Source organism: Methylocystis silviterrae (assembly GCF_013350005.1).
GTDB classification, from domain to species: Bacteria; Pseudomonadota; Alphaproteobacteria; order Rhizobiales; family Beijerinckiaceae; genus Methylocystis; species Methylocystis silviterrae.
Window position 1 is genome coordinate 170746 of record NZ_JABVWW010000001.1, and the last position, 113993, is coordinate 284738.

Here is a 113993-nt window from a genome sequence, read left to right on the forward strand (position 1 = left end):
GTGCGGGTGTGTTCCTCGGACGTCGTCGAGGCGAACCGCGCAATTTCGAACAGAGCGTCGCGGCGGCTGGGGTCTTCATGCAGCCCTTCCTTGAGCACGGAGCCGAAATTCTTCCACACGTCCGCGAATTTTTCCGGCTCGGCGTCGGCGAGCTTCTTGAGTTCCTGCAAAATGCGCGTTGCGATGGCCTTGCCGATCGCGCCGGCGACAGGGCTTTTCTGCACCATCTCGCGCGAGACATTGAGCGGAATGTCGGCGCTGTCGACGACGATGCGCATGAACCGCAGCCAGGCGGGCAGCAGCTCCATGTCGCGCGAAATCAGCACGCGGCGCACATATAGCTTGGATTTGCTCTTTCGCGCCGGGTCGAAGAGATCGAAGGGCCGCGTCCCAGGAACAAAGGCGAGCACCGTATATTCGGTGCGTCCTTCGGCGCGCCAATGGGCGATCAGTGCGGGCTCATCGAGCTGCCCGGACAATTGCCGGTAGAAGTCGACATATTGCTCATGTGTGATTTCGGACTTGGGCTTCGTCCACAGGGCGACGCCTTCGGCGATCCGCCGGGGCTCTTCGCCCGGCGCCGCGATGAGATCAATCGGCGCGGCGATCGCGCCCGAGTGCTCGCGCACGACGCTTTCAACCCGCCAGCCGTCGAGAAATTCATCGCTGTCGGCGTTGAGATGCAGGGTGACGCGGGCGCCGACGGCGGGCGCCGCTTCGAGCGGCAGAGCGGTGATCTGATAGGAGCCCTTGCCGTCTGAACTCCACAGCCAGGCCTGATCCTGGCCGGCGCGCCGCGTCGCGACCTCGACGCGGTCGGCGACCATGAAGGCGGAATAGAAGCCGACGCCGAACTGGCCGATGAAGCCGGCGTCCTTTTCCTTCCCGAGTTTGTCGAGAAAGGCGCGCGTTCCCGAATTGGCGATGGTGCCGAGGGCGCTGATCAGCTCCTCGCGCGACATGCCGACGCCGTTGTCGGCGATCGTCAGCGTGCGCTTCTCCTTATCGAGTGAGATCGTGACGAGCGGCGCGGCGGCTTGCGCGGCGAGTTTTTCGTCGGAAAGCGCCTCGTAACGCAGCTTTTCGCAGGCGTCGGCGGCGTTCGAGACGAGTTCGCGCAAAAAGACGTCGCGCTCCGAATAGACGGAGTGCGTCATCAGCTCGAGCAGCCTCGCGACGTCGGCCTCAAAACCGAAATCGGCGGCGGTTTGCGGATCGGCGGCGGGAGCCGCGGCGGCGACGGATGCGGCGTCGTCGGTCATGTTCTCTCCGATGAAAAGAAAAAGAGAATGCACGTCGCAATCGACGCGACGGCGGCTCTTGAGTTCGTCATTGTTGCGGAATTTGCAAGAGCCTCGGCGGCGGGGCGCGGCCGCTAAAGGCGGATATGGCGGCCCGCTAGAGCTAGACGAGCCGGCGCGGGAGCGAAACTCCCGGCCGGCCCGACCATCGCCACGACCTCTATATCTCGGAACCACACGCTTCGGGGGGCTGGGGGGCTGACGAAACCGAAAACGCGTGGCCCCGAGCTGTCGAGGCAATGAACTTCATTTTGGGCGGCGCGTTTGGCTGGCAAGGGGCGCCAAGTCGGCGAAAGTATGATTCTTCCCAGCCAAATCTTATCAGAGAGCAAGGACGCGAAGATTCTCGTCATAAACCAGTCATTAAGTCTTGCCCGGCGCATCCGTGCAGGCCAACATGGTTAAGAGAGATCGAGGAGAGCGGACGCATGGCGGAGTCGGAGACGACGGAGCCCAGTCGGGTTCGACCCGCGCTCGTCGTCGTGAACGGCGCTTCGCTGGACGCGGCGCAGGGAGCTCGGGGAGACAAGCGCGTGGCGGTCTCGTTCAGCCGCCCAGAACTCAACGTCATCTTCAAACTTTATGGAGCGAAAGTCGCGCAGGGGGAATGGCGCGACTATGCGATCGACTTCACGCCGGCGAAGGCCGTGTTCTCCATTTTTCGGCGCGCGAGCGAGGCGCCGCTGTATCGAATCGAAAAGGATCCTGCGCTTTCGCGTCGACAAGGCGCCTATGCCGTGATCGCCGCGACAGGGCTCGTGCTTCGGCGCGGCCATGATCTTTCGAGGGTGGTGCGGGTTTTGGACCGCGCGCTGAGGCTCGTCGGCGCCGAATAGGCGGACAAGCATCTCACAAAGGCGTCCTCGCAAGATCAGAATCGATCGGCCCGATAGGGCGCGGGATCGATGAAGGGCTGTTCGCCCGTCATCATATCGGCGAGCAGCCGGCCGGAGACCGGCCCAAGCGTCAGCCCATGATGCGCATGGCCGAAATCGAACCATAGGCCGCGATGACGCGGCGCCGGACCGACGATCGGCAGCATGTCCGGGAGGCAGGGCCGCGCGCCGCGCCAGGGTTCCGGGTCGAGCCGTTCGGCGAGCGGAAACAATCGGCGCGCCGTCGGTTCGCAAACCTCGATCTGCACGGGGGTCGGCGGCGCGTCGCGGCGGGCGAATTCGGCCCCGCTCGTCAGCCTGACGCCGCGGCGCATCGGCGCCAGGAGATAGCCGACGTCGGCGTCGAGGATCGGATGATTGAGCTTTGCGCCGTCCTTCGCGGCGTAATGCATGTGGTAGCCGCGCTTCCAGCCGAGCGGAATGCGATAGCCGAGCGGCCCATAAACAAAATCCGACCAGGGGCCGAGCGCCACAACCGCGGCGCCGGCGACGAGCGGCCCGTTCGCCGTCTCGACGCGCCAGCGCCCATCCGGCTCTTGCGAAAGGCTGCGCGCGTCTCCGGAAAGAAATTGGCCGCCGCGTGAGACAAACAGATCGGCGTAGGCTTTCGAGAGCGCGGCGGGATCGATGATCGCGGCGGTGTCACGGTAATGGATACCGCCCATGATCGGGGCGAGATCGGGCTCCAGCGAAGCGACTGCGGCGGCGTCGAGCGTATCAATATGTAAGCCATAGGCGCGCAGCCGTTCGGCGTCGGCGAGGCCGGCGGCGAGAGTCTCCCCGCTGCGATGCAGCTTGATCCAGCCGGTCCTGCGCAACAGCTCGCCGGCGCCTGCCTGCTGGATCAGCGCCTCATGCTCGCTCAGGCTGTGTTCGATCAGCGGGCGCCGCGCTTCGATATTCCGCCGCACCCGCTCCGGCGCGCTCTCGCGCCAATAGCGCAGGAGCCATGGCCCCACCGCCGGCAGCGCCGAGACGTGGTAATGCGCTTCAGGGAGAAGGTTCAGCGCATATTTGATGAGCTTCGCCGGGTCGCGCGGGAAGAGATAAGGGATGAGCGACGAACGTTCGATCAGTCCGGCGTTGCCGAAGCTCGTCTCCTGACCCACGGCGCCGGCGCGATCGATGAGCACGACGTCGTGGCCGCGCGCCTGCAGATGCAGCGCGGCGCTCACTCCGACAATGCCGGCGCCAAGAACGACGACGTCCGTCGATTGCATGAATCCTCCCACCTGATCAGCCCATATATGGACTTTGATGCAACGCGCATGCTAGGCGCCTCTCTCTTCCTCAAATTTTCAAGGCGCGCCGGATGATCCCCCGCTATTCCAGACCCGAGATGACCGTGATTTGGGAGCCGCAGACGCGGTTTCGCATCTGGTTCGAGATCGAGGCCTACGCCTGCGACGCGCTCGCCGAGATCGGCGTCATCCCGCGGGAGAGCGCCAAGGCGATCTGGGACAAAGCGGATTTCGTCACCTTCGACGTCGCGCGAATCGACGAGATCGAACGGGTGACGAAGCATGACGTGATCGCCTTTTTGACTCATCTCGCCGAATTCATCGGTGCCGAGTCGCGCTTTGTGCATCAGGGCATGACGTCTTCCGACGTGCTCGACACCTGTCTTGCCGTGCAACTGTCGCGCGCCGCGGATCTGCTGATCGCCGACGTCGATGCGCTGCTGTCCGCGCTCAAGACGCGCGCCTATGAGCATAAATATACGCCGACGATCGGCCGCTCGCACGGCATTCACGCCGAGCCGACGACCTTCGGGCTGAAACTGGCGCAGGCTTACGCCGAATTCACCCGCGCGCGCGAACGGCTCGTCGAAGCGCGCAGGGAAATTTCGACCTGCGCGATTTCGGGCGCCGTCGGCACTTTCGCCAATATTGATCCGCGCGTCGAAGACTATGTGGCGCATAAGATGGGACTGACCGTCGAACCGATTTCGACGCAGGTCATTCCGCGCGACCGGCATGCGGCGTATTTTGCGACGCTCGCCGTCGTGGCGTCTTCCGTCGAACGGCTGGCGATCGAAATCCGCCATCTTCAGCGCACCGAAGTGCTCGAGGCGGAGGAATATTTTTCGGCCGGCCAGAAGGGCTCTTCGGCCATGCCGCATAAGCGTAATCCCGTGCTGACCGAGAATCTGACCGGCCTCGCGCGGCTGGTGCGCGGCATGGCGATCCCCGCGATGGAAAACGTCGCGCTCTGGCACGAGCGCGATATTTCGCATTCGTCCGTCGAGCGCATGATCGGGCCTGACGCGACGGTCACTCTGGACTTCGCGCTGGCGCGCTTGACGAGCGTCATCGACAATCTCGTCGTCTATCCAGAGAATATGCGCAAGAACTTAGAGAAGCTGGGGGGACTCATTCATTCGCAGCGCGTGCTTCTGGCGCTGACGCAAAAAGGCGTCTCGCGCGAAGACGCCTACGCCATGGTGCAGCGTAACGCCATGCCGGTTTGGCGCGGCGAGGGGGATTTCCGCACGCTGCTCGGACAGGACAAGGACGTGAGTGGGAAGCTGTCGGCGGCGGAATTGGACGCGCTGTTCGACCTCTCGTACCACTTCAAGCATGTGGATACGATTTTCGCGCGCGTGTTTGGGGAGGCATAGCGCCGCCGCTAATCTCAAAATATGCAAGCTGCAATTCTCTCGCGAAGGCGACCAGCGCGGCGGTGAAGAGCGCCATCGCCAGGGCGAACAGCAACCCCGCGCCATACTCATGGCGCACATGAAGGTAGGCCGCCGTGAAGCTGACGATGACGAGAACGCACGTCACGATGCAACTCGCCACGCCCCAGTACATGGCGTAATGCATCAGCGTGCCGCGCTTTCTGAGGATTGGCAGTTCAGCTTGCAGATGGGCGTATTCCGCGCTGCTGCGGTCGGTCTGGGCGATCATTCTCGATCGATCGACAATGCGCTCCAGTCTTGAGACGAGGACGGCCAAGAGCTGCGCCTCGGCTGCGAGCAGAAAGGCGGGGCCGGTGACCTGCGAGATCACATTGGAAAGCTGTTCGATCGAAGGCGTGTTGATGAGCATGAGGGGTCTCGGAGCATGAGGTCTCGCACGAGGATACAGCGCAATTCCGATGAGGCGCGCTCGCCAGTCAAGCGTTACCGTGACGGCCAGCGCCATTGGCGCCAGTCACGATAATGAGCCGCCCCGGCGCAAGGACCAGATCGCGAAGGGCGTGTAGGGACGATGGCCGCCCTTCCAATAGGGAGCGCAAAGCCTTAAAGAGCGGGCATGATCTGGCTTATCTTCGCCTTGCTGACCGGCGCCGCGGTGATGGCGGTGCTGGCGCCGCTCGCCATGCGGAATGGGGCGCAGGATGAAAGCGCCGCCGACGTCGCCTTTTTCGAGGAGCAGATCGCCGAAATCGAGCGCGAGCGCGAGGAAGGACGCCTCGACGCGGCGGACGCGGGAGCCGCGAAGACCGAGGCGGCGCGCCGGCTGTTGCGGGCCGAAGCGGCGCCAAAGCCCAAGGTCGCGGCCTCGCGCAAACTCGCGCTCGCCGCGGCGCTCGCGGCTATCGTGGTCATACCCGCCGTCGCGCTGATGCTTTATGCGCGGCTCGGCCATTCCGACATGCCGGATATGCCGCTGACAGCGCGGCTCGACTCCGCGCCGGACCGCAATGACCTCTCCGGCGCCGTCGCGCGCATCGAACAGCATTTGCGCGAGCATCCCGAAGACGGCCGCGGCTTCGAAGTCATCGCGCCATATCTGCTGCGCACGGGGCGCGGCGAAGACGCCGTCCACGCCTATTCGGAAGCGCTGCGACTTTTAGGCGCAACCGCGGCGCGACTTGCGGCGCTCGGAGAAGCACGCGTCGTCGTCGCTCAAGGCGTGGTGACGCCGCAAGCCAAGAAGGATTTCGAGGCGGCGCTCGCGCTCGACGCGGCGGCGCCCGAGGCGCAGTATTATCTTGGACTCGCCGCGGCGCAGGCCGGCGAGAAGGACAAGGCGATCGCAATCTTTTCCAAGATGGCTGCTGACGCGCCGGCCGACGCCGCTTATCTGAAGGCTGTCAACGCCCAGCTCGCCAATCTGCGCGGCGAGGCGAACCCGCCGGTCGTCGCGCGCGGGCCGTCGAGCGAGCAGGGCAAAGCGATCGCGGCGATGCCCGCCGATCAGCGTCAGGAGATGATCCGCGGCATGGTGGACCGTCTTGCCTCGCGGCTCGAATCCAAGGGCGACGACGTCGAGGGATGGCTAAAGCTCATTCGCGCCTATAGCGTCCTCGCCGAGACCGAAAAGGCCAAAAAGGCCGTGACCGAGGCCCGCAAGGCGCTCGCCAGCAAGCAAGATGATGTCGCCCGCATCGAGGCGCTGGCGAAGGAGCTGAATATCGGAGGCTAGACGTTTCGCCTCTTCGCGAGAGCGGCCATACGTGGCCGCATGGGAGCGTTCTGAATAATGACGCGTAAGGGAAAGCGGCTGACGCTGATTGCCGGAGCGATGGCGATTCTTGGCCTCGCGGCCGGGCTGATGCTGTTCGCGCTGCGCGACAATATCGTATTCTTCTACACGCCGTCGGAGCTTGCGAAGAAGCAAACGGCCTCCGGCGCGCGGCTGCGCATCGGCGGGCTGGTGAAGGAAGGCACGGTCGTCAAGAATGGCCAAGATGTGCGCTTCACCGTCACCGACAAGACGAGCGATCTCGCGGTGTCCTACACAGGCCTGCTGCCGGATCTCTTCCGCGAAGGGCAGGGCGTCGTCGTCGACGGCGTGCTGCAGCCTGACGGCGCCTTTCGGGCCGACAGCGTGCTGGCCAAGCACGACGAACGCTACATGCCGCGCGACGTCGCCGACGCCTTGAAGAAGCAGGGCGTCTGGCAGGGAGAGACGAAGTGAGCGTGCGCGGTCATCTTCCCTCTCCCGCCTGCGGGAGAGGGTGGCCCCGCGAAGCGGGGTCGGGTGAGGGCCCTCATCCGTCACGCCTTCGGCGCGACACTTTCTCCCGCAAGCGGGAGAAGGTGGAGACAGCAGCATGATCGTTGAAACCGGACATTACGCGCTTGTCCTCGCGCTCGCCCTTGCGCTGGCGCAATTCGCCATTCCCTTCATCGGCGCGCGCTTGAACGACGCCGCGTTGATGCGCGTCGCGCGCCCCGCGGCGATCACGCAATTCCTGTTCATCGCGCTCTCCTACGGCGCGCTGACCTACGCCCATGTTGTTTCCGACTTCTCGCTCGTCAACGTCATCGAGAACTCCCATTCGCTGAAGCCCTTCATCTATAAAATCTCGGGCGTGTGGGGGAACCACGAAGGCTCGATGCTCTTGTGGGTGCTCGTTCTCTCGCTGTGCGGCGCGCTGATCGCAATTTTCTCGACGTCCATGACCGACAGGCTGCGCGCCGACGCGCTCGCCGTGCAGGGTCTGCTCGGCGCGGCCTTTCTCCTTTTCATTCTGCTCACCTCAAATCCTTTCGCCCGCGTCGCGCCGGCGCCGTGGGAGGGCCGCGATCTCAATCCGATCCTGCAGGACCCCGGCCTCGCGATCCATCCGCCGCTGCTCTATCTGGGCTATGTCGGCTTTTCGATCGTGTTCTCTTTCGCCGCAGCCGCGCTTATTGGCGGACGCATCGACGCTGGCTGGGCGCGCGTCATTCGCCCATGGACTCTCTTCGCCTGGATCGCGCTGACGCTCGGCATCGCGATGGGGTCGTACTGGGCCTATTACACGCTCGGCTGGGGCGGCTTCTGGTTCTGGGACCCGGTCGAGAACGCCTCGCTGATGCCCTGGATCGCCGGCACTGCGCTCGTGCACAGCGCAGCTGTGATGGAAAAGCGCGAGGCGCTGAAGGTCTGGACGATCTTTCTCGCGATCCTTGCCTTCTCGCTGTCTCTGCTCGGCACGTTCCTGGTGCGCTCTGGCGTGCTGACGTCCGTTCATGCGTTCGCGAGCGATCCCGACCGCGGCGTGTTCATTCTCGCCATTCTCGTGTTCTTTATCGGCGGCGCGCTTGCGCTGTTCGCGCTGCGGGCCGGCGCGCTGCCGGTCGGCGGTCTGTTTTCGCCGATCTCGCGGGAAGGCGCGCTCGTCCTCAACAATCTGCTGCTTTCGGCGTGCTGCGCCACTGTCGTCGTCGGCACGCTCTATCCGCTGGCGCTCGAAGCGATCACCGGCGAGAAGATTTCCGTCGGCGCGCCGTTCTTCAACACCGTACTGATCCCGATCGCGCTGCCGCTCGCCCTGCTGATGCCGATCGGCCAGATGCTGTCCTGGAAGCGCGGCGATCTCGCCGCCGCTTTGCAGCGGCTGCGGATCGCCTTCATCGTCGGCGTCGCCGCGACGGCGGCGTTCGGCGCCTGGTACGGAACGCCCTTCCTCTCGATCGTCACCGCCGGCATCGCGATCTATCTCGTCGTCGGCACCTTGAGCGATCTTGCGCTGCGCGTGCGGGGGAATTCCGGACGCGCGAGCCTGAAGCGGCTCGCCGGACTGCCGCTATCGGCCTTTGGCACGTCGATCGCCCACGCCGGCATGGGGCTGACGCTGCTTGGCCTCGCCGCCACCGGCTGGGGCGTTGAAACCATCGTGGCGATGAAGCCCTTGAGCTATTACGACGTCGGTCCCTATCAGATCGGCATCGACTCCGTGTCGCCGCGCCAGGGGCCGAACTATTCGGAAGTCTATGCGGTGATGGCGGTGCGCAAGGATGGCGCGACGCTCGCGACGATCGAACCGGCCAAGCGCTTCTATCAGGCGCGGCGCATGGCGCGCTCGGAGGCCGGAATCGTCACGCTCGGGCTCGGGCAGGTCTATGCGGCGATCGGCGACTCCCATGAGGACGGAACGATCGACGCGCGGCTGTACTGGAAGCCGCTGGTGACGCTGATCTGGATCGGCGCGCTCGTCATGGCCTTCGGCGGCGCGCTGTCGCTCGCCGACCGGCGTCTGCGCATCGGCGTCGCCCGCCGCGCCGCCGCGCCAGCCCTGGAGCCGGCGGAATGAGCCGACTTTCAGCGAATGACGTAGGTTCGCGCGCCCCTCTCCCATCGGGAGAGGGTGGTCGCCGGAGGCGACCGGGTGAGGGGTATCCTATTCGCAAAATTTCGCGGCCGATCGCACGAACCGTACAGGGTTTTGAAGAGCAGGGCGTAACCCCTCACCCGACCCGGCTTCGCCGGGCCCCCCTCTCCCTCCGGGAGAGGGGGCGCGCCCCCATTTTGTTTATTGCGCTCTTCCTCTTGCCGCTCGCCGCCCACGCCGTCACGCCCGGCGAAAGGCTTGCCGATCCGGCGCTTGAAGCGCGGGCGCGGGCGATCACCACCGAGCTGCGCTGCCTCGTCTGTCAGAACCAGTCGATCGACGATTCCGACGCCTCGCTCGCCAAGGATTTGCGCGTGCTCGTGCGCGAGAAGCTCAAGGAAGGCATGAGCGATGCGCAGGTGCGCGAGTTCGTCCATTCCCGCTATGGCGATTTCGTGCTGCTGCGCCCGCCGGTGAAGCCCGGCACGCTGCTGCTCTGGGCCGCGCCGCTGATCGCGCTGCTCGCCGGCGCCGCCGCCGTCTGGATGGCGGCCAGGCGACGGGCGGGCCTCGCCGCCGCGCCCGCCAAGGCGCTCAGCGAAGAAGAGCGCGCACGACTGAAAACTCTGGGCGTCTCTGACTTGGAAAGGCTCAAGAGCTAAACCCCAAGAGCTAAACCCCTATCCAACGCGCGCCCGCTGGACTATAGGGGCGGGACAGTTCCCGCCGCCCCGGCGCCTCTCAAGGAGCGGATCATGGCCCAGCATTCCACGCCCCATTTCCACAATCAGCCCGGCGTCGCGCAGATCAGGATCGGGGCCAAGGAATTCATGTGCATCGGGGCGCTGCCGCCCTTCGATCACCCCCATGTCTATATCGACATGGGCGCGTCGAACGAGGCCGTCTGCCCCTATTGCTCGACGCATTACGTCTACGACCCGGCCCTGCGCGGCGGCGCCGACCCGGCCGAATGCGTCTATCGCGTCTCCGAAGACGCCGCCGCCTGACATTACGCGGGTGAACGCGCCGATCGTCATCGCCGGCGCAGGCATTGGCGGCCTCGCCGCGGCCCTGTCGCTGGCGCTCGCCGGCAAGCGCACGCTGGTGCTCGAGCGCGCTGCTCGGATCGACGAGGTCGGCGCGGGATTGCAGATCGCGCCGAACGCGGGGCGCATCCTCGCCAAGCTCGGGCTCGAGCCCGCCCTCGCCGCCGTCGCTCTGGAGCCCGAGGCCATCAATATCCGCCGCGGGCGGGACGGCGCCATTCTGGCGCGCCTAGACCTTTCCGCCGCGAGGACCCGCTGGGGCGCGCCGTTCCGGCTTTTCCACCGCGCCGATTTGCAGGGCGCGCTGCTGCAGGCGGCGCTGGACAATCCGCAGACTCATGTCCGCGCCGGCGCCCGCGTCGGCGATTTCGAGGCGACGGCCAGAGGCGTTCGCCTTCGCGTGCACACCCAGGACGGCGTCGAGGAAATCGAGGCGGCGGGGTTAGTGGGCGCCGACGGCGTGCGGTCGAGCGTGCGCGCCCATCTCGTCCCGTCCGAGCGCGACGCGCCCGCCTATTCCGGCTGCGTCGCTTGGCGCGCGACGCTGCCCGCCGACAGCGTTCCGGCGGCGCTGCGCGCGCGCGCGTCCAATCTCTGGCTGCTGCCGGGCGCCCATGTCGTGCATTATCCGCTGCGCGACGCGTCAGTGATCAACGCCGTCGTCATCATCGAAGAGCCGCCGGAGGCGGAGGACGCCGCTTCAAGCCTGTCGCTTGAGGGCGCCGCGCTCGCGCGCCGACTCGCGCCGCGTAAAATTGCGGCAGAACTGCGCGACTTGATCGAAGCTGGCGCCTCCTGGCGCCACTGGCCTTTGTTCACGCGGCCGGCGCTGGAACACTGGACGCAGGGACCGGTGACGCTCCTTGGCGACGCCGCGCATCCGATGGTCCCGTTTCTCGCGCAAGGCGCCGCGCAGGCGATCGAAGACGCTGACGCCTTGGGCGAAGCCTTCATGCGATTGGGCGCGACGGTGGAACCCGCCTTCGCCGCCTATGAGGGCGCAAGGCTTCCCCGCGCTGACCGGGTCGTGAGCGCCTCGCGTCGTCAGGGCGGATATTTCCATATGAGCGGGCTGCCGGCCGCGGCCCGCAATCTTGCGATTCGGGCGCTCGGCGGAGGCGGCATGCTGGCGCGCAACGCCTGGCTTTATCGTTAGCGTTCGGCTTCGCTTCGTCGCTTATCGGTGAGGACCCGCTCAATTCTCGGATCGGGCGCAAGCCACATCAGCGCCACCAGCACGTAAATCGCGAGCGAGAGTCGCGGATCGATGAACGTCAGCCCGATCGCGAGAAGATAAAACAGGACCGAGATCTTGCCTTTGACGTCAACGCCCAGCGCGCGCGCGAGCGTCGACTCAGGCCCATGCGTCTTCAGAAGCATTCGGCTGAGGATGGAATAAGCGATGGCCGGCGCCAGCAGCGCTGCGCCATAGACCGCGACGGTCGCTCCAGCAAAATGGTTCTCCGCCATCCAGGCGCTGGCGAAGGGAATGAGAGACAGCCAGAACAGCAAATGGACGTTGGCCCACAGCACCCGGCCTGTCACATGCGAGGACGCCTGCAGCAGGTGATGGTGATTGTTCCAGTAGATGGCGATATAGGCGAAGCTCAAAACATAGCTGAAAAAGACCGGGGCGAGTTGCGCGAGCGCCGTAAAGCTCGCCTCATGCGGCGGCTTCAGTTCGAGCACCATGATCGTGATGATGATCGCAATGACGCCGTCGCTGAAGGCTTCAAGCCGCTGCTTCTCCAAAATCCGCTCCAAGGCCGATTGTTCTTTCCGACGCTATACGCAATCGCGCGGGAATGCGCTCGCCCGCTTCCTGCTCGCCAACTGGGCGTCAGCCGGTCTCGCAACGGTCCCATTCCTCGGCCCTCGCGTAAACCTCTGTGACGAATTTGCGCTTCCACGAAGGTGCGCCGTCACACTCGCTAAAAAAATTTTCGCTCTGAACGCGCGCGTTAACCTCCGCCACGGGCATAGGTTAACCAGCGGTCCTTGCAGTTTAAGCCGGCGCAGGTCGCTGGTGGCGGAGCCGAGGCGTTGCTGCGAAAAAAATCGTGCTATTCCTGCAACTTGCGTGATCAAATCAAATTTTACGCGTTTTGACAGCACAAAATTATACTTACCGACGACGCAGGAAAATCTGAACGCATTCGCGTAAAATGCGGCTGAAATACTTTCATCGACGGCAAAACAACAAAACTAACCTCGCCTCATGTCACGGAGGCGGGTTATGTTGGGCATCGTTAGCAAGGCGGTTGTGGCTCTCGGGATGGCGGGCGCGGCGCTTATCGCCGTCAATGCAAAAAGTTTCGCTGGACCCGAAACCGCGAGTTTCGCCACGCTCGGCCCGGAAACGAGCGTCCCCTACGGCTGGGTGGACTTCTGCCAGCGCTACCGGGGCGAATGCCAGAACGAGGAAACTGCGCCGCAGGACGTCGAACTCACCGCAGCCGTCTATCGCAAGATCGCGCGCATCAACGCCTGGGTGAATGAAAATATCGCCCCGATCGCCGACGTCGATCACTGGAGCGCGGTCGATCAGTGGGATTATCCCAGCGACGGCAAAGGCGACTGTGAGGATTTCGCGCTTCTAAAGCGCCGCATGCTGATCGAGGAAGGCTTTCCCCGGCAGGCGCTGCTGCTCACCGTGGTGAAGGAGAAGAACGGCGACGGCCATTCGGTCCTGACCGTCAAGACCAACCGCGGTGAATTCGTGCTCGACAATCTTTCCAACGAGATGCGGCCCTGGACGCGCGTTCCCTATCGCTTCGTCAAGCGGCAGTCGCAGCAAAATCAGAACGCCTGGGTGGCGATTAGCCCGGCGACCAGCGCCCCGCTGTATGTGTCGCGGTAAGGTCTAGCTCAGCCGATTAGCGTCAGCCCGCTCGCGTAGCGTTGACCGTTCTCCACATAATGTTTCGCCGAGTCGAGATGGCGGTCGCGCGCCGCTTCGTCGAGCGTGCGGATCGCCTTGGCGGGGGAGCCGACGATCAGCGAATAGTCGGGAAATTCCTTGCCCTCGGTGACCAGCGCATTGGCGCCGACGAGACAGTTCGCGCCGATCTTGGCGCCGTTGAGGATTGTCGCGCCCATGCCGATCAACGTCGCTTCGCCGATGATGCAGCTATGCAGAATGACGCCATGGCCGATCGTGCAGTCCGGCCCGATCACGAGCGGAAAGCCCATGTCGGTGTGGAGAATGCTGTTTTCCTGGATATTGGTGCGGGCGCCGACCGTGATCCACTCATTATCGCCGCGCAGCACGCAGCCAAACCAGACATTGGCGTCCTCCTCCAGCGCGACGCGGCCGATGATTTGCGCGCCTGGAGCCACGAAGAACCGGCCGGGGGCCGGCAGGCGCGGCGCGATTCCGTCGATCGTGTACAGCGGCATGGGCGAAGCCTCCTAAAAAAGAGGCGCGACATTGGCATTTCCACCCTTTCGCATGCAATGGCGTAGCGCCGAAGCTGGCGCGATCTCATTCGGAAGTCACGGAAATATGGACTATAAGCGGACGGCGGGGTTTGATATTGGCGGCTGGTGCGCCGCCGGTGGGGATCTATCGCGCGAGAGCCGCTGTCGGAGGACGCCCACTGAGCGCCATCATGTTGCGGGATCGGGTTCGGCTGGCCAGCGTTTCGGCGGCGCGGGCGGCGGGGGCCTTCGCGCGAGGCGCCGCCGCGCCCTATCACCTCATGAAGTCGATGGCGATCGCGCCGCCGGAACGGCTGCGCATCGCGCCTCCCGACATCAGAACCACCGATTCGACCGTCGCCGACCAGATTTACGCCGGCTATTTCTCCTTCGACGGCAAAACCGTACAGGCGCGCGGCGTATCGCCGTTTCTGGTCGCCGCGCCTTCCGAATGCTGGCGGCGCTCCCTTGCAGGCTTCTCCTGGCTGCGGCATTTGCAGGCCTCGGACAACAGGGTGGCGCTGGCCACTGCGCAGGAGCTTGTCGCGGATTTTCTTTCGCTTCCGAAAATTCCGGCTGACGATCCGGCGATGGAGCCTGCCGTCGTCGCGCGGCGCCTCCTCTCATTTCTATCGCAGTCGCCGACGCTGCTCGACGGCGCCGACGCCGATTTTTATGACGCGTTCATGCTGGCGCTCGCGCGCAACGCCCGGCTGTTGTGGCGGGCGCTGGCCGGCGATGGCGCGCGCGGCGCCGATCGCGCCTTCTGCGCCATTGCGCTTGCCGAATTCGCCGTTTGCGCGGACACCGGCCGCAAAATCGCCCCGCATGTGTCGCGCGCGCTCAGCGCGGAGCTCGACCGCCAGATCCTCATCGACGGCGGCCATGTCAGTCGCAATCCGCAGGTCGCGGTCGACCTGCTGCTCGACCTGTTGCCGCTGCGGCAGGTGATTGCGGCCCGCGGCCTGCAAACGCCGTCCGCCGTCCTGCGCGCCATCGACCGGATGATGCCGATGCTGCGGATGCTGCAGCATGGCGACGGATCGCTGGCGCTGTTCAACGGCATGGGCGCGACGGCGCTGGACCGGCTGGCGAGCGCGCTCGCCCATGAGGACACGCGCGGCGCGCCGCCCGTCAACGCTCCATACGCCGGTTATCAGCGCATGGAGGCCGGCGACGCGCTCGTCATCGTCGACGCCGGCGGACCGCCGCCTTTCGAATTTTCCCTATGCGCGCACGCCGGCTGCCTGTCTTTCGAATATTCGCTTGGAACCGAGCGGGTCGTCGTCAATTGCGGCGCTCCCTCGGCGCCGCATCTGGACGCCCGTGAGCTGGCGCGCGCCACCGCCGCGCATTCGACGCTCGTCCTCGGCGACCGCTCCAGCGCCCGCATCGCGCCGCAGAACGCGCCGCGCCGGCGCGCCGGGCGCGTTCTCGCCGGCCCGCGCAACACCGAGGTCGAGCGCCGCCGTCTCGACGGCGAGACGACTCTCCTTTTGTCGCATGACGGCTATGCGCGCGATTTCGGCCTTGTCCATCAGCGCGAACTGACCCTTCCGGCCGATGGCGCCGCGCTCCTGGGCGTCGATCGGCTCGTCGCTGCGGAGCGCGGCGGAAGTCATGCGCAAGCGAGCGATTTCGCCCTGCGCTTTCACATTCATCCGCGCGTGCGCATCGCGCCGAACGCCGACGGCGCAATCGAGCTCACGCTCGCCGATGGCGAAATCCTCATCTTTGAAGCGCAAGACCTGACGCCCGAAATCGAAGACAGTATTTTTTTCGCCGCGCCCGGCGGCGCGCGCAAATGCGCCCAAATCATTGTGCGAGGGGCGGCGGCTCCTGGGGCCGAGATCACTTGGAGCTTCCGGCGGCGCGCCGGCGAGCAGGTTCCTCCCGGCGGCAAGGTATGATAAGCGCGGCGCGAGTAAGGAGTATGCAATGCCCGTCGATTTGCGCCGTGTGGCGCGCGCGCTGATTTCCGTTTCCGACAAAACCGGCCTTGTCGAGTTTGCGCGCGTTCTGGCGACGCATGGCGTGGAGCTTGTTTCCACCGGCGGCACGCGCAAGGCGCTCGCTGAGGCGGGTCTCGCGGTTCGCGACGTGGCCGATCTCACGCAGTTTCCGGAGATGATGGACGGAAGGCTGAAGACTCTGCATCCCAAGGTGCACGGCGGCCTTCTGGCGATCCGCGAGAATCCCGAACATGAAGCAGCGATGCTCGCGCATGACATCCGCCCGATCGATCTGCTCGTCGTCAATCTCTACCCCTTTGAATCGGCGCTTGCGAAAGGCGCGCCGTTCGAAGAATGCATCGAAAATATTGACATCGGCGGGCCGGCGATGATCCGCGCCGCGTCGAAGAATCACGACGACGTCGCCGTCGTCGTCGATTCCGATGATTACGCGATGCTCGTCGACGAGCTTGCGGCGACGAAGGGCGCAACGCGGCTCGCGACGCGTCGGCGGCTCGCGCAGAAGGCGTTCGCGCGCACCGCCGCCTATGACGCCGCGATCTCCAATTGGCTCGCGCAGCAGCTCGGCGAAGCCTCGCCGCCGCTACGCGCCTTCGGCGGACGACTCGCCGAGCCGATGCGCTACGGCGAAAACCCGCATCAATCCGCGGGCTTCTATCTCACCGGCGAGAAGCGGCCGGGCGTCGCCACGGCGCGCCAGATTCAGGGCAAGCAGCTCTCGTACAACAACGTCAATGATACCGACGCAGCCTTCGAATGCGTGGCGGAATTCGATCCGGCGCGGACCGCGGCCGTCGTCATCGTCAAACACGCCAATCCTTGCGGCGTCGCTGAAGGTGCGACTCTTGTCGAAGCCTACGCCAAGGCGTTGCGCTGCGATCCAATGTCCGCCTTCGGCGGCATCGTCGCGCTCAATCGCAAGCTCGACGCCGACGCGGCGCGCGAGATCGTTAAGATTTTCACCGAGGTGATCATTGCGCCAGACGCCGACGAAGAGTCGATTTCGATCATCGGCGCCAAGAAGAATCTGCGCCTGCTGTTGACCGGCGGCGTTCCAGATGCGCGCGCGGCCGGCTTGACCTATCGCTCGGTTTCGGGCGGCTTTCTTGCGCAATCGCGCGACAGCGCCGTCGTCGATGAGATGAACCTGCAGGTTGTGACGAAGCGCCAGCCGACGGCCGAGGAACTCGCGGATCTCAAATTCGCTTTCCGCGTCGTGAAGCACGTCAAGTCGAACGCTATCGTCTACGCGAAGGGAGCCGCCACGGTGGGAATCGGCGCCGGGCAAATGTCGCGCGTCGACTCATCGCGCATCGCCGCGCATAAGGCGCAAGAGGCCGCGCGCGCGGCAGGCTTGACGGACAGTCTCGCGAAAGGCGCCGTCGTCGCTTCCGACGCTTTCTTTCCATTTGCGGACGGACTACTGGCGGCGGCTGAGGCAGGCGTGACGGCCGTCATCCAGCCCGGCGGCTCTATGAATGATAAGGACGTCATCGCCGCGGCGGACGCGCAGGGTCTCGCCATGGTTTTCACCGGCGTGCGCCACTTCCGACACTAGCAATGCGCCGGGCGATCCAGCTAGAGTGGTCGCTTGACGCGAAACGGAGTTCAAAAAATGCGTAAGTCTTTGACACTGGCGTTGAGCCTCGCGTTCGTTTGCGCGGTCGCCTCGAGCGACGTTCTCGCGAAATCGAAACAACGCGCGCCCGTCGCGACGGGTCAGGTCACCGCGACGCAGGGCGACGATTTTCCGATTCCTCTGCCGCATAATCTGACGACCGGCAAAGACTGGCTCGACGACGGCGCGGCGCCGGACGCGGCGAAGGGCAATCTGCAGCCCAATCGTTACGCCAACGACAATTACTTCCTGGAGCAGCAGGATTTCTCGCTGCAAGATCCGCAGCGCTACAATGAAATCGGTCAGTATTTCGATTACGGCTGGTGAGCGGCGCCTCGCAATGAAAAGGCCGGCGTGGGCCGGCCCCTTCCTGACGATGGGATCTTGGCCGCATTAGCACATCGGCACGGCGCGGTAGCCGATGACATAGCCACGGCGGCTATAGATCGGCTCGCGAACGTAATCGCAATCCGGCTCGCTCGCGGCCGCCGCCGCCACTGCGCCTAACGCGAGCGCGCCGCCCACGGCGTAGGGCGCCCAGCCATAGCCGTGATGATGCCATTTGGACCAGGCCAATGCCGGCGTGGCGCTCGCGATCGCCCCCAACATGACGCTGGCGGCAAGGCTCGTAGAGATGATCTTTTTCAACGTGGACATGAGGTTCTCCTCGGCGTTCTCGCTCGTCATTTGGCGAGTAGACGCACTCTAGCGAGAGCCTCGCACGACGTTCGTGCGTCGGCGCACAGGACGCATCCGCGCGTGCTTCTAGCGGCGCGCGTCTACGCCTCGCTCTGCGCGAGGAGTTTTTGCTGATGATCGGTCGTCAGCGCGTCGATGATCTCGTCGAACTCGCCTTCCATCACGCGGTCGAGCTTATAGAGCGTGAGGTTGATGCGATGATCGGTGACGCGTCCCTGCGGGAAATTATAGGTGCGGATACGCTCGGAGCGATCGCCTGAGCCGACCTGCTGTTTGCGATCGTCCGAACGTTCCTTGTCGAGGCGCTGGCGTTCGGCGTCATAGAGACGCGAGCGAAGAACGTTCATCGCCTTGGCTCTGTTGCGATGCTGGGAGCGCTCCTCCTGCATCATCACCACGATGCCGGATGGAATATGGGTGATGCGGATGGCCGACTCGGTCTTGTTGACGTGCTGGCCGCCGGCGCCTTGCGCGCGCATCGTATCGATCTGCAAATCCTTCTCGTCGATGTCGACGTCGACGTCCTCGGCTTGCGGCAGCACCGCGACCGTCGCGGCCGATGTGTGGATGCGACCCTGCGTCTCGGTTTCCGGGACGCGCTGGACGCGATGCACGCCCGACTCGAATTTCAGCCGGCCATAGACTCCGCGACCGATGATCTCGGCGACGATTTCCTTGAATCCGCCAAGCTGGCCGGGGCTTTCGGACACGATCTCAATACGCCAGCCCTTGAGCGCCGCATATCTCTGATAGGCGCGGAAGAGATCGCCGCCAAAAAGCGCCGCCTCGTCGCCGCCCGTGCCGGCGCGCACTTCGAGAATGACGCCCTTCTCGTCTGCTTCGTCCTTCGGCAGAAGCGCGAGTTTCAGCGCGCTTTCCGCCGCAGCGAGTCGTTCGCGTGCGGCCTCCGTCTCGCTTTCAGCCAGCCCGCGCATTTCGGCGTCGAGCGAGGCGTCTGCGAGCATGGCGGAAAGATCGGCGGATTCCTTCTGCGCCGCGCGATAGGCGCGAATCCTGTCGACGACCGAATCGAGCGCCGCGCGTTCGCGCGAGAGCGCGACGAACGCCTGCCCGTCGGCGCCGACGGCGAGCTTGTCGCCGATCTCGTCGTAGCGGCGCAGAATGAGGTCGAGCTTGTCTTGAGCGAACATGAAGAGGAGGCTTCCCGAGCAATGGTGACGGCGACGGCGTGAAGACAGGGGGCTCGCTACAAGGGCACGCCGCGCGCGATCGCGTAATCGCGCAATTGCTCGCGCACCGAAGCGCTGCCGTCGTCGGACGCGAGCAGCGAGGCGAGATACATCTGCGTCTCTTCAAGATTGAGACTGAGGATCATCGACTTGACCGGACCGATGGCGGAGGCCGCCATCGACAGCGAGCGGTAGCCGATGCCGAGCAGCGCCAGCGCCTCGAGCGGGCGGCCGCCCATCTCGCCGCAGAGCGTCACCGGCGCGTTGTGCCGCGCGCCGGCCGTGACGATGCGCTCGAGTGCGCGCAGGACCGGCCGCGAGAGATTGTCGTAGCGCTTCGAAACGCGCGTGTTGTCGCGGTCGGCCGCATACATGTATTGCACCAGATCATTCGATCCGACCGACAGAAAATCCGCGCGCTCGGCGATAAGATCGATTTCCCACAGGAGCGACGGCACTTCCACCATCGCGCCGAGCTCCAGGCGCGTCGGCGGCGGATGGCGATGATGCGTGATGTGGTCGAGTTCCCGCAGCGCAATCGCTTTCGCCGCGTCAAATTCGGCGACATTGGCGATCATCGGAAACATGATGCGCAAATTGCGATGGGCGCCCGCCTTCAGCATCGCGCGTAGCTGCATGCGCAAAAGTCCCGGTCTGTCGAGGCCGATGCGGATGGCGCGCCAGCCGAGCGCCGGGTTCTCCTCTTCGATCTTCGCCATATAGGGAAGGATCTTGTCGGAGCCGATGTCGAGCGTGCGAAACGTGATCGGCTTATCCGGCGCCGCGTCGAGCACGGCTTTGTAGAAGCGATATTGCTCGTCCATGCGTGGAAAGCGCGGCGCGAGCATGAATTGCAATTCGGTGCGGAAGAGTCCGATCGAATTCGCGCCGGTCTCACGCAGATGTGGCATGTCGATCGCCAGGCCGGCGTTCATGTGCAGCCCGATTTCGACGCCGTCCTTGGTGACCGCCGGCACGTCGCGCAGCTTGGCGTATTGCTCCTGACGCCGCGCCCGCAGCCGCGCCTTTTCAGCATAAGCGCTCTGCACGTCGGGCTGCGGCCGGACATGCACTTCGCCGGTCGTGCCGTCGACGATGATCGGATCGCCGGTTTCGACGATGTCGATCAGGCCGGCGACGAGCCCCACGGTGGCGACGCCAAGCGCGCGCGCGACAATGGCGACGTGGCTCGTCGGCCCGCCTTCCTCCAGCACGAGGCCGCGCAGCCGCTTGCGGTCATAGTCGAGAAGCGCCGCCGGCCCCATGTTGCGCGCCACGATGATGGCGTTTTCCGGCACGCTGTCGCGATCGGCGACGTAGCTCTGACCCGTCAGCTGATGCAGCAGCCGGTTGGCGATATCGTCGAGATCGTGCAGGCGGTCGCGCAGATATGGATCGGTCTGACGCTGCATGCGCGCGCGCGCGTCGTTCTGAACGCGCTCGACCGCCGCCTCCGCCGTCAGCCCGGTCATCACCGCTTCGCGCAGGCGGCGCACCCAGCCGCGGTCATAGGCGACCATGCGCACGGTTTCGAGCACGTCGCGCGGCTCGCCGGCGGCGATGCGGTCGCTATGCGCGACAAGCTCGTCGATCGACTGGCGCATCGCGTCGATCGCATGTTCGAGCCTCGCGAGTTCAGAGGGCATGTCCTCGGCGACGAGCTGCTTGATGACGACGCGCGGCTCGTGCAGCAGCACATGGCCGAGGCCGACGCCTTCCGCCATGGGCGCGCCTCTCAGCGACGCGGGGCGATAGAGCGCGAGATCGCGTGGGTCTTCGATCGCCTGCAATTCGCCCGAGGCGATCAGCTCGGCGAGCAGCATCGCCGTCGTCTGCAGCGCCTCGATCTCTTCTTCCGAATAAACCCGGCGCACCTTGTTCTGCACGACGAGCACGCCGAGCGTGTTGCCGCCGCGCAGGATCGGCACGCCGAGGAAGGAGTGATAGGCGTCTTCGCCCGTCTCCGGCTTGTAGGAGAAGGAGGGATGCTCCTGCGCCTCGGAGAGGGCGAGAGGCTCGGCGCTCTTGGCGATCAGGCCGACAAGGCCTTCGCCCGCGTGCATCGTGGTGAGATGCACGGCCTCGCGGTTAAGGCCCTCCGTGGCGTAAAGCTCCAAGCGCTGGTCGGCGCGCAGCACATAAACGGAACAAACCTCGGCGACCATATTCGCGGCGATCTGCACCACGATCTTGTCGAGCCGCGCCTGCGCGCTCACCGGTTCCGCGCTGATTTCGCGGAGTCGGCGCAGCAGAAGGCGAGGGCCGCCGAGAGCGCTTCGCATCCAATCCTTTCCCGTTTTCCCAGAATTTCGCGGGTGGGCACACCGCAAAAAAACCGCCATGCGCCTGCAGATAGCGACGGTGGCCTTCAAGCAGCGTATATTGGCGCCGTCCGCGCTCCGCAAGCGCGGCCAAGAAGCACAGCGACGCAAGGAACATACCGTTATTGCACAGCTTGGCGAATCGGCTTGCCGGCAGGGCTCGAAGCCTCTACCACTTTCCGATCAGAGTCTGGCGATGACAGCCCGCCCACGCGCTTGGCGCCCGCCATCGGCCGCGCCAGACGCGTTCTCCGAGCCTGCGGCATCGAGAAGAGAATTCGTGCGTCTGAAAAAATACCTGGTTGCGCTCTTTTTGTTCATCCTCTCGGCTCAGGCCGTCGCCATGGAGTCGGTGCGGGTGCCGCAGGGCGCGCGCGCGATCGATCTCACCAATGTCATCGAGAAACATTCCTCGCAGGGCGACCGGCTGCAGGTCTCGACCGCGCCCGGCTCGGACGGCATCGTCCGCCGCATCGAGGTCGGCGCCAAGGAGGCCGGCAGCCAGCCCAACTGGATCGTTTTCGCGCTCACCAACGACACGGATGAGCAGATCGAGCGCCTGATCGTCGCCCCGCATTACCGCCTGCAGGGCTCGGGCGTCATCTGGCCCGATCTCGGCTCGACGCGCATTACGGCGATCACGGCCAGCCAGGGCTTTCCGCCCGAGGCCGAAGACGCCTCGGACGCCGATGTTTTCCGACTGACGCTCGACCCCGGAACCACGGTCACCTATGTCGCGGAGCTGCGCACGCCCAACCTGCCGCAGCTCTATTTGTGGGAGCCCGCGGCCTATAAGGACAAGGTGACGAGCCTGACGCTCTACAAGGGCATCGTCATCGGCATCGCCGGCCTGCTCGCGCTGTTTCTGACCATCGTCTTCGTGGTGAAAGGCGCCGTCATCTTCCCGGCGGCGGCGGCGCTCGCCTGGGCGGTGCTGGCCTATGTGTGCATCGATTTCGGCTTTTGGGACAAGATTTTCGGCTTTGACGCCAACGCCAACCGCGTCTGGCGCGCCGGCGCCGAAACGGTTCTCTCGGCGACGCTCGTCGTCTTCCTTTTCGCCTATCTGAACCTCAACCGCTGGCATGTGCGCGCCTGGCACGTCGCCGCCCTGTGGCTGCTGATCCTGTTGGACCTCGTCGGCCTGGCGGTGTTCGACGCGCCCGTCGCCGCTGGCGTGGCGCGCATCTCGCTGGCGACGGCCGCCGTCGTCGGCTTCGTGCTGATTCTCTATCTCGCGACGCATGGCTTCGATCGGGCCATCATGCTGATCCCGACGTGGTTCCTGCTGGCCGTGTGGGTGGCGACGGCCGGATTTGCGGTCGCCGGCTGGATCACTAACGACCTTGTCTCTCCGGCGCTCGTCGGCGGCCTGGTGCTCATCGTGATGCTGATCGGTTTCACGGTGATGCAAAACGCCTTCGCCGCCGGCGGGCTGTCGCACGGCGCCATCAGCGACGTCGAGCGCAAGGCGCTCGCGCTCACCGGCGCGAATGAGATCGTGTTCGACTGGGACGTTCCGTCGGACCACATCTATGTCAGCCCGGAAGCGGAAGCGGCGCTGGGGCTCGACCGCGGCGGGCTCGAGGGGGCCGCCTCCTCCTGGCTCGATCTGCTGCATCCCTTCGAGCAGGACCGCTATCGCGCCTGTCTCGACGCCATTCTCGAGCAGCGGCGCGGCCGCATCAATCAGGACTTCCGCCTGCGCGCGGCGGACGGCCATTACCTCTGCTACCGGCTGCGGGCGCGGCCCGTCGTCGGTCCGGACGGCGAGGTGATCCGCGTCGTCGGCACGCTCAATGACGTGACCGATGAGCGCAACGCCCAGGAGCGGCTGCTGCACGACGCCGTGCACGATAATCTCACGGGCCTGCCGAACCGCGAATTGTTCTTCGATCGGCTGGAGGCCGCGCTGATTCTCGCGCGCATGGAAAAGGACGTGCGCCCGACGATCCTCGTCATCGACATCGACCGCTTCAAGCAGATCAATGAGCAGGTCGGCATGGCGATGGGCGACAGCGTTCTGCTCACCGTGGCGCATCGCCTGACGAGGCTGCTGCAGCCTCAAGACACGCTGGCGCGACTTTCCGGCGATACATTCGCGATCATCCTGGTTTCGGAGTCGCACGCCGACCATGTCATCTCCATCGCCGATTCGGTGCGCCGCGCGCTGTCTATTCCGGTACGCTTCACCGATCGCGAGATCGCGCTATTCGCCTCGATCGGCATCGCGCTTTACGACCAGCAGACGCATCCCAGCGCCCGCGACATGCTGGAAGACGCCCAAATCGCGATGCGCCACGCCAAGCGCTCGGGCGGCAACCGCATAGAAGTGTTCCGCCCGGCCATGCGCGAACAGCGCTCCGACCGGCTGACGCTCGAGGCCGATCTGCGGCGGGCGCTGGAGCGGAGCGAGATCAAGGTTTTCTTCCAGCCGATCGTCAGGCTCGAAGATCGCACCATCGCCGGGTTCGAGGCCTTGCTGCGGTGGGACCATCTGCGCCTGGGTCGGCTCGAGCCTTCCGAATTTCTTCCCATCGCCGAGCAGACGGGACTGATCGTCGATCTCGGACTTCTGGCGCTGGAGCGCACGGCGCGCGAACTCGCGGCCTGGCAACGCGCGCTTGCGGTCGATCCGCCGATCTTCGCCTCCGTTAACGTCTCGTCGCGCCAGCTCCTGCGCCACGACCTCCTGCGCGACGTCAAAAGCGTGTTGATGCGCAATGATATCGCCAAAGGCAGCCTGAAACTCGAACTGACCGAGAGTCTGGTGATGGAGAATCCCGAATATGCCGCGCAGATGCTGGCGCGCATCAGGGAGCTCGGCGCGGGGCTGTCGCTCGACGACTTCGGCGCCGGCTATTCGTCGCTTGCCTATTTGCAGCGCTTCCCCTTCGACACGATCAAGATCGACCGTTCCTTCATCAAGCAGTCCGGCAAAGGCGCGCGCCCCATCATTCTGCGCTCGATCATCGCGCTGGCGCAGGATCTCGGCATGGACGTCGTCGCCGAGGGCGCGGAGACCGAGCAGGACGCGATCGAGCTTTATCAGCTCGGCTGCGGCTTCGCGCAGGGCTATGCTTTCGGGCGCCCGATCAGCGCGCGGGATGCGCGCCGCCTCGTCGGAGCCGCGCCGGAAGCGGCATAGCGCGACGATGGCGGAGAAACTCGAGTTCTGGTTCGAATTCGCAAGCACATATTCTTACGTCGCCGCGGAAGAGATCGAGGAAATGGCTGCCGCCGCTCGCATCGAAGTGGTGTGGCGACCCTTTCTTCTCGGGCCGATCTTCGCCGAGCAGGGCTGGCGGGACTCGCCCTTTAATCTCTATCCGGCAAAGGGCGCCTATATGTGGCGCGACATCGAACGCATCTGCCAGAGCAAGCGCATTGCCTGGCGCAGGCCGAGCGCCTTTCCGCGCAACGGCCTTTTGGCCGCGCGCGTCGCAACCGCGTTGGATGGAGCGGAGAAGCTTTCTGCTTTCGTTCGAGCGGTCTATCGCGCCAATTTTTTCGATGACCTCGACATCTCGGAACCCTCCATTCTGAAAGAAATTTTGCGGCGTCTCTCGCTCGACGGGGAGGCGACTCTTAACCGCGCCAATGACGAGTCCGTAAAGCGATTGCTCAGAGCGCGCACGGATGAGGCCAAGAGTCGGGGCGTGTTCGGCGCGCCGAGCTTTTTTGCAAAAGAGGAACTATTCTGGGGTAGCGATCGATTAGAACTCGCTCTTTCAGCCCTGAGAGAATAGAGCGCCGCCTGGCGCGCCCAATCGACCGGATGGTCTAGCATATGGCTAACTCGCCTCCCGAGCCTTGCCCTTCCGAAGCGCGCGCCGAACATGCGCGGCTGCATGAAGAACTCGCGGCGCATGATCGGCGCTATTACCGGGAAGACGCGCCGACGATCTCGGACGCCGAATATGACGCGCTGCGTCGTCGCTACGAGGAATTGGAAAGAGCTTTCCCCGAGCTCGCCACGGCGCAGTCGCTGACGAAGACGGTCGGCGCCAAGCCCTCTGAAAAATTTGCCAAAGTGAAGCACGCCGTGCCGATGCTCTCGCTCGGCAACGTCTTCTCGGACGAAGAGGTCCTGGAATTCGTCGCGCGGGTGCGCCGCTTTCTCGGCCTGGGAGAAAGCCCGCTGCGCTTCACCTTTGAGCCGAAGATCGACGGGCTGTCCTGTTCGCTGCGCTACGAGAAAGGCCATCTCGTGCAGGCGGCGACGCGCGGCGACGGCTATGAGGGCGAAGACGTCACCGCCAATGTGCGAACGATCGACGAGATTCCGCAACGGATACGGGGCGATCATTCCGACGTTTTTGAAGTGCGCGGCGAAGTCTATATGACGCATAAGGATTTTGCTGCGCTGAACGTGCGGCAAAAGGAGTCCGGCAAGACTCTCTTCGCCAATCCCCGCAACGCCGCCGCAGGCTCTCTGCGGCAGCTCGATCCGAAGATCACTGCATCCCGTCCGCTGCATTTCTTCGCCTATGGGTGGGGCGAGACGAGCGCGCTGCCTGCGAATACGCAACTGGGCGTGCTTGAGGCGCTGCGCGGTTACGGGTTGCCGGTCAATCCGCTGACGACGCTCTGCGAGAGCGCGGAAGACATGCTGGCGCATTATCGCGCGATCGAAACGCAACGCGCGACGCTCGGCTATGACATCGACGGCGTCGTTTACAAGGTCGATGACATCGCGCTGCAGGAGCGGCTCGGATTTGTCTCGCGCGCCCCGCGCTGGGCCGTCGCGCGCAAGTTCCCGGCCGAACGCGCCACGACAATTTTGCGCGACATCGAGATTCAGGTCGGTCGCACGGGCGCGCTGACGCCGGTCGCGAGGCTCGAGCCCGTCACGGTCGGCGGCGTCGTCGTACAGAACGCGACATTGCACAATGAGGACGAGATCGCGCGCAAGGATATTCGTATCGGCGATACGGTGGTCGTGCAGCGCGCGGGCGATGTGATTCCGCAGATCGTCGAGGTGGTGACGGAGAAGCGGCCGCACGGCGCGAAGCCCTATCAATTTCCGCATGTCTGCCCGCGCTGCGGCTCGGCGGCGCTGCGCGAGATTGATGCGAAGACTGGCGAAGCGGATGTCGTGCGCCGGTGTACGGGTTCGCTCGTTTGTCCGGCGCAGGCGGTCGAACGCTTGAAACATTTCGCCTCGCGCAACGCCATGGATATTGAAGGGCTCGGCGACAAGCAGATCGAGTTTTTCTACGATGAAGGCCTGATCAAAACCGCTTCTGACATTTTTGCGCTTCCCGAGCGCGAAGCGCAGATGTCGCCGCGACTCGCGGAGCGCGAGGGCTATGGCGAAACCTCGGTGCGCAACCTCTTTGCGGCGATCGAGGCGCGCCGAAGCGTTCCGATCAATCGCTTCATCTTTGCGCTTGGCATGCGCCATGTCGGCGAAACCAATGCGCGCCGGCTGGCGCGCCATTTCGGCGACTTCGAGTCGCTGCGCGAGACGGCGCGCGACGCGGCGCCCGGCGGCGAGGCGCGGGCCCGCATCGATTCGATCGATGGCGTCGGACCCGTCGTCGCCGAAGCGCTGCACGATTTTTTCGCCGAGCCACATAATGAGCGCGAACTCGACGCGCTTCTAAAACAAGTCACGCTGGAGCCGATGCCGGCGGTGGCGTCCACGTCGCCCGTCTCCGGCAAGACCGTTGTGTTCACCGGCGCGCTCGAGCGGCTCACGCGAGACGAAGCGAAGGCGCAGGCCGAGCGTTTTGGCGCGCATGTCGCGGCGTCGGTGTCAAAAAAGACAGATCTCGTCGTCGCCGGTCCCGGTGCCGGCTCGAAGCTCAAAAAGGCGGCGGAGCTGGGGATCGAGGTGATTACCGAAGACGAGTGGTTTAAGCGGACCGGGCAGGGGTGAGGGCGTTTACCCTCTCCCAAAGGGAGAGGGTCGGTCCGAAGGACCGGGGTGAGGGGTAATCCCCTTCAGCAGGTAAACAAAATCCGTTTGAAGGGCTCGGGCGTCATTCTCGACGCTCGCGAAGCGAGCGATCAGGAATCCAGAGCAAGAACAGCTTTTCTGGATTCCCGGTCAGGCCTGCGGCCTGCCGGGAATGACGCGGCCAACGAGAACGGATCAGCCGGATTCGGTATTACCCCTCACCCGGCTGCTTCGCAGCCACCCTCTCCCCATGGGAGAGGGTAAGATTGCGCCTCACACCGCGCGTGTGCCGGGCGTCTCGTCCTTGCGATAGGCGGTGCCGAACACATAGTCCCACCAGATCGCGTGAACGCCGAAGCCTTTCTCGGCGTCGCGGAAATGATGCAGCATATGCAGGCGTTTCACTAAGCGGCCAAACTCGGATTTCGGCTGCCCGTGATGCGTCCAGTAGTGCACGCAATCATAGATCACATAGCCCGTGATGAAGCCGGCCAGCGCCGGCCAGGCGAATGTCGCGCCGAAGAGCACGCGGGCGCAGACGAGCGCGATCAGCATGATCGGCGCCGAGAGCAGCGGCGGCATGACGAGCCGCAGCGGGTCGTTGGGATAGATGTGATGTACGCCGTGGATGAGGAACTGGAAGCGCGGCCCAAGCCCGAACGGCAGCGCGAAAACGGTGTGGAAGAGATAGCGGTGGCCGAAATATTCGGTCAGCGTCCAGCCGAGATAGCCGACGACGAGGCCAAGCACGACCAGCGTCACGCTATTGAGCGTGAGCGAATAGATCAGCAGGCCGAGAATGATCGGGCAATAGACGATCACCGGCGTCAAATGATGCACGCGCGACAGCTTGTCGAGAAGAGCGCTCTCGAAGAGGCGGGGCGAAGCGTCGAGCGCTTCCGTTCTTGCGTCCTGAGACATGGGCTACTCCGCCGGCGCGACGATGGGGGCTTCGCGCCCCGCCGCCTGCGTCACATTTTCCGACCGCGTTCCCAGCGAATAGGTCGGATCGAAGATGAATGTGACGAGCAGCGCCACCCAGGAGCGATGGCAACGCAGATCGTCATAGAACTCCGGCGCCATCGCTTTCAGCTCCGGCAAACGGTTCCACGGGATCTCGTGAAAATCGTGATGCTCGTTGTGATAGCCGATGTTGAGCGCGAGCGTATTGAGCGGCCCATAATAGTCGAACGTTCCCTGGTCGGGTCCGAAGGCGAAATGCTCCTGCAGCCAGCGCGCGCTCAACGGATGCAGGCCGCCGACAGAGAACCAGAAGGAAAAGAAAAGATAGAGCAGGGCGTTCGGCCCGAAGGCCCAGAGCACGAAAAGATCGAAGACGGCGATGACGGCGGTATTGATATAGGTCCAGGTTCCCCAGATCGGCACCGTGCCCTTGAGGCGTGACAGGCGCGCAAGCTGGATCGCGGGGAAGAAGAAGAGCCACACGGCCTTGCGCCAACCGCTGTTGCCGACCCATTCGACCTCCCAGCGGCTCGGAATGTCGGCGTCATAGTCATAGGCCGACAGATGCGAATGATGCTTGATGTGATAGCAGCGAAAGCCCATCGCCGTCGGAAAGGCGTTGGGAAGATCGGCGAGGATCGCCGTCCATTTGTTGGCGAGCGGGCTCTCGAACACGCAATTGTGGATCGCGTCGTGGATGATGACGAAATTGGCGTGGTTGGCGAAGGCGCCGACGCAGATCGCCATCAAGAGCGACAGCCACCAGTAGGAGAGGCCGAGCGAACCCAAGATCGCGGCGATGACGAGCTGGCCGACAAAAATCGCCGCCGTGATCTTGAAGGTCACCGGATCTTTGCCGAAGAGTTCGCGCACTTGCGGATATTTATCGAGGATCAACTTGCGCCGTTCGACATGCGAGCGGTCGGCGCCATTGGCGGTGACGGATATGCCATTCATGACGTTGCATCCTGTAGCTGAGTTGCCGTGACGCCGTCGCGCATACGCATGGCCTCGTCGCCGCCGCCGACCGTGAGGCGCTTTTCATAGATGCGGTGAATCTTGTCGACCTTGCCGCCGAACATTTCGATCGGCCGGCGCATGTCGGCGTTGCTTTCCAACACCCAGCCCGCTTCGAGATGCGGAACGCGGATTTTCGCGTGGCGCCGCCGCATCTCTTCGACGAGCGACAGGAAGATCGCGCCGCCGGTCGCGCTTCGTTGCAGCGTCTTGCGCGTGCCAAGCAGCAACAGCCGCGCCGATTTGAACTGATGCGAGCGGAACCGCTTGAACGCGCGCGCCCAGCCGAAGGGGAACAGGCGACCGTTGAGATCGGCCAAAATCTCGTTGAGATTGGGAAGCGCGATCGCGAAGGACTGCGGAACGCCGTCAAGCTCGACGACGATGCCGAAATCCTCCGGCACGAGAAATTGCAGCGCGTCGGCGTCGGAGTCGAATTCTTCCTTGGTGAAGGGCACGAAGCCCCAATTTCCGCTCCAGCCGTCGTTGAACAACTCGGCCATCAGCGCGGTTTCGCCCTGCTTCAAGGCCTTCATGTTCAACGGCCGGAGTTTCAAGCGATCGCGCCATTCGCGCCGCGTTGAAATGCGCGCCGGCTTGTCGCTCTCGTCGCTTGAAATTTCGAAGCGGTAGGACAAGAGGTCCTGCGCCTTCTCATACCCCAGCGCCTCGAGATGGCGCGAGAGATAGGGCGGATGCCAGGGCATGAAAAACATCGGCGTCGCGTCGAAGCCATCGACAAGAAGTCCGCACTCCTTGTTGACCGAGGGCGAGAACGGTCCGTTGATCCGCTCCGCGCCCTTGGCGCGCAGCCAGTCCTCGGCGGCCTGGGTCAGCGCGCGCACGACCTCGATGTCGTCGATTGCGTCGAGCGCGCCGAATTGCGCATTGGAGGCGCCGACCGGCGTGACGCCGGGCTTATAGATTTGCGCCATGACGCGCCCGACCCATCGGCCGTCCCGGCGGGCGAGAAATTTCCGCTCTTCGACGAGCTTGTAATGCGGGTTGAGCTTATGCGCGAAGACGCTCCAGCGCTCGATGTCGAGCGGCGGCGCGAAGCCCTCCGCACCGGCATAGAGCAATCGCGGCAGCCTGCAGAAGGTCGCAAAGCGAAAAGGGCCGTCGACCGGAAGAATCTCGATCCGCGCCATGATGCTAGTCCTAGCGGCAAGTCGGCATTAACCGAAAGCGTCAAAGTGACGCGGATATGGCGAATGGCCTATCCGCCGGCCATGGCGGCGGCGACGATCTGATGGGCCTCTTCCGTCACCGGCGGCATGTCGCGCAGCGTCTGGATGACGCCGCGGATTTCTGCTTCGCTGTGGTTCGCCGAGAAAAAGAAGCGCAGCCGCGGCCCGTCCTTCGGCACGCCGATGCGCACGACCGGCGGCACGTAATAGCCGTTCTCCAGCAGATGCTGCGACGCCCACATGGTCTCGACGTCGCTCGAGAACAGGATCGGCACGACCCCGCGGCCGATCGCCGGCCCGGTCGAGAATCCCGCCTCATGCGCGACCGTGCGGAAGAGCTCGGCGTTGTCCGCGAGCTTGGCGATGCGCCAGGTCTCTTCCTGCATCAGCCGCAGGGCGGTGCGGGCGGCGGCGAGAATGACGGGCGACAGGCCGACGCTGTAGACGAAGCCCGGCAGCGTATAGCGGAACCAGTCGATGACCTGCTTCTTGCCGCAGACATAACCGCCGCAGGACGCGAGAGTCTTCGACATGGTGCCGACGATGAGGTCGATGCGCGCGGGGTCAACGCCCTGATGTTCGGCGAGGCCGCGGCCTGTCGCGCCGAGCACGCCGAGAGAATGCGCTTCGTCGACGAGCAGCCAGATCTTGTATTTTTCCTTGATGGCGAGGAGCCGCGGCAGGTCGGCGGTGTCGCCGTCCATGCTGTAGACGCCCTCCACCACAATCAGGACGTTGCGGTATTCCTCGCGGTGGCGCGCGAGCAGATGTTCGAGATGATCCAAGTCGTTGTGGCGGAATTTGACGACCTGCGCCGGCGCGCCGTCGGCGCCGGCGACGATGCTGTTATGCGCGAGTTCGTCGATGAAGATCGCGTCGCGCTTGCCGCTCATCAGCCAGGCGATCGTCGTCACATTGGAAAGATAGCCGGAGACGAGCGTCAGCGCGCTTTCCATGCCAAGGAATTCGGCGATCTCCGCCTCGAACGGCTTGTGCGTGGTGCGTTCGCCGCCGACGAGCCGCGAGGCCAGCGCGCCGATGCCGAGGCCGTCGATCTCGCGCTTTGCTTCCTCGCGAATCCGCGGGTGATTCGCGAGGCCGAGATAATCGTAATTGGCGAAGCTGACGAAATGCTTGCCCTGCGCCTCGAACTCGGCGCGCAGCCTGTCGATCTGGGCGAAGAACGGATCGCTGAACTCCAGCAAGGCGTTGCCAGCAAAACGGAATCGCCTTGCCGCGTAATCCTCTAAGCTCTTATGCTTCGTCACTTACTGGGCAATCCCTGAATAACGGGCGCGCCGCGCGCTATTGGCGAGAACTTGGGCCGCTGAGCGTCCAAGAAAGGGTCTGCGCTGCTTAGCATTCCCGTCCCGTCTGCGCCAGCGGCGCGGCTGGGGGCAGGGCGGGGCGCTTGAGGCGCGCGCGGAAGCGGCCCTCGCCAAAGACGCTATCTGTCCGCCCCGTCTGGCGGAGTCGATCGCAAAGCTCTATGCGGAGCGCATGTCGACCGATGTCCTCCAGCCCGTTCAGCCGCCCGTCGATGGCGCTTTACGTCTTTGCGTCGACAATCTCGGCGTTTTGCGCGGGGGCAGGCGCGTCCTTGATCGCGTGAGCTTTTCGCTTTCCGCCGGCCGGGCGCTGATCGTGACGGGTCCCAACGGCGCCGGAAAATCGACGCTGCTGCGGGCCTTGGCGGGACTCCTGCCGCGCGCGGGAGGCTCGATCGCTCTCGAAGGCGGGCCGCCCGACGTCGAACTGCCGCAGCAGGCGCATTATCTTGCGCATAACGACGGTTTGAAGTCGGCGCTGACGATCGAGGAGAACCTCGATTTCTGGTCGCGCTATCTCGCTCAAGAGCCGGACGCGCGCAGCCATACAATCGACGCCGCCCTCGCGATCGTCGGCCTTGGCCATGTGGCTGGCGCGCCATTCGGCGTGCTCTCCGCCGGCCAGAAGCGGCGCGCGGCGCTGGCGCGTCTTCTCGTCGCCTTTCGGCCGCTCTGGCTCCTCGACGAGCCGTTGACCGCGCTCGACCGCGCCTCACGCGAAAAATTCGCGCTCGCCATGAAGGATCATTGCGCCCACGGCGGATTGATCGTCGCCGCGACGCATGAGCCGCTGGGGCTCGATGAAGCGTCATCGCTTGCCTTGGGCGGCGCCTCGTGAGTTCTCCGCTCGCCGCGCTTTTCCTGCGCGAATGGCGCGTGGCCCGCCGCATCGGCGGTTCCGGCGCGATGGGCGTCGTGTTCTTCCTGACGCTCGTCGCGATCGTTCCCTTTGCCGTCGGGCCCGACCCCAATCTCCTCGCCCGCATCGGACCGGCGATCCTGTGGATCGCGGCGCTGCTGGCGACGCTGCTCTGTCTCGATCGCCTGTTTCAGGCCGACGCCGAGGATGGCTCCCTCGATCTCTTCCATCTTTCCGAGACCCCGCTCGAATTGGCGGTGCTCGTCAAATGCGCGGCGCATTGGGCGGCGACCGGCCTGCCGCTCGTTATCGCCGCGCCGTTTCTGGGGCTGATGCTGCAGCAGGAGGCCATGGCGCTTCTCGGCGTCGTCGCGACGCTGCTTGTCGGCACGCCGGCGCTCACGCTGATCGGCGCCATTGGCGCGGCGGCGACCGTGACCGTGCGGCGGGGCGGCCTGCTGATGGCGCTGCTCGTTCTGCCGCTAACAATCCCGGTGCTGATCTTCGGCGTCTCGGCGGCGGAGGCCGCAAGCGGCGGAACCGTGCCCTTCTACGCGCCCTTCGCGATTCTCTGCGCGATCACGCTCGCCGCTCTCGCGCTTTGCCCCTTCGCGGCCGCCGCGGCGCTGCGCTATCTCGGCGAATAAAGCTCAATCGATGCACACGCGCCCGCTGTTCGAACGGCCGGTCAGGCTGTGCGTATGATTGCCGCTGCCGCTCGTGACATGAACGAAGTTCTTCATCTGCCCGCGTCGTCCAAACACGCAGCGCTTGGCGTTGCCGATCTTAAACGCCCCCGGCGTCGTGCAGAAAGCCGAGTCGCCGCGCCACTCCCTGCCGCCGCCGTGCGCATAGAAGAAGTAATTATGCGGATCGGACGTCTCGCTGCGCAGGACGACTCTTTCGCAGCCGCCGCAGGCGCGAAGCTTCCACCATCCCTCCGACATGAATCCGCCGCTTGGGCTCACCCAGGCCGCCGCGACAGTGACTTGATCGGGCGTTCTGTTGCAGACCGTAAAATCCGCCTTCGCGGGCGGCGCAAAAGCGCAGGATGCGACGACAAGCGCGATCGAAAGACGAAAAGCATTCATCTCATCTCTCCAAAAAATGAGCTTTGAAATTGCGATAGAGCCAATAGCGCTTGCTCAAGCAATTGACGCGAGCGCCGGCGCTCGACCGTCAGCTTGCGCGCGCCGGGAAGGCGGCGAGCGTGAAGGCGATCGCGAGCGCGAGGAGCAGCGCCAGATGCAGGACGCGATTGCGCAATCTGGACATTTTTCTCTTCCTTCAAAAATGACGCGCCGAGCGAAACAGGTCACGCGCGGAGAACATTCATTTAAGATCGAAATAGCGTCCGGCGCCTCGTCCGGTTAGCTGAGAGAGGCACAAGAACGATCAGCGTCGCAGCGCAGCCGAGAGCTGGGCGCCCCGCATGTCGCCGCGCCCAAATCTCTACGAGCCTTTGGCTTTGCGGGCCCGCTACGCCTGGGTCAATCGCCATGAGCCGCTCGTTATCGGCGCGACTTTTAGCAGCGTATAAGGCCGGTTCTCACTTTTCGGCCCATAGAGGCGCACGCTTCTCCAGAAACGCCGCGACGCCCTCCTTGGCGTCTTCCGCCAGCATGTTCTCGACCATCACCGCGCTCGCCAGCTCATAGGCGTCCGAAAGCGGCTTTTCGCTCTGAGCATAGAAGGCCCTCTTGCCGAAGCGGATCGCCTGCGGGGATTTTTCGGCGATGAGTCGCGCCAGCGCCAGCGTGCCGATCCGCGCGCCATCGGCTGACATGCGGTTGACGAGGCCGATGCGCAGCGCCTCCTCGGCGCTGATGGGAACGCCCGTGAGCAGCATCTCCATCGCCTGCTTTGGCGCCACATTGCGCGAGAGCGCCACGGCCGGCGTCGAGCAGAAAAGGCCGATGTTAACGCCCGGCGTGCAGAAGCGCGCGCGTGGACCCGCAACGGCGAGATCGCAACTCGCGACGAGCTGGCAGCCGGCGGCCGTGGCCATCTCATCGACAGCCGCGACGACCGGCTGAGGCAGCGTCACGATTTTCTGCATCAGCGCCGAGCAGGCCCGCATCGTCTTATCGAAGAAGGCGCGGCCTCGGTCGGGATCATTGCGATGCGCCGTCAGCTCCTTGAGGTCATGCCCGGCGCAGAAGGCGGGGCCTTCCGCCTGCAGCACGACGACGCGAACGTCGTCGTGGGTCGCAAGCGCGTCGAGACGGCCGGAGAGGGCGTCGATCATCGCGAGAGATAAGGCGTTACGCGAGGCGGGGCTGTTCAGCGTAAGCACCGCGACGTCAGCCGTGGTCTCCAGCGTCACGCGCGCGGTTGTTTCGGCGTCCAGGGTCATCGCTTCGAGCATATAAGTCCGGCGGCGGGAAACCAAAGGTATCCGGCCGCCGCGCTCAGGGGAATCGGGTGAATGATTGTTTTTCTCGCCCTCATGCTGAGGAGGCTCCGCAAGTCGGGTTTACCAGACTTGCGAATTTAATGTCGATCTCGGGCAGGCCCGAGATCGAAGGAGCTGTCTCGAAGCACGAGGGTGAGGAAAAATGCGCGAAAACGGGCTTCCTGGTCCTTCGAGACGCGTGCTGCGCACGCTCCTCAGGATGAGGAAGACCTTGAACCGATCGCCCTGCCGCCGTGCGCGATTTAGTAGAGGCCGCCGGTGCCGCTGCCGACCTGCTGATCCACGTCATGCGGCGTATCGAGCTGACGCGGGCCGCCGCCGCCGGAGTAGGAGTCGGGCGGCGCCGTCCCCGGCTTGAAGGCTTCGAGAATCGTGCCTGCTCCCGACGAACGCAGCCCGGAATGCGCGTCGACGGAAATGAGCTTGATCCCCGGCGGCACGCGGAACGGCGTATCGGGCTTGTCCTTCAGAGCCACGGTCATGAAGTCGCGGAAGATCGGCGCGGCGAACTGCGCGGCCTGGGCGTGGCTGCCGAGCGAGCGCGGCCGATCGTAGCCGATGAAGACGCCGACCGCGAGATCGGGCGAAAAGCCGATGAACCAGAGATCTTTCGCGTCGTTCGTCGTGCCGGTCTTGCCGGCAAGGTGCTTGCCGACCGATCTGATCGAGACGCCGGTGCCGCGCTGGATCACGCCTTCCATGATCGAGGTGATCTGATAGGCGGTCAGCGGATCGAGCACCTGCTCGCGTTTGTCGATGAGTTTCGGTTCGAGCTGGTTCTCCCACTTGGCGGAGTCGCAGCCGATGCATTGACGTTCGTCATGTCGGTAGAGCGTCTTGCCCCAGCGATCCTGAATGCGGTCGATCAGCGTGGGCTTGATGCGCTTGCCGCCATTGGCCAGCATTGAATAGCCGGTGACCATGCGGAGCAGCGTCGTTTCGCCGGCGCCGAGCGCCATGGAGAGATAGGGCGTCATCTCGTCGTAGACGCCGAAGCGCTTGGCGTATTCGGCGATGAGCGGCATGCCGACGTCTTTCGCCAGACGCACCGTCATCATGTTCTTAGAATGCTCGATTCCATAGCGTAGCGGATGGGCGCCGGTGCCGTGGCCGCCTTCGAAATTCTCCGGCGTCCAATAGGTGCCGTCCGCCTGCTGGATGGAAATCGGCTCGTCGAGGATGGACGACGACGGCGTATAGCCATTGTCGAGCGCCGTCGCATAGACGAAGGGCTTGAACGAGGAGCCGGGCTGGCGCAACGCCTGAGTCGCGCGATTGAATGACGACTGGTCGAAGGAAAAGCCGCCGACCATGGAGAAGACGCGGCCCGTATGCGGGTCCATGGTCACCATCGCGCCGGAGATGTCGGGGATCTGGCGCAGACGATATTGGCCGGCGCGTCCCGCGAGCGGCTCGACGTAGATCACGTCGCCCGTCGTCAAAGCGGTTCGCGGCGTGCGGCCGCTCCAGCGCATGCCTTCGGCCGGTAGAAGGCCGGTCTCGCGTTCGCGCGCCACTTCGCCGGATTTCTCGCGTCCCGGCTGAAGACCGATGCGCGCGGCGTCGCCGGTCACATCGAGCACGACGGCGAGGCGCCACGGCTTGACGTCGCCAAGCGCCGGAATAGCGGAGAGCGTCACGCCCCAGTCGGAGGAGATATCGATGTGGTTCATCGCGCCGCGGAAGCCATGCGCCTCGTCGAAGCGAACGAGGCCGTCGGCCAGCGCCTTTCGCGTCCAGGCCTGCATCTTCGGGTCGAGCGTCGTGCGAACCGAAAGGCCGCCCTCGTAGAGCTTCTTCTCGCTTTGTTGCTCCAGCAGCTGACGCCGCACTTCCTCGGCGAAATAGCCGGCGACATAGGTGTTGGGCGAGAGAACGCGAGGATTGACGCCGAGCGGCTCCGCCTTCGCCTTCGCGCCTTCGTCCGCGGTGACATAGTCATCGGCGATCAGTCGATCGATCACGTAGTTGCGGCGTTCGATGGCGCGCTCGCGGTTCTGGAACGGATTGTAATTGCTCGGCGCCTTTGGAAGCGCCGCCAGATAGGCCGCTTCTGCGAGCGTGAGTTCATTGACCGATTTGTTGAAATAATTGAGCGCGGCGGCGGCGACCCCGTAGTTTCCAAGGCCGAGATAGATCTCGTTGAGATAAAGCTCGAGAATCTTGTCCTTGGGATAGGCGGCTTCGATGCGGAAGGCGACGAGCGCTTCGCGAATCTTGCGTTCGATCGAGCGCTCGTTGCCGACGAGGAAGTTTTTGGCGACCTGCTGCGTGATGGTCGAGGCGCCTTGCACATGGCGGCCGCCCTGGGCGAGCACCGTCACGGCGCGCATCACGCCTTCCGGGTCGACGCCGACGTGGTTGTAGAAGTTCTTGTCCTCGGCGGAGATGAACGCCTGCTTCACCAGTTGCGGAATGGCGGAGCTCGGCAGGAACAGGCGGCGTTCATGCGAATATTCGGCGAGGATCGAGCCGTCGCCGGCGTGCAACCGCGTCGTCACTGGCGGCTCGTAGTCGTGCAGCTGGGCCGTGTCGGGCAGATCCTTGGAAAAATAATAGATCAGCCCGGACCCGGCGATCGCTCCGATGAGGAAGACGATCGTCGCGGTCGCGAAGACGAAGCCCAAAAACCTTGCGAGCATTCGCATGAAATATCACCCTTAGAGCGGCCGGCGGCTGGCGTCGGCTATTGTTTCTAATGCCAAAGTCCGTTGCGCGACGGCGGTCGCCTGAGCCTGGCCGGCGCGCGAGGGCGTCGTTCAGCTCAGATATAGTGAGCGATCGCACGTTCTGGGGTCATTTTCTTTAACAACGCCCGTTTTGGATCATTCCACCGTTCGGCGAATTCCCGGCGCCGGTTCCCGGCGCGTTTGACGGCGATCGTCGCCGGTCACGAATTGCCGCGACGCGAGAAGCGCCTATCCGCAAGTATGTGACGCCGCGTCTGCGTTTCTCGTGCTTCGGCGGCTGCGACGCGCGGGCGATCGTGCGTCGCGACTGTCTTCATGTGCCGTGATTTTGTGTTTTATTGTGGGCGCGCCGCGCCCGAGGGCGCTTCGGCGGGGGCCCGCGCTTCACGGCTCCGTGCACTGATAAAGGCGTCAACAGCTTCGGCGGTTTTCTGCGCGGCGCGCTCGCGCCAGTCCTGGGACGTCAGCCGGGATAGATCCTTCTCGCTCGAGAGATACCCGAGTTCGAGCAGCACGGAGGGAACGTCGAAGGCTTTGAGCACAACGAAACCGGCCGAGCGGCTCGGATTTTTATTCAGCGCCCCGACTTCCCTCCAAAATGAGATCAGCGAATGCGAAAACTGGCGACTGTAGGCGCGGGTCTCGCGCCGCGTGAGTTCGAACAATATGTCGCCGACCTCTTCGGCGTCCGCCTTGCTTTCAAGGCCGGCGGCCTGATCCGCGAGATTTTCCTTCTCCGCCATCCGCGCCGCTTCGGCGTCCGAGGCGCGCTCGGAGACGGTATACACGGTCGCGCCCTCGACGCGGGACGCGGCGAGCGTGTCGGCATGAATTGAGACAAACAGGGAAGCATTGTTTTCGCGAGCGATTCGCACCCGCTCGGCAAGCGGGAGAAACATGTCGTGGTCGCGGGTCAAAAGCACGCGGGCGCGGCCGGTTTCCTGGATTTTGTCCCGCAGCGCGCGCGCGAACTCGAGCACGACGTCCTTTTCCATTTCGCCGTGCTTGGAGGTCGCGCCCATATCGACGCCGCCATGGCCCGGATCGATGACCACCATGGGCTTGTCCGTTGGCGCTTTGGCGGCCGTCGCTGGCAGTTTCGGCGGCTCTGCGGGCTGCAGGCGCGCCTGTTCGGCGACAGTCGCGGCGAAATGCCCGGCGCTGGTCGGGGCGAGCTCGATGACGAGCCGCGGTCCCCCCGCCGCCGCCTCACTGTCCGCCTTGAGAATTTTGGCGGGCGCCGCGAGATCAATCACGACGCGCGAGCGTCCCGGCGCGAAGATGCCATAACGGTATGATTTTATGAGCTTGTCGCCTGGAGACAGGCCGGCGTTCGCCTCCATGCGGAAGAGCACTTCGGGCAAATCGACGATGATGCGCGGCGGGTTCGCCACAGAATGCGCGGTCACCGGCGGCAGGCCGGTGAGATCGAAGAGGAGGCGGGAACGATCGGGGAGCGCCTCAATGCGGGCGGTCAGCGCAGAGATTTCCTTCTGCGGATCCTCGGCCGCGGCGGGCCGCGCGAACCCGCCCAGAGTCGCGAGGAGCGCAGCCGCCATGGCGATGAACGGTGGCGGCGTCCCTGCGCGCAAAGCTGTCCTCCTCATGTTCGTCTCTAGATTCGCGCGGCGCTTCGATCCGGCAATCGTCGATTTTGGAGGAGCGCCGTTAACGTATCGTTAGCTTATCTGAAAGCCGTCAGCTCCGGGATCTTTCTCCACGAATTTTTCGGTGAATAGCCGAGCCGGCGCTTGCGCCGGCCTACGTCGACCGATATGTAAGGAGACAGCTGCGAATTCTGCGGCGCGATATTCTCCGCGATATGCGGCCGTCAAGTCGAGCCAACAGAATTTCGGACAGTTGCTTTCCGTTACGCCGCCCCGTGCAGGTCGTGACGTTTGGTCGCCGCCACGTGGCGGCGCGAAAGGTTTTTTGACGATCTCATGGCCAGGACCGTGATAGGCGCGAGAGCAGGCGATTCCTCCGTGTGGCATGTCCTCGCGGCAGGGCGCAGCTTCGCTAAAAACATGGGCTCTTGGCTCGTTCGTCATCTCATGGGGACGAGGCGCGATGCGCTTTGTCCCGCCGGCTCGCAAGCCGGCAAGCGTATCGCAGGCCTCAGGCCTGTCTCCCTAATCCTCACAAGAAGCGTTCGCGCCGTCAGGATGCGCCAAAGAGCGGTCGCCGAGTCCATTCCAGGACTCAGGCTTGCCCCGTCGGCGTTATTGCGCGCCACGCCGCAGAAGAGTCCCCCATGGCTAACAAGATGCTCATCGACGCCTCCCACCCGGAGGAGACCCGCGTAGTCGTTCTACGTGGAAACCGCGTTCAGGAATTCGATTTCGAGGCTGCCGACAAAAAACCGCTACGCGGCAACATTTATCTCGCGAAGGTCACGCGGGTTGAGCCGTCCCTTCAGGCCGCCTTCGTCGACTATGGCGGAAACCGTCACGGCTTTCTGGCCTTCGCGGAAATTCACCCTGACTACTATCAAATCCCCGTCGCCGATCGACAGGCGCTGCTCGACGAGGAGAGTCGCGCACATCAGCAGGCCGACGAGGAAGAGCGCGTTCCGCACGGTCGCGGGCGCCGTTCGCGCCGCCGCCAACACGAGGGCGCCGAGAAGCGCGCGAGCGCCGATGAGGCTGTGACGAGCGAACTCATCGAGGATTTGGGCGCTTCGCCCGTCGTCATTGAGGATCAGGCCGAAACAGGCTTCGCCGAATCGGCTGAGGAACGGTCTGAATCCGCGCCGGAATTCGCGCCCCAGGCTGGGGCGCAAGAACGTCTTGAAGCTCCGCCAGCGGCCGTCGAGACCGAAGCGCGTGGTCGAGACGTCGGGGCGCAGGAGCCTGACGCAGGGAAGCCTGACTCCGCCGAGGGTCGGTCAGAGCGCACGGACATCGAGGCCGAGGCGGGCGATCAGGCGATCGCTGCGGCGCAGCATGAGCAGATTTCCATCGATCCCGCCGGCTTCGGTTCGGTCGAAACCGGCGAGGCGGAGGAGTTTGCCCTCCAGGGGCCAGAGCCTGACCACGAACTGAAAGCGCGCCGACAGGACGAGCGTGACGAGGCGCGTGAACGCGCCCGCGAAGATTCGGAAGACGAAACGGCTGAGGTCAACGCCCGCGTCGACGCCCCGGTTGAGGAGCACGACGAGGAAGAGCATGACGACGAGGACGATCACGTCGAGCACATCGGCGGGGACGCGATGGACGAAGCGCCCTATCGCGCGCCGCGCGCCCGTCGCCAGTACAAGATTCAAGAGGTCATCAAGCGCCGCCAGGTGCTGCTCGTTCAGGTCGTCAAGGAAGAGCGCGGCAACAAGGGCGCCGCGCTCACGACCTATCTTTCGCTTGCCGGCCGTTATTCCGTGCTCATGCCCAATACCGCGCGGGGCGGGGGCATTTCGCGCAAGATCACGGACGGCGCGGACCGCAAGCGGTTGAAAGAGATCGTGCATGATCTCGAGGTGCCGGAGGGGATGGGCGTCATCCTTCGAACGGCCGGCGCGACGCGGACCAAGCAGGAGGTCAAGCGCGATTTCGAATATCTGCTGCGGCTGTGGGAGAGCGTGCGCGAATTGACGCTGCGCTCCGCGGCGCCGACCCTCGTCTATGAGGAAGGCTCACTCATCAAGCGCGCCATTCGCGATCTTTATGGGCGCGACGTCGAGGAAGTCGTCGTTTCGGGCGAAGACGCCTATCGCGAGGCCAAAGACTTCATGCGCATGCTGATGCCGAGCCACGCGAAAAACGTGCGCCTGCATCGCGAGCCCTTTCCGATCTTCGCCGAAAGCGGCGTCGAGGCCCAACTCGACGCGATGTTCTCCAACCATGTCACGCTGAAATCCGGCGGCTATCTGGTCATCAACCAGACCGAGGCGCTGGTCGCGATCGACGTGAACTCGGGACGTTCGACGCGCGAGCACAATATCGAGGACACGGCGCTTCGCACCAATCTCGAAGCCGCGGACGAAGTCGCGCGGCAATTGCGACTGCGCGATCTCGCCGGGCTGATCGTCGTCGACTTCATCGACATGGAGGAGAGCCGCAACAATCGCGCTGTTGAGCGACGCCTCAAGGACGCGTTGAAAAACGACCGCGCCCGCATTCAGGTCGGCCGCATCTCGCATTTCGGCTTGCTCGAAATGTCGCGTCAGCGCATCCGCGCCGGCGTCGTCGAGGGCTCGACGGTGCCATGTCCGCACTGCATCGGCGCCGGTCACGTGCGCTCCACCGCCTCCGTTGCGTTGCATGTGCTGCGCGTGCTGGAAGAGGCGCTGGTCAAGAGCGCCGCGCATGACGTCACGCTGCGCACCCGCGCGGTGGTGGCGCTCTACATTCTCAACCAGAAGCGCGCCCATCTGCAGGAGCTGGAGCGCCGCTTCGGCGTCCATATCACGGTCGCCGCCGACGATACGCTGACGGGCGCGACCTATCATGCGCTTGAGCGCGGAGAACTTGCGACCGGGCCGCGCGTTTCGCAGCGCGACGCGCCTTTGCGCGTCGATTCGGTGCTCGCCGAACCTCTTGTTGAGGAAGAGGCGCCGGAAGTCTTGATCGCTGGCGAAATTGTCGAGGCGGAAGAGGAAGCCGTCGAGTCGAACGGCGATCAGCGTGACGAGAACGGCGAACGATCGCGCTTGGGCGCGGATGAAGACGCGTCACGCGGCCGTCGTCGTCGTCGTCGCCGAGGCCGTGGCGGCGGCGCACAGGGCGGCGAACTCCTGGCGCCTGGCGCCGAGCAGCCGTCCGATGAAGGCCTTGCGCTCATGGCGGCGATTGAGGGCGCGCCGGCGCCCGCCGAGGATCGGCCTGACCGCCGCGTCGGCCGACGCGGCGGCAATCGTAGTCCAGATCGCGGTCCTGGCCGTTGGCGGCGATCCGCTCCCTTGCCAGAGGAATTCAAAGACCCTTCCGCGGTCTTTGCGCTCGACGAGGGTGGCGAGGAGACTCGCGCCCTGATCTCCCCGCGTGAGGCGCAGACGCCGGAGTTTCCGGCGCCGTCGCCGGCAAACGGCGCCGAGATTGCGCCGCCCTCCCAAGAGCGCGCAAGCGAGCCTGTCGCGCAGATCGCTCCATCTCAGGCGGCGCCGACGCCGATGCCGACGCCCGAGCCCGCTCCCCGGCCGGCCGCCCCGCGCGAGCCCACGGAAGTGGTCATTACGCAAGCGGATCCCGACCGCCCGAAGAAGGGCGGCTGGTGGCAGCGCGTGCGCACGCCTTTCGGCAGCTAGGGTCGTCGCAGCCAGCCTTCTAGGCGGGCGACGCCCTCGCGCACATCCGCTTCCGGCCCGGCGTAAGAGAGCCGCAGCGTTTTTGCGCCGCGGCGCGGATCAAAATCGAGGCCTGGCGTCGTCGCGACGCCGGCTTCTTGCAACATCCGCCGACAGAACCCGATCGAATCGTCGGTGAAACGCGAGATGTCGGCGTAGATGTAAAAAGCGCCGTCGGGCGGCGCGAAATTGTCCAATCCCAATTTGGGAAGGCGGTCCAGTAGAAGCGCCCGGTTTCGCGCATAGGCGGCGCGGTTCGCCTCCAATTCGTCGCCAGCGTCGAAAGCGGCGAGGGCGGCGCGCTGCGACAAGGTCGGGGCGCAGATCGCCAGCGACTGCTGCAAGCGCTCGAGCGGACGCATCAATTCGGCCGGCGCGACGAGCCAGCCGAGCCGCCATCCGGTCATCGCGTAATATTTCGAGAAGGAATTGATGACCAGGGCGCGTTGCGAGAAACGCAGCGCGGTCTCCGCGCACATCTCATATTCGAGTCCGTGATAGATCTCGTCGGAGACGAGAACGATTTCGGCTTCGTCGCAGAAGGCGCAGATCCGCGCCAACTCATCGCGCGCAATCATCGCGCCGGTCGGATTGGCCGGGCTCATGAAGAGCGCGCCGTGAAGCTTGCCGCCTCGATGGGCCGATTCGAGCATCGCCGCAGTGGGCGCAAAGCGCGTCTCGTGGCCGATTTCGAGCAGGACTGGCTCCAAGCCGAGCGCGGAAAGGATGTTCGCATAGGCCGGATAGCCAGGCGCGGTGACGGCGATCCTTGCTCCCGGATCGAACGCGGCGAGAAAGGCGAGCAGAAAGCCGCCGGATGAGCCTGTCGTGGCGATGACGCGGTCGGGCGTGACGTCGACGCCATAGCGCTCGCCATAGTGACGCGCGATGCGGGCGCGCAGCGACGCGTCGCCAAGCGCTTCGCCATAGCCGATCGAGCCCTGGCGCAATGACTCCGTGGCGGCCTCGCGCACGTGGCGCGGCGCGGCGACCCCGGGTTCGCCAAGCTCCAAATGGATGATGCTGCGGCCGGCGCGCTCCAAGGCTTTCGCGTCGCGCAGCACGTCCATCGCCATGAAGGGCGCGATTTGGGAGCGACGGGATGGGGGTAGGGGTGCGTTCATACGAGCCTTCTATTGCCAATCTCTGTTGTGCGCACGCTCTCGCCGTCGCGCGCCATATTATCGTGAGCGGCGCGCATCGCGCCGGCCTTTCATGGAGCAGACATGGCCAGCAGCCATGATTTCCGGCGCATCGCAATGTCTCTCGAGGGAACGCGCGAAGCGCCGCATTTCGACAGATCCACATTTAAAGCCGCACGCATCTACGCCACTCTGGCGGCCGACGGACTAACGGCGAACGTGAAATTCGCGCCCGAAGAGCAGGCGTTCAAATCCATGATGGCGCCGCAGGCGTTTGCGCCCGTCCCCAACGCCTGGGGGCGGCAGGGATGGACGACGATTCTGCTCGCAGCGATCGACGTCTCGGAGCTGCGCGACGCGCTGGAAACGGCTTGGCGTCACGCCACAAAGAAAAAGACGGCAAAGAAAAACAAATGTACGAATTAAGCGCCATCGAGCTGATTCAGAGACTGTCGATTGCGCTGGCGATCGGGCTGCTCATTGGCTTGGAACGAGGCTGGACGTCACGCGACGAGTCGGAAGGCGAGCGCGCCGCCGGCCTGCGCACGCATGGGCTTGCCGGACTGCTTGGCGGCGTGTGGGGCGCAATCGTTCAGCCTTTTGGCGCTTCCGGCGTCGTCGCTTTGGCGATCGCCTTCGCCTTCGTCGGCGCTTTGGTCGGGGTCTATCGCTACCGCGAAAACGTGCGTGACGAGACCTTTGGCGCGACGACCGTCGTCGCGGCGTCGCTTGCCTTTTCGCTCGGCGCCTTCGCCGTGATCGGCGACATACAGGCGGCGGCCGCGGCTGCGGTCGCCACGACCGCAATCCTGGCGCTCAAGGCGTTTCTGCACGGCCTCGTCAAGCGCATCACCTGGGACGAGCTGCGCTCCGGGCTGGCGCTGCTCGCGATGAGCTTCATCTTGCTGCCGGTTCTGCCGAATCGCGCCATCGACCCGTGGCAAGCGGTGAACCCTTTCGAATTGTGGCTGATGACCGTGCTGATCGGCGTGATTTCCTTCGCGGGCTACGTCGCCGTAAAGATTATCGGCTACGGCCGCGGCGTCGCAGTCGCCGGCATGGCGGGAGGACTGGCGTCGTCGACGGCCGCGACGGCGGCGATGTCTCGGCTGGCGCGGGAACAGCCCGCGCAGATTGGCGCTTCGGCGGCGGGCGCCATCTTCGCGAATGCGGTGATGGCGCCGCGAATCATCGCCGTCATCGCGGTTATCAATCCGACGCTGGCGTGGCGTATGGCGCCGCCGGTCGTTGCAGGCGGCGTGCTCTTCGCGCTCGCCGGAGTCTTTCTCCTGCGGAGAAGCGAGCGGCCCGCAGAATCGAGCGGCTTTTCTGTCGGCAATCCGCTGGATGTGATGGCGGTGCTCAAATTCGGCGCGCTCCTCGCGAGCGTGATGATCCTCTCGCGGCTCGCGACGCATTTCGCCGGAAGCGGCGGCGCTTACGCCCTCGCGGCCATTTCCGGCATCGTCGACGTTGACGCGATCGGACTGACCATGGCGCGGCTCGGCGCAACCGAGATCGGCATAAGGGCGGCGGCGGGGGCGGTGCTGCTGGCGCTGCTGTCGAACACCGCGTCGAAAGTCGTGATGGGCTGGGTTATCGGCGGCGCCGGAATGGGCTACAGACTTGCCGCGGCTTCCACTCTCGCCGTCGTAGGGGCGCTCGCGGCGTTGTGGCTGGCGGAATTCGCTCGCCTATAAACCGCGCTCGTCGAGAGCGACCGATTTCACTAGGACGAATACGTCTGCGCCGACGGTCAGCCGCAACTCGTCGAGCGCAAGCCGCGTGATCGCCGAGACAAGACGGTCGCCGCCAACGAGCGTCAGCGTGACGAAGGCGAGGGCGCTCTCGGTCGCATCGATCTTCTCGATGCGGCCGCGCAAAATCGTCCGCACGCTGGTGTCGCGGGGTTCGGACATCGCAAGCGCAACGTCTGTCGCGCGCATGACGACGCGCGCCTCGCGCTGCGTCGTCAGACGCGCAGCGATCAAGATCTCGCCCGCCGGATGGGCAAGCCGCGTGACGCCGTAAGCGTCATCGACCGCGACGACGCGCGCTTTGAGCGCGTTGACCACGCCGAATCTGCCGCCCTCGACAAGACGACTCGCGCTCGGCAGCACGTCGAGCGGCGCGCCGCGCGCGACGACGCGACCGCGATCGAGCACGACGGCCTCGTCCGCGATGCGCGTGACTTCTTCCGGCGCATGGCTGACGTAGATGATCGGGATATCGAGTTCGTCGCGCAGCCGTTCGAGATAGGGCAACACGTCGAGGCGGCGCGCCACGTCGAGCGACGCCAGCGGCTCATCCATGAGCAGCAGTTGTGGACGCGTCAGCAGGGCGCGAGCGATCGCGACTCTCTGTCGCTCGCCGCCGGAAAGCGTATCCGGCCAGCGCTCCGCGAGAGCTGCGATGTCGAGCATTTCGCAAAGCGCATCGCGGCCCGCCTCGGCCGCCGTGACGCGCGCGCGGGTCATTCCATAATCGAGGTTTCCCTTGACGGTGAGATGGGAAAACAGGCTCGCGTCCTGGAACACCATGCCGAGCGCGCGGCGATGCGTCGGCACGAAGACGCCACGCGCCTCGTCTTGCCAGACGTCGCCGCCGATCTTGAGAAGCCCGTCGGGCGCGCGCGTCAGCCCCGCCATGCAGCGCAGGGCGGTCGACTTGCCGGAGCCGGAAGGGCCAAAAAGCGCCGTGACGCCGCGTCCCGGCAGCTCTAGATCAACGTCGAGCGCAAAGCCGGGATAGGCGAGGCGAAAACGCGCGGCGATGGCGCCGTCAGCCATGGCGGCCGTTCCGTCGGCGCCCATAGAGCGCGAGGAGAACGCAGAAACTGAACAGCAGCATGCCCCCGGCCAGCCAATGTGCGCGCTCGTAGTTCATCGACTCGACCTGGTCATAGATCAGGACCGACACCACGCGCGTCTTGTCGGGAATGGCGCCGCCGACCATCAGAACGACGCCGAATTCACCGACCGTATGCGCAAAGCCAAGAATGGCCGCCGTAACGAGACCGGGCCTCGCGAGCGGCAGCGCCACGGTGAAGAAAGCGTCCAGCGGGCTGGCGCGCAGTGTGGCGGCGGCCTCCAGCGGACGATCGCCCATCGCCTCGAAGGCGTTCTGGATCGGCTGCACGACGAAGGGCAGCGAATAAACAAGCGACGCCACGACGAGGCCGGCGAAGGTGAACGGCAAGGGCGCGACGCCGAGGAACGTCGTGAGCCTGCCCAAGGGTCCATGCGGGCCCATGGTCAGCAGCAGGTAGAAGCCCAGCACTGTCGGCGGCAGAACCAGCGGCAGCGCCACGACCGCTCCCAATGGCGCCTTGAGCCAGGACTGCGTGCGCGCCAGCCACCACGCCAATGGCGCGCCGATCAGGAGCAGCAGAAATGTGACGATCGTCGCGAGCTTGAGCGTCAGCCAGATCGCGGCAAGATCTTCGGATGTCGGCATGCGAGACCTGCCGCCGAGCGGCGGCGGTGAGGTTAAGACAGGCGGCGGATTGTCAGCGTCCGCCTGTTCCACATTTTAGCGGATTCGTGCACGGGCGAAACGCCCTACCGCGCGGCCTGGCCGGGGGGCGCGAAGCCAAACTTTATCATGATCGCCTGCGATTGTCCGGTTTTGAGATAGTCGAGAAAGGTCTTCGCCAGAGCTTTGTCGGCGCCCTGGCGGGTCACCACATAGGCCTGTTCGAGTCGTGAATGCAGCGTCTCAGGGATCAGAGAATAGCCGCCTCTGTCCGCCGCCTGCTTGCTCAAAGCGATTGAAAGAGCGGTCAGCGCGACATCGGCGGCGCCGGTCTCGGCGTATTGCGTCGCCTGAGAGATGTTCTCGCCGAACACGAGCTTGTCCTTCACCTTGTCCCAAAGGCCGGCGGCGCGCAGCACTTGTTCTGCGCATCTGCCGTAAGGCGCATGCGCCGGATTGGCGATCGCGATCTTGCCGATCTTCGGATCGGCTAGATCCTCCAGGCGCATTTTTGTCGCGTCGCGCGTCGCGCTCCACAAAACGATCCTGCCGACCGCGTAGGGCATGGGCTCGGTCGCCGCGAAGCCGTCCTTGCGCAGCGCGCGCGCATAGGTGATGTCGGCCGAAAAGAAAATGTCGAAGGGCGCGCCCTCGCGGATCTGCGTCTGCAGCTTGCCGGAAGAGCCGTAAATAACATCGACCTTGTCGCCCTTATGGGCGGCTTGAAAGTTGGAGACGATTTCCTGCAACGCGAATTTGAGATCGGACGCCGCCGCGATGGTGATTTCGCTGGCCGTCGCGGCGCGGAGCGGCGCGAGCGTTAAAGCGATCAGGCAACAGAAAGCGAGAAATCCATGCAGTCGGCGCATCTATGCAGCTCCCGAGGTTTGATGGCTCGAGAGCACGCCTGTTGCGATGCGCCGGCCGCTGGCACCAATTGCAAGAATCGCTCACACGGCTGCAGCGATCCACCGCGACAATTCGCCCTTGGGCGCTGCGCCGACCTTTTGCGCGGCGGCCTTGCCGTCCTTGAACAGGATGAGCGTCGGAATCGATCGGATGCCGAGCTTGCTCGCCACGGCGGGGTTTTCGTCGATGTTGAGCTTGACGACCTTGATCTTGCCCTTCATCTCCGCGGCGATCTCCTCCAGCGCCGGAGCGATCATGCGGCAGGGACCGCACCATTCCGCCCAAAAATCGACAACAACCGGCTCTGCGGATTTGAGCACTTCCTGTTCGAAAGTGGCGTCAGTGATTTTCTGCGTGGACATGGCCGGCCTTCCATTGGGCTTTTCGTTAGACGTGCGCGGAACGTAGGAAGCGCGTCATCGCCCGTCAAGGCGACGTCCCGAGCAGATCCGGTGCAGACCAATCGGAATCAATCTTCGACGCTTAGCGATTCATTAAAAGCATCGGTCGCGCGTCGACAAAAACACAAAGAGCGGGAATGGCGTCCCGCCGCTCCCCGCTCTTTGGCACCCCGTCCTTAACCGAACTGAAACGCCAAGCTCCGAAGTCTTAAGTCGCTCCGATAGCCTTTCGCGCCGGCTCATCTTGCGAGCCTCGGCGAACTGCGTTCTGTTCGGCGTCCTCCCCGACTTGGACCGTAGCTGGGCTTAACTCCTGCGACGCATTCGACGCTTAGGCTTTTACCCCAACCAACCTGGCGAGCGAACACTAGGACAAAACGGGCGGACTGTCACTTCAAAAATGTGCAGTCTGACGAATTTTGTGATCGGGCGCCGCTGAATTAGGCTGATCGCGCCGACCCACCCTAGATGGCGCAACGCCCTCGCGCCGGCGCCGGCGCCGGCGCCGCGGGCGCTATTGCGCCGCATCACAGGGGAATGTTGTCGTGCTTCTTCCAAGGATTCTCCAATTCCTTGTGGCGAAGCAGCGCGAGCGCGCGAGCGATTCGCTTGCGGGTCGAACGCGGCGTAATCACTTCGTCGATATAACCACGCTCTGCGGCGACGAATGGCGACAAGAAGCGATCTTCATACTCCTTGGTGCGCTGAGCGATCTTTTCCGGATCGCCGAGATCGGCGCGGAAGATGATTTCGACCGCGCCCTTTGCGCCCATGACGGCGATCTGCGCCGACGGCCAGGCGTAGTTGACGTCGCCGCGAAGATGTTTTGACGCCATAACGTCATAGGCGCCGCCGAACGCCTTTCGCGTGATGATGGTCACTTTCGGCACCGTCGCTTCGGCGTATGCGAACAGCAGCTTCGCGCCATGCTTGATCAGGCCGCCGTATTCTTGCGCCGTCCCAGGCAGGAAACCCGGCACGTCGACAAAGGTGACGATCGGAATGTTGAAGCAGTCGCAAAAACGCACGAAACGCGCCGCCTTCTTGGAGGCGTCGATATCGAGCACGCCGGCGAGCACGAGCGGTTGATTGGCGACGAAACCGACCGTGCGCCCTTCGATGCGGCCAAAGCCGATCACGATATTGCGAGCGTGCGCATCTTGTATCTCGAAAAAGTCGGCCTCGTCGACGATCTTATGGATGAGCTCCTTGATGTCGTAAGGCTTGTTCGGATTATCCGGAACAATCGTGTCGAGCGATTCGTCGACGCGGTCCACCTCGTCGAAAGCAGGCCATTCCGGCGACTCTTCCTGGTTGGAGGAGGGCAGGAAATCAATCAGCCTGCGCATCTGCAGGAGCGCTTCGACGTCGTTGTCGTATGCGCGATCGGCGATCGAGCTTTTGGTCGTATGCACCGAAGCGCCGCCGAGCTCTTCCGCCGTGACCGTCTCATTTGTCACCGTCTTCACGACATCGGGCCCGGTCACGAACATATAGCTCGTATCGCGCACCATGAAGATGAAGTCCGTCATCGCCGGCGAGTAGACGTCGCCGCCGGCGCAGGGGCCCATGATCACCGAGATTTGCGGAATGACGCCGGAGGCCATGACATTGCGCTGGAAGACTTCGCCATAGCCGCCGAGCGCCGCGACGCCTTCCTGAATGCGCGCGCCGCCGGCGTCGAACAGGCCGATGATGGGGGCGCGATTTTTCAGCGCCATGTCCTGCAGCTTGGTGATCTTTTGCGCGTGAGTCTCGGAAAGCGAGCCGCCGAAGACGGTGAAGTCCTTGGCGAAGACGAAGACGGCGCGGCCGTTGACCGTCCCCCAACCGGTGACGACGCCGTCGCCCGAGATTTTTTCGCCCTGATCCATGCCGAAATCGGTGCAGCGGTGGGCGACGAACATGTCGAATTCTTCGAACGAGCCGTGATCGAGCAGCAGTTCGATTCGCTCGCGCGCGGTGAGCTTGCCGCGGGCGTGCTGCGCTTCGATCCGCTTTTGGCCGCCGCCCAGTCGGGCGGACGCGCGCCGCCGTTCAAGCCCGTCGAGAATATGTTTCATGTGCTGCCCTGGTTGCTGATATGCGTAATCCGACGCGTCTAGAGCTTGCGCGACCCAAGCCGCCAACGCGCAATGTCGGCGCCGGTCAGCATGTAAAGCTTATCGGGCGACGTCTGCTCGGCAAGCTTTACGAGTTCGGTGCTCACGCCCATCATCGCCGCGTAGCGGGAAAGCGTTTGGAGCATGCCGCCATCGTCATAGTTGCGCTCGCGCACGAGTCCCCCCTCGGCGATGTCGAAACTCGTCGAATAATTGAACATGCGGTGGATGCCGACGCTACTCTGCGGCGGGATCACGCGCTTCCTGCCGCCCATCAACGCGTAGACGCACGCCGAATAGCAGCGGCCCGATACGAGCGCCATTGTACGAGATTGATCCGCCGCGGGACGGGCGACGATCACCGCCATCCCGAGCTTGCGGAAGGCCTGTCCGAGCTCCATCGACGCGACGACCTTTCCGCCAGGCGAGTCGAGCAGCACAATTCCGTGCAGATTGCCGCCACGCGCATTTTCGCGCACGAAGGCGACGAAGGCGTCGGGCGTCTCTAAGCTCATTTCGCCTTGCGCCGCGATCACTTGTGGGCAATTTGCGCGGCAGCCGTCGGAATTCACGCCGACGATGCGAAAGCTCATCTCTTCGGCTTGCGCGGAAATGGGGGCGAATGCGGCGACGCAGAGCGCAAAGAGGACGGTCTTGATCAATCTCATCCGGGCGGCCTTCCTAGTCCCAACAAGCTAAAGTGAAATCCTGGGCTTTGGAACACCAATTCCCGCAGCGAGCCCGCGCCGTCTCGTGGGCGCCAATGGTGGGCGGTGACGGTCTCGAACCGCCGACCCTCTCGGTGTAAACGAGATGCTCTACCAACTGAGCTAACCGCCCCGACACGATGCGCGCCCGCCGGGTTTTAAGGGCGGGTGCGGCGCGAGGCAAGCCGGCTCAAAACTACGGCCGCCGGGGCTCCGACGGCCGTCATGCGAAGTATCGAAAAACGCCTGCGACGCCAGCGCTTCCCCGCGCCCAGCTACTTGGCTTTGTTGAGCGCGGTCTTCAGCGTCGCGCCGGGCTTGAAGCGGGCGCTCTTGGATGCGGCAATCTTGATTTCTTCGCCGGTCGCCGGGTTGCGTCCTTTGCCGGCGGCGCGCTTCTTGACCGAAAAGGTGCCGAAGCCGACGAGGCGAACTTCGTCGCCCTTCTTGAGGGCCTTCGTGATGCCGTCGATGACGGCGTCGATGGCGGCGGCCGCCGCCGCTTTCGAGCTGTCCGTCTCGCTCGCGACGTGCTCGACGAGTTCCAGTTTGTTCATGGCTTTTTCCTTCTCCTTCACTGCGAGCCGCCCGGCGTAAGAATGCGCGACCTCGAATCGGCGTTGCGCAGCGATGGAGTGTTGGTCGCGAATCGCAGGAAAAGCAAGGGTTAGCGGCCGCCAAAGGCGCAGAACCGCTGGTTTTCCGGGGGAAATGGCGGCTCGGCGGCGAAATGTTCATGCAATCTGGGGGCTGCAGCACGCATCCTAGCCGCCCAAAGGGAAAGAGCCCCGCTCTGGGAGGAGCGAGGCTCTTGAGGTGTTGAAGGCTCTGCGATCAGTGCGCGCGGACGCCGGTGCCGTCATCGTCGCTGACGGCGTGCTTGGCGATCGCGGCGGCGTCTTCCCGCCATTCGATCGGCGTCGGCTGGGAGATCAGCGCGTGCCGCAGCACCTCTTCCATGCGCGCGACGGGCACGATTTCCAGGCGGTTCTTCACCGCGTCCGGGATGTCCGCCAGATCCTTGGCGTTCTCCTCTGGGATCAGCACTTTCTTCAAGCCGCCACGCAGCGCCGCCAGCAGCTTCTCCTTCAAGCCGCCGATCGGCAAGACGCGGCCGCGCAGCGTGATCTCGCCAGTCATGGCGATGTCGCGCCGGACGGGAATGCCGGTGATGATCGAGACGATGGCGGTCGCCATCGCCACGCCAGCCGACGGTCCATCCTTGGGCGTCGCGCCTTCCGGCACGTGCACATGGAAGTCGCGTCGGTCGAAGACCGGCGGTTCAACGCCGAAGTCGACCGCGCGCGAGCGCACATAGGACGCCGCCGCGGAGATCGACTCCTTCATGACGTCGCGCAGATTGCCCGTCACGGTCATCTTGCCCTTGCCGGGCATCATGACTCCTTCGATCGTCAGCAATTCGCCGCCGACCTCGGTCCAGGCGAGTCCGGTCACGACGCCAACCTGATCTTCGAGTTCGGCCTCGCCATAGCGGAACTTCGGCACGCCGAGATAATCGGCGATGTTCTCGCTCGTGATGAGGATCTTCTCCTTCTTCTTAAGAAGGATTTCCTTCACCGCCTTGCGCGAGAGGTTCGAGAGTTCGCGCTCCAGATTGCGCACGCCCGCTTCGCGCGTATAGCGGCGAATGAGGGTGAGCAGCCCGTCGTCGGCGATCATCCATTCGTCGGGCGAAAGGCCGTGCTTATGCACCGCACTGGGGATCAGGTGCCTGCGCGCGATCTCGAGCTTCTCATCTTCCGTGTAGCCGGCGATGCGAATGATTTCCATGCGGTCCATCAGCGGCGCCGGAATATTGAGCGTATTCGCCGTCGTCACGAACATCACATTCGAAAGGTCGTAGTCGACTTCGAGGTAATGGTCGTTGAAGGTCGCGTTCTGCTCTGGGTCCAGCACTTCGAGCAAGGCCGACGACGGATCGCCGCGGAAGTCCATGCCCATCTTGTCGATCTCGTCCAAGAGAAAGAGCGGATTGGACGTCTTCGCCTTGCGCATCGACTGGATGATCTTGCCGGGCATCGAGCCGATGTACGTACGCCGATGGCCGCGGATTTCCGCTTCGTCGCGCACGCCGCCCAGCGACATGCGCACGAAATCGCGGCCCGTGGCCTTGGCGATGGACTTGCCGAGCGAGGTCTTGCCGACTCCGGGCGGGCCGACGAGGCAGAGGATCGGTCCCGTCAACTTGTTGGCGCGGCTCTGCACGGCGAGATATTCAAGGATGCGCTCCTTGACCTTCTCGAGGCCGAAGTGCTCGGCGTCGAGCACTTCCTCCGCCTGTCCGAGATCCCGCTTCACCTTTGAGCGCTTGCCCCACGGGATCGACAGGATCCAGTCAAGGTAGTTCCTCACGACGGTGGCTTCGGCGGACATCGGCGACATCTGCCGCAGCTTCTTGAACTCGGCGAAGGCCTTGTCGCGCGCTTCCTTGGAAAGCTTGGTGTTCTTGATGCGCTCCTCGAGCTCGGCGAGATCGTCCTTGCCGTCCTCGTCGCCCAATTCCTTCTGGATCGCCTTCATCTGCTCGTTGAGATAGTATTCGCGCTGCGTCTTCTCCATCTGACGCTTGACGCGCGTGCGAATGCGCTTCTCGACCTGCAGGACCGAGATCTCGCTCTCCATCAGCGACAGACATTTCTCGAGGCGGCGCGCGACGCTGACCGTCTCAAGCACGTCCTGCTTCTCGGCGATCTTCACCGACAGGTGAGACGCGACCGTGTCGGCGAGCTTCGAATAGTCGTCGATCTGCGTCACCGCGCCGACGACCTCGGAAGAGACCCGCTTGTTGAGCTTCACATAGCTTTCGAATTCGGCGATCACCGACCGGCCAAGCGCTTCGACCTCGACCGGAGAGGCGAGATCGTCGGCGACAACTTCGGCGTCCGCTTCGTAATAATCGTCCGCGCGTGTGTATGTGCGAACGCTGGCGCGCGCGACGCCTTCGACCAGCACCTTCACCGTGCCGTCGGGCAGCTTCAGAAGCTGCAACACCGAGGCGAGCGTTCCGATCGGATAGATCGCGTCGGCCGAGGGATCGTCATCGCCCGCGTTCTTCTGCGTCGCCAGCAGAATGAGCCTGTCGGATTTCGTCACCTCTTCGAGCGCGCGGATGGATTTCTCGCGCGCGACGAACAGAGGAACGATCATGTGCGGAAAGACGACAATGTCGCGCAGCGGCAGCACCGGATAGCTTTCGATGGTTCCGGGGGTGACGGCGTCTCGCTTTTCGTTCGACATTCTTTTTGTCCTGTCCTTGACGCGTCCCGCTAAAGCGGCGGCGCGAGACCGCAGGGCGATTTTGGGTTTAGGCCGCGAATACGGTCGCCCGCCGACTTCGCGCCAATTAAAGACCGCCGGCGGATGCGCCCGACAGCCCCGTTAACGCAAATGGTTACGCGAACAATCGATTCAAGGCGCTGCGGCGCCGAAGCTTAAACCCGCGTGCGTCGCCGTCGCTTCGTCTTCGCGCGTCAGGCGCTCGCGCCGCTTTTTTCGCTGCGTTCGGAGTAAATATAGAGCGGCCGGGCTTTGCCCTCGACGACTTCCGGTCCGATCACAACCTGTTCGACTCCCTCCAAACCTGGCAGATCGAACATCGTGTCTAGCAAGATCCCTTCCATGATCGAGCGCAGGCCGCGGGCGCCGGTGCGCCGTTCGATCGCCTTGCGCGCGACGGACGACAGCGCGTCGTCCTGGAAGGTGAGCTCGACGTTTTCCATCTCGAAAAGCCGCTGATACTGCTTGACCAGCGCGTTCTTAGGCTCGGTCAGGATCCGCTTGAGGGCGTCCTCGTCAAGATCCTCGAGCGTCGCAATGACCGGGAGGCGGCCGACGAATTCGGGGATGAGCCCAAATTTCAGCAGGTCTTCCGGCTGCACTTGCCTAAAAATGTCGCCGGTGCGCCGTTCGTCGGGCGACTGCACGGTGGCGGCGAAGCCGATCGACGTGTTGCGCCCGCGGGCGGAGATGATCTTTTCGAGCCCCGCGAAAGCGCCGCCACAGATGAACAGGATGTTCGTCGTGTCGACCTGCAGGAACTCCTGCTGGGGATGCTTGCGACCGCCTTGCGGCGGCACGGAGGCGACGGTGCCCTCCATGATCTTCAAGAGCGCCTGCTGCACGCCTTCGCCCGAAACGTCGCGGGTGATCGAAGGATTGTCGGACTTGCGCGAAATCTTGTCGATTTCGTCTACATAGACGATGCCGCGCTGGGCGCGTTCGACATTATAGTCCGACGCCTGCAGAAGCTTGAGAATGATATTTTCGACGTCCTCGCCGACGTAGCCCGCTTCGGTCAGGGTCGTGGCGTCGGCCATGGTGAACGGAACATCCAGGATGCGCGCTAGAGTCTGCGCCAGCATGGTCTTGCCGACGCCGGTCGGTCCGATCAGCAGGATGTTGGACTTCGCCAGCTCCACGTCGCCATGCTTGGTCGCGTGGTTGAGGCGCTTGTAATGGTTGTGGACCGCCACCGAGAGCACCCGCTTGGCCTGTGACTGGCCGATGACATAGTCGTCCAAAACCTTACAAATCTCTCGCGGGGTAGGAATGCCGTCGCGCTGCTTGACCAGCGAGGACTTGTTCTCCTCGCGGATGATGTCCATGCACAATTCGACGCATTCATCGCAGATGAACACCGTCGGTCCGGCGATGAGCTTACGGACCTCGTGCTGGCTCTTGCCACAAAAGGAGCAGTAAAGCGTGTTCTTGGAATCGCCGCCGCCGACCTTGCTCATATTGCTCTCCTATCGGGCCGGCTTGCCGGGCGAATCGGCCCGAACATCTGTGTTACCGGCGCCAGACTAACAAAAAGTGGAAGCGGCTGGCGTGCCCGTTTCCCCATCCAGTTTCGGTCGTCAGCGACGAGCGCCCGAGAACCATGACCACTTAGTGTATTTTACACGACGGCCTAATTGCAACCTTCGCTGGAAACTCTGTTGAAGCAAGAAAGGCGCCCTCGCGGAACGGCTCAGGCGGTCAGGATCTTGGGAACCCGATTGAGCCGTAGCCGATAGGCGTCCGGCATGCCGCTTCCAAGCAAGGGACGCAGATACATCCGGAAGGCGTCGGTGACGTCCGTGCCGCAGGGGCTAATGTATTCGTCCGGCATGACTTTTGTCTTTGCGGCGATCTCTTCAAGCGGCGTCAACTGATAGTCGACCGAATAAAAGCCGGTCCGGTGGATCGTCACCGAGCCGTCGCGGTCGCCCCAAATGGCGTATTGCACGGCCTTTTCGCCGACCTCGCGCGCCTCGCGCTGGTCGACGTCGGAAACGCAGCCGACGAAGCTCCTCTGCACATAGCCGAATGTATCGGCTCGCACCCGCTTGAATCCGAGCCGATCCTTCACGAGGCGGGTGAGTTCGTCGGCCAGCGCGCCGCCGCCCAGATGGACATTGCCGTGATCGTCGCGCTCCACCGCCTTGGCCAGCTTTTCGGCGATGGGCGTATGGTTTTCGTCGCAGACGCCTTCTGACACGGCAACGACGCAGCGGCCGTATTTCGCCATCGTCGCCTTAACGTCGGCGAGGAATTTGTCGACGATGAAGGCGCGCTCAGGGATATAGATGAGATGCGGGCCGTCGTCGGGGAATTTCTTGCCGAGCGCCGAGGCGGCGGTCAGAAAGCCCGCGTGCCGGCCCATGACGATCGCGATATACACACCGGGGAGAGCCCAATTGTCGAGATTGGCGCCGGCGAACGCCTGCGCCACCCAGCGCGCCGCCGAGGGGAAGCCCGGCGTGTGGTCGTTGACCATCAGATCGTTGTCGATGGTTTTTGGAATGTGAACCGTCCGTAGCGGATAGCCGGCGCTTTGGGCCTCCTGCGAGACGATGCGCACCGTGTCCGACGAATCATTGCCGCCGATATAGAAAAAACAGCCGATCCCATGCGCGCGCAGGACGCGGAAGATTTCCTGACAATATTTGAGGTCCGGCTTGTCGCGCGTTGAGCCGAGCGCCGAAGACGGGGTGCAGGCGACGAGTTCGAGATTATGGGTCGTCTCCTGCGTGAGGTCGACGAAATCCTCGTTGACGACGCCGCGAACGCCGTGGAAGGCGCCATAAACCCGCTCGACCTCGCGAAATTTGCGGGACTCCAGCACGGCCCCGACGAGCGACTGATTGATGACGGCGGTGGGGCCGCCGCCCTGAGCGACGAGCACTTTAGAATAATCAATGGCGGTCACGACAAGCTCCTGGAAACCCGCGGCGCTTCAACCGCGCTGCGCTTATATTCTCAGGCGCGAGGCGGTTCAAATCGATCCGACCGCTATTCCGAGGACGTGCTCGCGCAGACCTTGGCGAAGAGTCCTTCGTAGTAGGGCGGCGCCGGCGACCATTCGTTTTTCGGCGGATATGGCTTGGTGATCTTTCCTTGGCCCATCTGGCCCTGCCGCCAGCCACCGCCCTCGGACCTGTATTTCCGATTGGCGCAATCGAGCGACACCTTCTCGATTTCCGACAGCCCCTTTTCGGCAAGGCCGAATGCGGCGGCTTTTGGCGAGGCGGCGTTGTAATCCGTCAGGGCGTCGACCGTGACGATTCCGTCGGGCGACGTCCGACGCGAGCCAGGGTCCATATAGACGGTCGAAAAATCGTCCTTGGAGACCTGCACCCATTCGACGCGGGCCGATGCCGAAGACGCCAGCGTCGACAGGAGAGCCGAGACGCTGATCTTCCACATCGCTGTCCGCATCCTCGGCTTAGACAAGAGCGCCGTGGCAATGCTTGTATTTCTTGCCCGATCCGCATGGGCAGGGCTCATTGCGGCCCACCTTGCCCCAAGTGGCGGGATTGGTCGCGTCGCGCGTAGGGGGCGCCTCGCTGACCGCGAGCCCGCGCGCCGAGAAATCGACCCCCGCGAGACGCGTATTGAGCTCATCGAGCGCAAGCTGCTGTCCGCCGCCGATCAGCGCCTCGGGATTTGGATGCGACATTTCCATCGGCGGCAGCTCCGGCGGCGCGGAAGGCGGGGCCTCGAAGGACACTTCGACTCGCATCAATTGCGTGGTCACCGTTTCGTCCCACCGCGTCATCAGGCCCTTGAAGAGCTCGAGCGCTTCGGACTTATACTCGTTGAGCGGATCGCGCTGCGCCAAGCCGCGCCAGCCGATCACCTGCCGAAGGTGGTCGAGCGCGACGAGATGTTCGCGCCACAGCGTATCGAGAGACTGCAGGACGACCTGCTTCTCGATCATGCGCATCAGCGGCTCAGTGTTCTTTTCGACGCGTTCGGCGTATGCGGCGTCGGCCGCCTCCAGCAGACGCTCCTTGAGTTCTTCGTCGGCGATGCCTTCTTCCTTCGCCCAGTCGGCGACCGGCAGATCCAGATTGAGCTTCGTTTTGACGTCTTCCGCCAGCCCGTCGACGTCCCAGGCCTCGGCGTAGGCGTCATGCGGGATGTGCTGCGACACCATCGCGTCGACCACGTCGGCGCGCATGTCGGCGGTCTGCTCCTCGACGCTCTCCTCATCCATGATTTCGAGCCGGCGCTCGAAGATCACCTTGCGCTGGTCGTTCATGACGTTGTCGAACTTGAGGATGTTCTTGCGGATGTCGAAGTTGCGCGCCTCGACCTTATGCTGCGCCTTCTCGATCGCCTTGTTGATCCACGTATGGACGATGGCTTCGCCCTCCTGCAGGCCAAGCTTCACCAGCATCGAATCCATGCGCTCGGAGCCGAAGATGCGCATGAGATCGTCTTGCAGCGACAGGAAGAATTTTGAGCGGCCCGGGTCGCCCTGACGTCCGGAGCGGCCGCGCAGCTGATTATCGATGCGCCGGCTCTCGTGACGCTCGGTGCCGATGATGTAGAGGCCGCCGGCGGCGATGGCCTTCTCCTTGAAGTCCGCGACCTCCTCGCGGATTTCCGCTTCCTTCTTGGTGCGCGCGTCGCCTTCGAGGCCGGCGCATTCCTGCATCACGCGCATCTCGACGTTGCCGCCCAGCTGAATGTCGGTGCCGCGGCCGGCCATGTTGGTGGCGATGGTGATCGCGCCGGGCACGCCGGCTTCCGCGACGATATAGGCTTCCTGTTCGTGGAAGCGCGCGTTGAGCACCGCGAAAAGCTTCGACGGCTTGCCCGAACGCGCCGCCTCGTAGAGCTTGGTCAGTCCCTTGGATTCGACGAAGTCGATCATCGTATAGCCCTGCGCGAGCAGGAACTCCGCCAGCTGCTCCGACTTCTCGATCGACGTGGTGCCGACGAGAAGCGGCTGCATCCGCCCGTTCGCGTCCTGGATCTCGGCGGCGATGGCGCCGAGCTTCTCCTTGGACGTGCGATAGACCTCATCATCCTGGTCGAGGCGGCAGACCTCGCGGTTCGTCGGAATTTCGACGACGTCCAGCTTGTAGATTTCGGCGAATTCATTCGCCTCGGTCGACGCCGTGCCGGTCATGCCGGCGAGCTTGCCGTAGAGGCGAAAGTAATTTTGGAAGGTGATCGACGCGAGCGTGACGTTTTCAGGCTGAACCTGAACATGCTCCTTCGCCTCGAGCGCCTGATGCAGGCCTTCCGAATAGCGGCGGCCCGGCATCATGCGGCCGGTGAATTCGTCGATGATGACCACCTCGCCCTTGCGGACGATGTAATCCTTGTCCTTCTGGAAGAGCTTATGCGCGCGCAGCGCCTGATTGACGTGATGCACGAGCGTCACGTTGTGCGCCTCGTACAGCGCGCCTTCGGTCAGCGCGCCGGCCTCGGTCAGCAGCTCTTCCATATGCTCATTGCCGGCGTCGGTCAGATGAACCGTGCGCTGCTTCTCGTCGAGTTCGAAGTCGTCGGCGTTGAGCTTGGGGACCAGCTTGTCGATCGTGTTGTAGAGATCGGACTTGTCGTCGATGGCGCCCGAAATAATGAGCGGCGTGCGCGCCTCGTCGATCAGGATCGAGTCCACTTCGTCGACGATCGCATAATTATGTCCGCGCTGAACCATCTGCGAGAATTCATATTTCATATTGTCGCGCAGATAGTCGAAGCCGAATTCGTTGTTGGTGCCGTAGGTGATGTCGCAGGCGTAGGCGGCGGCGCGATCCTCGTCCATGAGGTCATGCACCACGACCCCGACGCTCATGCCGAGAAATCTGTAGATCTGCCCCATCCATTCGGAGTCGCGCTTGGCGAGATAGTCGTTCACCGTGACGACATGGACGCCTTTGCCGGCGAGCGCGTTGAGATAGACGGCGAGCGTGGCGACGAGAGTCTTGCCTTCGCCGGTGCGCATCTCGGCGATAGCGCCTTCATGCAGCACCATGCCGCCGATGAGCTGAACGTCGAAATGGCGCTGCCCGAGGGTGCGCTTGGCCGCCTCGCGCACCGTGGCGAATGCGGGAACAAGCAGATCGTCGAGCGTCTTGCCGGCGGCGAGCTCTTCGCGGAACTGGCGGGTTCGGTCCTTCAGCTCGTCGTCGGTCAGCGCTTCGACGTCCGCCTCCAGGGCGTTGATCGCGTTGACCTTCGGCGCGTAGGTCTTGAGCCGGCGGTCATTGGCCGTGCCGAAAATCTTCTTGGCGAGTGCGCCGATCATCCTTGCGAACCTTTCTCCCGAGCAGCGTCTGCCGCCTTCTCGGCGCGCCGGGGAACGGCGGCCGGCGGAACGTCGCATAATGCATGAATAACATACGCCTGCGACATCGCCCCAATTGCGGCGAGGCGCCGAGACCGACGCGGCGTTTCCGCCGGAGAGATAAGAGCCGCCGGAAACCTTGTCAATGTAAGGGATTTGGCGGCGCGGGCGCCAAGTGGATCAGGGCCGATCCCCATCGCCTGAGGGTAAGCCAAACGGATGTTGACGGCGGCCAGCCCCAAGCCTAGCGTCGCTTCATCAATCGTTTTTTTGTCGCGCGTTCATATTCGGAACAGAATTAAGGAGGTCCCATTGGCAAGCCCTCATTATACGTTTTTCGCCGCTCTTATCGCCGCAGTTTTTCTTGGCGGCGCGACGGCGGAGGCTCAGCGCCGAACCCCTTCCGAAGCCGGTGTGAGCCCGACGGAGCACTTCGGCGAAAAGGCGCCTCCCAAGGAAGAAGCCGCGCCGCAGAGCAAGAAGCCCGTCTCGGGCGAGGAAGACGCCCGGCCGGGCGTCGGCGAAGTTTCCAAAGAGCCGCAAGTTCCCACCAAGGCGCGGTCCATCCGCCGCGACCCTGCGGCCCAGCCCACGCCCAAGCCTTAATTCTTTTCGATCGCGTCCCGCGCATTTTTCGCAGGGGAGGGGACCATGCGCAGATTTTTGATCTTATTGGCCACGCTCAGCATCGTCTGTGCGCCGAGCGCCGCTCAGGCCTGGTTCAAGTTCCGCAACACCACCAAGGCCACGGTGTGGGTTTCATTTCTTTGGTATTCGCCGGGCTGTTCGGACGGCGGCGATTGGACGAAAAAGGGGTGGTGGAAATTAGAGCCGGGCCAGACGAAAACCGTCTTCGGCAAAGATCTGCAGAGCGTCAACACCTACTATTATTGGTATGCCGAGTCGAACGACGGCGCTGTGTGGAGCGGCCCTTTCAACACATGCGTGCCCCAGAGCGCCTACGAGTGGTGCATCAACACCTGTTGCTCGCCGACATGCCGGACGGTCGGCTTCCGCGAGAAATATATCGGCAGCTACAACAATTACACGATCAATCTTGTCAAATAGGGGCTCGTCAAACAGGGGACTCATGGAGCCTCATTGATGGGGCGCAGGGGCAACGGCATCACTCCGGTCTGCATCAGCCGCAAAAACAGCTTTATACCGATCGGCTCATTGCCGTTGGGGTGCACGAGCACGATCGAGCCCGGGCGGGGCCTTAAGCCGAGCGCGAGCCAGGAGTCGGCGCCGAGCGCGATGAGATGCCGGCTGCGGACGTTCTCCAGCAGCGCGGCGTCGGCGACGAGTCCCGGAAAGCGAAAAAACACCGACGGCGTCTCGCCCTGGGCGATCATGAGCTTTTCCGTCTCGAAAATCTCGCGATCGACGTCCACGCCTGGCCGTAGGAAGTAATTCCGCCCGTCCGGAAGGCGGCGAACATAGGGATGGCTGTAGGAATGATTGGCCCAGGCGATGTCGAGCGCGCCGCCGCGCGCCTTCTCGCGCAGCCAGGCGAAGTCGGCGCCGTGGCGGGCGATCCAGCCGCCGGAGACGGCGAGCATCACGGGCGTATGCTTGCCTAGCGCGGCGAGCTTTTCGAAGAAGGCGCGGTCCAGCGACTTGCGGCTCGGGCAGAGGTCGCCGGTCACAAAGGCCCCGCCGCCGCCGGCGCCGTGAATGAGGCCGGCGTTGACGAGCGCCGGCGGACGCGTCGGGTCTTGCGGCGGATGCAGCGCCTGGAGATAGCGCGTCTCGGCCTGCGCCGCGTCGCTCGTCGCTTCGCAGCGCCAGCATGCCGCCCGCTCCAGCGACGTCTGCAGCGATTGCGGGTCGACCGTCAGGATCAGCAGCGTCCCGTCGACGCTCATGCGCCGGATGGCGAGCCGCGTTGAGCCGCTTTCGCTCGCGCAGCTCTCCAAAACCGGCGCATAATTCTTGACGCGCGAGGCCGCCGGCGTCGGAGACGTCGCGATTTCGACCGGCGCGCAGGGGGCCTCCGCGCCATAGGCCGTTGCGGCGCCGGCGAGGCGCGCGCAAAATAGGAGGCCGAACATCCGAGTCATGCGCAAGACCATGGCTAAAATCTTCGAGATTGAGAAGCTCGCTCTGTCGATCGAAACGGCGGAATCAGCGGAGCTTTCGGCGCGTCTCGGCGCGGCGCTTGGCGAACGTTTTGGGGTGCGGGACGAAACGCCTTTCTCCATTCTGGCGCGCGGGGAAGATGACGCGCTGATCGGCGGGGTCAATGGCCTCATCCATTGGCGATGGGCCTATGTGCGGCATCTCTGGGTGGCGGAGTCGCGGCGCGGCCAGGGCCTCGGCGCCGGGCTGATGCGGGAGGCGGAGCGCCTCGCGCGGGATCGCGGTTGCGTCGGCGTCTATATCGACACATTCGAGAAACGCGTCGCCGCATTCTATGAGAGGCTCGGCTTCGCGCGCGTGGGCGAAATCGCGGATTTTCCGCCGGGCCACAGCCGCATCTCCCTGAGCAAGCCTCTCCGATGACTGAGATCATGAAAGCCATGGTCCTGCCGCGGCCCCACGCGCCGCTCGTCATGGAGGAGCGGCCGATCCCGTCGCTCGGCGTCGGCGAGTTGCGGCTCAAGATCGAGGCTTGCGGCGTTTGCCGCACCGATCTCCATGTCGTTGACGGCGAACTGACCCGGCCGAAGCTTCCGATCGTTCCAGGCCACGAGATCGTCGGGCGCGTCGAGGCGATCGGTCCGAGCGTGACGGGCTTCTCGCTTGGACAGCGGGTTGGCGTTCCCTGGCTTGGCCATACCTGCGGGCATTGCCCCTACTGTCTGAGCGCGCGCGAAAATCTGTGCGACGATCCGCTCTTCACCGGCTATACGCGCGATGGCGGCTACGCCACCCATACGATCGCCGACGCGTCCTACTGTTTCCCGCTGCCCGAGACCGGCGACTCGGCGACGCTCGCGCCGCTGCTGTGCGCGGGCCTCATCGGCTGGCGCACATTGAAGATGGCGGGTCCGGCGGAAGCGATTGGCATCTACGGCTTCGGCGCCGCCGCCCACATCATTGCTCAGGTTGCGATCGCTCAAGGCAAGCGCGTTCACGCATTTGTTCGGCCGGGCGATCAGTCGGCGGCCGATTTCGCGCTGTCGCTCGGCGCGGCCTCGGCGCAAGACTCAGACGCGCCCTCTCCGGAGCCGCTCGACGCCGCGCTGATTTTTGCGCCGGTCGGCGCGCTCATTCCGCGCGCGCTCGCCGCGACGAAGAAGGGCGGCGCAGTCGTTTGCGGCGGCATTCACATGAGCGACATTCCGAGCTTTCCATACGCGCTGCTTTGGGAGGAGCGTCGACTGCTTTCGGTCGCCAATCTCACGCGCGAAGACGCGCGCGAATTTCTCGCGCTCGCGCCGACGATTCCGCTGAAAATGCATGCGACGCGCTATCCTCTGGCGCGGGCGAATGAGGCGCTCGCCGATCTTCGCGAGGGTCGGCTGCAAGGCGCCGCGGTGCTCATTCCGTGAGCCGTGATCGCTTACGCGTCCGCAATGATAGGCGCGTGCCGATTGTCATTCCCGGCAGGCCGAAGGCCTGACCGGGAATCCAGAGCAATGGCATGAGTGATGGGTTTCGTTCTGGATTCTGGATCGCGCGCTTCGCGCGCGTTGGGAATGACATCACAGTTTGGCGGTTTGCGACGACGACTTCAAAGCATTCTCAATCTCGGCGGCGATCGTCGCCGCATCCTTCGAGGCGTCGATCTTGAGCCAGTCGATCTCGCCCGTCGCCTTCTCCATTTGCTTGGCCAGCACGTCGCGTGTGGCGTCGGACACGTCGTTGACGCGCGCTTCGACGCGCGCCGCGCGGCGGTCGAGATCGAGATCGAGCCAGACCCCAAAGAATGGCGCTTGCGCGCCTTCGGCCGCCGCTCTTATCGCTTCGCGATCCTCGGGACGATCGAAGACGGCGTCGACGATGACAGGCCAGCCGAGCGCGGCCGTTCGCGCCGATACGTCAAACATCTCGCCATACACCCTCGCCGAAACTGCGCTGGCATAGGCCTCTTGCGGAAGACGCGCGGTCGGCGCGACGCCGAAGAGCCGTTTGCGAATGCGATCGCTGTTGATGACGCGCGCGCCGGGCGGACATCCGATGACGGGCGCAAGCGCCGCGGCGACGCTCGATTTTCCTGACCCGCTGAGACCTCCGATTGCAATGACGGCGGCTTTCGCCGGCGCAAGCAGAGTCATCGCGAGATCGAAATAGAGGCGCGCGCGTTCGGCGTTGTGTTGCGACGCCTCGACATGCGCGCGTATCGCGGCGCGCAGCGACATGAAGAAGGGAAGCAGCGGCAGGCCATCAGTTTCGTCGCGGGCGTCGAGATAGCGGTTCAACGCTAGATTGGCGCAGCCAAACGCGCCGACCCGCCAGAGATCCATCAGCAGGAAGCCGACGTCATACAGCACGTCGATTGTTGCGATCTCGTCGTCGAACTCGAGGCAGTCGAAGAGCGTCGGGGCGCCCTCGAACAGACAGATGTTGCGCAGCGTCAGATCGCCATGGCAGCGGCGCACCTTACCCCGCGCCTTGCGTGCGTCGAGAAGCGCGCCTTGCGCGTCGAGGACTCCGTTGAGGCGCGCGACAAGCACATCGATGTGCTCGGCGCTTGCGGGCGCCGCGTTGTGCAAGCTCAAAGCCGTATCGTCCAGCGTTCGGCGCATCGCCGCCGCGCCGCCCTTTTCATAGTTCGGCGTCGCCTCGTCATGGGTCTTCGCGACTCGACGCGCCAGGGCCTCCACCATCGCGGGCGTCAGGCGGCCGTCCTTCGCAATCTGTTCGAAGAGGTCTTCGTCGACGAAGCGCCGCATGACGACCACGGCGTCGATCATCTCGCCCGCGCCGTCGAGCGTCAGCCGCCCATCCGTCTCGCGGGTCACGCGATGCGCGCCGAGATAAATTTCGGGCGCGAAGCTTTTATTGAGCGTCGCTTCGCGCTCGCACATCTCCCATCGGCGGCTCGGCGTCGAGAAGTCGAGATAGGGGAAGACCACCGCCTTCTTCAGCTTATAGGCGTGCGTTCCGCAGAGCGCGACGACGGAAATGTGAGTCGTGACGAGCCGCTCCGCGCCGCCATCGAGCGAGGCGAGAAAGCGCACGACTTCATCTTGCGCGCCAAAATCCATGTGGAGTCTCGGAACTCGCGCCCGCTGACGCCGTGCATGAGGCGAACCGTCCCCCGCGGCCAGTCCGCTTTGGGTTTGATTCAGCCTATTCCATGCCGAGCGCGGAAAGATAGAGGTCGAGGATTTCCTCCTCCTCCTCCCGCTTGTGCTTATCCAGACGGCGTATCGACACGATCTTGCGCATCACCTTGGGGTCGAACCCCGTCCCTTTCGCTTCCGCGTAGACGTCCTTGATGTCGTCGCTGATCGCACGCTTTTCCTCCTCGAGCTTCTCGATCCGCTCGATGAAGGCGCGCAAATGTCCGCCGTCGACGGCGTTGCTGGTCATGTGCAATTCCCGAGGCTGCTCCGGGCGGGCGGGGCGCGCGCCGGATGGGCGGGAGCCTTGCGACAAACTGGCGGCGCTCGTCAAGGCGGCGGGGCCACTAATCCCCGAATTCCGCACCCCGAGCGGCGCACTTGAAACCGGCCTTAAGGTCGCCGATCTTTGGCGGGCCACCAGAAAGGCCTTAAATTGATGACCGAGCGGGATCCCTTTTCCAGTCGTGAGCGCCCAATGGCCCCAATCGGGGCGCGCGCCGCGCCTTACATTCCGCCACAGGCGCTGGAGGGCGTGCGGACGCGCCGCATCATCGCCGTCATGCTCGATTTGATTCTCGTCGCCGGCATGTCGGCGGCGCTGTTCGTCGCTCTGTTCATCCTCAGCGCCGGATTGTCGGCATTCATCCTGCCGCCGCTGTTTCCGATCGTCGCCTTTTTCTACAATGGTCTGACGGTGTCGGGGCGGAGAATGGCGACGCCTGGCATGGCGTTCATGGACCTGGAGATGCGCACCATGGACGGAGACCCGGTGCCGTTTCTGCAGGCGGCCGTCCATGCCGTGCTGTTTTATGTCACCTGGCTATTCCCGCCGCTGCTGCTACTCTCGCTGTTTATGGGCGACAAGCGCTGCCTGCACGACATGCTCGCGGACGTCATCGTTTTACGGCGCTCGTCTTAAAATCCGCAACTTCGACGCCGTAAATCTCCCTTGGCGCACGCCATGTGGGCGCTCTAGATTAGTATTGGATCTGGGACCTTAGAGCGTGACGAAAGAGCCGCGCGACGCGCCGCAATTCTATCTGACCTCTCCGGCGCCGTGCCCCTATTTGCCGGGCCGCGAGGAGCGGAAGGTCTTCACGCATCTGATCGGGCTGCGCGCGCCCGCGCTCAATGACACGCTGACGCAATCCGGCTTCCGTCGCTCGCAGACCATCGCCTACCGCCCCGCTTGCGAGCAGTGCCGAGCCTGCGTGTCGGTGCGAGTCAAGATCGACGAGTTCACGCCGTCGCGCGGCATGCGGCGCATCCGCCGGCGTAACGCAGAGCTTGTCGCCGAAACACGGCCGGCGCGGGCGACGCCTGAGCAATACGCCTTGTTTCGCCGCTACGTCAGCGCCCGCCATTCCGACGGCGGCATGGCCGACATGAGCATGATCGACTATCAGATGATGATCGAAGACAGCCACGTCGACACGCGGCTCGTCGAATATCGTCTCGCCCAAGGCAATGGCGAGATCGGCGCGCTCGTCGCCTGCTGCTTGACTGACCGGCTCTCCGACGGGCTGTCGATGGTCTATTCCTTCTATGAGCCTGAACTCGAGCACAGGTCGCTCGGGGCCTTCATGATTCTGGACCATGCGGAGCGCGCCCGCGCCTTTGGTCTGCCGCATGTGTACCTGGGCTATTGGGTCGAAGGTTCGCGCAAGATGGAATATAAGTCGCGCTTCCTGCCTCAAGAGCGCCTGGGCATGAGCGGCTGGGTTCGCGTGGACTAGCCCGGCAGGCCACAAAATCGCCGGACTATTCGCGCCTTGTTAACGCCGAAGATGCACAACTCGATCGAAAGAGCCGGCGCGGTCCTCTAGGCGGCGTCGCCTTTCGGCTTGACCGCCGGAATACACCGGCGATGCGATTGGAGCGATCTGTGCGAGAATCCGCAATTTTCCAGCTTGCCCGCGGCGCCGCGCTCGTCCTTGGCGCGTTCGCTCTCACGCCCGCCTCAGCCGCCTGGGACCAGGACGGACAGGCCGAGTGGGCGCAGCGTTATGACGCCGACGCCCGCCTGACCGTCTCGCGCTCGACGACCCCCATACTTTCGACTCATACGGTGGCCGCCACGGAAGCGGCGATCGAGCGCTTGCGCGAAATCGCGGCCAATGGCGGCTGGCCGCAGGTGCCGGCCGGCCAACAGCTGCGGCTGGGCTCGAACAGTCCGGTGGTCTCGGCGTTACGCCGCCGCCTGGTCGTCTCCGGCGACATTGGGGCCGAAACCGGCGCGAGCCCGGTGTTCGACTCCTATGTCGAAGCGGCGGTGCGCCGGTTTCAGGCGCGCCACGGCATCATTCCGACCGGCGTCGTCAATCAGCAGACCGTTCAGGCGATGAATGTGCCGGCTGAGACCCGGCTGAAGCAGCTCGAGACCAACCTGGTGCGTCTGCGTAGTTTTTCACACGGCCTCGGCAACCGCTACGTCACCGCCAACATCCCGGCCGCTTCGGTGGAGACAGTCGAGAACGGCGAGGTCGTCACCCATCACATGGCCGGCGTCGGCAAGATCGACCGCCAGTCGCCGGTGATGCAGACCAAGGCGATCCAGGTCAACTTCAATCCGTTCTGGACCGTGCCGGCGTCGGTGATCCGCAAGGATTTGATCCCCAAGATGCAGGCGGATCCAAACTACCTCAACGCCAATCACATCCGCGTCTACGGCAAGGACAATCAGGAGCTACAGCCCGAGCAGATCAATTGGCGCTCGCTCGACGCGCTCAATTTCCGCTTCCGCCAGGACATCGGCGGGGATTTCAACTCGCTTGGCGTCGTGCGCATCGACATCGCCAACCCCTACGGCGTTTACATGCACGACACGCCCGCTAAAGGCGTTTTTGGCGACGACTTCCGCTTCGTCTCTTCGGGCTGCATCCGGCTTCAGAACGTTCGCGACTATGTCGCCTGGCTCTTGAAGGAGACGCCCGGCTGGGACCGCGACCACATTGACGAGGTGATCGCCTCCGGCGAACGCGTGGACGTCAAGATCACGCCGGCCGTGCCGGTCTACTGGGTCTACATCACCGCGTGGGCGGCGCCGGACGGCGTCACCCAGTTCCGCGACGACATCTACCAGCGCGACGGGCTTGGCGTGCGGTCCGCCGGGGCCGATTCGCCGGCGCCGACAGTGGTGCAGGCGGCGCGTCCGGTGCGCGGCGAAGGACTGTTCCCGAGCGACGACGACAGCTATTTTGAGGAGCGTCCCCGGTAACTGCGGCGCTTATTGCGCCGCAGCGGCGCTGCGCGACGCGCGCCAGGTTCCGCCGCAAAGGTCGGTCGACGATGACCAAGGGCCGGAGCCCCTGCCGCCCCGCAGCGTTCCGTGGAAGCGCACGACCCGCTCGCCGTCGCCGGTGAATCGCGCCACGATTGTGCCGTCCTCGTCAACATAGCCCCAGAATGAGGCAGCCGGCCCCGGCGCGGCGGCGATTTTATTGCCGACGATGTCGAAAGACGGCGGAATGAGACTGCGACACTCTCCGACGGTCGTCGTCGCTTCGATGTTCCATCTGCCGTTTGGATCGCCGACCGGGCCTGTCAGGGCTCGTTCGTTGTCCGGCTGCGCCCTTTGGCCCCGCGGCTGCTTGGCGGACGCTCCCTGGGCCGCTACGCAGACCACAAGCGCCAACGCTAGAGTTCTCATTTGGCCTCCGAAAGCGCGCGTCGCAGCGCGCCGTGCATGTCGCAGCCTGCGTAGATAAACTCTGTCACGCCCGCATGGCGCAGACGCTCCTCGAGGTCGCCCGGCCGGCCGGCGAGATAAAGCCCAGCGCCTGCGCCCTTTAGCGCCAGCGCCGCCGTTTCAGCCGAGTCTCCGTAGATCCTGTCGGACGAACAGAGGCAAGCGAGTTTGGCGCCACACTCCCGGTAGGCGTCGACCAATTCGGTCGTGGACTCGGTTTCGGGTCCAAAAACCGCTTCGACGCCGCCGGCCTCGAAAAAATTCTTGGCGAAATTCGCTCGCGCGGTGAATGCCGCGACGGGGCCGAGATTTGCGAGGAAAATCTTCGGGCGAACGCCCAACTTGGCGAGGCGCTCATCCGACTCTTCACGCAGCCGCTCGAAGGGCTCGGCGAGACGGCTTGGCGCAAGCGGAGCGCACTTTCGCGCGCCTTTTGGCGGCTCAACGGTTTCAGCCGCTGCGTCATAGGGCGCGAGAACGTCGAGCGCGCCCTCGTGAATGTCGGGAAACTGGTTCGCGCCGATGAGCTTATCCTTGGCGCGCGCGACGTTCTTCGCACGCAACGCGGCGGCTTCGGCGACGCCCGCCTGAAAGGCTCCCGTCTCCAACGCTTTGGGAAGGCCGCCTTCCGCCTCGATCTGCTGAAAAAGCCCCCACGCCCGCGCGCACAGCGCGTCTGTCAGCGCCTCGAAGCCGCCCGCGCCGCTCGTCGGATCGTCGACGGCGTCGATATGGGATTCGTCCTGCAGCACGAGCTGGGTGTCTCGCGCCAGCCGCCGCGCGAATTCGTCGGGGGCGCCGAGCGCCTGGGTGAAGGGGAGCACGGAGACGGCGTCGGCGCCGCCGATCGCCGCCGAGAACGCGGCGAGCGTCCCACGCAAAATATTGTTCCACGGGTCGCGCCGCGACATCATCCGCCAGCCTGTCTCGGCGAAGACCAGCGCCGGCTTGGGAGAGAGGCCGCAGGCCTCTTCAACGCGCGCCCAAAGGCGCCGCGCGGCGCGGAATTTGGCGACGCCCAGCAATTCGTCGGCGTCGGCGCAGAATCGGAATGCGATCAGATCGCGCGCCGAATCGAGGTCGACTCCGGCGTCCGCCAGCGCGCGGAGATAGGCGAGCCCGGAAGAAAGCGCGAAAGCCAGCTCCTGCGACTCGGTCCCGCCCGCCGAATGCACGACGCGGGCGTCGGCGACGGCGGTCGCGTAGACGAAGCCGGCGTCGGCGGCCGCCTTCACGTCCCGCGCGAAGCTTCGGGAGACTTGCGTCCAGGGCTCCGCAGCGAATCCGTGCCGCGCCTGCGCGCCCAGCGGATCGAAGCCCATCGAAACGCGGGTGAGCGACGGTTCAATATGTTGGCGGTCGACAAAACGCATGAGCGCCTGCGCGGCGCCAGGCGCGCGCGGCGAAGAGTCCAACGTCAGCGGAATGCCGTAGTCGAGGCGAACATTGGCGAGCGCGTGAGCGATTGCGTCATCGTCGTCGCCGACGAGACCCCCGCCGTAGGCGCCGATCGAGCCGGCGAAAACGAGATGCAGTCCGTCGGCGCCGCCGTCGAGGTCCAGCAGCGCCAAGCGGTTGGCGGCCTCTGCGTTGGGGACGTCGACGCGCGCGAGAATCGCCCAGCGGCCGGGGGTTTTGCGTAGCACGGGGAAGGGCGAACCGGCGGCGCGGGCGTAGATGGGCTCAATGGAAAGCCCGTCATAGCTCTTGGAGACGAGCGTTTCGAAGGACGCGCCTTTGAGCGCCCGCTCAACAAGAACGCGCCACTGCGCGTCAGTGGCCTGCGGAAAGACCCCCGCCAGCGCCGTCTCCTGTCCCGTCATGTTCGCTGTCGCCCTCCGTTGTTTCGGGCGGCGTTTTCGCATGAAGCGCTCCGCCGGGCCACTGCAAATCCGCCGAGGGCGCGGCGGGCTTTATTTTCGAGGCCAAACGCCTTAACCAGTGCCGACTGCGCCCGAGGGCGGGAAAAGGGGCGCTGGAGCGGAAGAGCCAGAGGCGGGCGGTTCTGGCCACGCGCCCAGATTTAAAGGCGCTGGATCGGCGCCGCCGCGTCAATGCGTCGCGCGCGAGCGCGAGTTGTCGTGGGCGGCGCAGAGCCTGAAACGGAGGGATTCGTGACTGATAATCCGCAGGACAAGAATCAGCTCGTCGACGAGATCATCGAAGTGATCGCGTCGGAAGGCATGGTCGACAAAAGCAAGATCACCCCCGACGCGTCGATCGAGAGCCTCGACCTCAAATCCGTCGACATCGTTATGATTCTCACGGCGCTGGAGGAGAAGTTCAACGTCTACATCCCCATGGACGGGTCGCTGCAGGAAGCCAAAGACGTCAAAAGTCTGATCGAGGCGATCGCGGACCACATCCAGAAAGAGCGCGAGAAGCAGTAAATGGCATTCTCGCGAGCGCGGGCCGAGGGGCGCCGCGTCGTCATTTCTGGCATGGGCGCGGTTGGCGCCTCTGGAGTCGGCGCGCAAAAGCTGTGGGAAGCGGCGCGCGACGGCGTCGCCCAGATTCGTCCGCTCAAGACAGAGCGCCCTTATGACGGGCGCATCAAGATCGCGGCGCAGGTCCCCGACTTCAATCCCGCCGACTACATCGAACCCAACGTTCTTCCGTTCTGCGATCCCTTTACGCAGTTCTGCATCGTCGCCGCCGACGAAGCGGTGGCGCAGGCGGGTTTCGGACGCAAGGACGTCGCCGGGCCGAGAACGGCCGTCATCATCGGCTCCGGCATCGGCGGCATGACGACGATCGAGGACGGCATCTACCGCTATTATGTCGAAGGAACGCGGCCCGAGATGTTGAGCGTTCCCAAGCTCATCCCGAGCGCCGCGCCTGCGACCCTGGGGATGCGCTATTCTTGCCACGGCCCGACATTCGCGATCGGAAGCGCCTGCTCCTCGGCGACGCAGTCGATCGGACTTGGCATGCAGATGATCCGACAGGGCCTTGTGGACAAGGCCATCGTCGGCGGCGCCGAGGCCTGCGTCATCAACGCGACGATCCGCGCGTGGGAAGGCCTTCGCGTGCTGAGCCCGAATTTGTGCCGCCCCTTCTCCAAAGGCCGCAACGGCATGTCGCTTGGCGAAGGCGCGGCGGTTTTCGTCCTGGAAACGGAGGAGGCGGCGCGAGCGCGCGGCCACGCGCCCCTATGCGAACTCGCCGGCTACGGCACGACGAGCGACGCCAAGGATCCCGTGCGGCCGGATCTTGAAGGCGCGTCGAACGCGATCGCCCTGGCGCTCGAAGATGCGGGAATGGCTCCGCAGGAGATTCATTACGTCAACGCGCACGGCACCGCGACCCACGCCAACGACATCACCGAAGCCGAAGCGATTCTGCGCGTGTTTGGCGATTATGGACGGGTCGTGCCGGTGTCGTCGACGAAACCTATTCACGGCCACGCGCTCGGCGCGAGCGGCGGCTTGGAACTCGCCATCACCATACAGGCGCTTCGCGAACAGATCGCGCCGCCGACCATCAATTTTCTGGAGCACGACCCCAAGTGCCCGCTTGACGTCGTCCCGAACGCGGCGCGCAAGCACAAGATCGACGCCGCCATGTCGAACTCCTTCGCTTTCGGAGGGATCAACGCCGTGCTGATCGTGCGTCATGCAGTCTGACCGGCCGCTTGCGCTGGGGCCTTTTCGGCTGCGCGTTGATCCGGCGCGCGCCGCGGCCTATGCGCAAGAAACCGGCGGCGACGGCGCAAGCGTTCCGCTCGCCTATCCGGCGATCTGGCTTGCCGAGCCTTCGCTTTTTTCGGTTGTGCGCGACCTTTGCGCCCGGCGCGACGTCGTGCCGGTGCATGAGTCGCAGAGCTTTTCCTATGACGCGCCCCTCGTCGCGGGTGAGAGTTACGACTTGAGCGTCACCATGAGCAGCGACGAAGAGCCGCCGCGTCTGACGATGGTCGGGACAGTCGCAACGCCGCAAGGCGAGCCTTGCGCACGAATCGAAACCATATTGCGGCTCGTGCCGCGCGCGGGATTTGGAAGCGCGTCATGAGCGATCCCATCAAGGTCGGCGACAAACTGCCGGAGACCGTCATAGGCCCATTCGACGCGCCTTCGCTTGCGCGCTACGCCGAGGTCTCGGGCGACGCCAATCCATTGCATCTCGACGACGCCGTGGCGGCGGCGATCGGGCTCGCCGCGCCGCCGGTACATGGCATGAAGCTTCTGGCTGCGTTTGAACCGATGCTGAGGGCCTGGCGCGGCGACCTCGTCATCGCTTCGCTTGCGGGGAAGTTCGTGCAGCCGATCTTGCGCGGCGAGACCGTCAGGCTGTCGGGCCGCGTGTTGCGCGCCACCGAAAACGAGATTTTCGTCCGTCTGGTGGCCTATGGCGCGGCGCGGGCGCCCGGCATCGTCGGCGAAGCGACCTTGCGGCCGAGGGCGGCCACATGAATGATCGGCTGCGCCGTGGAGCGGGGCGCGCATATGGCTAAGAGCGCTGTTCGGGTTCTTATCACCGGCGCCTCAAGCGGCATTGGGCGCGCCTTGGCGCTCGCCTATGCGCGCGAAGGCGCGAGCCTTGTCTTGCTTGGCCGCGACGCCGAGCGGCTCGACGCCGCCGCGCGCGCCTGTCTCGCAGCCGGCGCAGAGGAGGCGGAGACCCATGTCGCCGACGTGCGGGATCGCGACGCGATGGCGCGTATCGTTCAATCTGCGCATGAAAAGCGCCCCATCGACATTCTCGTCGCCAACGCCGGCGTCGCGACGGGCCTTTCGCCCGGCCAGCTTCTCGAAACGCCCGAGGCGGTCCGAGCAATGCTCAAGATCAATGTTGATGGCGTCTTCAACACGGTCGAGCCGGCAATTCTGCCGATGTGCGCCCGTAAGAGTGGCAGAATCGCTATTGTCGGCTCGATGGCCGGCGTGCGCGCGCTCCCGCATTCGCCGGCCTATTGTGCGGCGAAGGCGTGCGTGCACATGTGGGCGGACTCCCTGCGCGCCCAGCTCGCAGCCCATGGCGTGCATGTCGCGCTGATCGTGCCGGGTTATGTGAAGACGCCCATGTCGGCGCGCACCATCGTGAAGACGCCCCTTTCGGCGCGCACTCGCCTAAAGACATCGGCGTCGGCGGGCGTCGAATCCTGGCAGCCCAGCGCCATGTCCGACGGAGAAGCCGCGCGCATCATCAAGAACGGGCTGGAGCGCCGTCGCAACGTCATCGCCTTTCCGCGTTATATGTATTGGGCGATGCGCCTCTTCTCCCTCTTGCCGGCGGCGCTCGTCGATGGCGTCATGCGCCAGTTTCCTGCCGAAGTGCCAGAGACGCCGGAACGGGAGAATTCGTGACGGCCTACACCGTCCTTACTTGGGCCGCAGGCGGCTATTGGATGATCGCCGTCGCTTTGCTTGTCGTCTCTGTCGCGGCGACGATCGCGCAGCCCTGGCTTGCCGCGCGCCGCGCCACGCGCCGAGACCAGCCGCCGGTCTCGGTCGTGCTTCCCGTCAAGATGCTCGAGGACCAGTTCGACCGCACGCAAGAGTCCGCGCTGACGCAGCACTACCGCGATTTCGACGTGACCGTCTCCGCAACCGACATCAAGGAGCCGGCCGTCGAGCGCATGCGCGCCATTTTCGCGCGTCACCCGTCTGTTCCGTCGCGCATTCTCCGCTCGACAGCGAAATTCGCGGTCAGTCCGAAGGTCGATAATCTTTATGCGCCGTTCATGCAGGCGACGCACGACGTCATACTGATGAAGGACGCCAATGTGCTGCTTGAGCCGGACGCGCTGGCGCAGCACGTCAGGCAGCTGACGGACGATGTCGGGCTCGTCTGCGCCATCCCGTATTGTGCACGACTCGAGAATTTCGCCGCGCAAGTCGAGGCTGCGATCATTAACGGTCCGCATGCCCGCATGCTGTTTCTCGCCTCGGCGCTGGGGCAGGGGCATGGCGTCGGCAAAATCATGCTGTTTCGACGTTCGGATTTCCTGCGCGCGGGAGGCTTTGACGCGATTTCCCATACGGTCGGCGAAGACAACGCCTTGGCCAAGGCGATGCGGCGGATCGGCAAACGCCCGGTCTTTTCCCACAGGCTTGTTCGTCAGGAGCTCGGCGCGCGCACGTTCGACGATGTTTATCAGCGGCAATTGCGCTGGAGCGTCATTCGCCGCAGCGACGAACTCATCTCATTCCTCGCCGAGCCAATATGCCAAGCGGTTCCAGCAGTTATCGCTTCAGCGCTCGCGGCCCCGCTCGTCGGGATTTCGCCAATTGCCGCCGCGTCGGGGACGCTTATGCTGTGGTTTGCGCTTGAGACATTGCTTTCTGTGGCCAAAGGATGGCAGTTATCGTGGGCTGCGCCTGCGGTGTTTGTGGTCCGCGAGGCGACGATGCTGGCGGTCTGGTTGAACGCCTGGGTCACTGACCAGGTGGTTTGGGCGAGGGACAGCGTGAACGCGCGCGCCGGGGCGAAGCCCTCGCCGGTTCCGCACGAAGAAGGATAGGCCGTTTGGTGCTGGGGCTTTTTCAATTCCTCGTCGACGCGGTCGCGATGGTCTGCGCTTCGATCCTGATGGCGATCGGAATCGGCTATCTGATCGTCATCGGCCGCTTCTGTCACGACCAGCTGCGCGGCGTGCGCGATCCCGAAGCGCCTGCCATCCCTGACACGGATCTGCCGCGGGTCGTGCTTCAGATCCCCGTTTTCAACGAGCCGCTCGTGACCGAGCAGTCGTTGCGCTGCGTCGCGCTTCTCGACTGGCCCAAGGATAGGCTGCGCATCCAGCTTCTCGACGATTCGACGGACGAGACGAGCGCGCGGGCAGACGCGGTGGCGGCGGAGCTTCGCGTCGGCGGCGCCGTGATCGACCATGTGCGGCGCGCCGATCGCTCGGGCTTCAAGGCGGGGGCCTGCGCGCATGGCCTCACGCTCACCCACGAACCCTTTGTCGCCATGCTCGACGCCGACTTCCGTCCGCCGCCCAATTGGCTCAAACGAACGGTCCCGCTTTTTCTGACCGACGAGCGCATCGGCTTCGTGCAGTCGCGCTGCGAGTTCCAGAATTTCGAGAAAAACTGGCTGACGCGCGCCCAGGGCCTCGTGCAGGACGGCCATTATCTCGTCGAACAGCGCTCACGCGCGCATGCCGGCTGGCTCTTTCAATTCAACGGCACCGGCGGAATCTGGCGACGCGCGACGGTCGAGGACGCCGGCGGCTGGTCCGACTATTCGCTATGCGAGGACCTCGACCTCACCGTGCGCGCGGCGCTCCAGGGATGGCATGGGCTTTTTGTCTCGGAGCCGCCGATTCCCGGTCAGGTGCCGGAGGGAATCCGCGATTTCCGCCGCCAGCAAAGGCGATGGTCGAACGGATTCGTGCAGGTCGCGCAAAAGACCGTCCTGCCGATCTGGCGTTCGCCATGGAGCCTGACGCGCCGCGTGATGGCGATCTCGCTGATCGCTCATCAGATTTTCTTCCCCACAGCCGCCATCGGACTCATCGCCTTCTTCCTTGGCGTGATCCTGCACGGATCGCTCGCGCCCTTCGCCGGGATGTTGGAGATCATCGGACTCATGACGGTCCTGGTGGCGCTCGGCATCACGCTGCCGCCCTATCTGGCGCTCAAGCGCGGGACCCTCGCCGATTATGTGAAAACGGTCGCGTCGATTCCGCCGCTGATGATCTATCTCGCCTTCGCCAATGGCGCGAAGATCCTCCAAACCCTGCGCGGGCGTAAATCGACGTTCAAGCGCACGCCCAAGCTCGACCATGAAGCGGCGACGCCGATCGACGCTGAGGTGGAGTAGGGCGAAGGCCGGTCGCGCTCACTCCAGCCGCGCCGGGGCCTCGAAAGCGCCGGCGTCGGTGACGATCGTTAACGTCGCGTCGGCGGCCTTGGCGGGCGCGCTGCCGGAAAAGAGCTTAAGCTCGAAGCCCTCTCCCGCGCGCGTGCTTTCAATGAAGAGCGGCTCAGGCGCTTCGGCGAAGACGTCCTCGACCTTGCCGGGTCCAAGGTAGCGCAGCCGCCACGACCCGTCCGCGCTATTCCGCGAAACCGTAAAGCGCTTTTTGGCGTCGGCCGCGCTGAGTTTCTTTGGCACCAGGCGTTCGGCTTCGGCGATCGCCGCCGCATGAGGCGATGCGCCGGCGCGCGGCAGCTCCAGAGAAAGATCGGCGCGGCCCGGCAGGCAGATCTTGCCGCAGGAGGCGTAGTCGAGCACGAGATTGAGCGTCACCGGCGCGTTGGGATCGCGCGGCGTCACCTTCAACGGCAGGACGACGCGCGCATCATAGCCGGCGACGATGGTTCCGGCCTCGTCGATATGTTTCGGCGCCGGAAAGGACGGTTCGACCTTGGCGACATTGACCGATCTCGAGAAATCGAACGCGGGCGCCGAGCCCGACTCGCCAGGCTGGCGCCAATAGGTGATGGTTTCCGGCGCGAGCGCGATCTCGACGGCGGCGCGGTAAGCCCCGCCCTGCGGCGGGCCGGCGGACAAGAGCCGAGCGCTCGACGCCGTCCCCTTTACGATCGGAGACGCGAAGGCCGTGTTCTCCGCGAGCGACGCCGCCGGAAAGCTCTGCGCCAGCGTGACGGCTAGCGGCGCGAACAGAAAGAATTTTGAGCGCATCGTGATCCTTCGGCGCCCCCGTCCCCCAGTCAAGGCAGTCAGTTACGTGATCTGCGCCGCTTGTCCTGAGAACGCGGCGGGCGTAGCATGACCCTATGAGGGCGAGCGGAAAGAAGCAAGATTTCGCGGAGAGGGTGAGCGAGCGCCGCAGCGGGCGTCCCGACGAGCGCCGCTTTCTTGATGGCCAATTGCTGATCGCGATGCCGAGCATGTTGGATCAGCGCTTCGCACGCTCGGTGATCTATCTGTGCGCCCATTCCGAAGAAGGCGCGATGGGCATCGTCGTCAACCAGGCGGCCCGTGTGCGCAATTTTCCCGATTTGCTCGTTCAGCTGCAAGTGATTGCGCCTCAGGAGCGCATCAGCCTACCGAGCCGCGCCGAAGACATCCAGGTGCTGTCCGGCGGGCCGGTGCAGACCGACCGCGGTTTCGTGCTGCATACGCCGGATTTCTTCCTCGACAATTCCACCTTGCCGATTGACGACGGCGTCTCGCTCACGGCGACGATCGACATTCTGCGCGCCATCGCCGCAGGGCGCGGCCCGGACCGCGCGCTGCTGGCGCTCGGCTATGCGGGTTGGGACCCGGGTCAGCTCGAAGAAGAGATTCAGCGTAACGGATGGCTGAATTGTCCGACCGATCCCGCTTTGCTGTTCGATCATGACCTCGAGACGAAATATGCGCGCGCGCTGCGCTCGATCGGCGTCGATCCACAGCGGCTGTCGACACATGCGGGACACGCCTGAGCGTCGATTCAGAGTCGTTCGAAGGCCGGCGCATAGTCTACCGGTCCCTCCTTGGCTGGAAGCGCGCCATTAAGCGCCAGCGCCATGAAATGCGGCCCCGCATATGGCGTGTCGAAGCCGGCTGCAAGCTCCGGTCGAAATCCGAAACGGCCGTAAAAGGCGCCGTCGCCCAACACAAAAATCGCGCGCCACTGGTCGTCCTGCGCACGCGCCAAGCTCCAGCGTAAAAGAGCGTTGGCGATTCCTTTTCCGCGATATGCCGCGGCGACGGCGACAGGACCGAGCCCGAGCGCCGGAAAGGGAGCGTTCATCCTGGACAGGGCGGCGTAGCCGACGATGACGCCGTTGACAGCCGCGACGCCGCCAAAGACCAGGTCGCATTCCTTGCGCAGCGCCTCGACGAGTTCGGCCTCGCCGCATCGGTCGAAAGCTGCAACGAGCAGCCCGTGTATGGCGGAGTGATCCTCCGGCGTCTCCGCGCGAAGAGTTGCGCTTCCGGTCATGGCGCGGGGTTGCTGTGCAGATGGTGGATGGCGTCAATACGCCGCTCGATTTCAGGCGTGATCCTGAGCTCCATCGACGCGAGGTCGGTTGTGAGCTGCGCCATCGTCGTCGCGCCAATAATATTCGACGTCACGAAGGGCCGGGACGTCACGAAGGCGATGGCGAGTTGCGCCGGATCGACTCCAATATCCTGCGCGAGCGTCAGATAGGCGGCGACCGCGTGTTCGACTTCCGGCTTTTCATAACGCTGCGCGCGCTCAAATAGCGTCGTGCGCGCGCCGGGCGGCCGCGCGCCGCCCTGATATTTGCCGGTGAGGTATCCTTGCGCGAGCGGCGAATAGGCGAGCAATCCGACGCGCTCGCGCTCAGCGAACTCAGCGAGCCCGATCTCGAAGGTGCGATTGACGAGGTTGTAGGCGTTTTGAATCGAGACGACGCGCGGCCCATGGCCGAGTTCCGCAGCGCGCAGGAAGCGCGCCACGCCCCATGGCGTTTCATTGGACAGGCCGATGTGACGAACTTTGCCGGCTTTGACGAGCCGCGTTAGCGCTTCCAGCGTCTCTTCAATCGGAATTTCGTCGCGCTTCGTCGGGCGTCGATAGACCGTGCCGCCTGAGCCCCACAGCGGCAGCGAACGATCCGGCCAATGCAATTGGTAGAGATCGATGTAATCGGTCTGCAGCCGCTTCAGCGATCCCTCGATCGCAGCGTTGATGTTCTTGGCGTCGAGAACCGTTCCGGCGCCTCCGGGACGCAGCCAGTTGGCGTCGCCGCGGCCGGCGACCTTAGTAGCGATGATCGCCTTGTCGCGATTTTTACGTGCGGCGAGCCAACTTCCGATGATGCGCTCGGAGGAGCCTTGAGTTTCTCGCTTCGGCGGAATGGAATAGATTTCCGCCGTGTCGATGAAATTCACGCCGCAATCGAACGCATAGTCCAGTTGCGCATGGCCTTCGGCCTCGCTGTTCTGCTGTCCCCACGTCATTGAGCCGAGACAGATGGCGGAGACGGAGAGATCGCTGTCGCCGAGTTTGCGGTATTCCACGGGGCGCGTCCTTTAACGAAGCCATTCGCTCGACTGCAGCTCGAGCCGCAATTCGAAGCTTTGGAATTGAGTGAAGATTGGCAAGAGCCATGCTTTGAGCGCCGCGCGAACCACGATCGACATGCCTGGCGGCGGCTCCCTCATGAAGCGGGACAGCGACAGATCGACGTCGTCGAGCGCGCGCGCGATCGGCGCCTCAAGACGCGGGATCACGAATTTGCCGCTCGCGGGATAGCGCGCAAGAATCGTCAAGGAGTCACGGCCGAGCGGCGAGGCGCCGCGATTGTGAATGACGCTCATGGTGAGATCCGGCCATGTGGTCTTGAGGACGAGCGCGCTGTTCGCCGCGCTCTCCGTGACATCCGTCTGAAAGAGCACGATCGGCTCCACGCCGCGCCGCCGCGCTTCTTCGAGGAAACCGATTTCGGCGATGGTCGCGAACAGGCGCTCATAGGAGCGATGCCAGACGTCGACGATTTTCGGCGTCTCGTCGGCGACGAGCAGGCGGTCGAAGAGCGACATCTGCCCCTTGATCTCGCTGAGGTCGACGATGTGCGTCGCTTCCGGAAAGAACACTGCATAAAGCGGCTCCCGGAAATCCGTGTCGAAGCCTTCGACGCCGACATTGCGCGACAAATAATAATCGGTCAGCAAACGCGCCGCTGTCGTCACGCCTGTTCGCGAGTGCGGCGAGCAAACGAAGTACGCAAGAGTGCGACGCGCCATGTGGTTTTCGCGGAGAGATGCGCGCCGCCGCCGCGACCCTCTATCGCCTCTTCTCGCCAACAAGATCGAGAAGGCCGACCCGTTCGAACTCGTCGGCGACGCGCGCCAGCCAGGTGCGAACATAGCCGCGCAACACGAACGAATGCTCCGCCGGTCGGCCCTGCGCGTCCTGATTGCCGATGAATGTCGAGAATGGCGTGCCGGATAGCTCGACCTGCTCGTAGGCGAGTTCGCTGAGCTTGGGGATCGTGATCTCGCCCGAGGTGACGACATGCTCGAAATATTTCGCGTGCGTTTGTGGGTCCCACTCGAAGAAGGTCGTGTCGTTGACGTGATTCTTCACCATGAAATAGTTGGCGTTCGTGACGTAGGGCGCGATTTCGGCGATCTCCTCCAGCGAAGCGATGGAGGGTCCGATCACATGCAGCAGCACGAAGCGGAATTCGCCGCCTTTCACCGCATCGAAGAAGCCGATTTCGTCGAGCGCCCCGAGCGCCGGGCTCAACCCGCCGGCGCGCACGTCTATGACGCTGACCTTGGCCTGCGACGTATTCAGCGTGTCGATGATCTTCATCTGGTCCGAGGGTTCGGTCAGATCGACGATCATCGTCTCGTCGGGGTGGAAGCGATGAAGCGTTCCTCGCGGCGTTTCGGTGTCGAACGCGCGCGTATGGATGTCATTGAGCGAAAGAAAGTCGAGAATGGCTCTGGCGATCGTGGTTTTGCCGACGCCGCCCTTGTCCGCGCCAACGACGATGACCGCCGGGCGAGCGGCGGCGTTCGCGGCGGCGGCCGGAGCCTCGGCCTTTCGCGGCCGGCTTTCGGGCTCCCGTTTCGCTGGCGCTTCCCTGGTGATTTTGACCGGCTTCTTAACCATGGGTGCTCCTATCGCATGTTGCGCTGGCGCCGCTGTGCGTGAATGACAAGCGCTCAACAAACATGGTTTTTAGCGCTTGTCATGTTCTGTTTCAGCTAACGGCGGATGGCGCTCCAATTGTGACGCGCTTAAAACAACATAACAAATATGTTATTAAACGCAAGCACCACAATAAGATCGTGAATTGACATTCGTGCGGTTTGGAGGTTTATGCGTTCGAAATACAGAACGTCCGTTGCTGCTCGCTGGCGCGGACCAGGTCGGCGCGTCAAGGCATGAGCAATATCGAGAATATCGTCGCGCGGCGGCCCGCCGAATCGTCGCAGCAGAGTCTGCCGACCCTGCATGTCGAGGATCGCGACGGCGTTGTCCATGAACTCGAAGCCGTCGAAGGCTGGCGGCTGATGGAGATTTTGCGCGACCATGGCGTCGGCATGGACAACACCTGTGGCGGCGCTCTTGCATGTGCGGAATGCCACGTCGTTCTCGACGCGGAATCGGCCCGCCGCGTGCCGCCGCCGCGCGAAGAGGAAGTCGAAAAGCTCGATGAATTGCCGATGCTTTACGAAAATTCGCGTCTCTCCTGCCAGATCATCTGGTCCGATGAGATGAGCGGCCTTCGGCTAAAGCTGGCGCAGGAAACGTGATGCCCGTCTTCAAACATCCCCAGATCCTAATCGCGTCGAATTTGACGGACGGCGAAGTGGTGTTTCTCGGCCCCTCGGGCTGGGAGCGCGACCACCGCCGCGCGCGCATCGCGCGGAAGGCCGACGAGGCGACCGCGCTCGAAGCCTTGGGCAAATGCGACATTTCAGCCAATCGCGTGGTCGACGTCTATCTCGCCGATGTCGAGATCGGGAGCGACGGCGCGCCGACGCCGTTACATTATCGAGAGAAAATGCGCGTGAAGGGACCGAGCGTTCGCCTTGATCTCGGCAAACAAGCGGGCGAGGGCGCGTTATGACGGCGGTCGATCTGCGTGTGGCGCAGCGGCCCAATGCGCCGATGACCACCTATCGTTACGATGAATATGACGCGGCTTTTGTAAGCGAACGCGTCGCGGAGTTTCGTGAGCAGGTCAATCGGCGGCTTTCCGGCGCGCTGACCGAAGAGGAGTTCCGCCCCTTCCGGCTGATGAACGGGCTCTATCTGCAGCTACACGCCTATATGCTGCGCGTCGCTATTCCCTATGGCACGCTGACGGCGCGGCAGATGCGCCGGCTCGCCGATATCGCGGATAAGTGGGACAAGGGCTACGGCCATTTCACGACGCGCCAGAACCTCCAATACAATTGGCCCAAGCTCGTCGATACGCCGGACATTCTGGAATCGCTGGCGGACGTCGAGATGCACGCCATCCAGACGTCGGGCAACTGCATTCGCAATGTGACGGCAGATCACTTCGCCGGCGTCGCGCCGGACGAGATCGAAGATCCCCGGCCGACGGCGGAGTTTCTCCGCCAATGGTCGAGCCTGCATTCGGAGTTCTCGTTCCTGCCGCGGAAGTTCAAGATTGCGGTGACGGGCGCAGAGCATGATCGCGCCGCGATTCTGGTGCATGACATCGGCCTGCGCATCGTGAAGAACGATGAGGGCGAGATCGGCTATCAGGTCGTGGTCGGCGGCGGACTCGGCCGTTCGCCCTTTATCGGCAAGGTCGTCGGCGAGTTCGTGCCGCGCGAGGATCTGCTCGCCTTTCTCGAGGCGATCCTGCGCGTCTATAACCGCTTCGGCAGGCGCGACAACAAGTACAAGGCGCGAGTCAAAATTCTCGTCCACGAGAAGGGAATCGACGAAATCCGCGCCGCGGTCGAAGCCGAGTTCGCGGCGATGGACCGCACGGTTTTCGCCCACGACGCCGAGGAGTTTGAGCGCATCGCCGCATTCTTCGCGCCGCCGCCCTATGACTCGCTGCCGGCGACGTCGGCCTTGCTGCGCGCCGCGAAACTGGAGACGCCGGCTTTCGCAAATTTCGTCGACGTCAACGTCGGCGCGCACAAGATCCCCGGCTACGCCATCGTCACCGTCTCCTTGAAGCCCATCGGCGCCGTCCCCGGCGACGCCTCGTCCGATCAGATGCGGGTGCTGGCCGACGCCAGCGAGCGCTTCGGCTTCGGCGAACTGCGCGTCAGCCATGAGCAGAACATCATCCTGCCGCATGTGAAGCAGGACGATCTTTTTGCGCTTTGGCGCATGCTCGACGCCGCCGGGCTCGCGACGGCGAACGCCGGTCTCGTCTCCGACATCATCTCGTGCCCCGGTCTCGACTATTGCTCGCTCGCCACGGCGCGCTCGATTCCCATCGCGCAGGCGATCTCGAAGCGCTTCTCCGACATGTCCAGGCAGCGGCGTATCGGCAAGCTCGGCGTCAAGATCTCCGGCTGCATCAACGCCTGCGGCCATCACCACGTCGGCGCGATCGGCATTCTCGGCCTGGAGAAAAAGGGCCAGGAATCCTATCAGATCACGCTCGGCGGCGATCCGACCTTCTCCGCGTCGATCGGCGAAATTCTGGGACCTGGGGTCACCGCCGAGCAGGTGCCCGACGTCGTCGAACATCTCGTCGACTACTATCTCGCCGAACGCGAGGAGGGCGAAGCCTTCATCGACACCTGGCGCCGCATCGGCCATGCGCGATTCAAAGACGTTCTGCGTCGGGAGGGCGAAGATGGCGCTGATATCTGACGGCCGCTTCATCGAGGACGCATGGCGCCGACTTGCCGACGAGGAAGCGCTGCCGAAGACGGGCAAGTTCATCGTGTCATTGCCGCGACTCGAACATGCCGTGGAGGTCCTTGGGCCGACGGCTACGTTTGGCGTGATCGTTCCGAACACGACGGAACCGTCGGCGCTCATCGCAGCCTTGCCGCGGCTCGACCTCATCTCGATCACTTTCCCGGCTTTCGCTGACGGCCGCGGCTTCTCTTTGGCGCGCCTGTTGCGGCGGGCGGAGTTTAAAGGCGAGTTGCGCGCTAGCGGGCGTCTCGTCGCCGACCAGTATCCTCACGCGATCGGTTGCGGCTTTGATACGATCGAGATCCCCGACGACCTCGCCGATCGCCAGGACGAAGAACAGTGGCGCGCCGCGCTCAGCGCCTATTCAATGAGCTATCAGCGCGGCTACGCCGGGCGCGGCTCGATCCTCGAAGCGCGCCGAAAGGCGGTGCGTTCATGAAGCCTTCGATCCCCGAAACGCTGGCGCCGCGACTGGCGCCGCTTGATCTCGATCATCGTTTGCTGCTCGTGCGCGAGTTCATTCCCGGCCGGATCGTCTTCACCACGAGTTTCGGCGTCGAGGATCAGCTCATCGCGCATTCGATCTTCACGCAGGGCCTCGATATCGACGTTGCGACGATCGACACCGGCCGGCTCTTTCCCGAAACCTATGAGCTGTGGGAGCGCACGGAAGCGCGCTATGCGCGGCGTATTCGCTCGGTCTACCCGCAGGCCGCGCCGCTCGAAGCGCTCATCGAGGAGCAGGGGATCAACGGCTTTTATAAGTCCGTGGACGCGCGCAAGGCCTGCTGTCATGTTCGCAAGGTTGAACCGCTGTCGCGGCTGCTCGCGGGCGTTTCCGGCTGGGTGACGGGGCTTCGAGCGGACCAATCGCAGGCGCGCGCCGAGGCGCCGCTCATCGCCTTCGATGAGACGCACAGGGTGCTCAAGCTGAATCCGCTGGCAGATTACACGCGCGACGCGGTCGTCGCCGCGGTCGAGGAGTATTCGGTGCCGATCAACGATCTCCACGCCAAGGGGTTTCTATCGATCGGCTGCGCGCCATGCACGCGCGCGGTGCAGCCCGGCGAGGACGAACGCGCCGGACGCTGGTGGTGGGAAGAAGACAACAAGAAGGAATGCGGCCTTCATGTCGGCGAAGACGGCGTGTTGCGACGCGGCGCGCCGCAAGAGGCGAGCCTATGACGGCGCTTGCGACACGTCCGCTCGGCCATCTCGATCGCCTCGAGGCCGAGAGCATCCACATCATGCGCGAGACCGTCGCCGAGTGCGAACGGCCGGTGATGCTCTATTCGATCGGCAAGGATTCGGCGGCGATGCTGCACGTCGCCATGAAGGCGTTTTATCCATCCAAGCCGCCGTTTCCGCTGCTCCATGTCAATACGACCTGGAAATTTCGCGAGATGATCGAGTTTCGCGACCGTCGCATGAAAGAGCTTGGCCTCGAACTCATCGAATATATCAATCCCAGAGGGATTGAGATGAACATCAGCCCCTTCGTTCATGGCTCGAAGCTTCACACCGAGATCATGAAGACAGAGGCGCTGAAGCAGGCGCTGGATAAGTATAAATTCGACGCCGCTTTTGGCGGGGCGCGTCGCGACGAGGAAAAATCCCGCGCCAAGGAGCGCGTGCTGTCCTTTCGCACGGCGCAGCACCGCTGGGATCCGAAGAATCAGCGCCCGGAATTCTGGCGTCTCTACAATACGCGAAAGGCGCCGGGCGAGAGCCTGCGCGTTTTCCCGATGTCGAATTGGACCGAGGCGGACATCTGGGATTACGTCGCGCGCGAGAACATCCCCGTTGTTCCGCTCTATTTCGCCAAGGAGCGGCCGGTCGTGCGCCGCGGCGGCACGCTCATCATGGTCGACGACGCGCGCATGGAGCTCGCGCCCGGCGAATCCATCGAACATAAGATGGTGCGCTTTCGTACGCTCGGCTGCTATCCGTTGACCGGCGGCATCGAAAGCGATGCGGCCAGTCTCGAAGAGATCATTACGGAGATGCGCGAAAGCCGCTCCTCGGAGCGCCAAGGGCGCCTCATCGACCACGACGGCTCCAGCTCCATGGAGCAAAAAAAGCAGGAAGGATATTTCTAACATGCACGGCGCCGTCGCTGCCGCATCGCCGCCGCGCGCGTCAGCGCGGTTGGTCGGCGAAAAGCCGCTCTTGCGATTCATCACCTGCGGCTCGGTCGACGACGGCAAATCGACGCTGATCGGTCGTCTGCTGTACGACGCGGATCTTGCGCCCGACGACATTATCGCGGCGCTGGAAAGCGATTCGAAAAAGCATGGCACTCAGGGCGAAGAGCTGGATTTCGCCTTGCTCGTCGACGGGCTTGCAGCCGAGCGCGAACAGGGCATCACCATCGACGTCGCCTATCGCTATTTCGCGACCGACAGGCGCAAGTTCATCGTCGCCGACACGCCCGGCCACGAGCAATACACCCGCAACATGGCCGTCGGCGCCTCAACCGCGGAACTCGCCATTCTGCTTGTCGACGCGCGCAAGGGAATCCTGCCGCAAACGCGACGTCATAGCGTCATCACCTCGATGTTCGGCGTGCGCCATGTCGTCGTCGCCGTCAACAAGATGGATCTCGTCGGCTACAGCGAAGAGGTGTTCCGCAAGATCGAAGCGGATTTTCACGCCTTCGCCGACCATCTTCGTTTCGCGTCCATTTACGTCGCGCCGCTTGTCGCCAAGGATGGCGATAATCTTGTCCACCACAGCGCCAATATGCCTTGGCACGATGGGCCGCCGCTGCTTTCCTATCTTGAGGGCGTCGCGGTGGAGGACGCCACGCGGATCGCGCCCTTCCGCATGCCCGTGCAATGGGTGAGTCGCCCTAACCTCGACTTCCGTGGGTTCTCGGGCTTCATCAGCGGCGGCAATATTCAGCCGGGCGACATCGTGCGCGTTCTGCCCTCGGGGCGCGACACGCGCGTCGCCAGGATCGTGACCTTCGACGGCGATCTCGAGAGCGCCGTTTCCGGCCAGTCGGCGACCCTCACGCTCACCGAAGAGATAGATATTTCGCGCGGCGATCTCTTGTGTTCGCCGGTCTCGCCGGCGAAGACCGGGGATCGTCTCGATGCGAGGCTGTTGTGGCTGGTGCGCGAGCCTCTTGTCGTCGGCAAGAGCTATCTCTTGAAGCTCGGGACGAAGACTGCGCCGGCCGCCGTGACCGCGGTCGATGCGCGCATCGACATCGAAACCGGCCTGCCGCAGCCGCTCCCTGAAGGGTCGACGCTCGCCTTCAACGAGATCGGCGGCGCGCGCCTTTCGCTCGAGACCGTGATCGCCTGCGATCCCTATGGCGAGAACCGCGAGACCGGCGGATTCATTCTCATCGATCGCATCACCAATGAAACGGTCGCGGTCGGCATGGTCAAAGCCGTCGCCGCATCGAATGGCCGTGTCGCGCCGCCGCTGACGGAGCTCAGCTACGCCTCCATGGAAGGACTGCCGCTGGCGCGGGAGTCGTTTCGACCGACCCCGACGCGCAGCCTGGTGAAGGCGCTCTCCTGGCTCCTGCCGGCGAGCATTTCGACGTTCCTGATCGTTTACGCCTTCGTCCAGAGCGCCGCACTCGCCGCCGAAATCACCGGCGTTGAAATGATCGCGATCTTCGCGCTCTATTATCTTCACGAGCGGTTTTGGTTGCGATTAAGCTTCGGGCTGGGGACCGAAGACGCGCCGGACCGAGATGACCCCAGCCTGTAATAAGAAATTCGTTCGAACTGCTCGGGTGTCATTCCCGACGCGCGCAACGCGCGCGATCGGGAATCCAGAGCGACACCCAATATCCTTGTTGTGGCTCTAGATTCCCGGTCAGGCCTTCGGCCTGCCGGGAATGACACGGCCCGAGCGAACGGATCAGCCGGACGCGCCGTCAGTGGGCTTCGTCCCAATTGGCGGCGGCGCGCGCATCGACTTTCAGCGGCACGGCGAGATGGACGGCGGGCGTGGGCGCCTGCTCCATGACGCGGCGCGCGAGTTCGATCGTCGCCTCCGCTTCTTCGTTCGGCGCTTCGAAGACAAGCTCGTCATGCACCTGCAGAAGCATCTTCGCCGAGAGTCCCTCGCGTGCGAGCGCGTCATCCATCCGTATCATGGCGCGTCTGATGATGTCCGCGGCCGCGCCCTGGATCGGCGCGTTGATCGCCGCGCGCTCATAGAAGGCGCGGTCTGACGCATTCGCCGATGAGATGCCGGGGAAGTGGTAGATTCGGCCGAAAATCGTCGAGACTTCGCCCTTCTCGCGCACCGTCTTGCGCGTTGAATCCATATAGTCCCGAATGCCGGGAAAGCGTTCGAAATAGCGTTTGATGTAGGCGCTCGCCTCTTCGCGCGGAATGCTCAGCTGATTGGCGAGGCCGAAGGCGGAAATGCCGTAGATGATGCCGAAATTGATCGCCTTGGCGCGGCGGCGCGTTTCGGGCGGCATGTCCTTGATGGGCACATTGAACATCTCGCTCGCCGTCATCGCGTGAATGTCGAGATTTTCGGCGAAGGCGCGTCTGAGCTGAGGAATGTCGGCGATATGTGCGAGCAGCCGCAACTCGATCTGCGAGTAATCCGCCGAGATCAGCACATGGCCGGGCGCCGAGACAAAGGCCTTGCGAATTTTGCGGCCGGCCTCATTGCGCACGGGAATGTTCTGCAAATTGGGCTCGGATGAAGAGAGCCGTCCCGTCGTCGTGGCGGCGAGCGCATAGCTCGTGTGCACGCGACCAGTCTCGGCGTTGATATAGCCGGGCAGGGCGTCGGCGTAGGTGCTCTTGAGCTTGGAGAGCTGTCGCCAATCGAGAATGCGGCGCGAAAAATCATTGCCGGCGACGGCGAGGTCTTCGAGAACGCTTGCGGACGTCGACCAGGCGCCGGTCGCGGTTTTCTTCGCGCCCGGCAGCCCCATCTTGCCGAAAAGTATGTCGCCCAACTGCTTGGGCGAGCCAAGGTTGAAACTCTCGCCGGCGAGTTCGAAGATCTCGGCTTCCAGCCGCGCCATGTCCTGCGCAAATTCGCCGGAGAGCCGCGACAGGGTCGCGCGCTCGACCATGACGCCCCTTCGCTCCATGCGCGCGAGCGTCGCGACCATCGGCCGCTCCAAGGTCTCGTAGACCGTGGTCATGCGCTCGGCCAAGAGCCGCGGCTTCAGCACGCGCCAAAGGCGCAGGGAAATGTCCGCCCGTTCCGCGGCGTATTCCGTCGCCGCCGTGAGCGCAGCGCGGGCAAAGCCGAGAAAATTGCGGCCAGCGCCGGCGACGGAGGCGAAGGTCAGAGCGTCATGGCCGCAATAATTGCGCGCCAGCTCTTCGAGACGATGATCGCCACGTCCCGAGTCCAGCGCGTAGGACATGAGCATCGCGTCGTCGATCGGCGCGACGTCGATTCCGTAGCGCGAAAGAACCAGCAGACCATGCTTCATATTATGCGCGATCTTGAGGATCGAGGCGTCCTCAAACAACGGCTCTAATCGCGCGAGAGCCGCGTCGAGCGGGATCTGTCCTTCGACCAAAGCGGCGCCGGAAAAAAGGTCAGCCGAGTCGCCAGTGCGATGCTGGAGCGGGACATAGCAGGCGCGTCCCGGCGCGGTCGCTAAGGAGACGCCGATGAGTTCGCAACGCATCGGGTCCGGCAAGGTCGTTTCGACATTGATCGCGACGAGTCCTGCGCCAACGGCTTCCGTGATCCAATCATCCAGACGCTCGGCCGAGCTGACCGTCTCATAAGCAGAGCGGTCGATCTTGACCGCTTTTGCTTCAATGAGACGCGCGGCGACGAGGCTCGCGGGAGTGAGGGCGTCGCTCGTCGCTTTCTCGATGCCTCTCGGCGCTTCAGAAGCGGGCGGCGCGATCTCGGACAATTCGCCGTTGCGCCCGCGCCAGCCGGCGGCGCCCAGAAATCGGGGATCGGGCTCAACGTCCTGCGCATGGACCCCATACATCTCGGCGACGCGGCGGGTGATCGTCGTGAACTCCATCGCCTGTAGAAAAGCGATAAGCTTCGTCGCGTCAGGTTGATGAAGACCAAGCTCTTCGAGCGGCGTTTCGAGAGGCGCATCGCGCACGAGTTCGCACAGCTTCTTCGAAAGAAGGATGCGTGCGACCGCGTCCGGCTCGGTCAGCGCCTCGCGTCGCTTCGGCTGCTTGATGCCCGACGCTTGGGCGAGCAGCGTTTCGAGATCGCCATATTCGTTGATGAGCTGAGCAGCAGTCTTGACGCCGATGCCTTTTGCGCCCGGCACATTGTCAGTGGAATCGCCCGCGAGCGCCTGCACGTCGACGACCTTCTCCGGCGGAACGCCGAAATAGTCGACGACCTCGGCTTCGCCGATGAGGCGTTCTTCGCGCGCGCCTTTCGTTCCCGCCGTCCCCGAGGCGGGGTCGTACATTCTGACGCCGGGACCGACGAGCTGCATCAGATCCTTGTCGGCCGAGACGATCAGCACGTCCGCGCCCTTGGCCTGCGCCTGCGTCGCATAGGTGGCGATGAGATCGTCGGCCTCGTAGACGTCCTGTTCAATCGGGGTGAGGCCGAAAGCGCGCACGACGGCGCGCATCAGCGGGAACTGCGGAATGAGATCGTCCGGCGGCTCGGTGCGGTGCGCCTTGTAGTCGGGATAAAGGTCTTTTCGGAAGGAGTGCTCGCTCTTGTCGAAGATGATGGCGAGATGCGTGGGCTTTACGCCGGCCGCGCCTTCGCGCACGAACTGCAACAGCTTCGTGCAGAACAGCCGCACGGCGCCGGTCGGCAGCCGGTCGGAGCGATAGTTATATTTCGCATCCTGTCGGATCGACTGGAAATAGGCGCGAAAGACGAAGGAGGAGCCGTCAACGAGGAAGATGTGGCTCCCGGGGCCGACGGGCTTATGCGTGAGGGTCATGCGCCTATCTTAGCGGCGCGCGCGCGCCGCGTCATGACGCCCGCGCCTGAAACCGCCGTTTGACCCTCGCCGGCGCCAAGCCTAGAAGGTCGCATGTCCCACAACAGTTTCGGCCATCTTTTCCGCGTCACCACCTTCGGCGAGAGCCACGGGCCGGCGCTCGGCGCGATCGTTGACGGATGTCCGCCGAACATCCCGCTCGAAGCGCAGGAGATCCAGGGCTTTCTGGACAAGCGCAAGCCCGGACAGTCGCGCTTCACCACGCAGCGGCGGGAGGCCGATGAGGTAAAGATTCTTTCGGGCGTTTTTGCCGACCGCGATGGCCGACAGGTGACGACCGGAACGCCGATTGCGCTGCTGATCGAAAATACCGACCAGCGCTCCAAGGACTATGGAGAGATCGCCGACAAATATCGACCCGGCCACGCCGATTACGTCTATGACGCGAAATATGGCGTCCGGGATTATCGCGGCGGCGGGCGCTCCTCGGCGCGGGAAACCGCGGCGCGAGTCGCCGCCGGGGCTGTCGCGCGCAAGGTTATCGCCGGCGTGACGATTCGTGGCGCGCTGGTGCAGGTTGGCCCGCATAAAATTGATCGCGCGCATTTCGATTGGGCGGAGGTCGAGCGCAATCCGCTTTTCTGTCCGGACGCCCGCGCGGCGGAACTATGGGCTGATTATCTCGATGGCGTGCGCAAGAATGGATCGTCCGTGGGCGCGGTGATCGAGATCGTCGCCGAGGGCGTTCCGGTCGGCTGGGGCGCGCCGGTTTACGGCAAGCTCGACGCCGATCTGACCGCGGCGATGATGTCGATCAATGCGGTGAAGGGCGTCGAGATCGGCGCGGGCTTCGCCGCCGCCGAGCTGACCGGCGAAGGCAACGCCGACGAGATGCGCGCCGGACAAAACGGACCGGAGTTTTTGTCGAACAACGCTGGCGGCGTGCTCGGCGGCATTTCGACAGGCCAGCCCATCGTCGTGCGCTTTGCAGTGAAGCCGACGTCGTCCATTCTGACGCCGCGCCGCACGATCGATCGCTTTGGCAAAGAGACTGAGATCGTCACCAAGGGCCGTCACGATCCCTGCGTCGGCATTCGCGCCGTTCCGGTGGGCGAAGCGATGATGGCTTGCGTGCTCGCCGATCATTTCCTGCGCCATCGCGGGCAGGTGGGGTGAGGGCCGCGTCGCGGGGCTGATCGCGAGTTGTCGCGACTCGAGTCACCCCGTCAACGCCACGCGTTCGTGACCGAGGTCAGGTTCGCCGCAACGCTCCAATATTCTTTGTCGGGCGGCGTCGCGCAACGCGATCGCCGCTTGGAAATCGTCGCCCTCGGGCGCGATCGGCGCGCCGATATGCACGGCGATCGGGCCTCGCCGGAACAGCCAGGAATCGCTGCGCAAAATCGAGCGCGTGCCGCGTATGGTGATCGGCACAATTGGTAGCCCCAACTGCGCGGCGCTCGAAAACGCGCCGATATGAAACCCCAGCAGTCCCGGCATGCGCGAAAAGGTGCCCTCCGGAAACCAGACCAGACGCACGCCGGCGCGCGCCGACTTCAAGGCTTCCCTGGCGTCGGCGACGCCGCCTGCCGGATCAGAGCGGCGAACGAAAATCGCGCCGAGTCGCCGCAAGAAGGGACCAGCGACGCGCTGATGCGCAAGCTCTTCCTTCGCAATGAAGGAGAGCTCTCCAGCACAGACGGCGACCAGCACTGCGCTGTCTAGATAGCTGGAATGATTGGCGACGAGGATCGCATTGTCTGGCGGGAGCGGCGCGTCGCGCGTGACCGAGAGGGGGCATCCGATCATGCGAAAAAACGATCGAGCCGCCGCGCTGACAAGGCGGTGACGCCATGACCGCTTTGGCGTCGCCAGCACGCATGGCCACACGCAAACGCCAATTAACGCCAGCACGCTCCATGCGTAGCCGTTGTATGCCGAGGTCGCGAGGTTGGTCAGGGCTTTGCGCAGCCGCGGCGCGGCGCCCGATAGGGCGAGGCGGACAAGCTGCAATTGTGGGCTCTCGCTTTTCACGCGCAGCCGGCCGGATTCGAACATGGCGCGCGCAGCCGAGCGTCGTATCTTGCCGCTCGACGTCTTCGGGATGGTGTGCGGCGGAACGAGGACGACTTCATCCGGCGCGAGATCAAGCAGAGCCTGGGACGCCTCGACGATCCTTTTGCGTAGCGATTCCCGCCTCGCGTCTTCGGTCAGGCGCGTTTCGGCCAACACGATGAGTCGTTCCGTCCCGGCGCGCGCGTCGAGCGCGGGAAACACCGCGACGCAGCCTTTTCTCGTCCCTTCAAGCGACCCGACAGCCTCCTCGAGCTCCTGCGGATAGATGTTGCGCCCCGCGCGCTTGATCAAATCCTTGATGCGGCCGGTGACGAAAACGTCGCCGCCGGCGACATAGCCGCGGTCGCCCGTCTCGAGCCAATCGCCGTCGAACAGCGCGCGAGTCTTTTCCGGATTTTGGAAATATCCTCGCGTTGCAGATGGCCCGCGAAACTGGATGCGTCCCTCCTGGCGTTCAGGCAATTCGCGACTGGAGTCATCGACGATGCGAATCTCGTGATGCGGGAGAGGGCGCCCGCAGGCCACCAAGGAGATGACATCCTCGCCGCTGGCGTCCGCCACGCGCGCCACGCTGTCCCGATCGAGCGCTTTCCGATCGACGCGATCGATGAGCGGTCCTCTGCCGAGCGGCGGAAAGGCGAGCCCCACCGCATTTTCCGCGAGGCCGTAGACGGGAGTCATCATCTGATGCTGAAAGCCATAAGCCGAAAACCGTTGGACAAAGCGCGCAATTGACGTCGGGCTAACCGGTTCAGCGCCGTTCATGATCGCGCGCAGCGAAGAAAGATCGAGATTCGTGATCTTCGTATCGTCGATGGCCTTCAGGCAGAGCTCGTACGCAAAATTCGGCGCCGCCGAGATCGTCGCTTTATGAGCGTCGATCGCCCACAGCCAGCGGGCCGGATCAACGAGAAAAGACAGCGGCGACATGATCAGCGCAGGCGCTCCATAGTAGAGACTGCCCAGCCAGCAACCGATCAGCCCCATGTCGTGATAGAGCGGCAGCCAACTGACGACCCTATCCGCCGACGAGGCCTTCAACACGGCGCCCATGGCGCGAATGTTGGCGAGGAGATTGGCGTGCGACAGCACGACGCCCTTAGGATCGCCTGTGCTGCCCGAGGTGTATTGAATGAGCGCTGTCGCGTCGGGCGGCGCCGGCAATGGCGTGGGCAAAGGCGCCGCAGAGCTCAGCTCAGGAATCGTAACGATGTGCTGAAGCGCGTCGACCAGCCCGTAGAGCAAGCGTCCGACAATTCTGATCTCGTCGTTCGTGATCAGCGCACAGGCCTCAGCGTTCGACAATATGCCGGCTTGGCGGCGCAGATGATCCTCAATCTGCGATAGACGAAACGGCGGGTAAATCGGAACGGGAACAGCGCCGCAGAACAAAACCGCGAAAAAGGCGACGAAGAAATCACGGCTCGTCGGCAGCATGATCGCGATGCGATCGCCAGAGCCAACGCCTCGTTCGACGAGCCCGCCAGCTGCGGCCCGGGCGGCGTGATAGAGGTCATGATACGTCAGAGGCTCCGGAGGCCCTTCAGCGCGCCAAAGCAGAACATTTTCGCGCGCGCCATGCCGCTTTGCGTGTTGAGCCAGCGCCTCGACCAGCGTTTTGGCCTCGAGAGGTTCGTCCACAGACTCGAGCGTCAGATCGGGAGCTGGACGAAGCGCCGCAGGGGCGACCGCGGCGCCGGCGGCGAGAACGGCGTTGAGGAGATCGCGGGGACAGCTGACCTCTCCGAGGAGCCGTTCGGAGAGCTGCACCTTGAATTGGCGGTTGAGCCGCAGCAACAGCTCGGCGCGGGTCAGGCTATCCAGCGCCAAATCGCGATCAAGGTCGCTATCGAGCTGCACGAGACGCGACTCGACCATATCCGGATGCAACTCGATGACGAGACCGCGGACGACCTCAAGAATGATCTCCTGGGGGTCTTCCACGGGGCGCATCGACGCCCGCTCAGGGCCTGATTTCGCCTCCGGCATGGCCTTTCCACTCATGCGCCGCATAACGCGTCACCCGATAGAACTATGGTCGCGCCTCCGACTCGGCGAGTCTGCTCGGCGGAACATCATGTCAATCCGGAAGGCCGATCGAAGGTCGCGCGCCCCCGCACAGCGACGGCAAAGCTGGAAGGCTAATTCGAGAAGTATGTTTCACTGTTCCGGAGTCCGACCAAATCGGATCAAGCGCAAGCGATTGGAACCAAGCGCCAAGCGGCGTCGCGCATTCGCTTTGTCTTGCATCAAAATCGACGCGTCGCTTCGTCGCACAGCGGTTTTTCGTCACCTCGCTTGACCGCACGCAAGATTGAAACCTAAGGTCGGTGCTTGGAACCCGAGAGGCGGCGGTGGATCCAATCTTCCAGCGGACAAGTCAGCGTGCGCGCATTTTTGCGGCGCTCGTCGCCTTCCTTATGCTCGTGCAGACCACGAGCGCGGGCGCGGGCGCCGTTGCGCTGGGAGAAGGCGTCGCTTTCGGAACAATCTGCGCGCCGCAGGATGCGGGGAACGGCGAGCCGCCGCTTTTCCCGAATGAACGCCACCGCCATGGATTCTGTTGCGTTCTTCACAATGGCGCGTTGGACGCGCCTCCTTCCAAGCCAGTTGTTTCGATCGCTCTAATTTTTCCAGCTGAGGCTCGTTCGTGTCCGCTGGAGAGGTCCAGTCAGGCGCCGCGCATCGAGCCACGGCGCGCGCCACAATCGCCACGAGCTCCTCCCCGACAGGGCTGAAGTTTTCTCGCGCTGAGATTCAACGCAGCCGCCATCATTACGATGGTGATGCGGCGAGAGCGCGTTCGCGAAAAATCTTTCAAACGGATCCTGTCGCCACGGCTGCGAGAGCAGACGCAGCGACTGCCGAGCGCGCGCGCATCAAACCATTCCATGGGGCTTTCATGCCCCACATAACCAGAATTTTGGAGATGACTTATGAGCATGACAAAAGCAGAGGCCCGTTCCGCCGCGCGAAGCGCTGAACGAATTATCGACACCAGGCCCGTTCTTATCGGCGTTGCGGTCTTGATGTTCTTTGTGGCTATCCTGCGCCTCTACGAACAACTTTTCGCCTGGAGATTTGGTCTCGATTCCTTCTCCCCCGAGTTTCAGCTCTACTGGATGGGCCTGTTGCAATTTGCGATTCTCGCGTCGTGCTTGGGCGCGGTCGGCCTTGTCGGCTTTCTGTGGCGCACGCGAGATCGCGATCTGGCGAATTTGGGAGCCTCAGCCGAAACGCGACGGCTCGTTTATCTCGTCCAGTGGCTGCTCGTTTTCTCGCTCGCCCTGTTTTGGGGCTTAAGCTTCTTTTCGGAGCAGACGGCTGTCTGGCACATGACCGCCGTGCGCGACACGGATTTCACGCCGAGCAATATCATCACCTTCTATATTGCATATCCGCTCTTTGCGATCATCGGGCTAGGCGCGTTCTTCTATGCGAAAACGCGCCTGCCGACTTTCGCGAAGGGATATTCTCTCGCCTTCGTGGTTCTTGTCGTTGGCGTCTTCATGACGATCCCGAATGTGGGATTCAATGAATGGGGTCACACGTTCTGGGCGATGGACGAAGGCTTTGCAGGTCCGCTGCACTGGGGCTTCGTCTTTTTCGGCTGGATGTCGCTGGCGACTTTCGGCGTCGTGCTGCTGATCCTTGGCCGTCTTCGCGAGCTCCTCGGCGCGGATGCGCTAGAACAGCTCTATCGACGTTAAGTTCGCCCGGCGCTTCAGCCGCATAATTGCGAAGCCGGCGCCGACTCCTTGGAGCGGCGCCGGTTGCATTCTCAGGTTCGGCGTATGTGCAGAGGCCGACGCGTCCATGTGGCGGACATCTGCCTCACGGCAACGCCTGCTGCATCAGCACGGCTGGGAATGACACCTGCGAGGCGAGAGGGATATGCGCCCCCGCTACGGTTTTGAAGCCTAACGCCTTGTAAAAATTTTCGGCGGCGAACGTTGAGCAACAATGAAGTTCGCTTACGTCTCGAGCCTTTGCGTCCATGCAGCACCGATTCATAATCGAACGCGCGATGCCCAAGCGAGTCCAGCCGGGATGGGTAGCGAAATGGCGGATATGCGCCTCCCCTCGGACGATCTTTGCAGTTCCCGGACGCTCAAGCGACCAGCCTCCGCACCCGATGAGTTCGCCGTGGCTGCTCTGCGCGACGTAGAAGGCGCCAGATGCGAGGAGTGTCGGATTTGCCTTTGTCATGAAAGGCAAGGCTCGATCGAGCAGCGCCTTTTCGTAATGCGAGGCCAACAGAGTTGAGTAGCTCGCCGCCAAGAGGGCGCTCACCGCGTCTGCGTCAGAAAGAGCTGAGAGCCTCACGATGTAGGTCACGGTCGCGACCATTGCATCAAGAGCGGTGGAACGCCGCTAAGCGGCGAGATCGGCGACAACCGCATCGAGCACCGGGAAGCCTTCCGAGCTGACGCGCAGCCTGTTCTCGCGGGTGAATTCGACCAGCCCGTCGCCGATAAGTTCGCTGATGCGCGACTGCGACAGGCGTTTGCCGGTCAGCAGGAAATAGCGCTGCGGATCGACGCCTTCGCGCAGCCGCAGCCCCATCAGCAGGAATTCGTCGCCTTCCTGCTCGGACGAGAGCAATTCGTCCTCGATGATGCCGTGCCCTTCGGTTTCGACGCAGGTCAGCCACATCTCGGGATGCCGCTCGGTGGACTGGGCGCGCCGCCCGCGCGGCGTGACCACCCGCCCATGCGCGCCGGGGCCGACGCCGACATATTCGCCGTAGCGCCAATAAACCAGATTGTGCCGGCACTCGGCGCCGGGCCGCGCATGATTGGAGACTTCGTAAGCCGGCAGGCCGGCGCGGGCGGTGACTTCCTGCGTCACGTCCCAGAGCGCGCGCTGCGTATCGGCGTCGGGCAACGCCATCTTGCCGGTGTTGACCATGCGCTCGAACATCGTGTCCGGCTCGATCGTCAGCTGATAGAGCGAGACATGCTCGGGCGAACGGGCGAGCGCCAGCTCCAGCTCTTTTCGCCAGGCGGCGGGCGTCTGGCCGGAACGGCCGTAGATCAGATCGAAGGAGGCGCGGTCGAAGACCGAATTGGCGACGTCGAGCGCCATGAGGGCTTCCGCGACGGAATGCTGCCGGCCGAGCGCGCGAAGGTCAATGTCGTTCAATGCCTGCACGCCGAGCGAGACGCGGTTGACGCCTGCGGCTTTGAAGCCCTTGAAACGCGAGGCCTCGACGCTTGTCGGATTGGCTTCGAGCGTGATTTCGCAGTCCTTGGCGAGGGGCCAGTGGCTCGAGATCTGGGAGAGAATGGCTTGAGCGGTCGAAGGCGCCATCAATGACGGCGTGCCGCCGCCAAAGAAGATCGAGCGGACTTCGCGCCCGGGCGTCAGAGCGGCGCGATGCGCCAGCTCCGCGCTGAAGGCCTCGACGAAGCGGTCCTCGTCGACGTCGCCGCGCCGGACGTGGCTGTTGAAATCGCAATAGGGGCATTTCGACAAGCAAAACGGCCAGTGGACATAGACGCCAAAGCCGGGGTCGAAAGCATTGCGAATCGGTGTCGCCATGGTTCTTTATCGCACGGAATGGCGGGAAGGGCACGGCGATCTGAACCCCCTTTTAGGAGGCTGCATGGCGTTTTGGGAGGTCTTGCGGTTCTGGCGGAGGAGGCCGGCGGTTCAACAGCCGGACCCAGCGATGCTGGCGATCGCCGAGGCGATCTCCCGCAATCTGGCGGCCCTCGGCCTATTCGTCGATTCGCGGCCATACGGGCGCGGGTTCTTTGAAATCAAAGCCTCGACCTCTCCAAAGCTCATCACCACGCCCGACGGGAGAGAGGCGTCCGGGATCGCGCTCCTGCTCGCCAGCGCGTATGAGCCGCCGTCCCTGGTTTTCGAACAGATCAACTCTTTGCAGCGCGGCTTGGGGCGGGCGATGGTGGAGGCGGTCATCGCCGGGGTAAAGGAGCGTCCCGGCGCGTTCCGGCTGCTGCGGGTCAACGACCTTTCGCCGCGCTTGCCGGACGGCCGGCGATGGTGGGAGCATGTCGCCGCGGCGCATCCCGAATTCGATTGGGTGATCACGCATGAGGAGCCGTTCGGAAGTGCGCCTAGGACGTGAGCGACGGGGTTTTGACGCCCTGTCTTTGCTCTGCTCAAGGCTTGCCGTATGGCGCCTGGCGCACGCCGACCCAGCGCCCGCGCAGACGGTGAGCGAGATCGAAAACGCGCCCGATTTCTCAAGGAAGCGGCAAACGCTCGCGGCGCTCGTGGCGGAGTTCGGCTACGACGTCAGCAAAGTGACCCTCAGCCCACAGAAAAAGACGTTCAACTATCTCGGCCAGAGCTTTACGTCGGAGGGGCAGTCTTTCTCCGACGGCCGCATCGAAATCTATTACGACCCGAACATGAGCGACGCCCGCCTCGGCTGCTGCCTTGCGCATGAACTGCAGCATGTGCGCTATTTCGCGGTGCGTCACGCCTATCGCGCAGAACCGAGCGACGGACCTTTGCATCGGCGCTTTGCCAAATATGCGCCGGAACTGCTCGCGGCGCAGCGCGGCGTTTCCAATTATTCGAACGAACATTGGGACGCTTGGAAAGGCAATGCGCCGCCGAAGCTTTTCTCTTTTGAGTTGGAGGAAGGGGAAAGCGAACCCATCAATGAGACGATCGCAGAAGTCGCCAAGGCGCTCTACAATTGGGGGCCGGACGTGCGCATCAATCTTCTGTGGAAAGAGCTGCACGACGCGATCAATGAAGAACATGCGGCGCTGCGAAACGCATAGAGCGCCGCCCGTTCACGGCTTGCGTTCACGTTCGAGCAGCTCGCGTTTGCGCTCGACGCCCCAATAGTAGCCGGAAAGCGCGCCGTCGCTGCGCACGACGCGATGGCAGGGAACCGCGAGCGACACCGGATTGGCTGCGCAGGCGCCCGCGACGGCGCGCGTCGCTTTCGGCGCGCCGATGCGTCGCGCGACCTCGGCGTAGCTTGCCGTCTCTCCTGCGGGAATTTCGCGCAGCGCGGCCCAGACGCGCTGCTGAAAGGCCGTGCCGCGCATGTCGAGCGGCAGATCGAAAGATGATTGCGGCCGCTCCACCATGCCCACCGCCGCGGCGACATAGCGTTCGAACGACTCATCGCCGCCGATGAGCGTGGCGCGCGGAAATCGATCTTGCAGATCGCGCAGCAGCTCTTCCGGGTCATCTCCCAGTGAAATGGCGCAAACGCCCTTCGCGCTGGCCGCGACGAGCACCGCGCCCAGAGACGACTGGCCGATGGCGAAGCGGATCATTTCTCGCGGCGCCCCGGCGCGATAGGCGCTTGGCGTCATGCCCAATGTGTCCTGCGCCGTCGCGTAGAACCGCGCGCTCGAATTATAGCCCGAGCCATAGATTGCATCGGTCACTGTCTGACCTTCCATGAGTTTGCCGCGCAGGCGCGAGCGCCGATGCGCCTGAGCATAGGCCTTGGGCGTAACCCCGGCGATGCGCGAAAACAGTCGGTGGAAATGGTAGGGGCTCAGTCCGATCGTGCGCGCCAGCTGCGCAAGCGTCGGCGGCGCTTCCGCCGCCTCTATCATTCTGCAGGCGCGGGCGATCTTCTCCGCGTCCCGCTCCCCCTGCGACGGCGCCTCGGGCCGACAACGACGGCAGGGACGAAAACCTGCCGCCTCCGCTTCCGCCGCCGTGGCGCAAAAGCGCACATTGGCGCGCTTCGCTGGCCGAGACGGGCAGGAGGGGCGGCAATAGACGCCAGTCGTTTCGACGCAATAGAAAAAGTCGCCGTCGCGGCGCGCATCGCGCGCGACAACCGCCGCCCAGCGCGTCTCGTCGAGATCGAGCGCATTTGCCTGCGTCATGTCGTTCGTCTGCATGCCGCGCATCATCCAACTTTTGCGACGATCGCCGCAATGCGTTTCTTGCTGTCAAATCCAAATCCGGCTGACACGCCCGTCGGGCGATCCTATGCTGTATGTTTGAAGCCACGGACCGGGGAAATGGCCGGAGAACGTCGCGCCGCCTTTACGCGCCGAGAAGCAATCGCCGGCGCTGGCGCATGCCTCGCCTTCGGCGCGCGCGCTGAAACTGCCTCGACCCTGCTTGTCACGCACCCTGCGGGGTTAGCGCACGACATGGCACCGACTCACGTCGAGCACCCCGAACGCCTTCGCGCCATTCTACGCGCGCTGGATGGCGCGCGCTTCGCAGACCTCATGCGCGCCGAGGCGCCTTTGGCGGTGCGGGACGCGCTGCTGCGCGCGCATAGCTCCGAACACCTCGCGCATCTCGCGAAATCGGCGCCTCCAGAGGGATATGCGCGCATAGGTCCGGACGTCGCCATGAACGGCGCCACGCATGAAGCGGCGTTGCGCGCCGCGGGCGGCGCTCTCGCGGCCGTCGATGCGGTGATGCGCGGCGACGCCAAGAACGCTTTCGTCGCCATGCGGCCGCCGGGACATCATGCGACGCGCGACTTGCCGATGGGCTTTTGCTTTTTCAATAACGCCGCCGTGGCGGCGCTACATGCGCGCGCGGCGCATGGCGCGCTGCGCGTCGCCATCGTCGATTTTGACGTGCACCACGGCAATGGCGTGCAGGAGATTTTCTGGAGCGATCGAAACGTGCTTTACGCTTCGACGCATCAGATGCCGCTCTATCCCGGGACTGGGGCGGTGAGCGAGACCGGCGCGCATAACACGATCGTCAACGCGCCGCTCGCAAAGGGCGACGGCGGCGCTCAATTCCGCGAGGCGCTGGCGTCGCGCATTCTGCCGCGTGTCGACGCCTTCTCGCCCGATCTCATTATTCTTTGCGCCGGATTCGACGCTCATCTCCACGATCCGCTCGGCGGATTAAGATTCGTCGCCGAAGATTTCAGGGATGTCACGCTGCGCGTGATGGAGATCGCCGCGCGCCGCTGCAAGGGACGCATCGTCTCGCTGCTCGAGGGCGGCTATCGGCCGGAAGACCTCGCGCGCAGCGTCGCGGCGCATGTCGGCGCATTGATGGACGCGTGAATCGGTTTGCGGTTTGTCATTCCCGACACGCGCGATGCGCGTGATCGGGAATCCAGAAAAATCTTGGATTCGGTATAGCGGCTCTGGATTCCCGGTCAGGTCTTCGACCTGCCGGGAATGACATTCGGATCAGCCAAGCCGCGCCGCCAGCCTGCTCCACAAGTCGTTCTCCGCCTGAAAGATATAATCGAGCCGCGCGCTGGTGACGCTTTTGGCGCCTCGGGCGATCAGCCAATCGGCGAGCGCCGCCACCTTTTTCGCCGGACAGGAGAACGTCGCTGACTCGTCGTCCATCTCGCGTAATCCGGCGCCGAAGTTCGCCTCGGCCTCTCTCAGGATATGTTCGCTCGGCGTTGGCAGGCTTGCGCGCACGTCGCGCGTCGTGCGCGCTTCTTCTTCCGCGGCGATGCGGGAGAGAATGACGCGCGCCGCTTCGCGCGCCGCATTGTCCCACGGCGCCGTCAGCGAGGCGACGAGATTGGCCTGCGAGCGCAGAATCACGCCGTCCTCGATGATCTTCAGCGCATTCGCGGCGAGCGTCGCGCCCGTCGTCGTGATGTCGACGATGAGATCGGCTGAACCTGCCGCGGGCGCGCCTTCGGTTGCGCCAGAGCTTTCCACAATGCGGTAGTCGGACACGCCATGCGCGGCGAAGAAGCGTCGCGTCGTGTTGACGTATTTCGTCGCGACCCGCAGTCCGCGGCCGTGGCGCGCGCGAAATCCATCGGCGACATCGGCGAGATCGCTGATGTAGCGCACGTCGATCCAGGCTTGCGGAACCGCGACGACGACATTCGCGGCGCCAAAGCCGAGCGGGGCGAGAAGCTCCACTTTCTTGTCGGCGTCGGCGATCTCCTCGCGCACCAAATCTTCGCCGGTGACGCCGAGATGGGCTTCGCCCAAGGCCAGCCGGCGCGTAATTTCGGAAGCGGAGAGATAGGCGACTTCCGCGCCTTCGACTCCGGCGACGGCGCCGCGATAGTCCCGCGCGCCGCGCCCCTGCGTCAGCTCCAGGCCGGCGCGCGCGAAGAAAGCGACGGCGTTCTCCTGCAGCCGGCCTTTTGACGGGGAGGCGATGATGAGTTTTTGCGCGGTCGCCATCATGCTTCTCTCGCGCTCGGGGAAAGACGGTCGATCCAGATGGCGGCGCCGACAGCCGGAATGTCCGACGCTGCGCCGAGCGTCTTGAGCAGTCGGTCGTAGCGTCCGCCGCCGATCACCGGCTCGCCCGCGCTGGAGTGGCGGGCCTCGAAAACGAAGCCGGTGTAATAGTCGAGATGACGCGCAAAACTTGCCGAGAAGCGGATCTCGTGAGCGGCGAGGCCGCGCGCGCTGATGGCCTCAGCGCGCGCGTCAAACGCGTCCAGCGCGGCGGAGAGGTCAAGCTGCGCGTCGGCGGCCAGCCGGCGCATGGATGCGGAAGCTGACTCGGGCGCGCCTTCAATGGTGAAAAAAGTCTCCGCCAGCGCGCGCGTCTCGTTGGAAACTCTCGCGCCTTCGGCGAGCGTCGCCTGATCGAGAAAGCGTTCGGCGATTTCAGCCGCGCTGCGGCCGCCGACGGCGGTGATGCCGGCGATGGACAGCAAGTCCTCGACGAGACGGCGCGCATCCGACGGGTCGACTTTCGTCAGCGCCGCCAATACGCCCGACTGTTCCGATCTGCCATTGCGTTCGGGCGACGCAAAAATATCGGCTAGCCTTTGGCCGCGCGCGTGCCCGGCCGCCAGACGCCGGCGCCAGACCGGCGGCATCTCGAGCCGTTCGAGGAAGGCGGCGACGAGCCCGGCGTCGCCGATCAGAACCTTGAGCGCCGTCGCGCCGGCCGCCGCCGCGGCGTCGAGGGAAGCGGCCAGAATTTCGACGTCCGCGGCTTCGCGGTCCTGGCGGCCAAAGCTCTCCAGCCCCGCCTGAAGAAACTCGCCGTCGCCGGTCGCGCCATGTTCAGGCGCGCGAAAGATCGAGCCGCCATAAGCATATGCGGCCGGATCGCCCGCCCGAACGCAGGCGAGATAATCAAGGCAGACCGGAATCGTATATTCCGGCCGCAGGCAAAATTCAGCGCCCGAGCCATCGCTCGTCAGGTAAAGCCGGCCGCGGAAATCCTCTCCTGAACGATCCAGAAAAACATGCGCAGGCTGCAGGAGACGCGGCTCGCAGCGCGCGAACCCCTCCCGCGCGAAATGCGCAAGAATGGCCGCTAGGCTCGTAGCTTCGCGTTCTGCTGAAGTGGCGGTGACGGCGTTCAAGCGCAAATCCTTCGAAATTTGCGCTCTCTTTAGCAAGTGCGTCGCGCCAGCGACACCCCTGCTCCGGGCGAAAGGTGAACGCCTCAAAGCAAAGGCCGCGGTCCAGAGCCTTGCATCCCTCGCTCTCGTCTGCCAAATAAGGGCCGGGAGGTTGGCGGTGGACGCTTCACTCGCCAACCGGGTCAGGTCCGGAAGGAAGCAGCCCTAACGAGCTTGGGCGGGTCTTCGTTCAGCCTCCCACCTTCTTCGGCGAGCAGCGAATGGCGTAGCGCAATATACTGCGCTGTTCGTCGCTCGTCTGCCGCCGGATGGATGCAGATGGACCACGAGCACGATCCGCCGAGACCGTTGCTGGCGTCCGATGACGGACCTTCGCTGTTTGGCGCCGATCAGGCGCCGCCGTCGGCCTATCGCGTGCTGGCGCGCAAATATCGACCGACCACCTTCGCAGACCTGATCGGCCAAGATCCGATGGTGCGCACGCTCGAAAACGCATTCGATCTCAACCGAATTCATCAGGCCTATCTGCTGACGGGCGTGCGCGGCGTCGGCAAGACGACGACCGCGCGCATTCTTGCGCGCGCGTTCAACTATGAACTGCCGGCAGGAGACGGACGGCCCGCGATCAATCAGCCGACGATTCATATGGAGGAGCTCGGCGTCCACTGTCAGGCCATCATCGACTCGCGCCATGTCGACGTGCTCGAAATGGACGCCGCTTCGCACACGGGCATCGACGACATCCGCGAAATCATCGACAACGCCCGTTACCGCCCGGTCATGGCGCGGACCAAAGTCTACATCATCGACGAAGTGCATATGCTCTCGAAGGCCGCGTTCAACGGTCTCTTAAAGACGCTTGAAGAGCCGCCTGAGCATGTGAAGTTCATCTTCGCGACGACCGAAATCGACAAGGTGCCGGTGACGGTGCGTTCGCGCTGCCAGCGCTTTGATCTGCGCCGCATCGACGCCGGCCTGCTCGCTGAACATCTGCTCGGCGTCTGCAGGGCCGAGGGCGTCGCCATCGAGCCGGAGGCGCTCGCGATGATCGCCCGCGCGGCGGAAGGGTCGGCGCGCGACGCGCTGTCGCTGCTCGATCAGGCGATCGCTTATGGGGCGGCGCATTCCGCCGGCGGCGCGATCGCCGCCGAGGATCTGCGTCTGATGCTCGGCGTCGCCGACAAGGCGCGGGTCATCGACCTCTTCGAAGCGGCGATGTCGGGCGACGTCGCTGCAGCGATCGGCATTCTCGAAGACCAGTACAATGGCGGCGCCGATCCGGCGCAGGTGCTGCTCGAACTCGCCGAATTCACCCATCTTGCGACGCGTTTGAAGCTTGCGCCGGAGACGGCCCATTCGGCGGCGTTGACGCCCGAGGAGAAGCGCCGCGGCGAAGACGCCGCCTCGCGTCTTTCAGTTCCGGCGCTGACCCGCGCCTGGCAAATTTTGATGAAGGGCGTCGAGGAATTGCGCGGCTCGCAGCGGCCGCTGGCGGCGGCCGACATGGTGCTGGTGCGGCTCACTTACGCCGCAGACATGCCGACGCCGGGCGAGGCGTTGCGCCGCCTCGGCTTTGGCGAGGGCGCATCGGGCGCCGGACCTGAGTCGCCCCCGGCGCGAAGCGCGGCGCCTGCCGGGGCCGGCGCAGGGCCGATGCGTGGCCCGCGGCTGGCTGCGGCGGCGCGTCCCGCAGTCGCTCAGCCCTCCGCCGCGCCGGCCGCAAAAACCGTGATCGAGAGCTTCGACGCGCTTGTGGCGCTCGCCGCGCAGAAGCGGGACATGAGGCTCAAGATCGCGCTCGAATCCGAGGTCCGGCTGGTTCGCTTTGAAGCCGGGTTGATCGAATTTGAACTCGCGCCCGGCGGCGCGCGCGATTTGGCGGCGGCCATGATGCAAAAGCTTCAGGCTTGGACCGGCGAGCGATGGATGGTTTCGATCGTCGCCTCCGGCGGCGCGCCGTCTCTCAAGGAACAGCGCGAAGCGGAGGAGCGCAGGCGCCGCTCGTCTCTGGAAAGCGATCCGCTCGTGGCGAGCGTTCTCGCGCGTTTTCCGGGCGCGCAGATCATCGCCGTGCGGGGCAGGGACGAGGGCGCATCGTCCGCCGAAACACTTTATGATGATGCGTCGCCAATCGAAGAAGACGACGGAGAAGCGCAATGATGGACTTCATGGGCCTGATGAAGCAGGCGCAGCAGATGCAGGCCAAGATGGCCGAAGCGCAGCTGGAACTCGAACAGACCGTCGTCGAAGGCGAGGCGGGCGGCGGCATGGTGAGGGTCGCGCTTACCGCGAAAGGCGGGATGAAAAGCATCTCCATCGACCCCAGTCTGTTGACGCCCGAGGAGAAGGAAATTCTTCAAGACCTGATTCTCACGGCCCACATGCAGGCGCGCGCCAAGGCCGAGGAGGCCATGGCCGAAAAAATGAAAGCGCTCACCGGCGGGCTACCGTTGCCGCCAGGCTTCAAATTGCCGTTTTGATGCGTATTGCTGCAATTCTCGCGTCATGGCCGGCCTTGAGCCGGCCATCCACGCGATGACGCCGCCCAAAACTTCCAATGATACGTAGCATTCTGACGTGGATGCCCGCGACAAGCGCGGGCATGACGCGAAACCACATGAGGCGTTGATCCGGCTATGGCTGAAAAGGTGGCCGGTCCCGAGATCGAAAAACTGGTGCAGCTCCTGGCCAAATTGCCGGGGCTCGGTCCGCGCTCGGCGCGGCGCGCGGCGCTGCATCTCATCCGCAAGCGCGAGGAACTGCTCGCGCCGCTCGCCGAGGCGATGCGCGTCGCGCAGGAGCGTATCGTCGTCTGTTCGGTCTGCGGCAATATCGATACGAGCGATCCCTGCACCATCTGCCGCGACGCGCGCCGCGACGCTTCGATTCTCGTTGTCGTCGAGACGGTCGCCGATCTCTGGGCTCTGGAGCGGGCAGGGCTGCTCAATGCGCGCTATCACGTGCTCGGCGGCGTGCTGTCGCCGCTTGACGGCGTCGGCCCCGACGATCTCGCCGTCGCGAGCCTCGTCACGCGCGTGCGCGCCGGAGAGACTCGCGAAGTCGTGCTTGCGGTCAACGCAACGGTCGACGGCCAGACGACCGCGCATTACATCGCCGATGTGCTGGCGCCGTCAGGCGTGAAGGTGACGCGGCTCGCCCATGGCGTGCCGGTCGGCGGCGAACTCGACTATCTCGATGAGGGAACGCTTGCGGCGGCGCTGGAGCGGCGCACGGCGTTTTAGAGTGCGTTTTTGAGAGCCGTCATGGCTGGCTTGACACCGCCGTTCAGCGCAGGAAGCGATTACTTCGCTGCGGTTTTCGATGTGATGATCTTGTCCCAGTCCTCGACGCCGATCTCGCCGGTGTATTTGTCGCCATTGACGAAGAAGGTCGGCGTAGAGTTGACGCCAAATTTCTCAGCGGCGCGATTGCGCACCTTATTGACGTTCTCGTAAAGCGCCTGATCCTTTAAGATGGCCTCGAACTTCTCCTGGCCGAGACCAGCCTGCTTCAGGACATTGGCCAGACCGTCGAGCGGCTTATCGGAGAAGGCCCAATTCTTCTGTTGCGAGAACAGAAGATCGACCGTCGCGTCGCGCTTGTCGCCGAGTTCGCGCGCCAGCATGAAGGCGGCCGTCGCGAGCGGATCGAGCGGGAACTCCCGCAAAATGAATTTCGCCTTGCCCGTGTCGATATAGTTCTTCTTCAGCTCCGGATACACATCGTGATGGAACGCCGCGCAGTGGCTGCACGTCATCGAAGCATATTCGACGATCGTCACGGGAGCGTTCGCCGCGCCTTCCACCACGTCCGGCAGAGCATTCGGCGCCATCAGCTCGTCGACCGCAACCTTGCCCGAAGGCGACTTGTCGGCAAGGGCGGGAGCAGCGGCGAGGAGCGCGCAGGCGGCGCCGACAAGGAAACCACGACGGGGCATAAAAGCGAAGGGCATGTGCGGTCCGTAACTGTTGCGACGCCAAAGACCATACCGTCTTCGACAATTGTGGCAAATCAAATCTGGCGAGGATGTGGAGCCGCTAAGCGGGCGCTACAGCCCGTGTTTCGGCCGAATGAACCAGTAAAGCACGCCGATAAAAGCGAGCACGACGCCGAACCAGAATACGACGTCGCCGAGCATCAGGTCCCTCATGGTGTAGCTTAGAACGCTGACCAGCAAGCCGCCGATCGCTATCCAGAGGGGACGCTGACTGCGTTCCTTCTCCGCCGGCCGCTTCTTCGGTAGCCCGGACACGCGCCTCTCCTTCTGCGTTCCCTTGACGCTGCGGCCGTCTTTCAGCTTGCTTGCAAGCGATGACGGCGCTTTTGCGCTAGAGCAGGTTCCGAAAAAGTTGACAGACTTTTTCGATGAGAACCTGCTCCAACATTTTGATTTTGAGCGATTCCTTATCGATCACATGAATCCATGTGATCGGGAAGCGCTCCAGAGTTTCCGATTGCGGTCCCACAGTCAAGAACGGGCAAAAAAACAGCCGCTCCACGCGGCTGTCTTCTTCACATTGCTGCGCCTCGAGGTTAGCGCGAATAGAACTCGATGACGAGGTTCGGCTCCATCTGCACGGGGTAGGGCACCTCCGTCGCATGCGGCACCCGGATGAGCTTCGCAACCATCTTGGTGTGGTCGACGTCGTAATATTCCGGCGTGTCGCGCTCCGCGAGCTGAACCGCCTCGAGCACGGTCACAGCCTGTTTCGAGGCTTCCTTCACCTCGATCACGTCTCCGACCTTCACCTGATAAGACGGAATGTTGACGCGCCTGCCGTTGACGCGGATGTGGCCGTGATTGACGAACTGGCGTGCGGCGAAGACCGTCGGAACGAATTTCGCGCGATAGACGATCGCGTCAAGGCGCCGCTCCAAAAGGCCGATCAGATTGTCGCCGGAGTCGCCCTTCAACCGGATCGCTTCCGCATAATATTTGCGAAACTGCTTTTCGGAGATATTGCCGTAGTAGCCCTTGAGCTTCTGCTTGGCTTTGAGCTGCGTGCCATAGTCGGAGAGCTTGCCCTTGCGCCGCTGTCCGTGCTGTCCGGGGCCATATTCGCGGCGATTGACGGGGCTCTTCGGCCGGCCCCAGATGTTCTGGCCCAGGCGGCGGTCAAGCTTATATTTTGATTCTGCGCGCTTCGTCACTTTGACTCTCGTCCTCTCATGGTCGCGTTTGAGGCGTGCGAGAGGCGAAAGACGAAATGCGTCCGGAGCATTGCACTCGGACGTCGTCCAGATTCGCGTCTCTCGCCGCCCCCGGCCAGCGCCGGGGCTTCAAGAACGCGCCCTCCTCTGCCGTCAACCGGCCGACAGGCGTTTGCAGCAAACGCCACGGGTGCTGGCCTGGCGCGAACGGGCCGCGTCAGGCTCGTGGGGAGCTAAAGGAAAGCGCTCCCTAAGTCAAGATTTCTTGAGAGAGGCTGACTTACGGCCACCAGAACGGAAAACCCTCATCGTAAGGCACGATCATGCTCGCGTTGTAGGGCGGCCGCTGCGGAAGCGTCTCCTGCATATACCAGCTGCGCTGGTTGCGCTCGATCGGATCGTGATTGAGGTAGGTCTGCTGCACCATGTAGCGGTTGGTGCTGCCGACCGGCACCTGGGTGCCGGGATCGAGCCAGCTGCGGCGCTGGATGTCGATCGGACCGCGGGCGCAACAAGCATCGCTCGAGGACACGCGATAGCGGGACTTGGCGAGCGCATCGCCCGCCGCGAACAACACCAGACAGGCGAGCCCCGCCGACAGCACTTTATTCCTGCGCATCACGATCCCCTTTTGGACTGAACGCCGTAGATCATAATAGCGGATCGTTTCGCAAAAGCGAATTAAAGCGGGCTTTTCCCGCCAGCAATACGCCGTCAGGGTGAATGCGGAACGCTTAGCGCGTGATCTGTGCGCCTTGGCGCGATGTCCGCGCATGCGAACGGCGCGCGCCCTGCGCTGGACGCGCGGCGTTCTTTTGCGCTGGGATGGTCGCGGTCAGGTCGTCGCGCGAGATGTCGCCGCAGCCAATGGCGCGCGTCGACGCCGCTTGCGCGAAGAAGTCGTTCAGCGCCGGATTATCCGGACTCGCCGTGTAGTTGATGCGGTCGAGCAGGCAGCCGAGCGCGACCCGGTCGATCGGTTTCGCCGATTCGCCGCAAGCCAGTCCGGCGATTTCGAGAGCGAGCTTCCCCTCGATGAAACGCGCCGCAATGCAGCTGCGTTCGCTCGCCGCGACGCCCTCGGACGCGGTTTGCGAGAGCCGTATTTCGGCCGTCTCAAACGCCCCGAATTTGGTGATGAGCGCGCTCGGCTGGCCGATCTTCGCGACGTTAAGGCCGGCCTGGGCGGCGTGTCGGGCCATGTCGAGGAAGAAATCGGACGTCTTTTCCTTGTCGACGATATCCTGATGAATATCGACGCGCATGAATGGCGCGCCCATTGCGAATTGCCCGACGGCGATCGTGTCGATACGGCCGGAGCCGTTCTCGCTGTCGCGCACGGCGATGGTTTTTTTCTCCCGGTCGAACTCCGGCGCGGCGATGTCGAATGCGCTGAAGGGCTTCGCCATCAGCGCCGAGGCCTCGATGGCTTCGACGGAAACCTTGGTGGAAATCTTGCGCGATGGCGCGACAGGGACGCGCGGTTGCTCGACGTTCGCCGCGACTTTCGGTTCAGCGGTCCCGGGTCCGCGCGGAAGAAGGACGAGTGCGGCGAAGAGAATGATCGTCGGCCCGACGCCCATTCCGATCGCTGCGCGAACGCCCGCCGGGCGGGCGCGCAGCGGCTGCGCATAACGCCTGTAGTTGGGGTCCAATTCGGCAACGCTCATGAGACGCGACTCCGGCGGCCCGCGGCGGCCGCGGGCGGAAAACGCGCCGAGTTTGCGCAGTTGTTTCAAAAGTTAGCGTTAACGGCCCCGCGCGAATTGGGGCATGGTGAATGAAAGGTTTACGCGACGCGCAAAGAAAAGGCCCGCGCCTTGCAGCGCGGACCCTGAAACCAGCGGTCGAGGAGAGCTTACTCTTCCTCGTCCTTCTTGGCTTTCTTGGGAGTCTCTTCGCGGGCTTTGAGCGCCGCGCCGAGAATGTCGCCGAGCGAAGCGCCAGAGTCGGCCGAGCCATATTGCGCGATGGCCTCCTTCTCTTCAGCGACTTCGAGCGCCTTGATCGAGACGGAGACCTTGCGGGCCTTGCGGTCGAACAGCGTCACGCGGGCGTCGACCTTCTCGCCGACGGCGAACCGTTCAGGGCGCTGGTCGGCGCGGTCGCGAGCGAGTTCGCTGCGCTTGATGAAGGTGGAGAGATCGGTGCCGGCGATCTTCACATCGATGCCGGACTCCTTCACCTCGATCACCTCGCAGGTGACGACGAGGCCCTTTCTGAGCTCGCCGCCTTCTTCGGCGCTGACAGAAGCGAACGGATCGCCCGCAAGCTGCTTGACGCCCAACGAAATGCGCTCCTTCTCGACGTCGACGTCGAGGACCTGGGCGTTGATGGTATCGCCCTTCTTATACTCCTCGATGACCTGCTCGCCGGGACGGTTCCAGTCGAGATCCGACAGATGGACCATGCCGTCCACGTCGCCGTCGAGGCCGATGAAGAGCCCGAACTCGGTCTTGTTCTTCACTTCGCCGGAGACGGTCGAGCCGACCGGATGCTTCTCGGCGAAGGCCTCCCACGGATTCTGCAAGCATTGCTTGAGGCCCAGCGAGATTCGGCGTTTGACCGGATCGACCTCGAGCACCTGAACGTCGACTTCCTGGCTCGTCGAGACGATTTTGCCGGGATGGACGTTCTTTTTCGTCCAGCTCATTTCCGAGACGTGGACGAGGCCTTCGATGCCAGGCTCCAGTTCGACGAAAGCGCCGTAGTCGGTGATGTTGGTCACGCGGCCGTGGAATCTGGCGCTGATCGGATATTTCGCCTCGATGCCCTGCCAGGGATCCTCGAGCAGCTGCTTCATGCCGAGCGAGATGCGGTGCGTCTCGTGATTGATCTTGATGATCTTCACCTTGACGGTCTGACCGATGGTCAGCACCTCGGACGGGTGATTGACGCGCCGCCAGGCGATGTCGGTGACATGCAGCAGGCCGTCGATGCCGCCGAGATCCACGAAGGCGCCGTAGTCGGTGATATTCTTCACGACGCCGTCGATCACCTGACCCTCTTCGAGGTTGGCGACGATCTCGTGGCGCTGCTCGGCGCGGCTCTCTTCAA

At 64.0% G+C, this 113993-nt stretch carries 103 protein-coding genes, 1 tRNA gene and 1 other RNA gene (2 of these 105 only partly in view); 51 read left to right on the top strand and 54 right to left on the bottom strand.

The window, feature by feature from the left end:
* Positions 1 to 1262, bottom strand: the 5' portion of a protein-coding gene (htpG, locus tag HUN39_RS00815) for a molecular chaperone HtpG (RefSeq protein WP_175092624.1). It extends 649 nt beyond the left edge of the window; the window shows 1262 of its 1911 coding nt (coding positions 1-1262); it begins with the start codon at positions 1260 to 1262; its stop codon lies beyond the left edge, outside the window.
* Between the two features lie 467 nt (positions 1263 to 1729).
* Between htpG and HUN39_RS00820 the strand changes: the two genes are divergently transcribed.
* Entirely contained in the window at positions 1730 to 2137 is a 408-nt protein-coding gene (locus HUN39_RS00820) for a DUF2794 domain-containing protein (protein ID WP_175092625.1), read from the top strand.
* Positions 2138 to 2172: 35 nt separating this feature from the next.
* Here HUN39_RS00820 and HUN39_RS00825 read toward each other — a convergent pair whose 3' ends face one another.
* Positions 2173 to 3417 carry an NAD(P)/FAD-dependent oxidoreductase gene (locus HUN39_RS00825; RefSeq protein ID WP_175092626.1) on the bottom strand — a complete coding sequence of 415 codons (1245 nt, stop codon included), beginning with the start codon at positions 3415 to 3417 and terminating at the stop codon, positions 2173 to 2175.
* Positions 3418 to 3509: 92 nt separating this feature from the next.
* Here HUN39_RS00825 and purB point away from each other — a divergent pair, with 92 nt between their 5' ends.
* Positions 3510 to 4817, top strand: a complete 1308-nt coding sequence (gene purB, locus HUN39_RS00830) for an adenylosuccinate lyase (protein WP_175092627.1) — start codon at positions 3510 to 3512, stop codon at positions 4815 to 4817.
* On the opposite strand, the gene HUN39_RS00835 is transcribed toward purB, so the two are convergent.
* Entirely contained in the window at positions 4771 to 5247 is a 477-nt protein-coding gene (locus tag HUN39_RS00835; protein ID WP_175092628.1) for a DUF2721 domain-containing protein, read from the bottom strand. The genes purB and HUN39_RS00835 overlap by 47 nt on opposite strands.
* Positions 5248 to 5454: 207 nt before the next feature.
* On the opposite strand from HUN39_RS00835, the gene ccmI reads away from it, so the two are divergent.
* From ccmI to HUN39_RS00865, 6 genes are all read left to right on the top strand, one after another.
* Entirely contained in the window at positions 5455 to 6570 is a 1116-nt protein-coding gene (gene ccmI, locus HUN39_RS00840; protein WP_175092629.1) for a c-type cytochrome biogenesis protein CcmI, read from the top strand.
* A 57-nt stretch (positions 6571 to 6627) separates the two neighbouring features.
* Positions 6628 to 7065: a cytochrome c maturation protein CcmE gene (gene ccmE / locus HUN39_RS00845; RefSeq protein WP_175092630.1), complete on the top strand. Its 438-nt coding sequence runs from the start codon at positions 6628 to 6630 to the stop codon at positions 7063 to 7065.
* A 136-nt stretch (positions 7066 to 7201) separates the two neighbouring features.
* Positions 7202 to 9169 carry a heme lyase CcmF/NrfE family subunit gene (locus HUN39_RS00850; RefSeq protein WP_175092631.1) on the top strand — a complete coding sequence of 656 codons (1968 nt, stop codon included), beginning with the start codon at positions 7202 to 7204 and terminating at the stop codon, positions 9167 to 9169.
* Between the two features lie 215 nt (positions 9170 to 9384).
* Complete coding sequence (locus HUN39_RS00855) at positions 9385 to 9849, top strand: cytochrome c-type biogenesis protein (protein WP_175092632.1); 465 nt, start codon at positions 9385 to 9387, stop codon at positions 9847 to 9849.
* A gap of 93 nt (positions 9850 to 9942) precedes the next feature.
* Positions 9943 to 10194 carry a zinc-finger domain-containing protein gene (locus tag HUN39_RS00860; RefSeq protein WP_175092633.1) on the top strand — a complete coding sequence of 84 codons (252 nt, stop codon included), beginning with the start codon at positions 9943 to 9945 and terminating at the stop codon, positions 10192 to 10194.
* Between the two features lie 10 nt (positions 10195 to 10204).
* Complete coding sequence (locus tag HUN39_RS00865; RefSeq protein ID WP_175092634.1) at positions 10205 to 11389, top strand: FAD-dependent monooxygenase; 1185 nt, start codon at positions 10205 to 10207, stop codon at positions 11387 to 11389.
* Here the strand turns inward: HUN39_RS00865 and HUN39_RS00870 are convergent.
* Positions 11386 to 11997: a TMEM175 family protein gene (locus tag HUN39_RS00870; RefSeq protein ID WP_232365830.1), complete on the bottom strand. Its 612-nt coding sequence runs from the start codon at positions 11995 to 11997 to the stop codon at positions 11386 to 11388. The genes HUN39_RS00865 and HUN39_RS00870 overlap by 4 nt on opposite strands.
* Positions 11998 to 12469: 472 nt before the next feature.
* On the opposite strand from HUN39_RS00870, the gene HUN39_RS00875 reads away from it, so the two are divergent.
* A complete protein-coding gene (locus HUN39_RS00875) occupies positions 12470 to 13093 on the top strand; it encodes a transglutaminase-like cysteine peptidase (RefSeq protein WP_175092635.1) in 624 nt (207 codons plus the stop codon).
* 8 nt (positions 13094 to 13101) lie between these two features.
* Here HUN39_RS00875 and HUN39_RS00880 read toward each other — a convergent pair whose 3' ends face one another.
* Entirely contained in the window at positions 13102 to 13632 is a 531-nt protein-coding gene (locus HUN39_RS00880; protein ID WP_175092636.1) for a gamma carbonic anhydrase family protein, read from the bottom strand.
* Between the two features lie 212 nt (positions 13633 to 13844).
* On the opposite strand from HUN39_RS00880, the gene HUN39_RS00885 reads away from it, so the two are divergent.
* From HUN39_RS00885 to HUN39_RS00895, 3 genes are read left to right on the top strand one after another with little or no spacing between them, the layout of a single operon-like run.
* On the top strand, positions 13845 to 15563 hold the full coding sequence (locus tag HUN39_RS00885) for a heparinase II/III family protein (protein WP_175092637.1): 1719 nt from the start codon (positions 13845 to 13847) through the stop codon (positions 15561 to 15563).
* A gap of 28 nt (positions 15564 to 15591) precedes the next feature.
* Complete coding sequence (gene purH / locus HUN39_RS00890) at positions 15592 to 17184, top strand: bifunctional phosphoribosylaminoimidazolecarboxamide formyltransferase/IMP cyclohydrolase (protein ID WP_175092638.1); 1593 nt, start codon at positions 15592 to 15594, stop codon at positions 17182 to 17184.
* Between the two features lie 57 nt (positions 17185 to 17241).
* Positions 17242 to 17571, top strand: coding sequence for a cellulose-binding protein (locus HUN39_RS00895; protein WP_175092639.1), 330 nt, complete (start codon positions 17242 to 17244; stop codon positions 17569 to 17571).
* Between the two features lie 66 nt (positions 17572 to 17637).
* On the opposite strand, the gene HUN39_RS00900 is transcribed toward HUN39_RS00895, so the two are convergent.
* The 3 genes from HUN39_RS00900 to ptsP form a co-directional block, all read right to left on the bottom strand.
* Positions 17638 to 17901, bottom strand: coding sequence for a hypothetical protein (locus tag HUN39_RS00900; protein ID WP_175092640.1), 264 nt, complete (start codon positions 17899 to 17901; stop codon positions 17638 to 17640).
* A gap of 122 nt (positions 17902 to 18023) precedes the next feature.
* The gene (gene prfA / locus HUN39_RS00905) at positions 18024 to 19094 is read right to left on the bottom strand and encodes a peptide chain release factor 1 (RefSeq protein WP_175092641.1); all 1071 of its coding nucleotides are present in this window, start codon (positions 19092 to 19094) and stop codon (positions 18024 to 18026) included.
* 56 nt (positions 19095 to 19150) lie between these two features.
* On the bottom strand, positions 19151 to 21415 hold the full coding sequence (gene ptsP / locus HUN39_RS00910) for a phosphoenolpyruvate--protein phosphotransferase (protein ID WP_175092642.1): 2265 nt from the start codon (positions 21413 to 21415) through the stop codon (positions 19151 to 19153).
* 319 nt (positions 21416 to 21734) lie between these two features.
* Here ptsP and HUN39_RS00915 point away from each other — a divergent pair, with 319 nt between their 5' ends.
* From HUN39_RS00915 to ligA, 3 genes are read left to right on the top strand one after another with little or no spacing between them, the layout of a single operon-like run.
* Positions 21735 to 24602, top strand: coding sequence for an EAL domain-containing protein (locus HUN39_RS00915; RefSeq protein ID WP_175092643.1), 2868 nt, complete (start codon positions 21735 to 21737; stop codon positions 24600 to 24602).
* 7 nt (positions 24603 to 24609) lie between these two features.
* Positions 24610 to 25203 (top strand): 2-hydroxychromene-2-carboxylate isomerase, encoded by a 594-nt coding sequence (locus tag HUN39_RS00920; RefSeq protein WP_175092644.1) that lies wholly within the window; start codon positions 24610 to 24612, stop codon positions 25201 to 25203.
* Between the two features lie 41 nt (positions 25204 to 25244).
* Positions 25245 to 27338, top strand: coding sequence for an NAD-dependent DNA ligase LigA (ligA, locus tag HUN39_RS00925; protein ID WP_175092645.1), 2094 nt, complete (start codon positions 25245 to 25247; stop codon positions 27336 to 27338).
* A gap of 294 nt (positions 27339 to 27632) precedes the next feature.
* On the opposite strand, the gene HUN39_RS00930 is transcribed toward ligA, so the two are convergent.
* The 4 genes from HUN39_RS00930 to HUN39_RS00945 all read right to left on the bottom strand — a co-directional run bounded on the left by HUN39_RS00930 (position 27633) and on the right by HUN39_RS00945 (position 31797).
* A complete protein-coding gene (locus tag HUN39_RS00930; RefSeq protein WP_175092646.1) occupies positions 27633 to 28280 on the bottom strand; it encodes a sterol desaturase family protein in 648 nt (215 codons plus the stop codon).
* A gap of 3 nt (positions 28281 to 28283) precedes the next feature.
* A complete protein-coding gene (locus tag HUN39_RS00935; protein WP_175092647.1) occupies positions 28284 to 29279 on the bottom strand; it encodes a fatty acid desaturase in 996 nt (331 codons plus the stop codon).
* On the bottom strand, positions 29276 to 30490 hold the full coding sequence (locus HUN39_RS00940) for a GNAT family N-acetyltransferase (RefSeq protein ID WP_175092648.1): 1215 nt from the start codon (positions 30488 to 30490) through the stop codon (positions 29276 to 29278). The genes HUN39_RS00935 and HUN39_RS00940 overlap by 4 nt, the downstream gene beginning before the upstream one ends.
* A gap of 68 nt (positions 30491 to 30558) precedes the next feature.
* Positions 30559 to 31797 (bottom strand): aminotransferase class I/II-fold pyridoxal phosphate-dependent enzyme, encoded by a 1239-nt coding sequence (locus tag HUN39_RS00945; RefSeq protein ID WP_175092649.1) that lies wholly within the window; start codon positions 31795 to 31797, stop codon positions 30559 to 30561.
* A gap of 232 nt (positions 31798 to 32029) precedes the next feature.
* Here HUN39_RS00945 and ccmA point away from each other — a divergent pair, with 232 nt between their 5' ends.
* Positions 32030 to 32695: a heme ABC exporter ATP-binding protein CcmA gene (gene ccmA / locus HUN39_RS00950; protein ID WP_175092650.1), complete on the top strand. Its 666-nt coding sequence runs from the start codon at positions 32030 to 32032 to the stop codon at positions 32693 to 32695.
* Positions 32692 to 33363, top strand: a complete 672-nt coding sequence (ccmB, locus tag HUN39_RS00955) for a heme exporter protein CcmB (RefSeq protein ID WP_175092651.1) — start codon at positions 32692 to 32694, stop codon at positions 33361 to 33363. Before ccmA ends, ccmB begins: the two co-directional genes overlap by 4 nt.
* A gap of 3 nt (positions 33364 to 33366) precedes the next feature.
* Here ccmB and HUN39_RS00960 read toward each other — a convergent pair whose 3' ends face one another.
* The 4 genes from HUN39_RS00960 to HUN39_RS00975 all read right to left on the bottom strand — a co-directional run bounded on the left by HUN39_RS00960 (position 33367) and on the right by HUN39_RS00975 (position 39414).
* A complete protein-coding gene (locus HUN39_RS00960) occupies positions 33367 to 33807 on the bottom strand; it encodes a DUF1036 domain-containing protein (protein ID WP_175092652.1) in 441 nt (146 codons plus the stop codon).
* Between the two features lie 458 nt (positions 33808 to 34265).
* Positions 34266 to 35084 carry an enoyl-CoA hydratase gene (locus HUN39_RS00965; protein ID WP_408631383.1) on the bottom strand — a complete coding sequence of 273 codons (819 nt, stop codon included), beginning with the start codon at positions 35082 to 35084 and terminating at the stop codon, positions 34266 to 34268.
* Between the two features lie 290 nt (positions 35085 to 35374).
* Positions 35375 to 37780: a penicillin-binding protein 1A gene (locus tag HUN39_RS00970; RefSeq protein WP_175092653.1), complete on the bottom strand. Its 2406-nt coding sequence runs from the start codon at positions 37778 to 37780 to the stop codon at positions 35375 to 35377.
* 377 nt (positions 37781 to 38157) lie between these two features.
* A complete protein-coding gene (locus HUN39_RS00975) occupies positions 38158 to 39414 on the bottom strand; it encodes an N-acetylmuramoyl-L-alanine amidase (RefSeq protein ID WP_232365831.1) in 1257 nt (418 codons plus the stop codon).
* Between the two features lie 662 nt (positions 39415 to 40076).
* On the opposite strand from HUN39_RS00975, the gene HUN39_RS00980 reads away from it, so the two are divergent.
* The gene (locus tag HUN39_RS00980; protein ID WP_175092654.1) at positions 40077 to 43061 is read left to right on the top strand and encodes an Rne/Rng family ribonuclease; all 2985 of its coding nucleotides are present in this window, start codon (positions 40077 to 40079) and stop codon (positions 43059 to 43061) included.
* On the opposite strand, the gene HUN39_RS00985 is transcribed toward HUN39_RS00980, so the two are convergent.
* Positions 43058 to 44224 (bottom strand): pyridoxal phosphate-dependent aminotransferase, encoded by a 1167-nt coding sequence (locus HUN39_RS00985; protein ID WP_175092655.1) that lies wholly within the window; start codon positions 44222 to 44224, stop codon positions 43058 to 43060. The two genes, HUN39_RS00980 and HUN39_RS00985, sit on opposite strands and share 4 nt — an antisense overlap.
* A 102-nt stretch (positions 44225 to 44326) precedes the next feature.
* Here HUN39_RS00985 and HUN39_RS00990 point away from each other — a divergent pair, with 102 nt between their 5' ends.
* Positions 44327 to 44668: an MmcQ/YjbR family DNA-binding protein gene (locus HUN39_RS00990; RefSeq protein WP_175092656.1), complete on the top strand. Its 342-nt coding sequence runs from the start codon at positions 44327 to 44329 to the stop codon at positions 44666 to 44668.
* Positions 44656 to 45942, top strand: a complete 1287-nt coding sequence (locus HUN39_RS00995; RefSeq protein WP_175092657.1) for an MgtC/SapB family protein — start codon at positions 44656 to 44658, stop codon at positions 45940 to 45942. The genes HUN39_RS00990 and HUN39_RS00995 overlap by 13 nt, the downstream gene beginning before the upstream one ends.
* Here the strand turns inward: HUN39_RS00995 and modC are convergent.
* The 13 genes from modC to secA form a co-directional block, all read right to left on the bottom strand.
* Positions 45937 to 47031, bottom strand: coding sequence for a molybdenum ABC transporter ATP-binding protein (gene modC, locus HUN39_RS01000; RefSeq protein ID WP_232365832.1), 1095 nt, complete (start codon positions 47029 to 47031; stop codon positions 45937 to 45939). The two genes, HUN39_RS00995 and modC, sit on opposite strands and share 6 nt — an antisense overlap.
* Positions 47024 to 47698, bottom strand: coding sequence for a molybdate ABC transporter permease subunit (gene modB / locus HUN39_RS01005; RefSeq protein WP_175092659.1), 675 nt, complete (start codon positions 47696 to 47698; stop codon positions 47024 to 47026). Before modB ends, modC begins: the two co-directional genes overlap by 8 nt.
* 104 nt (positions 47699 to 47802) lie before the next feature.
* On the bottom strand, positions 47803 to 48585 hold the full coding sequence (gene modA / locus HUN39_RS01010) for a molybdate ABC transporter substrate-binding protein (protein WP_175092660.1): 783 nt from the start codon (positions 48583 to 48585) through the stop codon (positions 47803 to 47805).
* Between the two features lie 81 nt (positions 48586 to 48666).
* Complete coding sequence (trxA, locus tag HUN39_RS01015; protein WP_175092661.1) at positions 48667 to 48987, bottom strand: thioredoxin; 321 nt, start codon at positions 48985 to 48987, stop codon at positions 48667 to 48669.
* 566 nt (positions 48988 to 49553) lie between these two features.
* Entirely contained in the window at positions 49554 to 51089 is a 1536-nt protein-coding gene (locus tag HUN39_RS01020) for an acyl-CoA carboxylase subunit beta (RefSeq protein WP_175092662.1), read from the bottom strand.
* A gap of 38 nt (positions 51090 to 51127) precedes the next feature.
* On the bottom strand, positions 51128 to 51796 hold the full coding sequence (locus HUN39_RS01025) for a COG3904 family protein (RefSeq protein WP_175092663.1): 669 nt from the start codon (positions 51794 to 51796) through the stop codon (positions 51128 to 51130).
* A 96-nt stretch (positions 51797 to 51892) separates the two neighbouring features.
* Positions 51893 to 51968, bottom strand: a tRNA-Val gene (locus tag HUN39_RS01030).
* Positions 51969 to 52110: 142 nt separating this feature from the next.
* The gene (locus HUN39_RS01035; RefSeq protein ID WP_041927143.1) at positions 52111 to 52392 is read right to left on the bottom strand and encodes an HU family DNA-binding protein; all 282 of its coding nucleotides are present in this window, start codon (positions 52390 to 52392) and stop codon (positions 52111 to 52113) included.
* 277 nt (positions 52393 to 52669) lie between these two features.
* A complete protein-coding gene (gene lon / locus HUN39_RS01040) occupies positions 52670 to 55093 on the bottom strand; it encodes an endopeptidase La (protein ID WP_175092664.1) in 2424 nt (807 codons plus the stop codon).
* Between the two features lie 233 nt (positions 55094 to 55326).
* Positions 55327 to 56592, bottom strand: coding sequence for an ATP-dependent Clp protease ATP-binding subunit ClpX (clpX, locus tag HUN39_RS01045; protein ID WP_014890255.1), 1266 nt, complete (start codon positions 56590 to 56592; stop codon positions 55327 to 55329).
* 233 nt (positions 56593 to 56825) lie between these two features.
* Positions 56826 to 58046, bottom strand: coding sequence for a 6-phosphofructokinase (locus HUN39_RS01050; protein WP_175092665.1), 1221 nt, complete (start codon positions 58044 to 58046; stop codon positions 56826 to 56828).
* A gap of 83 nt (positions 58047 to 58129) precedes the next feature.
* Positions 58130 to 58543: a surface-adhesin E family protein gene (locus tag HUN39_RS01055; RefSeq protein WP_175092666.1), complete on the bottom strand. Its 414-nt coding sequence runs from the start codon at positions 58541 to 58543 to the stop codon at positions 58130 to 58132.
* A 19-nt stretch (positions 58544 to 58562) separates the two neighbouring features.
* The gene (gene secA / locus HUN39_RS01060; protein ID WP_175092667.1) at positions 58563 to 61385 is read right to left on the bottom strand and encodes a preprotein translocase subunit SecA; all 2823 of its coding nucleotides are present in this window, start codon (positions 61383 to 61385) and stop codon (positions 58563 to 58565) included.
* A 351-nt stretch (positions 61386 to 61736) separates the two neighbouring features.
* On the opposite strand from secA, the gene HUN39_RS01065 reads away from it, so the two are divergent.
* Positions 61737 to 62030 (top strand): hypothetical protein, encoded by a 294-nt coding sequence (locus HUN39_RS01065; RefSeq protein ID WP_175092668.1) that lies wholly within the window; start codon positions 61737 to 61739, stop codon positions 62028 to 62030.
* 45 nt (positions 62031 to 62075) lie between these two features.
* Positions 62076 to 62492, top strand: a complete 417-nt coding sequence (locus HUN39_RS01070) for a DUF1036 domain-containing protein (protein WP_018408936.1) — start codon at positions 62076 to 62078, stop codon at positions 62490 to 62492.
* 20 nt (positions 62493 to 62512) lie between these two features.
* On the opposite strand, the gene HUN39_RS01075 is transcribed toward HUN39_RS01070, so the two are convergent.
* Positions 62513 to 63499, bottom strand: a complete 987-nt coding sequence (locus tag HUN39_RS01075; RefSeq protein ID WP_232365833.1) for a polysaccharide deacetylase family protein — start codon at positions 63497 to 63499, stop codon at positions 62513 to 62515.
* On the opposite strand from HUN39_RS01075, the gene HUN39_RS01080 reads away from it, so the two are divergent.
* Positions 63498 to 63929: a GNAT family N-acetyltransferase gene (locus HUN39_RS01080; RefSeq protein ID WP_175092669.1), complete on the top strand. Its 432-nt coding sequence runs from the start codon at positions 63498 to 63500 to the stop codon at positions 63927 to 63929. The two genes, HUN39_RS01075 and HUN39_RS01080, sit on opposite strands and share 2 nt — an antisense overlap.
* Positions 63930 to 63937: 8 nt before the next feature.
* Entirely contained in the window at positions 63938 to 64921 is a 984-nt protein-coding gene (locus HUN39_RS01085) for a zinc-dependent alcohol dehydrogenase family protein (RefSeq protein WP_175092813.1), read from the top strand.
* A 153-nt stretch (positions 64922 to 65074) separates the two neighbouring features.
* On the opposite strand, the gene HUN39_RS01090 is transcribed toward HUN39_RS01085, so the two are convergent.
* Positions 65075 to 66580, bottom strand: a complete 1506-nt coding sequence (locus tag HUN39_RS01090; protein WP_175092670.1) for a bifunctional aminoglycoside phosphotransferase/ATP-binding protein — start codon at positions 66578 to 66580, stop codon at positions 65075 to 65077.
* Between the two features lie 85 nt (positions 66581 to 66665).
* Positions 66666 to 66908: a DUF2312 domain-containing protein gene (locus HUN39_RS01095; protein ID WP_175092671.1), complete on the bottom strand. Its 243-nt coding sequence runs from the start codon at positions 66906 to 66908 to the stop codon at positions 66666 to 66668.
* A 228-nt stretch (positions 66909 to 67136) separates the two neighbouring features.
* Between HUN39_RS01095 and HUN39_RS01100 the strand changes: the two genes are divergently transcribed.
* The 3 genes from HUN39_RS01100 to HUN39_RS01110 all read left to right on the top strand — a co-directional run bounded on the left by HUN39_RS01100 (position 67137) and on the right by HUN39_RS01110 (position 69878).
* Positions 67137 to 67580 (top strand): RDD family protein, encoded by a 444-nt coding sequence (locus tag HUN39_RS01100; RefSeq protein ID WP_232365834.1) that lies wholly within the window; start codon positions 67137 to 67139, stop codon positions 67578 to 67580.
* 85 nt (positions 67581 to 67665) lie between these two features.
* A complete protein-coding gene (locus HUN39_RS01105; protein ID WP_175092672.1) occupies positions 67666 to 68397 on the top strand; it encodes an arginyltransferase in 732 nt (243 codons plus the stop codon).
* A 131-nt stretch (positions 68398 to 68528) separates the two neighbouring features.
* Positions 68529 to 69878 carry a L,D-transpeptidase family protein gene (locus HUN39_RS01110; protein ID WP_175092673.1) on the top strand — a complete coding sequence of 450 codons (1350 nt, stop codon included), beginning with the start codon at positions 68529 to 68531 and terminating at the stop codon, positions 69876 to 69878.
* A gap of 9 nt (positions 69879 to 69887) precedes the next feature.
* Here HUN39_RS01110 and HUN39_RS01115 read toward each other — a convergent pair whose 3' ends face one another.
* Both HUN39_RS01115 and HUN39_RS01120 read right to left on the bottom strand, forming a co-directional pair.
* Entirely contained in the window at positions 69888 to 70310 is a 423-nt protein-coding gene (locus tag HUN39_RS01115; protein WP_175092674.1) for a hypothetical protein, read from the bottom strand.
* Entirely contained in the window at positions 70307 to 72214 is a 1908-nt protein-coding gene (locus tag HUN39_RS01120; RefSeq protein WP_232365835.1) for a methylmalonyl-CoA mutase subunit beta, read from the bottom strand. Before HUN39_RS01120 ends, HUN39_RS01115 begins: the two co-directional genes overlap by 4 nt.
* Positions 72215 to 72463: 249 nt before the next feature.
* Here HUN39_RS01120 and HUN39_RS01125 point away from each other — a divergent pair, with 249 nt between their 5' ends.
* From HUN39_RS01125 to HUN39_RS01155, 7 genes are read left to right on the top strand one after another with little or no spacing between them, the layout of a single operon-like run.
* A complete protein-coding gene (locus HUN39_RS01125) occupies positions 72464 to 72739 on the top strand; it encodes an acyl carrier protein (RefSeq protein WP_014890237.1) in 276 nt (91 codons plus the stop codon).
* Positions 72740 to 73975, top strand: coding sequence for a beta-ketoacyl-[acyl-carrier-protein] synthase family protein (locus HUN39_RS01130; protein WP_175092675.1), 1236 nt, complete (start codon positions 72740 to 72742; stop codon positions 73973 to 73975).
* Positions 73965 to 74360 (top strand): hypothetical protein, encoded by a 396-nt coding sequence (locus HUN39_RS01135; RefSeq protein ID WP_175092676.1) that lies wholly within the window; start codon positions 73965 to 73967, stop codon positions 74358 to 74360. The genes HUN39_RS01130 and HUN39_RS01135 overlap by 11 nt, the downstream gene beginning before the upstream one ends.
* Positions 74357 to 74761, top strand: a complete 405-nt coding sequence (locus tag HUN39_RS01140; RefSeq protein WP_175092677.1) for a MaoC family dehydratase — start codon at positions 74357 to 74359, stop codon at positions 74759 to 74761. The genes HUN39_RS01135 and HUN39_RS01140 overlap by 4 nt, the downstream gene beginning before the upstream one ends.
* A gap of 33 nt (positions 74762 to 74794) precedes the next feature.
* Complete coding sequence (locus tag HUN39_RS01145; RefSeq protein ID WP_175092678.1) at positions 74795 to 75655, top strand: SDR family NAD(P)-dependent oxidoreductase; 861 nt, start codon at positions 74795 to 74797, stop codon at positions 75653 to 75655.
* The gene (locus tag HUN39_RS01150) at positions 75652 to 76812 is read left to right on the top strand and encodes a glycosyltransferase (protein WP_175092679.1); all 1161 of its coding nucleotides are present in this window, start codon (positions 75652 to 75654) and stop codon (positions 76810 to 76812) included. The genes HUN39_RS01145 and HUN39_RS01150 overlap by 4 nt, the downstream gene beginning before the upstream one ends.
* Positions 76813 to 76820: 8 nt before the next feature.
* Positions 76821 to 78116 (top strand): glycosyltransferase family 2 protein, encoded by a 1296-nt coding sequence (locus HUN39_RS01155; RefSeq protein WP_175092815.1) that lies wholly within the window; start codon positions 76821 to 76823, stop codon positions 78114 to 78116.
* An 18-nt stretch (positions 78117 to 78134) separates the two neighbouring features.
* Here HUN39_RS01155 and HUN39_RS01160 read toward each other — a convergent pair whose 3' ends face one another.
* Positions 78135 to 78941 (bottom strand): protein-disulfide reductase DsbD domain-containing protein, encoded by an 807-nt coding sequence (locus HUN39_RS01160; RefSeq protein WP_175092680.1) that lies wholly within the window; start codon positions 78939 to 78941, stop codon positions 78135 to 78137.
* Between the two features lie 95 nt (positions 78942 to 79036).
* On the opposite strand from HUN39_RS01160, the gene HUN39_RS01165 reads away from it, so the two are divergent.
* The gene (locus tag HUN39_RS01165; protein ID WP_175092681.1) at positions 79037 to 79687 is read left to right on the top strand and encodes a YqgE/AlgH family protein; all 651 of its coding nucleotides are present in this window, start codon (positions 79037 to 79039) and stop codon (positions 79685 to 79687) included.
* An 8-nt stretch (positions 79688 to 79695) separates the two neighbouring features.
* On the opposite strand, the gene HUN39_RS01170 is transcribed toward HUN39_RS01165, so the two are convergent.
* The 4 genes from HUN39_RS01170 to HUN39_RS01185 all read right to left on the bottom strand — a co-directional run bounded on the left by HUN39_RS01170 (position 79696) and on the right by HUN39_RS01185 (position 82839).
* The gene (locus HUN39_RS01170) at positions 79696 to 80190 is read right to left on the bottom strand and encodes a GNAT family N-acetyltransferase (protein WP_175092682.1); all 495 of its coding nucleotides are present in this window, start codon (positions 80188 to 80190) and stop codon (positions 79696 to 79698) included.
* A complete protein-coding gene (locus HUN39_RS01175) occupies positions 80187 to 81236 on the bottom strand; it encodes an aldo/keto reductase (protein ID WP_175092683.1) in 1050 nt (349 codons plus the stop codon). The genes HUN39_RS01170 and HUN39_RS01175 overlap by 4 nt, the downstream gene beginning before the upstream one ends.
* A 12-nt stretch (positions 81237 to 81248) precedes the next feature.
* Positions 81249 to 81908, bottom strand: coding sequence for a hypothetical protein (locus HUN39_RS01180; RefSeq protein WP_332310698.1), 660 nt, complete (start codon positions 81906 to 81908; stop codon positions 81249 to 81251).
* A gap of 94 nt (positions 81909 to 82002) precedes the next feature.
* Positions 82003 to 82839, bottom strand: coding sequence for a P-loop NTPase family protein (locus HUN39_RS01185; protein ID WP_175092685.1), 837 nt, complete (start codon positions 82837 to 82839; stop codon positions 82003 to 82005).
* Between the two features lie 275 nt (positions 82840 to 83114).
* Between HUN39_RS01185 and HUN39_RS01190 the strand changes: the two genes are divergently transcribed.
* Genes HUN39_RS01190 through cysN form a run of 7 tightly spaced genes read left to right on the top strand, consistent with a single transcriptional unit; the run spans position 83115 to position 89304 of the window.
* Positions 83115 to 83486: a 2Fe-2S iron-sulfur cluster-binding protein gene (locus tag HUN39_RS01190; RefSeq protein ID WP_124738714.1), complete on the top strand. Its 372-nt coding sequence runs from the start codon at positions 83115 to 83117 to the stop codon at positions 83484 to 83486.
* A complete protein-coding gene (locus HUN39_RS01195) occupies positions 83486 to 83803 on the top strand; it encodes a DUF2849 domain-containing protein (protein ID WP_175092686.1) in 318 nt (105 codons plus the stop codon). The genes HUN39_RS01190 and HUN39_RS01195 overlap by 1 nt, the downstream gene beginning before the upstream one ends.
* Positions 83800 to 85524 carry a nitrite/sulfite reductase gene (locus HUN39_RS01200; RefSeq protein WP_175092687.1) on the top strand — a complete coding sequence of 575 codons (1725 nt, stop codon included), beginning with the start codon at positions 83800 to 83802 and terminating at the stop codon, positions 85522 to 85524. The genes HUN39_RS01195 and HUN39_RS01200 overlap by 4 nt, the downstream gene beginning before the upstream one ends.
* Positions 85508 to 86014 (top strand): DUF934 domain-containing protein, encoded by a 507-nt coding sequence (locus tag HUN39_RS01205; RefSeq protein WP_175092688.1) that lies wholly within the window; start codon positions 85508 to 85510, stop codon positions 86012 to 86014. Before HUN39_RS01200 ends, HUN39_RS01205 begins: the two co-directional genes overlap by 17 nt.
* Positions 86011 to 86760 carry a phosphoadenylyl-sulfate reductase gene (locus HUN39_RS01210; protein WP_175092689.1) on the top strand — a complete coding sequence of 250 codons (750 nt, stop codon included), beginning with the start codon at positions 86011 to 86013 and terminating at the stop codon, positions 86758 to 86760. Before HUN39_RS01205 ends, HUN39_RS01210 begins: the two co-directional genes overlap by 4 nt.
* Positions 86757 to 87674, top strand: a complete 918-nt coding sequence (gene cysD / locus HUN39_RS01215) for a sulfate adenylyltransferase subunit CysD (RefSeq protein WP_175092690.1) — start codon at positions 86757 to 86759, stop codon at positions 87672 to 87674. Before HUN39_RS01210 ends, cysD begins: the two co-directional genes overlap by 4 nt.
* A gap of 1 nt (position 87675) precedes the next feature.
* Positions 87676 to 89304, top strand: coding sequence for a sulfate adenylyltransferase subunit CysN (cysN, locus tag HUN39_RS01220; protein WP_175092691.1), 1629 nt, complete (start codon positions 87676 to 87678; stop codon positions 89302 to 89304).
* Positions 89305 to 89473: 169 nt separating this feature from the next.
* Here cysN and polA read toward each other — a convergent pair whose 3' ends face one another.
* Positions 89474 to 92467, bottom strand: coding sequence for a DNA polymerase I (polA, locus tag HUN39_RS01225; RefSeq protein WP_175092692.1), 2994 nt, complete (start codon positions 92465 to 92467; stop codon positions 89474 to 89476).
* Positions 92468 to 92560: 93 nt separating this feature from the next.
* On the opposite strand from polA, the gene aroC reads away from it, so the two are divergent.
* Complete coding sequence (gene aroC / locus HUN39_RS01230) at positions 92561 to 93643, top strand: chorismate synthase (RefSeq protein WP_175092693.1); 1083 nt, start codon at positions 92561 to 92563, stop codon at positions 93641 to 93643.
* Positions 93644 to 93685: 42 nt separating this feature from the next.
* Here aroC and HUN39_RS01235 read toward each other — a convergent pair whose 3' ends face one another.
* Positions 93686 to 96532, bottom strand: a complete 2847-nt coding sequence (locus tag HUN39_RS01235; protein ID WP_175092694.1) for an AMP-binding protein — start codon at positions 96530 to 96532, stop codon at positions 93686 to 93688.
* 332 nt (positions 96533 to 96864) lie between these two features.
* Positions 96865 to 97119, bottom strand: coding sequence for a hypothetical protein (locus HUN39_RS01240; protein WP_175092695.1), 255 nt, complete (start codon positions 97117 to 97119; stop codon positions 96865 to 96867).
* A 360-nt stretch (positions 97120 to 97479) separates the two neighbouring features.
* On the opposite strand from HUN39_RS01240, the gene HUN39_RS01245 reads away from it, so the two are divergent.
* Positions 97480 to 98253 carry a methane monooxygenase/ammonia monooxygenase subunit C gene (locus HUN39_RS01245; RefSeq protein WP_175092696.1) on the top strand — a complete coding sequence of 258 codons (774 nt, stop codon included), beginning with the start codon at positions 97480 to 97482 and terminating at the stop codon, positions 98251 to 98253.
* A 124-nt stretch (positions 98254 to 98377) separates the two neighbouring features.
* On the opposite strand, the gene HUN39_RS01250 is transcribed toward HUN39_RS01245, so the two are convergent.
* On the bottom strand, positions 98378 to 98893 hold the full coding sequence (locus HUN39_RS01250) for a GNAT family N-acetyltransferase (RefSeq protein ID WP_175092697.1): 516 nt from the start codon (positions 98891 to 98893) through the stop codon (positions 98378 to 98380).
* A gap of 24 nt (positions 98894 to 98917) precedes the next feature.
* Positions 98918 to 100087 (bottom strand): radical SAM family heme chaperone HemW, encoded by a 1170-nt coding sequence (gene hemW, locus HUN39_RS01255; protein ID WP_175092698.1) that lies wholly within the window; start codon positions 100085 to 100087, stop codon positions 98918 to 98920.
* Positions 100088 to 100151: 64 nt separating this feature from the next.
* Between hemW and HUN39_RS01260 the strand changes: the two genes are divergently transcribed.
* A complete protein-coding gene (locus tag HUN39_RS01260) occupies positions 100152 to 100640 on the top strand; it encodes a hypothetical protein (protein ID WP_175092699.1) in 489 nt (162 codons plus the stop codon).
* A gap of 88 nt (positions 100641 to 100728) precedes the next feature.
* On the top strand, positions 100729 to 101307 hold the full coding sequence (locus tag HUN39_RS01265) for a hypothetical protein (protein WP_332310699.1): 579 nt from the start codon (positions 100729 to 100731) through the stop codon (positions 101305 to 101307).
* A gap of 12 nt (positions 101308 to 101319) precedes the next feature.
* Here HUN39_RS01265 and ada read toward each other — a convergent pair whose 3' ends face one another.
* Entirely contained in the window at positions 101320 to 102396 is a 1077-nt protein-coding gene (gene ada / locus HUN39_RS01270) for a bifunctional DNA-binding transcriptional regulator/O6-methylguanine-DNA methyltransferase Ada (RefSeq protein WP_175092700.1), read from the bottom strand.
* Between the two features lie 123 nt (positions 102397 to 102519).
* Between ada and HUN39_RS01275 the strand changes: the two genes are divergently transcribed.
* Positions 102520 to 103539 carry a histone deacetylase family protein gene (locus HUN39_RS01275; RefSeq protein WP_175092701.1) on the top strand — a complete coding sequence of 340 codons (1020 nt, stop codon included), beginning with the start codon at positions 102520 to 102522 and terminating at the stop codon, positions 103537 to 103539.
* A gap of 129 nt (positions 103540 to 103668) precedes the next feature.
* Here the strand turns inward: HUN39_RS01275 and hisG are convergent, their stop codons facing one another.
* Complete coding sequence (gene hisG / locus HUN39_RS01280) at positions 103669 to 104640, bottom strand: ATP phosphoribosyltransferase (protein ID WP_175092702.1); 972 nt, start codon at positions 104638 to 104640, stop codon at positions 103669 to 103671.
* Positions 104640 to 105791, bottom strand: a complete 1152-nt coding sequence (locus tag HUN39_RS01285) for an ATP phosphoribosyltransferase regulatory subunit (RefSeq protein ID WP_175092817.1) — start codon at positions 105789 to 105791, stop codon at positions 104640 to 104642. The genes hisG and HUN39_RS01285 overlap by 1 nt, the downstream gene beginning before the upstream one ends.
* 139 nt (positions 105792 to 105930) lie before the next feature.
* Here HUN39_RS01285 and ffs point away from each other — a divergent pair.
* The 4 genes from ffs to recR all read left to right on the top strand — a co-directional run bounded on the left by ffs (position 105931) and on the right by recR (position 109027).
* Positions 105931 to 106027, top strand: an RNA gene (gene ffs / locus HUN39_RS01290) — signal recognition particle sRNA small type.
* A 76-nt stretch (positions 106028 to 106103) separates the two neighbouring features.
* Complete coding sequence (locus HUN39_RS01295) at positions 106104 to 107945, top strand: DNA polymerase III subunit gamma/tau (RefSeq protein ID WP_175092703.1); 1842 nt, start codon at positions 106104 to 106106, stop codon at positions 107943 to 107945.
* Positions 107942 to 108265, top strand: coding sequence for a YbaB/EbfC family nucleoid-associated protein (locus tag HUN39_RS01300; RefSeq protein ID WP_175092704.1), 324 nt, complete (start codon positions 107942 to 107944; stop codon positions 108263 to 108265). Before HUN39_RS01295 ends, HUN39_RS01300 begins: the two co-directional genes overlap by 4 nt.
* Positions 108266 to 108421: 156 nt before the next feature.
* Positions 108422 to 109027 carry a recombination mediator RecR gene (recR, locus tag HUN39_RS01305; protein WP_175092705.1) on the top strand — a complete coding sequence of 202 codons (606 nt, stop codon included), beginning with the start codon at positions 108422 to 108424 and terminating at the stop codon, positions 109025 to 109027.
* 59 nt (positions 109028 to 109086) lie between these two features.
* Here the strand turns inward: recR and HUN39_RS01310 are convergent, their stop codons facing one another.
* From HUN39_RS01310 to rpsA, 6 genes are all read right to left on the bottom strand, one after another.
* The gene (locus HUN39_RS01310; RefSeq protein ID WP_175092706.1) at positions 109087 to 109737 is read right to left on the bottom strand and encodes a DsbA family protein; all 651 of its coding nucleotides are present in this window, start codon (positions 109735 to 109737) and stop codon (positions 109087 to 109089) included.
* 96 nt (positions 109738 to 109833) lie between these two features.
* Entirely contained in the window at positions 109834 to 110037 is a 204-nt protein-coding gene (locus HUN39_RS01315) for a hypothetical protein (RefSeq protein WP_123177540.1), read from the bottom strand.
* 281 nt (positions 110038 to 110318) lie between these two features.
* Positions 110319 to 110936, bottom strand: coding sequence for a 30S ribosomal protein S4 (gene rpsD, locus HUN39_RS01320; RefSeq protein WP_175092707.1), 618 nt, complete (start codon positions 110934 to 110936; stop codon positions 110319 to 110321).
* 280 nt (positions 110937 to 111216) lie between these two features.
* Positions 111217 to 111555, bottom strand: a complete 339-nt coding sequence (locus HUN39_RS01325; RefSeq protein WP_175092708.1) for a hypothetical protein — start codon at positions 111553 to 111555, stop codon at positions 111217 to 111219.
* A gap of 115 nt (positions 111556 to 111670) precedes the next feature.
* A complete protein-coding gene (locus tag HUN39_RS01330) occupies positions 111671 to 112606 on the bottom strand; it encodes a hypothetical protein (protein WP_175092709.1) in 936 nt (311 codons plus the stop codon).
* 188 nt (positions 112607 to 112794) lie between these two features.
* Positions 112795 to 113993, bottom strand: partial view of a 30S ribosomal protein S1 gene (gene rpsA, locus HUN39_RS01335; protein WP_175092710.1) — the 3' portion only. 547 nt of this gene lie beyond the right edge of the window; the window shows 1199 of its 1746 coding nt (coding positions 548-1746); its start codon lies off the right edge, out of view; its stop codon occupies positions 112795 to 112797.

Excerpts from the sequence above, each read along its gene's own strand:
- HUN39_RS00820 (WP_175092625.1), top strand. The coding sequence starts at position 1,730 with ATGGCGGAGTCGGAGACGACGGAGCCCAGTCGGGTTCGACCCGCGCTC.
- HUN39_RS00825 (WP_175092626.1), bottom strand. The coding sequence starts at position 3,417 with ATGCAATCGACGGACGTCGTCGTTCTTGGCGCCGGCATTGTCGGAGTG.
- purB (WP_175092627.1), top strand. The coding sequence starts at position 3,510 with ATGATCCCCCGCTATTCCAGACCCGAGATGACCGTGATTTGGGAGCCG.
- HUN39_RS00835 (WP_175092628.1), bottom strand. The coding sequence starts at position 5,247 with ATGCTCATCAACACGCCTTCGATCGAACAGCTTTCCAATGTGATCTCG.
- ccmI (WP_175092629.1), top strand. The coding sequence starts at position 5,455 with ATGATCTGGCTTATCTTCGCCTTGCTGACCGGCGCCGCGGTGATGGCG.
- ccmE (WP_175092630.1), top strand. The coding sequence starts at position 6,628 with ATGACGCGTAAGGGAAAGCGGCTGACGCTGATTGCCGGAGCGATGGCG.
- HUN39_RS00850 (WP_175092631.1), top strand. The coding sequence starts at position 7,202 with ATGATCGTTGAAACCGGACATTACGCGCTTGTCCTCGCGCTCGCCCTT.
- HUN39_RS00860 (WP_175092633.1), top strand. The coding sequence starts at position 9,943 with ATGGCCCAGCATTCCACGCCCCATTTCCACAATCAGCCCGGCGTCGCG.
- HUN39_RS00875 (WP_175092635.1), top strand. The coding sequence starts at position 12,470 with ATGTTGGGCATCGTTAGCAAGGCGGTTGTGGCTCTCGGGATGGCGGGC.
- HUN39_RS00880 (WP_175092636.1), bottom strand. The coding sequence starts at position 13,632 with ATGCCGCTGTACACGATCGACGGAATCGCGCCGCGCCTGCCGGCCCCC.
- HUN39_RS00885 (WP_175092637.1), top strand. The coding sequence starts at position 13,845 with ATGTTGCGGGATCGGGTTCGGCTGGCCAGCGTTTCGGCGGCGCGGGCG.
- purH (WP_175092638.1), top strand. The coding sequence starts at position 15,592 with ATGCCCGTCGATTTGCGCCGTGTGGCGCGCGCGCTGATTTCCGTTTCC.
- HUN39_RS00895 (WP_175092639.1), top strand. The coding sequence starts at position 17,242 with ATGCGTAAGTCTTTGACACTGGCGTTGAGCCTCGCGTTCGTTTGCGCG.
- HUN39_RS00900 (WP_175092640.1), bottom strand. The coding sequence starts at position 17,901 with ATGTCCACGTTGAAAAAGATCATCTCTACGAGCCTTGCCGCCAGCGTC.
- prfA (WP_175092641.1), bottom strand. The coding sequence starts at position 19,094 with ATGTTCGCTCAAGACAAGCTCGACCTCATTCTGCGCCGCTACGACGAG.
- ptsP (WP_175092642.1), bottom strand. The coding sequence starts at position 21,415 with ATGCGAAGCGCTCTCGGCGGCCCTCGCCTTCTGCTGCGCCGACTCCGC.
- HUN39_RS00920 (WP_175092644.1), top strand. The coding sequence starts at position 24,610 with ATGGCGGAGAAACTCGAGTTCTGGTTCGAATTCGCAAGCACATATTCT.
- ligA (WP_175092645.1), top strand. The coding sequence starts at position 25,245 with ATGGCTAACTCGCCTCCCGAGCCTTGCCCTTCCGAAGCGCGCGCCGAA.
- HUN39_RS00930 (WP_175092646.1), bottom strand. The coding sequence starts at position 28,280 with ATGTCTCAGGACGCAAGAACGGAAGCGCTCGACGCTTCGCCCCGCCTC.
- HUN39_RS00935 (WP_175092647.1), bottom strand. The coding sequence starts at position 29,279 with ATGAATGGCATATCCGTCACCGCCAATGGCGCCGACCGCTCGCATGTC.
- HUN39_RS00940 (WP_175092648.1), bottom strand. The coding sequence starts at position 30,490 with ATGGCGCGGATCGAGATTCTTCCGGTCGACGGCCCTTTTCGCTTTGCG.
- ccmA (WP_175092650.1), top strand. The coding sequence starts at position 32,030 with ATGTCGACCGATGTCCTCCAGCCCGTTCAGCCGCCCGTCGATGGCGCT.
- HUN39_RS00960 (WP_175092652.1), bottom strand. The coding sequence starts at position 33,807 with ATGAATGCTTTTCGTCTTTCGATCGCGCTTGTCGTCGCATCCTGCGCT.
- HUN39_RS00965 (WP_408631383.1), bottom strand. The coding sequence starts at position 35,084 with ATGCTCGAAGCGATGACCCTGGACGCCGAAACAACCGCGCGCGTGACG.
- HUN39_RS00970 (WP_175092653.1), bottom strand. The coding sequence starts at position 37,780 with ATGCGAATGCTCGCAAGGTTTTTGGGCTTCGTCTTCGCGACCGCGACG.
- HUN39_RS00980 (WP_175092654.1), top strand. The coding sequence starts at position 40,077 with ATGGCTAACAAGATGCTCATCGACGCCTCCCACCCGGAGGAGACCCGC.
- HUN39_RS00985 (WP_175092655.1), bottom strand. The coding sequence starts at position 44,224 with ATGAACGCACCCCTACCCCCATCCCGTCGCTCCCAAATCGCGCCCTTC.
- HUN39_RS00990 (WP_175092656.1), top strand. The coding sequence starts at position 44,327 with ATGGCCAGCAGCCATGATTTCCGGCGCATCGCAATGTCTCTCGAGGGA.
- HUN39_RS00995 (WP_175092657.1), top strand. The coding sequence starts at position 44,656 with ATGTACGAATTAAGCGCCATCGAGCTGATTCAGAGACTGTCGATTGCG.
- modC (WP_232365832.1), bottom strand. The coding sequence starts at position 47,031 with ATGGCTGACGGCGCCATCGCCGCGCGTTTTCGCCTCGCCTATCCCGGC.
- modB (WP_175092659.1), bottom strand. The coding sequence starts at position 47,698 with ATGCCGACATCCGAAGATCTTGCCGCGATCTGGCTGACGCTCAAGCTC.
- modA (WP_175092660.1), bottom strand. The coding sequence starts at position 48,585 with ATGCGCCGACTGCATGGATTTCTCGCTTTCTGTTGCCTGATCGCTTTA.
- trxA (WP_175092661.1), bottom strand. The coding sequence starts at position 48,987 with ATGTCCACGCAGAAAATCACTGACGCCACTTTCGAACAGGAAGTGCTC.
- HUN39_RS01020 (WP_175092662.1), bottom strand. The coding sequence starts at position 51,089 with ATGAAACATATTCTCGACGGGCTTGAACGGCGGCGCGCGTCCGCCCGA.
- HUN39_RS01025 (WP_175092663.1), bottom strand. The coding sequence starts at position 51,796 with ATGAGATTGATCAAGACCGTCCTCTTTGCGCTCTGCGTCGCCGCATTC.
- HUN39_RS01035 (WP_041927143.1), bottom strand. The coding sequence starts at position 52,392 with ATGAACAAACTGGAACTCGTCGAGCACGTCGCGAGCGAGACGGACAGC.
- lon (WP_175092664.1), bottom strand. The coding sequence starts at position 55,093 with ATGTCGAACGAAAAGCGAGACGCCGTCACCCCCGGAACCATCGAAAGC.
- clpX (WP_014890255.1), bottom strand. The coding sequence starts at position 56,592 with ATGAGCAAGGTCGGCGGCGGCGATTCCAAGAACACGCTTTACTGCTCC.
- HUN39_RS01055 (WP_175092666.1), bottom strand. The coding sequence starts at position 58,543 with ATGTGGAAGATCAGCGTCTCGGCTCTCCTGTCGACGCTGGCGTCTTCG.
- secA (WP_175092667.1), bottom strand. The coding sequence starts at position 61,385 with ATGATCGGCGCACTCGCCAAGAAGATTTTCGGCACGGCCAATGACCGC.
- HUN39_RS01070 (WP_018408936.1), top strand. The coding sequence starts at position 62,076 with ATGCGCAGATTTTTGATCTTATTGGCCACGCTCAGCATCGTCTGTGCG.
- HUN39_RS01080 (WP_175092669.1), top strand. The coding sequence starts at position 63,498 with ATGGCTAAAATCTTCGAGATTGAGAAGCTCGCTCTGTCGATCGAAACG.
- HUN39_RS01075 (WP_232365833.1), bottom strand. The coding sequence starts at position 63,499 with ATGGTCTTGCGCATGACTCGGATGTTCGGCCTCCTATTTTGCGCGCGC.
- HUN39_RS01085 (WP_175092813.1), top strand. The coding sequence starts at position 63,938 with ATGAAAGCCATGGTCCTGCCGCGGCCCCACGCGCCGCTCGTCATGGAG.
- HUN39_RS01090 (WP_175092670.1), bottom strand. The coding sequence starts at position 66,580 with ATGGATTTTGGCGCGCAAGATGAAGTCGTGCGCTTTCTCGCCTCGCTC.
- HUN39_RS01095 (WP_175092671.1), bottom strand. The coding sequence starts at position 66,908 with ATGACCAGCAACGCCGTCGACGGCGGACATTTGCGCGCCTTCATCGAG.
- HUN39_RS01100 (WP_232365834.1), top strand. The coding sequence starts at position 67,137 with ATGGCCCCAATCGGGGCGCGCGCCGCGCCTTACATTCCGCCACAGGCG.
- HUN39_RS01110 (WP_175092673.1), top strand. The coding sequence starts at position 68,529 with ATGCGATTGGAGCGATCTGTGCGAGAATCCGCAATTTTCCAGCTTGCC.
- HUN39_RS01115 (WP_175092674.1), bottom strand. The coding sequence starts at position 70,310 with ATGAGAACTCTAGCGTTGGCGCTTGTGGTCTGCGTAGCGGCCCAGGGA.
- HUN39_RS01120 (WP_232365835.1), bottom strand. The coding sequence starts at position 72,214 with ATGCGAAAACGCCGCCCGAAACAACGGAGGGCGACAGCGAACATGACG.
- HUN39_RS01130 (WP_175092675.1), top strand. The coding sequence starts at position 72,740 with ATGGCATTCTCGCGAGCGCGGGCCGAGGGGCGCCGCGTCGTCATTTCT.
- HUN39_RS01135 (WP_175092676.1), top strand. The coding sequence starts at position 73,965 with ATGCAGTCTGACCGGCCGCTTGCGCTGGGGCCTTTTCGGCTGCGCGTT.
- HUN39_RS01140 (WP_175092677.1), top strand. The coding sequence starts at position 74,357 with ATGAGCGATCCCATCAAGGTCGGCGACAAACTGCCGGAGACCGTCATA.
- HUN39_RS01145 (WP_175092678.1), top strand. The coding sequence starts at position 74,795 with ATGGCTAAGAGCGCTGTTCGGGTTCTTATCACCGGCGCCTCAAGCGGC.
- HUN39_RS01160 (WP_175092680.1), bottom strand. The coding sequence starts at position 78,941 with ATGCGCTCAAAATTCTTTCTGTTCGCGCCGCTAGCCGTCACGCTGGCG.
- HUN39_RS01165 (WP_175092681.1), top strand. The coding sequence starts at position 79,037 with ATGAGGGCGAGCGGAAAGAAGCAAGATTTCGCGGAGAGGGTGAGCGAG.
- HUN39_RS01170 (WP_175092682.1), bottom strand. The coding sequence starts at position 80,190 with ATGACCGGAAGCGCAACTCTTCGCGCGGAGACGCCGGAGGATCACTCC.
- HUN39_RS01185 (WP_175092685.1), bottom strand. The coding sequence starts at position 82,839 with ATGGTTAAGAAGCCGGTCAAAATCACCAGGGAAGCGCCAGCGAAACGG.
- HUN39_RS01190 (WP_124738714.1), top strand. The coding sequence starts at position 83,115 with ATGAGCAATATCGAGAATATCGTCGCGCGGCGGCCCGCCGAATCGTCG.
- HUN39_RS01195 (WP_175092686.1), top strand. The coding sequence starts at position 83,486 with ATGCCCGTCTTCAAACATCCCCAGATCCTAATCGCGTCGAATTTGACG.
- HUN39_RS01200 (WP_175092687.1), top strand. The coding sequence starts at position 83,800 with ATGACGGCGGTCGATCTGCGTGTGGCGCAGCGGCCCAATGCGCCGATG.
- HUN39_RS01205 (WP_175092688.1), top strand. The coding sequence starts at position 85,508 with ATGGCGCTGATATCTGACGGCCGCTTCATCGAGGACGCATGGCGCCGA.
- HUN39_RS01210 (WP_175092689.1), top strand. The coding sequence starts at position 86,011 with ATGAAGCCTTCGATCCCCGAAACGCTGGCGCCGCGACTGGCGCCGCTT.
- cysD (WP_175092690.1), top strand. The coding sequence starts at position 86,757 with ATGACGGCGCTTGCGACACGTCCGCTCGGCCATCTCGATCGCCTCGAG.
- cysN (WP_175092691.1), top strand. The coding sequence starts at position 87,676 with ATGCACGGCGCCGTCGCTGCCGCATCGCCGCCGCGCGCGTCAGCGCGG.
- polA (WP_175092692.1), bottom strand. The coding sequence starts at position 92,467 with ATGACCCTCACGCATAAGCCCGTCGGCCCCGGGAGCCACATCTTCCTC.
- aroC (WP_175092693.1), top strand. The coding sequence starts at position 92,561 with ATGTCCCACAACAGTTTCGGCCATCTTTTCCGCGTCACCACCTTCGGC.
- HUN39_RS01235 (WP_175092694.1), bottom strand. The coding sequence starts at position 96,532 with ATGCCGGAGGCGAAATCAGGCCCTGAGCGGGCGTCGATGCGCCCCGTG.
- HUN39_RS01245 (WP_175092696.1), top strand. The coding sequence starts at position 97,480 with ATGAGCATGACAAAAGCAGAGGCCCGTTCCGCCGCGCGAAGCGCTGAA.
- HUN39_RS01250 (WP_175092697.1), bottom strand. The coding sequence starts at position 98,893 with ATGGTCGCGACCGTGACCTACATCGTGAGGCTCTCAGCTCTTTCTGAC.
- hemW (WP_175092698.1), bottom strand. The coding sequence starts at position 100,087 with ATGGCGACACCGATTCGCAATGCTTTCGACCCCGGCTTTGGCGTCTAT.
- HUN39_RS01260 (WP_175092699.1), top strand. The coding sequence starts at position 100,152 with ATGGCGTTTTGGGAGGTCTTGCGGTTCTGGCGGAGGAGGCCGGCGGTT.
- ada (WP_175092700.1), bottom strand. The coding sequence starts at position 102,396 with ATGCAGACGAACGACATGACGCAGGCAAATGCGCTCGATCTCGACGAG.
- HUN39_RS01275 (WP_175092701.1), top strand. The coding sequence starts at position 102,520 with ATGGCCGGAGAACGTCGCGCCGCCTTTACGCGCCGAGAAGCAATCGCC.
- hisG (WP_175092702.1), bottom strand. The coding sequence starts at position 104,640 with ATGGCGACCGCGCAAAAACTCATCATCGCCTCCCCGTCAAAAGGCCGG.
- HUN39_RS01295 (WP_175092703.1), top strand. The coding sequence starts at position 106,104 with ATGGACCACGAGCACGATCCGCCGAGACCGTTGCTGGCGTCCGATGAC.
- HUN39_RS01300 (WP_175092704.1), top strand. The coding sequence starts at position 107,942 with ATGATGGACTTCATGGGCCTGATGAAGCAGGCGCAGCAGATGCAGGCC.
- recR (WP_175092705.1), top strand. The coding sequence starts at position 108,422 with ATGGCTGAAAAGGTGGCCGGTCCCGAGATCGAAAAACTGGTGCAGCTC.
- HUN39_RS01310 (WP_175092706.1), bottom strand. The coding sequence starts at position 109,737 with ATGCCCTTCGCTTTTATGCCCCGTCGTGGTTTCCTTGTCGGCGCCGCC.
- HUN39_RS01325 (WP_175092708.1), bottom strand. The coding sequence starts at position 111,555 with ATGCGCAGGAATAAAGTGCTGTCGGCGGGGCTCGCCTGTCTGGTGTTG.
- HUN39_RS01330 (WP_175092709.1), bottom strand. The coding sequence starts at position 112,606 with ATGAGCGTTGCCGAATTGGACCCCAACTACAGGCGTTATGCGCAGCCG.